Raw genomic sequence first — 115343 nt, 5'->3', positions numbered from 1 at the left:
TCCATAAAAGTGTTCAAGCAGTTGGCTGGTACTGTTGGCGGGGGCCGATTCAAGGGCATCCAAATGCTGGATGGGAATAACAGAAAAATCGACCATGCGACCAGTGACAGCATCTTGATACAACGCAGGGGAGAAATCGGCCTGAGAAATAAGATGGGCCACCTCCAGAAACGCTCTCTTTAAAGAATCCTTTTCTTTGTGACTCAGTTCAGACCAGTGTTGACTATGATCAATACCGGATCGAACAAGTATTTCAGAAGCCATTAGTGGCGACAACCCATTAAAGGTGTTAATAAGGGTGTTTTTTAATTGCTGGTTGTCAGAATGCGGAAAACAGTCATTCAGATCAATCGCATCAGTCAATGTCAGTGGATTCATTTTACTCATGGGAGGCATCTCATAAGCTAATCCTGGAAGAACTTGACGTTTGCGGCTGATGTGAAGAGGAACTCTTTTGATGGCATCCAGAATCAGGCCGGAATGCGTATCCACCAGAATGATATTACTATGTTTTCCCATCATTTCGATGATTAATTTCTTGTGGGTGATCTGATTAAGCTCGTCGAGTCCCTGCACGTGAAAAATCAGCATTCGTTCAAAGTCAGGCTGTTCAATACTGATGATCCGACCACCCGACAGGTGTTTTCGCAGCAGCATGCAAAAAACCGGCGGCTGAGCAGGATTGGATCGTGCAAGGGTGGTGAAATGAACACGCGGATACTGATTGTGGGCCGAAATAAGCAGTCGACGTTGTTCACCACGATTGCGAAGAGTCAATACCAGTTCATCTGATTCCGGTTGGTATATTTTATCAATACGGCTATCAAGGGCATGCTGTTCAAGTTCGTGGCGGAGAGCTGCCACGACACTTCCATCTAAAGGCATATCAATCACTCCTGTCTACTCATGAGATATCATACTTGATTCAGAGATGATATTCAAGGGGAATCGACAGGTGAGTCATTTCGAAATGTGGAATTTAAGGAAAGTGCCATCGAAATAGAAGGAAGAATTTGTTATAATAGAAGGAATAAAAAGGAGGCAATCCTGTGAAAATTCCGTTTGTTAAAATGCAGGGCATCGGAAATGATTTTATACTGATGAAAGAAAAGGAGCTTCCCGCGGGAATCGAAATTGCCAGACTTGTTAAGAATGCCTGTCATCGGCGTTTTGGCATTGGCGCTGATGGGCTGATGGTCGCCGTGGCATCCGCCATTGCAGATGCACGCATGGAATACTACAACAGTGATGGATCGCGGGGAGAAATGTGCGGCAATGGCATTCGTTGTTTTGCGCGTTACATCGATACAAAGCCATCTCCTGACAAAGAAGAAATGTGCGTTGAAACCCTCGCAGGTGTGATTTCATTAAATATTCGATCAGTTGATATTAATACCAGCGAAGTGGCTGTTGACATGGGCAAACCCGTGATACATACATTACAAGCAACAATTGAAGTGGGTGGCCAATCATTTGAATATGCCTATGTCACCATGGGAGTACCTCATGTTGTGATTTTCACCAATAAACCTGGAGCTGATCAGGTGGAGCAAGTTGGGCCGATGATCGAAAAACATGCCTTTTTTCCTGATGGGACAAATGTGAATTTCTGCTACATCGAAAACTCCCGTCAGGCTCATGTGATGACCTGGGAACGGGGCGCAGGCCATACACTTGCCTGTGGAACAGGAATAACCAGTGTTTGTGCGGTGGCTCATCAACTCGGTCTTGTGGCGGATGAGGTTCAAGTAAAAGCAGAAGGTGGTCAGCTTCATCTGGCTATTTGCCCAGACAAGCGACTGATAATGACCGGACCGGCAACTGATATTTGCCATGGGGAGTATGTGCACAGAAATGACAGCATTTAATCCAAAAGAGAGGGCGTGTTAACCATGAATAGCATGACAGGATTTGGAAGAGCTGAAGTGACTGTGCAGCACACCGGATTCACAATTGAAATCAAATCAGTGAATCACCGGTATCTTGATATGGGAATTAAAATGCCGCGAAAACTGGGATTTCTTGAAGAAAAAATTCGCCAGTGCCTTAAAACTCACATTCGAAGAGGTCGTGTTGACCTGTATGTTAACCAGCGATCGACTGAAGAATCAGACAAACGAGTTCTGATTGACGAAAACCTTTGCCGTGAATATCAACAGTCCATCGAACGTCTGAGTGATTCTCTGGCAATCAGAAATGACCTGACGGTCGCTCAGCTTGTACGATTGCCGGAAGTGATTACTGTTGAACAACAGGAGTTGGATGAAACGTTGTTGTGGAACAGCCTTGAAAAAGGTGTGACGACAGCGCTGGGACAGCTAATGCAAATGCGAAAAACTGAAGGAACAACGATGAAAGTGGTTCTATCGGAAAGAATAATTTTATTAAAGGAAATGATTGAACAGATTCTGCTGTTTAGTCCAGAAGTGTCTGAAAGCTACAGGGACCGTCTGACGAAACGATTTCAGGAGATAGCGGATCGAGAGATTGAAATCGACGAAAATCGACTGATGATGGAAATTGCCATGATGGCGGAAAAAAGCAGTATTGATGAAGAAATTGTCCGGTTCAACAGCCATTTAAGTCAATTTCTTCAAACCATGGAGCAAGAAGATGCAGTTGGCAGAAAGTTGGATTTTTTGATGCAGGAGTTGAACCGCGAGATCAATACAATCGGGTCAAAAGCAGGCGATTTAAAAGTCAATGGACTGGTTGTCGAAATTAAAAGTGAACTGGAGAAAATTCGGGAACAGGTTCAGAATATTGAATAAAGGAGAATCATCATGACACATCGTCTGATCAATATAGGATTTGGCAATATTGTTTCTGTTAATCGAATTGTCGCCATTGTGAGTCCTGAATCAGCCCCGATTAAGCGAATGATTCAGGAAGCACGGGAACAGGGTGCGTTGATCGATGCTACATATGGTCGCCGTACCAGGGCGGTCATAGTCACTGACAGTGATCATATTATCCTTTCTGCCGTTCAGCCTGAAACGGTGGCTCATCGACTGCATGCCCGAAATGACACAAAAGAAGAAAAAGATGACGGTAAAGAGTATAAGGGTTATGATGCAGATGATGAATAGACGAATCAGGAAAAAGATGGAGGAGCAGCGATGACACAAGAAGGAATTTTGATTGTTATTTCCGGACCTTCCGGAACTGGCAAAAGCACCATTGTGAAAGAATTTATCAGACGTAATCCAAGTGTACAACTTTCGGTTTCTGCAACGACGCGAAAAGCAAGACCCGGAGAAATGGAGGGCGTTAACTATTTCTTTCATTCCGAGGATGATTTTCAGAAAAAGTTGCATCAAGATGCTTTTTTAGAGCACGCAGTTGTCTATGGAAATTATTATGGAACCCCCAGGGATTTCGTCAGAGAGCAACTGGAGAGGGGCAAAGATGTCTTACTGGAAATTGATACAGCAGGTGCCATGCAGGTTCGAAAAAAGTTTTCTCAGGGAGTGTTTCTCTTTATTTTACCACCATCAATGGAAGAACTGCATCGAAGGATTAATCACCGTGGAACCGAAACGCCGGAAGAACTGGAGCGGCGCATGAACAGTGCGTTGGAGGAGATTCTTCATCTTGGAAATTACGATTACGCTGTCATGAATGACCATGTCAGCGATGCCGTTCAACTTATTGAAAGTATTTTAAAGGCCGAAAAAGCCAGTGTTGTCCGAAGCAGGCATTATTGGCTTGAAACTTTTTCTTCATGATCTTTGATAGAAGTCGTTTATGTGAAAGAGGTGGGATTCAATGCTGAAAGGGAAACACATAGTTGTTGGTGTAAGTGGAGGGATAGCTGCCTACAAATCATGCGAACTGGTTAGTAGGCTGATTAAGCAGGGAGCCCAAGTGGATGTGATCATGACGGAGGCTGCCACATCATTCGTTCACCCACAAACATTTCAGGCATTGAGCAGAAATGTAGTGGTTACAAGCTTGTTTAAGTCTATTAAACACTGGGAAATCGAACATATATCATTATCACAAAAGGCGGATCTCATTGTGATTGCTCCGGCAACTGCCAACATCATCGGAAAGATTGCCGGGGGTATTGCGGATGATTTTCTTACGACAGCAGTGATGGCATCGACTGCACCTGTTGTTTTTGCACCTGCCATGAATACAAAGATGTATGAAAATCCCATTTTTCAAAAAAATATGAAGACATTACAGCGAGTGGGATATCAATTCATTGATCCCTGCGAAGGTCTTCTGGCCTGTGGTGATACAGGAACAGGTAAAATGGCAGAACCAAGCCAGATTGAAGGGTATGTTCTTGATCACTTCCATCGCAATCAAACCCTTAAAGATGTGAATGTGCTTATCACAGCAGGACCAACCATGGAGCCGATTGATCCCGTTCGCTACATTTCAAATCACTCATCAGGGAAAATGGGCTTCGCATTGGCAAAAGCAGCATTGCTCTGCGGAGCTAACGTTACTTTGGTGGCTGGGCCTGTCCATTTGGAACCACCTGCAGGTTGCACTTATCATTCTGTGAAAACAACCAAAGAGATGCATGAGATAGTTCTGCAACTGTTCGATCAGCAACAAATTGTCATCAAGGCAGCAGCAGTTGCAGATTATAGACCTGCAGAGATGGCGACACAGAAAATAAAAAAGAATCAGCCTGATTTGACGATTCAAATGGTGAAGAATCCTGATATTTTGCTGGAACTTGGGAAAAAGAAAACACATCAGATTCTGGTGGGATTTGCGGCAGAAACAGAAAATGTGGCTTCATATGCTGCTGATAAAATGAAAAGAAAGCGATTGGATCTGATGGTTGCCAATGATGTCAGTCGTGAAGGGGCTGGGTTTCAGCATGATACAAACGAGGTGATTTTAATGAAGCCATCAGGTGAAATGAAAGAAATCTCGCTTGCATCGAAAGAGATCATTGCCCAGGAAATCATATCTGAAATTGTCACCATTTTGAATAGGAAGAAGGAACCGTCTGCTTAGGGGGCATTCACTTGAAGAAAGAAATACTGATTGCCCAGGTTATTCTGGACCATTATCATGCTAAACTTGATCATCTGTTTGATTATCTTATACCAGAATATATGCAAACGCTGATTCAACCAGGCATGCGGGTAACGGTGCCCTTCGGTAGAAACAATCGCCTCACAGAAGCGTTCGTCATGACGATCAAATACCGGCAGAAAGTGGATCAACCATTAAAAGAACTGGCGCACATTTCGGATGATGCCTACGCGATGACTGCCACACAGATAGAACTGGTACAGTGGATGAAAAAATCATATTTATGCCGTTACATCGAAGGAATCCGATGCTTTGTTCCGAATAATCGGACGGGAAAAAAGAGAGTCCTTTGGGTACACTGTCAGCTTGAGAGCGATGAACTGGCAGAGCAACAGATGAAGATGAAGCGGGCTCCGATGCAGCAAAAAATTCTTGAGGTATTACATGATATCAGACATGCACCATTAGCGTCATTACTAAAAATGACAGGGGCATCCAACGGAGCAGTGAAAGCATTGGCAGCGAAGGGCTTAATCACGATTTCCGAAGAAATAGTCCGACGCAACCCTTTTAAGGATTTGCTGACGACTCCTTACCCTGAACCCATACTAACAGATTATCAGGAAAGGGCAATGTTGCTGATCAGAGGGCACTGGGAAAAAAAACCAGATACACCAGTATTGCTACACGGCATAACAGGTAGTGGAAAAACGGAAATATATCTACAACTCATTAAAAGTACATTGGAGCAACAACGAGACAGCATTTTACTTGTTCCTGAAATTGCATTAACACCCCAGATGGTTCAGCGATTTCGCGGCCGTTTTGGGGACCAGGTTGCAGTACTTCACAGTCACTTATCAGAAGGAGAAAAACTGGATGAATGGGGTCGGATTCACAGGGGAGAGGCAAAAATTGTGATAGGACCACGGTCGGCCATTTTTGCACCGTGCCAAAACCTGGGGATCATCATTATTGACGAGGAACACGAACATACCTATAAATCGGAGCAGGCACCCCGCTATCATGCCACTGAAATTGCCAGACAACGATGTCGTCTTGAAAAGGCGCAGCTGCTATTAGGATCAGCAACTCCCTCCCTGGAGTCTTACCATGAAGCAGAGCATCAGAAGTTATTGCTGGTTGAACTTAAGGAAAGAGCGGCGGGAGGATGTTTACCTCAGGTGGAAGTGGTTGATTTAAGAAGGGAAGCCAGAGAAGGAAACAGGACACTCTTTAGCCGTTCACTGATAGCGGCGCTGGAACACTGTCTTGGCAAAAAACATCAGGCTATTTTGCTTTTGAACCGGCGTGCGTTTGCAACACTTGTGATGTGTCCCCGGTGTGGGTATGTGGCCAAATGCTCTCAATGTGATATCTCTATGAAATGGCATCGAAAAGAGCAGGTACTGAAATGCCACTATTGCGGTCAAAAGGAGTCGGTGCCTGAAAACTGTCCGGAGTGCGGTGAACTTGTCAGCTTTCAGGGAGCAGGCACCCAAAAAGTGGAAGAAGGCTTGCAATCCCTTTTTCCTCATCATGTGGTGGCAAGAATGGATCAGGATGTCACCCGACAAAAAGGGTCGCACCAGGCAATACTGGAAAGGTTTGAAGCAAAAAAAATTGATTTACTTGTGGGAACCCAAATGATCGCCAAAGGACTTGATTTTCCAAATGTAACAGTGGTGGGAATTTTACTGGCAGATACTTCACTGAACTTGCCGGATTTTAGAGCGGCAGAAAAAACCTTTCAGCTGATGACACAAGTTGCAGGCCGTGCAGGGCGGGGAACGCAAGAAGGAAAAGTCATCCTCCAGACATTTCAACCTGATCATTACGCAGTCCATCTGTCTGCCATTCAGGACTACCATCGCTTTTATCATGAAGAAATACAAATTCGCCAACGCTTTCTTTACCCACCATTTTCCCGTTTGATTCAGGTAACATTTTGGAGCGAATCAGAAGAAGCTGTGGCTAAGGCAGCGTATCATTCAGCCGCAGCAATTCGCTTTCTTCTCGAAAAGAGCGGATATGGCGAGCATCTTGAAGAAGTTATGGAGCCGGGTCCCGCTCTAATTGCCAAAATCGAAAATCGTTACCGATACACCCTGTTGATGAAGTCTGTGCAAATTCCCTATCACATTATGAGAAAAACGGTCAAATATCTGCTGATGGAGGGCCGTGATCGATATATTTCTCCAATGGTAACTGTGACCATTGATCCTGACCCGCGATTTGTGGGGTAAATTAACTTGTAGCTACAATCTATTTCGAAAGGAAGTTGACAATGGCAATACGAATTATTCGAACAGACGATGACCCGGTTTTGCGAAAAAAAGCAAGGGAAGTTACCGATATTAATCAACGGGTTTTGACGTTATTAGATGATATGAAAGAAACAATGGCCTTGGCAGATGGGGTTGGGCTGGCAGCGCCTCAGGTGGGGATTTTGAAACGCATTATTGTGACTGATGTGGAGGAAGAAGTGATTGAGTATATTAACCCGACGATCATTAATGAAGAAGGGGAACAATGCGCCATTGAAGGATGTTTGAGTCTTCCTGATCAAAGCGGTCGTGTGATTCGGCCGGAAAAAGTGCGTGTACAGGCGTTAAATCGAAAAGGTAAACTCTTTGAACTTGATGCCGAAGGACTACTGGCGCGAGCCATTTGTCATGAGGTGGATCACTTGAACGGCGTTCTGTTCATCGACAGGGCTTTACCGGAAGAGGATGAAGACGATCAAGAAGACGGAATCGCTGACACATCACCGGTCATTGAAAAGCAGTAATGCGTGATAATCATAGGCATGTCATTGACAGGAGGAAAACAATGAGAACAGTCTTTATGGGAACCCCGGCATTTGCAGTTCCCTGCCTGGAGGTTCTGTCCACTGTACCTGAAATACAGCTACAAGGTGTCTACACTCAGCCAGATAGGCCGAAAGGGCGTGGTTATCACACGTCGCCGACGCCGGTAAAGGCAAAAGCACTTGATCTAGATCTGCCTGTGTTCCAGCCGGAATCTTCAAAAGATGAAAAATTTCGATCCACCCTGGCGTCATGGAGACCGGAAGTAATCGTTGTCGTTGCATATGGACTGTTGCTGCCAGCTGATGTGATCCACTTACCGGCATATGGATGCATTAATGTTCACGCTTCATTGCTGCCTTTTTATCGGGGAGCTGCACCGATTCAACAGTGTCTGATCGACGGATGTCTTGAAACTGGTATTACGACAATGCTGATGGATGAAGGAATGGATACAGGACCCATGCTGTTGCAGAAGAGCATCGTGATTCATGAAGATGAAACCGCACAGACCCTGCATGATCGTTTGTCGGTTATTGGTGCTGAGACGCTCAGGGAAACAATGATCTCATGCATCAATCAATCATTAGATCCAAAACCTCAGGATCATTCCAGTGCTACTTATGCCCCCAGACTGACGAAACATGCCGGGTTAATCAACTGGAGTGCTTCTGCATCCAGTATTGATTGCCTGATTCGAGGTACTCAACCTTGGCCAACTGCCTATACACAGTGGAATGGTAAAACGCTGAAGATTTGGGAAGCATCAGTACTATCAGGAACATCGGTACTACCATCGGGAACAGTGGAGCAAGTCTCCTCGGAGGGAATGGTCATTGCAACCGGGGAAGACAGATTATTGGTGAAAGATGTTCAATTGGAAGGAAAAAAAAGAATGGCAGTCTGCGATTTTTTGCATGGTCACACCATTAAACCCAAAACGCAGTTTGGAGTATGATCATCATGAATAGGATGACCAACCAAGAGCAAAAAAGCCTCAAAAAAACAATGATACTATTGCTGCTGCTATTGGTCGCTCTTGCGACAGCGATAGGAATCTTTGTGTGGATTATGGCTGAGGAAACGCTCTTGGGATACCGCCTCATCGGAGTTGCATTATTGGCCATATTAGTGATGCTTTGTTTTATTGCATTATCGGGAATGGTGGCCTTTCGACGTTTGTGGTATAATAAACCCATTCCCAATTGGATGTTTTCAATGTCATACTTCTTCCTAAGATGGCTTTACCCAACGCTGATTCACATGAGTCTCTGGTTTAACATTGACAAAGATGATATACGCCGGGCTTATACCAGACTGAACAACCAGGCTCTGTTAAATCATCATAAGTGTTACAATGTTGATGAAATTCTGATACTCACCCCCCACTGTCTGCAACAAGCTGCCTGTGGGATTAAAATTACCAATAATATTACCCAATGCACCGAATGCGGAGCCTGCAACATATCCGGGCTCTTAGATTTACAAAGACGATATCAAGTGGAAGTAGTGGTGGTAACAGGAGGGACGTTGGCCAGAAAAAGAATCCAAAACAAGAAACCAGCACTGGTTATTGCCATTGCCTGCGAACGTGATCTGATGAGCGGGCTGATGGATGTGAGGCAAATCCCAGTTTTTGCTCTGACCAATGAAAGACCAGAGGGACCCTGTCATAATACAAGGGTGAATTTGTTAGAAGTAGAACAGGCATTGAAACGATTTATAAAGAGGTGATAAAAGTGTTGCTACCCTATGATTCGAGTTTTATCATACTGATTCCGGCAATGATATTCGCACTTTATGCTCAGAGCAAAGTCAAGAACACTTTCGCTAAATTTCTTCGAGTTGCAGCACGCAAAGGTTACACAGGAAGGGAAGTGGCCAGATCGATTCTGGATCAACATCACTTATTTGATGTGCCAGTGGAACTAACTGAAGGTTACCTATCGGACCACTATGATCCTCGTTCACGTGTGTTACGACTTTCGCGCGAAGTTTTCCAGGGAACGTCTGTTGCAGCAGTCAGTGTGGCTGCCCATGAAGTGGGGCATGCTCTGCAGCATGCCAATGGATACGCCCCGTTATCATGGAGAAATGCCATTTTCCCCATTGCGCGTTTCGGATCATCCATGGCCTGGGTTTTTGTCATTGCTGGCTTTGTCTTTGATTCACTGGGAATGATCGATTTGGGCATCCTGTTGTTTACGGCGGCCGTCCTATTTCAGGTGGTCACACTTCCTGTGGAATTCAATGCCAGTAGCAGAGCACTGCAGTTGCTTTCAGCAAATGGATTTTTGATGGGCGATGAAGTGCCAGCCTCAAAGAAAGTACTCAATGCTGCAGCTCTCACATATGTAGCTGCTATGGCTACGGCAGTAGCACAACTGCTAAGACTGATCTTACTTCGAAACCGAAGATCCTGATAAAAAGGCGTGATAAGCGCCTTTCTTTATGTTTATTACTGTTTAACTCGTTTAAGAACAGCAGGGAAGGGATGAAGCTCCTTGAAAATAAGTCCGAGGGAAGCAGCTGCCCATGCGTTGGAGAACATATTAACTTTTGAGCGTTTTTCCAATCGAGAAACAGGGCGCTGGTTGGAAAAGGGTTGGTGGTCACCTGAAGACCAGCGTTTATTCCTGTTGCTTGTTTATGGATCATTAGAGCAGTTGCTTCAACTGGATCAACTGATATCGGCCCATGCCAGGCGCCCTGTTGATAAACTGGACCCTTTTCTGAGAGGGATTCTACGCATATCAGTCTATCAGCTTTGCTTTACAGATAGAATTCCCGCTTATGCTGTCATTAATGAGGCGGTCGAGCTGGCTAAGAAAAAAAAACCGAAGGCCGCCGGGCTGGTAAATGCTGTGTTAAGAGCAATTACCCGCAGTGGAATCAAGGATAAGGCAAGAAACCCAATCGTCGATGATGATAATCTACAGGCATTGTCACTATTCTATTCTCATCCACAGTGGTTGGTGGAACTCTTGCATCAGGATTACAGCTGGACAGACCTTAAAGCTTTGCTCGCTGCTCATCAGCAGCCTCCAAGTCTGACAGTGAGGCTCAATCTGCTGAAGGGAAAAAAGGAAGAACTGCTGTTTGCCATCAGTCAGGAGGGAATTGAACTAGAACCACTGGGTTATATCCCTGAGGCATTCAGAGTGATTACTCATCAGGGTCTTATTACGAATAGTGATGTTTATCGACGTGGTCTTTTTCATATCCAAAGTCTTTCCTCAATGATGGCAGTGCATTGGCTCGATCCTCAGCCGGGAGAACGAATCATCGATATGGCAGCAGCACCTGGAGGTAAAGCGACTTTTATTGCGCAGCGCATGAATGGCAAAGGCCAGGTGACGGCAAGAGATATATCTGCCAGACGAATTCAGCAGATTAAGGAAAATGCCCAGCGCCTAGGTTGCAATGAAATTATTACATGTCAGGAAAAAGATGGCCGAAAACCGGATCCTGAAATGACGCACACAGCCGACAGGGTTTTGTTGGATGCTCCATGTTCGAGCTTTGGGATGATTCGAAAAAAACCGGAGCTTAAATACATAAAAAACTGGCAGCGACTGCGAGAGCTACCCCAGCTACAGTACCAGATGTTGGAAAATGCCGGCAAGATGGTTCGAAATGAAGGGGTGCTTGTTTATTCCACCTGTACATATCTACACAGGGAAAATGACGCTGTTGTAGAGCGGTTCCTTGATAATCATCCAAACTTTAAACTGGAACCACAGATGGAGAAAGGAACAAATGATTTTATCATCAATGATCTTTTTACGGAAAAAGAAGCGTCAAAAGGATTTATTCAACTGGGTCCGCATATTCATTTGGACTTCGACGGTTTTTTTGTGGCACGCATGAAAAGAACAGATTAAAATGAAAGAAACTCATGGAGTGAACAGGTATGAAAAACGACTTATTGAATTGTTCTCTGGAAGAAATGCGGAAGGAAATCCAAAAACTAGACTGGCCGGCTTTTCGTGGAGATCAGATATTTGCATGGCTTCAGAAAGGGATCACTTCCTTCGATGAAATGACCAATTTGTCAATCAATCAGCGGCAAATATTGAAAAACAGCTATCACATCAATGCACTGAAAATGGTACGCAAACAAGTCTCGTCGGTGGATGGTACCACCAAATATCTTTTTCAGCTGGAAGATGAACAACTCATTGAAAGCGTTCTGATGATATACCAACACGGAGTCAGCGTATGCCTCTCAACTCAGGTTGGTTGTGCCATGGGATGCTCTTTTTGTGCATCTGGACAAGAGGGGTTGATTCGCAACTTGACAACGGCCGAAATGCTTGGGCAGGTTCTCTATATTGCTGGAGATCAGCCCAGGCGGGTAAGTCATCTGGTTCTTATGGGTAGCGGTGAGCCTTTACAGAACCTTGCTAACGTAGTAAAATTAATGGAAATTGTTAATCATCCCAAGGGGCTTCATATCAGCATGAGGCACATTACCCTCTCAACATGTGGGCTTATTCCTGAAATAAGGCAGCTGGCAATGCTTCAACTGCCTTTTAATCTGGCAATTTCCTTGCACGCGCCCAATGATGCCATCAGAATGAGACTGATGCCTGTAGCAAGCCGTTACTCAGTTCAGGAACTTACTGATGCTTGTGAAACGTATGCCAAACAAACGGGAAGGCGAATCACTTATGAGTATGCTCTGATAAAGGGTGTGAACGACTCAGTGGAGCATATTAGTATGCTGGGAGACCTTCTTAGTGGAAAGCTATGTCATGTCAACCTGATTCCGGTTAATCCAATAAGGGGTTCGACTTTTCGATCAACAGATGGTCAACATGCCCAACGATTAAAAATGGTGTTGGAGAAAAAAAGGATTCCGGTAACAATCAGAAGGGAAATGGGCAGTGATATTGATGCAGCCTGTGGTCAGCTTAAAAGGCGCACATTAACCGAAATGGGAGAGTGACACTGGAAGAGCAGGTCACAAGACGAGTCGTGGGAGGAGCCATCATGAGAACAGGTGTCTGCACAGACGCCGGTAAAATCCGGGAAATCAATCAAGACGATTATGGAATTCTGGAAAATGGATACGGCCTCTACATTGTTGCTGACGGAATGGGAGGACATCAGTGTGGTGAAGTAGCCAGCCGGATGGCGGTGGAAGCGGTCTTGGAGCATGTTCGAAAGTATGCTTCTCCTGATCTGGACAATGTTGCAGCTGAAGGGCTTTTATTTGAAGCAATTCAGCGTGCCAATCGCCGTATTCTGGATCATGCCCGCCTTGAACCCTCATGTAGCGGGATGGGAACGACGCTAACGGCGCTCTTTCACTCACCTGAAAGATCTATTGTGGGTCATGTTGGTGACAGCCGGGCTTATTTGCTGAGAAATAATACATTGACGCAGTTAACGAGAGATCACTCTTTGGTGGCAGAACTATACCTGCGAGGTGAAATCACAGAAGCAGAAGCCATGAATCACCCTCAAAAACACGTTATAACGAGGGCGTTGGGAATTAGTGACACCATTAAAACAGACTTCTTATCCATTGAACTACAGACTCATGATCAGGTTTTACTGTGTACAGATGGGTTGACTAATATGGTGAGTGATGCAGACATCACACTGACGGTTCTGCAGGCAGCAAACGAGCAGGAAGCTGCAAGAAACTTGGTAGAGCTTGCAAATAAACAAGGTGGGCATGATAATATTACGGTGTTGCTGGTGAACGCTCAGCCAGATCAGAAAGAAAGCAGGTGAACCCCTTGATTGGCAGAATGTTGGGTAATCGTTATGAAATCATAGAAAAAATCGGCGGAGGAGGCATGGCAGTCGTTTATAAAGCTAAATGCCATCTTCTGAACAGATATGTAGCCATCAAAATTCTGCGCCATGAGTATATTCACGACAAAGATTTAGTCAGCAAGTTTAAACGGGAATCTCAGGCAGTTGCCAGCCTGTCACATCCAAACATTGTCAATGTGTATGATGTCGGTGAAATTGATGATCTATACTATATTGTGATGGAACTGGTGAGTGGCAAAACTCTCAAAAAACTGATCCAGGAAAAAGGAAACTTACATCAGGAAGAAATCATATATTTCACAAAGCAAATAGCGATGGCGTTGCAACATGCTCATGAGAATTTTGTGGTCCATCGCGATATAAAACCACAGAACATTCTAATTACAGAAGACCATCGGGCAAAAGTCACAGATTTTGGGATTGCCTTGTCGGCCTCGGCGTCCACCTTGACGAATACAGGAAGTCTGGTGGGTTCAGTTCACTATTTTTCACCTGAACAGGCACGGGGGGGATATACTGATGCTAAAACAGACTTATACTCTTTGGGAATTGTGATGTACGAAATGGCCACGGGGAAAGTGCCCTTTGAAGGTGAGAGTCCGATCACGGTTGCCCTTAAACATCTTCAGCAAGATATGGAATTGCCTTCTGATGTCAATCCTTCCATTTCGGAGGGCCTCGAAGGCATTATTCTTAAACTGACCCAGAAAGAACAAATGGCCCGTTTTCAGTCAGCAGCTTCTTTAATGGATGCACTTAGTCAACTGGAGACTGATCCGACTTATATTCTGGAAGATATAGATGAAGAGTATGATGAAAGTCCGACACAAATCACTCCGCAGACAAAAGGAGACGAGATTCGAAAAATGGCTGCTCAAAAAAGTAACAGAAGAAAAAAAACAGGGAAAACCAGATTTATTCTTGTGACAGGCGTTCTTACTGCCCTGGTGGCAGCTTTATTATTCACTTTTGGCTTGTTTTACCTGAGCAGTCTTTTTGGCACAACCGATGACAGCATAAAGATGCCGGAACTTGAGGGACTCTCATTGGAAGAAGCACGCATTGAGTTGGAAGCACTGAACTTGCAGCATCGTATTGAATATCGATTTGATAGTGAGGTGGCAGCAAATACGATATTGGCACAGAATCCTACGGCAGGGATGAGTGTACGCCCTAATTATCCGGTGGAACTGATAGTCAGTACGGTTGAAGATGCTGTCGAAGTGCCGGACGTTACATACAAAACCCTTGATGATGCTCGGTTTGCTCTGGAAGATGAAGGGTTTGTGATGGCAGAACCAGAATATGTTTTCAGTGATTTACCAAAAGGAACTGTCGTGCGACAGGACCCCAGGGCAGGCAGTGCTCATGAAGAGGGTGGCACAGTACATCTGATCATCAGCGAAGGGCCTGAGGTGGCGCTGATCCCCATGCCCAATGTTGAGGGAAATACCCTTGAAAATGCAAAAGGAATTCTTGAAAGTTTTAATCTGCGTATTGGAGAAGTTCTGGAAGAGTTCAGCAATGAATATGTGGAAAACATGGTTATTGGGCAGAGTATTCCAGCTGGCCGGGAAGTAGCGGAAAATACCGCTATAACGCTCACGGTTAGTAAGGGTGTGGAAGAAGTTCAAATTGAAGAGCCTGTGCTGGATCTGGAAGATCCTGAAGAGGCCAATGGAGCAGCACCGGAAGCTCCGACAGATCCAGCGGCCGGTGAATCTGTGCGTTCACGCCCCATGACCATTGGACCAGTTGGACAGAGTGGCATTGTAGAAGTGCGGCTCTATCGATTGGATGATGCACAGCGAACATTGATTTTCAGTAAAACACATAATATTGACAACGAAGGCGATCATCTGCAAGTGAATGTTACCGGAACGGGAGTCCAGACCTACGAAATAGAAATTGATGGTCGCGTGGTGCATACAACAGACGTTACTTTTTAGGGAGGGATCATGATCAAGGGCAGAATTGTCAAGGCAATTAGTGGATTCTTCTACGTACAGACCAATGAAGGTGTGATTACATGTAAGGGAAGGGGAATTCTTAAAAAACAAGAGATGACACCTCTAGTTGGCGACGAAGTTGAAGTGACCGTCACGCAACATGAAATGAGTGAAGGTATGCTGGAACGAATTTATCGGCGTCATAATGAATTGATTCGACCACCAGTGGCTAACGTTGATCAGGTTCTCGTTGTTTTTGCCCATCAACGGCCAGCTCCCAATTTTGTGTTGCTGGACAGAATTTTGGTAATGGCAGAAAGTCAGCATTTGCCTGTGATCATATGTTTTAATAAAATGGATTTGAACAGTTCTCAAGAAGATGAAAACCTTATGCAAGCTTACCAGCAGGCAGGGTATCAGGCACTGCATGTCAGTGCTGCAACAGGCGAAGGTTTAATTGCCCTTAAATCATCCCTACAGGCGCATACAACGGCGCTTGCAGGCACATCTGGAGTGGGAAAATCAACGCTGATCAACAGCTTGTTCCCAGACTTTTCACTGGAAACGGGCAAACTGAGCGCAAGGATCAACCGTGGGAGGCATACCACTCGTCATTCTGAACTATTTCAAGTGGATGATGAAACCTGGCTCATGGATACGCCTGGGTTTAGCACTCTGACGGTAGACTATTTGGAAAAAGAAGAAGTACGCCATTATTTCAGAGAGATAGAAGCAGTTCGGGAAAAATGTCGATTCAGTTCCTGTTTGCATTTGGAAGAGCCGGGTTGTTTTGTGAAAGAAGCTGTGATCACAGGCGGTATACACTCGAACCGTTATCAGAACTACAAACAGATTATTGAAGAGATTCGTCAGAATCGGAGGTATTAACATGATAAAAATTGCTCCCTCCATCCTTTCGGCAGACTTTTCGTGCCTGGGGCAGGAAATTACTCGCATGGAAAAAGCAGGTGCTGACTATATTCATGTGGATGTCATGGATGGACGCTTTGTACCGAATATTACAATTGGGCCACCGGTAGTGGCCGCTTTGCGATCGAAAAGCCAGTTGCCATTTGACGTTCATTTAATGATTGTTGAACCTGAAAAATATATACCTGACTTTGTAAAAGCCGGCGCCGACATCATATCTGTGCAGGTTGAAACTTGCCCACACCTTCACCGAACGATCCATCAGATTAAAGAACTTGGGGCGATGGCATGTGTGGCGCTTAATCCTTCAACACCACTGCATACACTGGAATATGTGCTTTCTGATCTGGATATGGTGCTGGTAATGACGGTCAATCCTGGTTTTGGAGGGCAGACATTCATTCCTGGAATGCTTCCCAAAATTTCTAAACTGAAAGACATGATGACAACCGTCTCAAGTCAGGCTGTGATCCAGGTGGACGGGGGCATTCATTCCGGCAACATCGGGGAAATAGCCGCAGCCGGTGCGAAGGTTTTTGTTGCAGGATCAGCCATTTTCAACAGCGAAGTTCCTGAACAGGAAGTTACCGCTTTAAGAAAAGCTGCAACTCAACAAGCTTAGGAGTGACACAGATGAGAATTCTTGTGGTAACCAATGGTGATGTTGACGATCTGGCTTATTTGGAGGAGCAGGCAAGTGTACATGATATGATTATTTGTGTTGATGGAGCTGTCAGACATTTGCGTCCTATTGGTATAACGCCATCGATACTGACAGGAGATCTGGATTCGATATCTGATGAAGATCTTCAATGGGTCGAAGATCATCATGTTCCTCTTCTACGCTACGAAACCCGCAAAGATTATACTGATACTGAACTGGCGCTGCTCCACGCCATTGAAAAAGGTGCCAGGCATGTGACGATGACAGGTGCAATTGGCAGCCGGATCGATCATTCCCTTGGAAATATTTTTTTATTGAAATTGCTCTGGAATCATCAAGTCGAAGGTACTATTGAAAGCGAAAAGGTTGAAATGCGTATTGTTGGAAAAGAAGTTAACACTTTGTGGCGAAGGGGCGAAACAGTTTCCTTTATTCCCGTATCAAGTGTGGTGACGGGGCTGACGCTTATTGGATTCGAATATCCGCTGAATCAGGCAACAATAGATATGGGGAGTAGTCGCTGCATCAGCAATGTCATCGCCACAGATCATCCGGTGATTCAGGTGGAAAAAGGGCTATTGCTGGCTATTCGCAATAAGAGCAAAGAACAAAGCTTCAGGTAGTCTGGAAAATAAAAAAAGCCTCTCAGTTACCGCAACAAAGAGGCTTTTAATATCCGAAAAAGCTTATAAAGCGCGCTCCACTTTCCCTGAACGGAGGCATCGGGTACATACATTGATTCTTCTTGGTGAGCCATCAATCACAGCTTTGACTCTTCTGAGATTTGGCAGCCAGACTCTTTTACTGTGGCGGTTGGAGTGACTGACCTGATTGCCAAACACTTTTCCTTTGTCACATACGTAGCATGTTCTTGCCATGTTGAAACACCTCCTTTGATCAAGGTCAACCTTTAAAACATTAACATGTTATCACATATATTACTGTTTTGCAACCGCCTATTGACAACTTGATGATGAATTAGCAATGGTTATTTACTGACAAATGGTGGTTGTTGTTGGGTTTGTAGAAATGATCATCAACAAATTCTATCAGCTGTGATATAATAAGTGGGGTATCCCAACGTTCTATATATTTTGCAAAGAACGATATTGAAGGAGATCGTGTTGATCAAGGTTGATAACGAATAGATAGGGAGGAACATCTATGCCTGGCAAATTGACAAACCAGTACGGGACTACCATTATTGATGATCATGTACTGGCATCCATTGCAGGACTTTCAGCCATGGAGTGCTATGGTGTTGTGGGAATGGTCACCCGATCGTCTGCAGGTGGGCTGGTTGAACTCTTGCTTCGCGAGCAATCCAGCAAGGGTGTCAAGGTGCACACCAACGATGACGAAATTGTCATTGACCTTTACGTGATCATTCAGTTTGGAACCCGAATTTCTGTGGTTGCAAACAACATCATTGAAAAAGTCAAATACAGCATTGAAAACCTGACGGGGATGACAGTGAGCAAAGTGAATGTCAACATTCAGGGTGTGCGTGTACAAAAGTAACTGAAGGAGGTAGCCCCTTTGAATAAAGAGACCATCGATGGCGTCATGCTGAGAAAAATGCTTACGGCTGCCAGACAGAACCTGCAGGCACAGCAGGAGGCCATCAATGCATTGAATGTTTTTCCTGTGCCAGACGGCGATACGGGTACCAATATGTCACTCACGATGGAAGCTGCCATTCGAGAACTGGGAAAAGCACAAAGTGATGAGTTGGATGAACTAATGGAACATGCTGCTAATGGATCATTGATGGGCGCCCGGGGAAATTCGGGAGTGATTCTCTCTCAGTTGTTTCGTGGTTTTTCCAAAAGTGTTGCTGGAAAACAGCGATTAACCATACAAGATATGGCACTTGCATTGAAAAATGCATCAGACACTGCTTATAAAGCAGTGATGAAACCAACAGAAGGCACCATTCTAACAGTGGCTCGCGAAAGTGCTGAAGCTGCCATGAAGCTGGCGGAGCAGTCTGTTCAGTTGGACTTTTTTTGTGAGCAGGTGATCCGGGCGGCCAATGTATCACTGGAGGGAACTCCGGAGTTGCTAAAAGTGCTTAAAGATGCCGGTGTGGTCGATTCAGGCGGAAAAGGATTGGTATCAATTCTGGAAGGTGCTTACAACGGACTTGCAGGCAAGAGCATCGTACTGATCGAGGAAGAAATGCCCCGAATGAATAGTGACTCATCTCATGAACATGATGAGTCACTTGAATATGGTTATTGTACTGAGTTTATCATTCATGCAGATGCCAGTCATGTGGATCCGTTGAGAGAGGCCTTTGAAACATCGGGTGATTCTCAGCTGGTGGTGGGCAACGGGAATATTATTAAAGTTCACATTCATACCAATCACCCCGGCGAAGTGATGGAAGCAGCTTTGAAACTGGGATATCTGAGTGATATCAAAATTGACAATATGCGCTTGCAGCACCGTCATGAAATTTTTGAAATAGAAGCAACGAGGACAATGTCCGCAACTGAAGATCCTCCAAAACCATATGGCATGATCACCGTTGCCATGGGGGAAGGTATTGCCCAAATTTTCAGAGATTTTACTGTGGATGAGGTCATTGAAGGCGGTCAGACGATGAATCCCAGCACAGAGGACTTTTTGAAAGCTATAGAAAAAATGAATGTCGATCATATTTTTATTCTGCCCAACAACAGTAATATTATCATGGCTGCAAATCAGGCAAAGGCATTGAGTCCCAAACCTGTGACGGTGATACCGAGCAAGACTGTTCCGCAGGGAATTGCTGCTGTGCTGGCATTTCATCCTGAAATGAGCGCAGAAGAAAACCAAGAGTTGATGCAGGAAGCAATTACTGATATCAGAACCGGGCAGGTAACTTATGCGGTAAGAGATACAGAAATGAATGGGCTTAAAATCAGCAAAGGCGCTATGATCGGTTTGGCAGGAAAAGAAATCCTGGCTGCCGGAAAAGACGTTCAACAAGTGTCTCTACAATTGATAGAAAAAATGATTGCCGAAAAAGATGAAATTCTGACAGTCTATTATGGCGAAGATATCAAAGAAACAATGGCAACAGAGCTGGAGGAACATTTGAAAAAACAGTACCCTGAGCTTGAAATAGAGGTGTACTTTGGTGGTCAGCCACTCTATTACTATCTGTTTTCACTGGAATAACTCACAAAAGGAATGTGACTATATGCGCGTAATTGGCGGAATTGCAAAAGGGCACCGATTGCTGTCACCTAAGGGAACGACGGTTCGTCCCACTTCTGACAGGGTTCGGGAAGCAATCTTTAACTCCATACAGTCACGAGTTGGAAATGCGGTTGTTTTGGATCTTTTTGCGGGTGCAGGCACCTTGGGAATTGAGGCATTATCACGGAATGCTAAAAAAGCTTTTTTTGTTGACAGTGCCCCCCGGCAAATAGAACTGATAAAGGAAAATTTGATAAAAACACGTTTATTGGAATGGGCTGAATTAATTCAGCAAGATAGTGATATTGCAATAAAGCGGCTTAAATCAAGACAGATTATGTTTGATTTGGTTTTTGCAGATCCACCTTACTGTCAGGGTTATATTGAAAAGACGCTGCTGTGTTTGAATCAGGCAGAAGTGGTTAAAAGGGACGGGCTTGTGGTGGTTGAGTTCAGCTTTGAAGAAAAGATTCCAGAAAAACTAGGTGATTTTCACCAAACATCAGTGCGAAAGTACGGAACCACCGGCGTTGCTTACTACAGCCGGAAGGAGGAACGCGAATGATCAGGGCTTTATACCCGGGAAGTTTTGATCCTATCACCAATGGGCATCTGGATATCATCGAGCGCGCTTCAAGGCTTTGTGACGAAGTCTTAGTAACAGTACTTCCCAATACTTCGAAGTCACCGTTGTTCTCTATAGAGGAAAGAGTTGCCATGATAGAGGAAGTTGTCGCACCCTTTCATAATGTCTCTGTTAAAATGCATGCAGGTCTTTTGGTTGATTTTGCGGATGAACAGAATGCACAGGTGATTATTAAAGGGCTGAGAGCTGTTTCTGATTTTGAATATGAGTTTCAAATGGCTTTAATGAATCGAAAGTTAAACCAAAAGGTTGAGACAATGTTTCTGATGACACAGAGTCAGAACTCATTTCTGAGTTCCAGCCTTGTAAAAGAAGTTGCAAGACTGAATGGCTGTATAAAAGGTTTAGTACCGGAAACGGTTGAAAGAGTGATACGGCACAAATTTCGTTCTGGGTTAACAGATGACAGGGAGGGATAGTCGTGGATGTACTGCAACTGCTTGAAGAACTGGAAGACTTGATTGAAAGCGGATCAACGATCCCTTTTGTAAGCAAAGTCATGGTTGATCAGGGAGAGTTACTGGAAATCATTAAAGAAATCAGAATTCATCTACCTGATGAAATGAAACAGGCTCTTTGGATCAAGGAAGAACGCCAGCGGATTTTAACAGAAGCACAACAGGAAGGTGAACAAACCATACAGGAAGCACGCAAACATGCTGAATCACTGGTTGAGCAGGATGAAATTGTACGCGTGGCGCGACAAAAGGCAGAAGAAATCATATTGCAGGCACAGCAGGGAGCTAAAGAAATGAAGCTGAGCGCCCGGGAGTATACCGATGATCTGCTGGCTGAGACCAGTGAGACGCTTCGCGAAATGCTGCATACCATTGAAGAAAACAGAAAAGAATTGAAGCAAATGAGCCGCCAGAACAGCTAACGATGTAGGTTATCGAACATAAACAGGGCTCATGAGAAGATCAGGTTCACCCTGTGAAAAGGACTTGTGGTGCAGCTTTGTTCCATAGACTCGACTGGCCTTGAGGTCAATGTCCAATAGTTGATTGATTTCGGGAGAAGCTGTTTGGAAATTAGCTGTTTTGTTGATAAGCGGTATTTTTGTGGTGGTTTGACAAATGCGGATTAACTCTCTTCCGCGGTCATTGAAAGCAAGAATACGGCCATAAATAGAGGATGTGTCATACTGACATATTGTCAGCTCTTTTTGGTTGAGATTTAATAACAAATGGATAAGCATTCTTTGCAAACGAGTGTAAGGCACTCGTTTGTTTTTGACACAAAACATGAATGTTTCAATGGAGCCTGAGTGTTTGATGCATTTCATGATTCGGTGTTCAAGCCCTTCAGAGATATCTGGAAGATTTACAAGTTCGTCAATGCTGGAACGCTTTAAAAGTGTCAGAAGCTCCTGATGATAATCATCAAGAAATACCGGCCCGCGACCTTCTCTAATACCACAAAGTAACCTTTCATAAGATTCAGAAGGCAGAAAGGGTTTAATGGAAGATACATCTCCAGTATTCTGGTAAAGACGTCGGATGCCTGTCGCGCTGCTAACGGGATGCATTGTTGTTGGATCATGATATTCGGCTCCAATTCGCTGAATGGTGTGTAATGCCATAGAAGAGCCTGTTTTGATGATGTGCTTGGCATAAGCTATTCCCAGCACATTATTTGGCCGATTAAAGACCTGTTTAGCCAATGGCAGCATTTCTGGGTAATCGCGCTCAATGATTCGTATAAGGGCTTTTTCCTGAGCAGCAGCAAAAGAGATGCCTGACGATGAAGCTTGTTTTAAATAATCGGAATAGTCAGGGTGCGGATCTGCCAGCAAAGACCCAATAAGTTTAAAGATGCCCGGATCACCTATTTCACTTCCAAAACATACATCGGTCACACACCCTAAGTGATCAAGCAGCAGAATGCTGCCCCGTGCAAACTGTTCAGCTGTTGAACAGGCATAGAAAGTGGGCAATTCAATTACAAGATCTACACCGCAAGCCACGGCCATTGAAGCCCGGGTCCATTTGTCGGTGAGGGCAGGCTCTCCCCGCTGCATAAAATGTCCGCTCATCACAGCCACGGTATGAGTTGCAGCAGTGATTTTCTTTGATTCATTCAAGTGATGAAGGTGACCATGATGAAAAGGATTATACTCCGTTATAAGTCCCAGCACAGGCATGGTTGGAACCGCCTTTCTTATGTGATTTTCAATGTGATATCCATCTTATCATGAGATGCAGGTAACACACCAGATGGTAAGCAGTGTCAATTGCGATGGATATGACAAAATATTAGCGTATTGCCTCCTTTTCGTAGGATGGATGAGTGGTATGGGTTAAAGGATTATGCTATAATAAAGTTCAGTGTGTCATTAGAGATGAAATTGAAAAGAAGCATTTGGCAACAATGTGACAATTTGGGCCAGGTGTTGAAAAATTGTTAAAAGTTTATTATGATTGACAGGAAGCATTGGGAAAACGGATGTAATCACATTTAATCATGGGAGGGTCTAACATGAAAGTATTGGTATTAAATTGCGGCAGCTCATCACTTAAGTATCAGATCATCAACATGGAAAACGAAACGCTACTGGCAAAGGGCGTCGCTGAGCGGATCGGAATCGAGGGTTCTTTTGTCAAACATGAGCCCGTTGATAAAGACAAAACGGTGATTGAAGTCGCGCTGCACAATCACAAGGACGCCATTAAAGTTGTGCTTGATGCGTTGCAGGACAAAGATCATGGAGTTCTGAACACACTGGATGAGATCAATGCAGTTGGTCATCGGGTTGTACATGCAGGCGAAAAATTTTCAGGCTCAGTGATGATCACCCAGGAAGTCATTGATGCCCTTGAAGAATGTTCCGACCTGGCACCTTTGCATAATCCTCCCAACCTGATGGGAATCTATGCTTGTCAGGAAATATTAGCCGAAGTGCCCATGGTTGGCGTTTTTGACACTGCTTTTCATCAAACCATGCCGAAATCGTCCTATTTATATGCACTTCCATATGAGCTTTATGAGAAATACAAAATTCGTCGCTACGGGTTTCACGGAACATCTCACAAGTATGTGGCAATTAAAACAGCTGAATTACTTGGAAAACCATTGGAAACATTAAAATTAGTTACCTGTCATTTGGGTAATGGGGCAAGTATGGCTGCTGTAATGAATGGCAAATCAATTGATACGACCATGGGCTTCACACCTTTGGAAGGTCTGGCGATGGGAACAAGATGCGGTGATTTGGATCCTGCGATTATTTCCTACATCATGGAAAAAGAAGGTTTGGATATCAATGCTGTGAATAATATCATGAACAAAAAATCTGGTGTACTTGGAATTTCTGGCGTCAGCAGTGATTTTAGAGATATCGAAAATGCTGCTGCTCAGGATAACGAACGGGCACAGGTTGCCCTGGATATTTTTTACAAGCGAGTTACTAAGTACATAGGCGCATACGCGGCAGAAATGGGCGGATTAGATGCTGTTGTATTCACTGCAGGCTTGGGAGAAAACTCAGACACAGCTCGCAAAGAAATATGCAAAACACTGGCTTTCATGGGTGCTAACATCGATGATTCTAAAAATGATAATCTTCGAGGCAAAGAAGCAATCATTAGCACTGACGATTCCACTGTAAAAATTGTACTGATGCCCACCAACGAAGAATTGATGATAGCAAGAGAAACAAGAGCTTTAATTTCATAAGGTTTGAAATTTGCCTTGACAAATGCTTGCCGGAGCCATATAATTTTTTCTATTGGAAACAGAGGTGGTACGATGAAACTGGATTTATCTCCGTTGCTGAAAAAGGAAGCGGAATTTCTCTCCTATGAGTTTGCGTATGAGCAACCCAATGTGGACTATTATGGAGATGTGATTGTTTGCAATGGTCCTGTTCAGGTGAACGGCAATGTTCGGAAAATTGGCGATCAACTTTTTCTGGAAACTCAAATTCAGGTCAATATCACCACTCACTGTGCACGTTGCCTGGAAGCGGTCGAACAGGCAATTGAGGCCCAATCTTTTGAAGAACTGTTGCCTGCTGGAAATGAAAAGGAAATAGAGCCTGAGGATAATGTGTGCTTTTATGAAGGCTTTCATCTGGATTTACTCCAGTATGCACAAGAACAGCTAATGATTCAGTTGCCCGTGAAAACGCTATGCCGCGAGAACTGCGAAGGAATTTGCAGCCTGTGTGGTCAAAGGCGTGAACAGGGTGAATGTGACTGTCTGGATCGAGACAAAAATGAAAAAGAGCCGGACCCCAGACTTGCCCAATTGCGAGACTGGCTTGAGAAAGCGAATGAGTAAGGAGGTGTTGTCATGCCAGTACCAAAGCGCAAAACAAGTAAATCTGACCGAGATATGAGAAGAGCTTCTAACTCCAAGTATGTTGCTCCAACCACCTCAGAGTGTCCTCAATGCCATGAACCAAAACTTTCCCACAGAGTATGCACCAATTGCGGAACATACAAGGGTAAAGAAGTCATTGATGTCAAGTAGTTTTTAGAGAACAGCATTGCCGAATGGCTTTGCTGTTTTTTCTGTTTAGGGACTTCCTTGTCAGTTATAAAAAACTCAGGTATACTGAGATTAGCATCAGGTACTAATGAACCCGAGGTGAATCAGATGAAAACAAACGGTTCGTCACCGCGCAGAAACAAGCGTGAAAGACAGACACAGTTACAACAATTGATTTCGGAAGATCCGTTTCTGACTGATGAAGATCTGGCATTACGATTTCAGGTCAGTATACAAACCATCCGTCTGGACCGACTGGAGTTGGGTATTCCAGAATTACGGGAACGCATGCGCCATGCAGCATCTGAGAATTACGAAAAGGTGAGGAGTATGGCAGGAACAGAGATTGTAGGGGAATTGATTGATTTAAAACTAGGTGAAAGTGGCATTTCAATACTGGAAACAAACAGGGAGATGGCTTTCAAAAAAACCAGCATGGTGATGGGGCATCATATTTACTCACAGGCGGAGTCTCTGGCGATGGCTGTTATTGATGCCAATGCGGCATTAACAGGTGTATCAAATATTAAATACTTGCAGCCGGTTGAGTCTGGTGACAAGCTTGTCGCCAAGGCCGAAGTTGTCAGAGTCAGAGGCAATAAACACTTTGTCCATGTACTGATTCAAAACAGACAGGTGCAGGTATTTAGAGGAAAGTTTATACTGGTGACAATGGACACCATAAAGGAGGAACAGCCATGAAAGTGGTAATGGACGCCATGGGAGGCGATTTTGGACCACAGGTTACTGTTGAAGCAGCGCTTCAGGCCATTGAAGAATTGGGTGTGCACATGATTCTGACTGGAAGGGAAGAAGTTCTTCAACGTGAACTCAAGCAGCACCCATCAGTTGGAGATGCATTGACAATTGTTCATTGTTCTGAAATGATTGAAAATCAGGATAAACCTTCAGTTGCATTGCGTCAAAAAAAGAATTCATCCATGTCTGTTGCCTTTCAGATGGTTAAAAATGGTGAAGCAGATGCGATCATATCTGCTGGAAATACCGGAGCCTTACTAGCTGGAGGGCTTTTTATTCTTGGACGAATTAAAGGTATCAGCCGCCCTGCTCTTGCAGTTCCAATACCAACCCCAAGAGGCATTTCTCTTTTAATTGATGCAGGAGCCAATGCCGATTGCAAGCCTCAGCATCTCTTGGATTTCGCCCGAATGGGACGCAGTTACATGCAGACAATGGCAGGGATCAATGAGCCGGAAATCAGACTGGTGAATGTTGGAATTGAGGCAGAAAAAGGAAATGAACTCTCAAAAGAAACCTACCCTTTACTGGAACAGGCCCATATTGGCTTTAAGGGAAATATCGAGGCCAGAGATATTCCTTCCGGTGTTGCGGATGTCATCGTCTGCGACGGGTTTACCGGTAACATTATACTAAAACTGTATGAAGGTGTGGCAGGAACCTTCGGAGATACACTGAAACAGGAACTGACCCGCAATTTTCTTAGAAAAGCAGGCACTCTACTGGTAAAACCAGGGCTTCGTGACTTTAAAAAACGGTTTGATTACACAGAACACGGAGGTGTTCCTTTTCTGGGGGTTAATGGTTTATTAATAAAAGCTCACGGGAGCTCAAATGCAAAAGCGCTAAAGAATGCTGTTCGGCAGGCTAAAATTTCTTTTGAAAATCATCTGGTTCCTCATATTATCAGTCAATTACCCAATGCCTCGATTGAGTTGGAGGAGGCGACGCATCAATGAAAGATTTAGATCATTGGTATCACATATGCCCGGAGTTGCAACAACGCATTGGCTATTCATTTAAAAAGGAAAGCATTCTAATGGAAGCAATGACACACAGTTCGTTTGCAAATGAATGGAAACATCGACGGATGCATGATAATGAAAGGCTTGAGTTTTTGGGTGACTCAGTACTGGGACTGATCATCAGTCACTATATATTTGAAACCTATCACCATTTGCCTGAGGGTGAATTAACAAAAGTTCGTGCCAATGTTGTTTGTGAAGCCTCCCTGGCGCTGAAAGCACGACGAATCAATATAGGAAGCTATCTTTTACTGGGCAGGGGCGAAGAAGCCAGTGGCGGCCGCGACAGAGAGTCAATACTTGCAGATGGATTGGAATCATTGATTGCAGCTATCTATCTGGATGGTGGATTTGAAATTGCAAGAGCTTTTGTCTTGAACAATTTTCACGACTTAATTGACTTGGCAGCCAATGGCGACTTGATGACTGACTATAAGACAAAGCTACAGGAAATATGGCAGGGAGGCCAGCAGGGGTCGACACAAGAAAGAATTGAATATTGTGTTGTTAATGAGCAGGGGCCGGATCATAACAAAACCTTCTTTATCGAGGTTCGTGTCGGAAACCAGACATTGGGTGCCGGAGAGGGGAAAAACAAGAAAGAAGCGGAGCAGCGGGCTGCAAAGTCAGCGATCAATTTCTTGGAGATGAAATCGTAAAATGCATGGTTTAGGAGCTCTGTGTAAGATAGCATCACAAGTGTGTTTTGGGAGGGTTCCATTTGCGGTTAAAAAAACTTGAAATGAAGGGATTTAAATCCTTTGCACAGCGCGTTGAACTGGGATTTGAAACAGGTGTTACGGCTGTGGTAGGTCCCAATGGCTGTGGCAAAAGCAACATAGCCGACGCGATTCGGTGGGTGTTGGGAGAACAAAGTGCCAGAAGTCTTCGGGGACAAAAAATGGAAGATGTTATCTTCTCTGGCACGGACCGCAAAAAGCCACAGGGATTAGCGGAGGTAACCATCTATTTTGATAACAATGCAGGAGTGATGAGTGTCCCTTATCAGGAAGTGGCGATTACCCGCAGAGTCTACAGATCTGGTGAAAGTGAGTACTTTCTTAATCGCGACCGATGTCGTTTAAAAGATGTTAAAGAGCTTTTGATGGATACGGGTATCGGAAAAGAAGGTTATTCCATCATTGGACAAGGACGTATTGATGAGTTACTGAGCCAGAGAGGTGAAGAGCGTCGGCTTCTGTTTGAAGAAGCAGCAGGCATAGTCAAGTACCGAACCCGGAAAGAAGAAGCGGAAAAAAAAATTACACAAACCAACGAAAATCTTTCCCGGTTAAAAGACATTTTGCTGGAGCTGGAGGAACAGCTTGAACCACTTCGCTTACAGGCAGAAAAAGCGGAAAAATACTTGAATCTGCGGGAAAAAATACGCAGGCTTGAAGTAGATCATTTCCTTAAAGATATCATAAAATCTGACGATGGAATTAATCAGATCAGGCTTGAACAGCAGCGTTGGCAGCAAATGCTGAGTGAGATTCAGGCCGAGTTAGTGTTGTTGGAAAAGGAACTTCAAGAATCCGAAAATGAAGTGCAACATTGCGAAGCGGAAAAAGAGTTGATTGGTCGACGCATAAAAGAAATGGAAACAGAACTGGAAGAAAACCATACTCAGTATCGCCTCCATAAACAGCGCATGGAGCATTTGGAGGACCAAAATAATAGATTGAATGCAACCTCAGGTCAATTGCATTTTGAAATTTGCCAGGAAAATGAGAATCTCCAGCAGTTAGAAGAAAAGCTGTTGCATCAACAGCACAGATACACTGAACAGGAAGAGAAAATGGCCGAACTCAATGAAAGAGTACAACTGGAAAACAGCCAGTTGTTACAAAGGCAGAATCAGTTGGAGAGCAACAAGGCGGGCATCATAGAATCTCTCAATCAGATTGCAGGTCTGAAGGCGCGTATCGAAAGGGTACAAGCTTTGGAAGATGCGGCCATTCAACGGCAGCAGCAACTGCAGGAAGATCACAAGGTGATTGAATTAGAAGCCGATGAAGCGCAGCAAAAGCAACAAATGGCGGATACTGAATTAAGGGCATTAAAAAAAGCACTGGTGATGATCGCTGGTGAAATGGAAGCTTCAGAAGCGTCACTGGAAGAAGTTGAACGCCAGCTGATGCAGATGGAGAAACAGCTGCATCAGTTGAATCAAGAACACGATCAACGCATGCACAGGAAAAATACACTGGTGAACATGGAAAAAACCTTTGAAGGATTCCAGCGGGGCGTGAGGAATGTGTTGAGAGCGGTACAGCAAAATCCTGAGCTGGCAGGTGGTTTCCACGGTGTGATTGCTGATTTGCTGAGAGTACCAAAGGGCTATGAGACTGCCATTGAAACATCTTTGGGACCAGCATTGCAATACTTAGTGACTGATGAAGAGTCTCAGGGAAAAAAGTTGATTGATTTTCTGAAAAGTAATCATCAGGGGAGGGTGACGGTTTTACCCATTAACGTGATCAAAGGTCGCACTTTGAACCATTATGAACAGCAAATTGTTGAAAAATATGAAGAAGCAGCGGCCTGTGCCATTGATCTCATCAGTTTTCCAAGCCCATATCAGTCTGTTTTTCAAAATTTGTTAGGGCGAGTAGTGGTGACGAATGATTTGGATACAGCCATTCGTCTTGCCCGGGAATTAAAGCATCAGGTGAAATTGACCACAATAGAAGGAGATTTAATGCAGCCCGGCGGATCCATGACAGGGGGGAGTGTTTCAGCCCAACAGGATGGGCTTTTGGTTCGGAAACGAGAAATTGAAGAGCTTGGCAAGGAAATACATCAACTTGCTGAGAAACGCAATTTGACAGAATCTCACATGGATAAACTTAATATTAAGCGGAGTTCAATCAAAACTCACTTAATGGAGCAGAGACAGGAAAGCACACAACAAGAGCATCAACTGGTGAAATGTGAAGGGGAAATTGACCATTTACAGCAACAGATTTCTTTGTTGACTCAAAGAATTCACCGTTTTAATCAGGAACAGGAGCAACTGTCAAATCATTTAAAAAATCTTGGCAATGAGTTGAAACAATTACGGAAAGAACTGGATGATAAGGAGAACGCACTTGCTGGTGTGCGGGCAGAAGTGGAGCGTGAAGTGGAACTGCAGCAACAATTGCTGTCTCAGTTAAACGAGCTAAAAAAGATTGCAGGTGAACAGCAGGTGGCGTTGGCTGCTCATCGCGAAAAAAACAAAGCACTGGAAGCAGAAAAGAAGAACATGGAAATGCGGCACCAATCACTGAAAATGAGAGAATTACAATTACTTAAAGATCTTGAAGAAACAAACAGTAAACAAACTGATACACACAATGCTATGCAGAAGTTGAAAGAGAAAGAAACCGTTCAAAATAGCAAACTGAAAGAGGAACAACTAAGTTTGCAGCAAGTGCAGGAAAATCAGACCCGCATTCAAAAAGAACTTCGGTTGAAGCAGAAAGATCGGTTGCTGCATAATGAGAATCAACAACGCCTTATTGAGAAAAATCACCAGGCAGAGCTGCGCTTATCTAAACAGGAATGGCAACGTCAACAGGTCATAGACCGACTGCTGGAGTATCACGAAATGAACCCTACGCAGGCAAAGATCTGGCTGAACAGCCAGCCGGAAGGCTCTTTAAAACCATCTGATCTTCCAGGACTGAAGCAAGAAATGCAGTTACTGGGAGAGGTGCATGTGGGGGCTTTGGATGAATATCGACGTGTAAAAGAGCGCTATGAATTCCTAACTAATCAAGAGGAAGATATGCTGCAGGCAAGGCAGTCTCTGGAGACGATTATTTCTGAGCTGGAAAAACACATGATTCAACAGTTTCAGGAACAGTTTGATAAGATCCAGGTGCAGTTTAAAGCTGTTTTTCAGCGCTTATTCAGAGGTGGCAATACTGAACTCGTACTACAGAACCCGGAAGATCTTTTAACAACGGGAATTGATATTATAGCGCAGCCGCCAGGCAAAAAATTTCAACATTTGTCGCTTCTATCCGGTGGAGAAAAAGCATTAACGGCGATTTCTCTTCTTTTCGGTATTTTACTGGTAAAGCCTTCACCCTTTTGTGTTTTGGACGAAATTGAAGCAGCTTTAGACGATGCCAATGTCAGTCGTTTTGCTGATTTTCTAATTGATCTCTCAAAAGAAATTCAATTCATTGTAGTGACTCATAAAAAACAGACGATGGAACGCGCACATACACTTTATGGCATTACGATGCAGGAGAAAGGGGTTTCCAGCTTGCTGCCACTAAAACTGGAAGAAGTCAAGCGTGAGATGATGACTGGCTGATATCAGCAGTGAAAAATGCTGCAAATGAGTAATCAGGGAGGAACTACTAGTGAGTGAACAAACTAAAACAGGTTTTTTTCAACGATTAAAGCAAGGATTAAGTAAAACAACAAAAGAATTTACCGATAGAATTGACGCCTTAATCAGTGGATATGGCAAAATTGACGAAGCATTTTACGATGAGCTGGAAGAGATTCTCATCACTGCAGACCTTGGGTTTGATATCACAATGGAGTTAATAGAATCATTAAGAGAAAAAGTAAAAGAAGTAAAAACTGATGATCCACATCAGGTTAAAGCACTTCTGAAAGAACTGATCATCAATATTTTAAGCACGGGAAATCGAGAACTTCAGGTGGAGCCACCGCCCGCTGTTGTGTTGGTAGTGGGTGTTAATGGTGTCGGTAAAACAACGACAATTGGAAAACTGACACATTATTTCAAACAACAGCAGAAAGAGGTGATGTTGGCAGCGGGAGATACATTCCGGGCCGGTGCCATCGATCAACTGGAAGTATGGGGGCAGCGCAACCAAGTGCCTGTAATACGTCACCAAGAGGGCTCTGATCCTGCAGCAGTCATCTTTGATGCCATTCATGCTGCGAAGGCGCGCAACTGTGAAATTTTAATCTGTGATACGGCAGGCAGGCTTCACAACAAGAAGAATCTGATGAACGAATTGGGTAAAATTTTTCGCGTTGTTGACCGGGAATATCCAGAAGCTCAAAAAGAAGTGTTGCTGGTTCTCGATGCCACCACCGGACAGAATGCCCTCCAGCAGGCGAAAGTATTTGGTGAAGTTGCCCAGTTAACGGGAATTGTACTGACAAAACTTGATGGAACTGCAAAAGGAGGTATCGTGCTGGCGATCACCAAGTCAATGGGCACGCCAGTCAAAATGATTGGTGTAGGAGAACAGTTGGAGGATCTTCAACCCTTTGATCCCAGTTCATTTGCGGAGGCGCTTTTGGGAGACACCGACGAAAATACAAATGTTGATGATACCAAAATATAAGGTTGACAAGCATATGAGAATCAAGTAAAATGTCTTTGTGTCCGTAAAGCAAATAACCTTTACAGTGGTGAAAAGAATGATGGATAAAAACACGGGTATCTTATTGCTTTATGATTGCTACCAGGCGCTTTTAACTGAAAAGCAGCGTCAAATGATGGATCTTTACTACAACCAGGATTTTACACTGGCTGAAATTGCTGAAGAAATGACCATCTCCCGACAGGGAGTTTATGATCATTTGAAGCGAACAGAGAAACTTCTGGAACAATATGAAGAACGGATGAGTTTGCTGAAAATATTTCAGCGTCAAAGCGGTATTATTCTGCAAATGAAAGAATGCCTGGCAAAAATGGAAGTGGAAATGAGTGGCGTTGAAGCTGTTAAGGGATCAATGACACATATCAAACGAATTAAGTCTTCGTTGGAGCAGCTTAATCAGATTAGCACCTCTTAAGGAGCATGCCCTATGATATTTGAAGGACTTTCCGAAAAACTTCAAAATACGCTCAGTAAACTGAAAAGCAAGGGGAAACTTACTGAAAAAGACGTGAAGGAAGCCATGCGTGAAGTAAAGCTGGCTTTGCTGGAAGCAGATGTTAACTTCAAAGTGGTGAAAGATTTTATCAAACGTGTATCTGATCGGGCGGTAGGAGACGAAGTAATGGAAAGCCTGACCCCGGGACAACACGTGATTAAAATTGTCAATGAAGAGTTAACCGCCTTGATGGGAAGTGGCCAGAGCAAGCTTACTTTTTCTTCCAAACCCCCCACAATCTATATGATGGTGGGTCTTCAGGGCTCGGGGAAGACAACCACGTGTGGCAAACTGGCAAAACATCTAAAGAAACAGCAAAAGAATCCTTTGTTAGTTGCTTGTGACATTTATCGCCCGGCAGCTATTCAGCAATTGAAAACTGTGGGCGGACAAGTGGATGTGCCGGTTTTCTCCATGGGAGACGGAACGAGTCCGGTGCATATATCCAAGGCTGCTGTTGAACACGCCAATCGACAGGGACTTGATACTGTCATTATTGATACTGCCGGGCGGCTGCATATTGATGAACTGTTAATGGAAGAACTGCAGCAGATTAAAGCAGCTGTTAAACCACAGGAAATCTTGTTGGTGGTCGATTCCATGACTGGTCAGGATGCCGTGAATGTAGCAGAACAGTTTCACGAGCAAATTGGTATTGACGGTGTGATTCTCACAAAACTTGATGGTGATACACGTGGCGGTGCAGCACTTTCTGTTCGAGCAGTCACGCAAAAGCCGATTAAGTTCGCAGGAATGGGCGAAAAAATTGATGAGTTTGAACCATTTCATCCTGACAGAATGGCTTCTCGAATACTGGGTATGGGGGATATGCTTAGCCTGATTGAAAAAGCACAATCCAATATTGATCTGAAAAAAGCCCAGGAACTCGAGAAAAAAATGCGAACACAACAGTTCACTTTCGATGATTTTCTCGATCAGTTGCAGCAAATGAAAAATATGGGACCTCTTAGCCAGGTGTTGCAGATGATTCCGGGAATGGGAGGCAAACAACTGAAGAATCTGGAAGTTGATGACCGGGAACTGGTACACATTGAAGCCATTATTCAGTCAATGACCCGGGAAGAACGCTCCAATCCCGGCCTGATTAACGGATCAAGACGCAAGCGAATTGCTATGGGAAGTGGCACCAGTATTCAGCAAGTCAATAAATTGCTGAAACAGTTTGAACAGACACGAAAAATGATGAAACAGTTTATGGATATGGAGAAGGGCATGAAAAAGGGTGGACGGTTTAAAATGCCATTTCCCGGCATGTAAACCTTTACTGATAAATGGATTTCCTTGGAGCAATCATTTTGCCGGAGGAAAGTCCCAGAAGCATGAAAGGGAGGTGAAAAAGCATGGCAGTAAAAATCAGATTGAAGCGCATGGGTGCTAAAAAACGTCCATTCTACCGTATTGTTGTGGCTGACAGCCGAGCACCTCGAGACGGACGATTCATTGAAGAAATTGGCTACTATAACCCTGTATCAGAACCCAAAGAAATTAAAATTGATCAGGAAAAGGCACAAAAATGGATTTCTAATGGTGCAAAACCAACCGAAACAGTTCGAGTGTTGCTGAAAAACAATGGCGTCCTGCAGCAATAATCCTGGTGAGCGAGGGAGGATCAAGACATGGGCTATCTGGTGGAACTTATTGCGAAAGCCCTGGTGGACCATCCGGATCAGGTGCAGGTAAACGAAGTGGAAAATAGTTCTTCTATCATCATTGAGCTTCGTGTTGCGCCTGAAGACATGGGAAAAGTGATCGGAAAACAAGGCCGAATTGCCAAAGCAATCCGCACTGTGATTAAAGCAGCGGCGACAAAAGAAAGCAAAAAGGTCATTGTGGAAATCCTGTAACGCCAGACAGATTCCAACAGCGCCAGTAACAGACATTTGAAAAATCTGGCGATGGAGGTTTCAAACATGAAATATCTTAAAGTTGGTTTTATTGCTACGACACATGGAATCAAGGGAGGACTGCGTGTCCGCCCTATGACAGATGATGCTGCCCGATTTCTGGAATTGGAATGGGTATACATTGAAGGCAGTGATCAGAAGTGGGTTATAAGTGAGGTTAAAATCAGACCCAAAGATGTGATACTGTACTTTGAAGGATTGAATCACATCGACCAGGCAGAGATGCTTCGTGGTAAGCACCTCTACACTGACGAAACCCAACGGCCGGTTCTGGATGCTGACCGGCACTATGTTTCTGACTTAGTTGGCTTACAGGCGGTTTATCCGGATGGACGAGAAATGGGCACCCTGACGCAAGTTATCAGCACGGCTGCTCACGATGTGTATGTCATCACCTCTCCTGATGGGAAGGATGAATGGATGGTGCCTGCAGTGAAAGTGTTTGTACTGGAAATACTTCCTGAAGACGGAAAAATTGTCATTGATCCCATTGAAGGGATGCTTTCATGAAAATTCATATTCTGACATTGTTTCCCGAACTGTTGGAACAAGTTTTCAGTCACAGCATTGTCAAGCGTGCACGAGATAAAGAATTGTTTTCCATTAACTGTCATCAGATTCGTGATTATGCCAATGACCGACACAGAAGTGTGGATGATTATCCCTATGGGGGTGGCGGAGGCATGGTGATGACGCCGCCGCCTATTTTTGAAGCCCATTCCAATGTGACAAAGCAACTCACTGGCAATCAAAAAATCCGCACGGTTTACTGCACACCCAAAGGAAACACTTTCACACAGAAAATGGCAGTAGAGCTTGCCTGCGAAGAGGCTTTGATTTTTCTGTGTGGTCATTATGAAGGCGTTGATCAACGCATCATTGATTCGCTGGTGACAGATGAGATTTCCATAGGCGATTATGTGCTGACTGGCGGCGAATTACCGGCGGCAGTGATGATTGATGCGATTGTCAGACTGATACCCGGTGTCTTAAAAGATGAACAAAGCTACATGGATGAATCGCATTATAATGATTTGCTGGAATACCCTCATTACACCCGCCCGCCCGAATATCGTGGGTTGAAAGTACCTCGCACATTACTTTCGGGAAATCACGAACACATTCGACAGTGGCGCAGGTGGGAGTCAATTCGTGAAACCTGGCAAAAAAGACCAGATCTGATCGCAAAAGCTGAGTTATCTCCCAAAGAACTTCAGTGGCTTGAAAAACTGAAGCAAGAATCATAAATGGATTGTACCAGAGGTACCTGCATGTTATAATGGCAGGATGACGAACGTTCCTCTATGAAATGGTAAACATACGAACGTTCTTGAGGAAGGAGGGACAAACATGGACTTAATTCGCACATTGGAACAAGAGCATTTAAAGCAGGATCAAGTGACGTTTAACACGGGTGATACTGTTAAAGTGCATGTCAAGGTTAAAGAGGGCAATCGCGAAAGAATCCAGGTGTTTGAAGGAATCGTCATCAAACGTCAGGGCGGTGGATTGCGTGAGACCTTTACAGTTCGAAGAATTGCTTCAGGTGTTGGTGTAGAAAGAACCTTCCCTGTTCATTCACCTAAGATTGAAAAGATTCAGGTGATGAAAAGAGGTAAGGTTCGCAGAGCAAAACTCCACTATATCCGTGACCGTATCGGTAAAGCTGCTTTTAAAATCAAAGAAAAACGGTAGTGAAAAGGGACTCTTTGAAGTCCCTTTCATTATAGGGGTGAATAAATGAGCATTAACTGGTACCCGGGACACATGAAAAAAACAGAAAGCCTGCTGAAAGAGCAATTGCAGTTGGTAGATTTGGTGCTGGAGCTTCTTGACGCTCGCATACCGTACAGCAGCAGTAATCCGAAGCTGGCAAACCTGTTACAACATAAGAAGCGGATCGTTGTGTTGAACAAAGTTGACCTTGCCGATGAACACATGAACAAACTATGGCAAGTGTATTTTCAGCAACAGGGCCTTGAAGTGATTCAGGTGAATGCAACCAGGAGTGGTATTAACCGTCTGGTGCAAGAATCTGTTGACAAGGTGTTTAAGGAAAAGGCGGCACAACTGAAAGCCAGGGGGAGAAATTCGCGGCCGGCCAGGGTAATGGTTGTGGGAATTCCCAATGTGGGCAAATCAACGCTCATTAATCAGCTGGCAGGAAAAGGCAGCGCCAAAACCGGTGATAAACCTGGCGTTACCAGAGGAAAGCAATGGATTCGTGTTCATGACAGAATAGAATTATTAGACACGCCAGGTATTCTTTGGCCGAAATTTGAGGATGCCGCCACAGGAATCCGACTAGCTCAGACCGGTGCAATTCGTGATGAAATCGTCGATCAACAGGAACTAGCTTGGAATCTATTGCAAACATTGCAAACACATTACCCACTATTGCTGGAATCTCGATATGGAGGAGATGTCACTCAGCCGCTGATAGACTATATTGATTCCATTGGCCAAGCAAGAGGATGTCTTTTAAAGGCAGGCGAAATTGATTATCAGCGAATCGCCCGAATTTTGCTGGAAGAGTTTCGGAGTGGTAAGTTGGGGCGTATTACATTGGAAAAGCCATTGGATGAGGTGACTGCATGAAGCCATTTCACCATGAAGAACTTCTTTGGAACAAAAACATTCACCGCATCGCCTGCTGTGATGAAGTTGGGCGCGGTTGTCTTTTCGGCCCAGTCGTAGCTGCTGCTGTGATTCTAAAGCCCTATGAGCATCTGGATGGTGTGAAAGATTCAAAGAAGCTGTCTCCATCAAAACGCACGTCCCTATATTTGGTTATCAAAGAAAAAGCATTGGCCGTTGGCATTGGTGTGGTAGCAGCTGAAGAAATTGATCGTATCAACATCAAACAGGCCTCGCGAAAAGCGATGAAGTTAGCGGTTGAAGATCTCCGGGATAAAGAAGGAAAGCTGATAGTACCGGAGGCGTTGTTGATTGATGCTGAAGTGCTTGATCTTCCGTATCCCCAAAGGTCATTGATACATGGCGAAGATCAGGTTCACGGAATTGCAGCTGCATCCATCGTCGCAAAAGTCATACGTGACCAGATGTGCGAATCATGGCATGAGCAGTACCCGGTATATGGACTTAATCAACACAAAGGTTATGCAACCAAAAATCATCGGGAAGCTCTACTGAAGTATGGACCAAGTCCTTTGCATCGGTTGACATTTATTCGAAAACTGATGAATGGAAAGGGTTAAGATAATGAATCAAGTGACCGGAAAAGCAGGTGAGCAGGCAGCGCTGCTACATCTTATCAAAAATGGATATCAGCTCGTTTGTCGAAACTATCGGTGTCGTTTGGGTGAAGTGGACCTCATCATGCGGCGTGATCATATACTTATTTTTGTGGAGGTTAAAACTAGAAAGTCAACTCAATATGGCTTGCCCAGAGAATCGGTAACGTATGCAAAACAAAAGAAAATATATCAAATTGCGCAGCAGTATATTCAGCGATATAGAATCAACCACCTATTATTCCGCTTCGATGTGATTGAAATTTTATGTAAAAATGGAGAAGAACAGATTAATCATATTGAAAATGCTTTTACTTTCAATGGATAATTGCTTTTGACAAGGGACATCGAAGTTGTATAGGTAAACCATCTGTTACTTGTACACATTGCTGTGAAGGAAATCAGAAGGAAGGGCGAACAGTGATGCTTTCAAAAACGACAACAGCCAGCCTGACTGGTTTACATGTGTTGAAAATCGATGTTGAAGTGGATACGTCCAATGGATTACCTGCGGTTAACATTGTTGGATTACCCGATGCGGCGGTAAAAGAATCGCGTGATAGAGTGCGTGCAGCAATTGATAACAGCGGGTTTCAGTTTCCAATGCAGCGAGTGACAGTTAATTTGGCACCAGCAGACTCTCGTAAGGAAGGCAGCCATTTTGATTTGCCCATTGCTTTAGCCATATTGTTCTCCACAGGCCAATTGCCCGCGGAACCATTGAAAGAGGCAATCATGCTGGGTGAACTGTCATTAGATGGTTCTATTCTTCGAATTAATGGCGCGTTACCTATGATGATGGAGCTTCAACGACAGGGTTATCGCCGGGTCATTCTGCCATGGGAAAACCGATACGAAGCGGGGTTGTTAAAAGGGTTGCAATGCTGTTTTCCCAAAAACTTGAGGGAACTGAACTCGATGATTCAGAAGGGTTTAACGTTTGCTGAATCAGAAACATTTTCACAAAACAGTCCTGATCATAAGCAAGAAAGGCCTGTTTTGGCTGATTTGCGTGGACAGGAAAATGTGAAACGATCACTTGAAATTGCAGCCGCTGGTGCACATAATTTACTGCTAATCGGCCCGCCTGGTTCTGGGAAGACCATGGCAGCAAGAAGATTACCGGCAATTTTGCCGGAAATGTCTTTCAATGAATCGATGGAAGTGGCAGTGATTCAAAGTGCGGCAGGTTTACTGACGCCTGAAAATGCATCTTTCAGGCAACGGCCTTTTCGAGCACCACATCATACGACTTCGGCGGTGGCTCTTGCAGGCGGTGGTCGAATTCCGAGACCAGGAGAGATTTCCCTTAGCCATCGAGGTGTTCTTTTTTTGGATGAATTGCCTGAGTTTGACAAACGCTCAATGGAAATTCTCAGACAACCACTGGAAGACGGTTGTGTCATCGTTTCAAGATCAGCGGGTTCATTTTCTTTTCCCAGTGAGTTTATGTTAGTTGCGGCGATGAATCCTTGTCCTTGCGGATATGCAGGGTTTGAAGAAAAGGGACACATATGTCAATGTGCTCCTCATCAGGTTCAAAGATATACCAATAGAATATCTGGACCAATGCTCGATAGGATAGACTTGTTCGTTGAATCCAGACGTATTGCATATGAAGATCTGACAAAGGAGACGCCTTCAGAAAACACTGCAAATGTGCGGGAAAAAGTCAGAAAAGCAAGAGAAATACAACAACACCGTTACAAAAAAGCGTCATGCTATACTAATGCAGGTTTAAAGCCTTCCCAAATTAACCAATACTGTCCACTTGAGCCAGATGCAGAGAAAATGATGAAGCAGGCATTTGATCGTATGAAGCTAAGTGCAAGAGGCTATCACCGCATTTTAAAAGTCGCTCGGTCAATTGCTGATTTGGATGCCTCGGAAATCATCCGGCAGCAACACTTGGCTGAAGCACTTCAGTTTCGGAACATGCATCATTTTAAAAGGAGTTGATGCCATGAAAGAACGAGATGCTCTTATTGCTTTGAGCTTGGCGGGCTGTCATTACTCTCAGTCTCTGACAGTTCTTAGAGATTATTGCGATTCATTTTCAGAAGTTATGAGTCTTACGGAAAATCAAATTGAATCCATACCTGGAATAGGGCCACAGATGAAAGGATTGCTTTCAAGCAGTATCAAGAACAGGGGAAAACTGTTGGAAACCACATTTTGCGCACAGGATAAATTTTCCATCCAGACACTTTTGGATGAAGAATACCCGGAAGACTTAAAACACATTTTTGACCCCCCGTGGGTGATTTACATAAAAGGACACTTCGATAAGCAGTTGCCATTTCTCGGCATTGTTGGAGCACGCCGGGCGACAAGCTATGGAATTTGGGCGGCCGATCACTTTAGTCGGGAGCTTTCAAACAAAGGTATTGGGATCGTCAGCGGATTAGCTTATGGGATTGACGCTGCTGCACACCAAGGCACGCTGGATGTTGCCGGTTATACCATTGGTGTGTTGGGTGGCGGCATTGATGGAATATATCCTGCAGCACACCGATCTCTTTACCATCAGATAGAAGAGTCAGGGGCTCTGGTGAGCGAATATGGTCCTGGTGTACAGCCTCAAAAACACTACTTTCCGGCTAGAAATCGCATTATTAGTGGGTTGTGTCGAGGTGTGTTTGTCGTGGAAGCTGGTGAAAAGAGTGGCGCATTAATTACTGCTGACTTTGCAATGGAGCAGGGACGGGAAGTTTTTGCATTGCCTGGCAATGTCAATCAGAAATCAAGTGCAGGGACCAATCGTCTTATTCGTGACGGTGCAAGAATGGTGCTGGAGACCGATGATCTTCTTGATGCTTATCCAGAAGTTAAGAACTCAACGAAAACCGTGAGAGATTCTGGTGATTGGAAAAATCAGCTCAGTCTGGCAGAACTTGAAGTGATGAACTTGATTGCGGAGGGACCGGTACAAATGGAGATGTTAATTTATCGACTTGGAAGAACGGTATCTGAAGTCAACTCGCTTCTGACGGTACTCGAGCTGAAAGGCCTGATTCAACAACTGCCCGGTAAAACATTTACAGTATATTGAAAACCTGATATAATCGACCGTGAGTTTTTAAAATGCAAATGAGGTGTTTCCATGTCCAAATCACTGGTCATTGTCGAGTCGCCGGCAAAAGCCAAAACCATAAAGAAATTTCTTGGTAGTCACTATACAGTTAAAGCGACTGTGGGTCATATCATCGATCTGCCTAAAAGTAAAATGGGAGTGGATATTGACCATGATTTTGAACCGCAATATATTACCATTCGAGGCAAAGGTCCGATATTGAATGAGATAAAAAAGGAAGCAAAAAAAGCTAAAAAAGTATTACTGGCAACTGACCTTGACCGGGAAGGCGAAGCCATCTCATGGCATCTGGCAAAGGCACTCAACCTCTCCGATGAAGAACCGTGTCGGATTGTTTTCAATGAAATTACAAAAAATGCCATTAAAACGGCTGTGAAAAACCCCCGTGTAATTGATAAGCAATTGGTTGACGCTCAACAGGCTAGGCGCGTGTTGGATCGCCTGGTTGGCTACAAGCTGAGTCCATTATTGTGGAAAAAACTGAGAAAAGGTCTTAGTGCGGGGCGTGTGCAGTCAGTTGCTACTAAAATGATCAAAGACCGTGAAGAAGAAATTAAACGTTTTATACCCCAGGAGTATTGGAATTTAGAGTTGGACATTGTTAACTCAAGAAAAGACCGGTTGAAAGTTGCTTTTCATCAGGATGAAAATGGCAACAAGAAATTACCAAACCAGGATGCAGTTGATCGCATATTACAGCGCATTGATCAATCTACGTTGTCTGTTTCTCATATAAAAGAAGGAGAAAAGAAACGCAATCCGGCAGAGCCGTTCACAACCAGTACCTTGCAGCAAGAAGCTTCAAATCGTATTGGTTTTGCTACACGAAAAACCATGATGGTGGCACAACAGCTTTATGAAGGAATCGATCTTGGCAAGGATGGAAGTGTCGGTCTTATTACCTATTTAAGAACAGACTCAACCCGAATATCAGAGGAAGCCGAGGCCGGTGTGCAGGCTTATATCCTGGATAAATATGGAAAAGAATATCTGAGCAAAAGCAAAAGCAGTGTTGCAAAAAAGAAAAAACAAGGCGGTGCAGTTCAGGATGCGCATGAAGCCATTCGACCAACGGATGTCTTGAAGACCCCAGATGAACTGAAATCATTTTTGTCAAATGATCAGTATAAACTATACCGACTTATTTGGGAACGATTCGTCGCCAGCCGTATGCAATCAGCAAGATATCAATCAATCGTTGCCATGTTCGATGTAAAAGAGTGCCAGTTTAAAGCCAATGGTTCCCGCTTGATTTTTGATGGCTTTCTGAAAGTATATAGTTTTGCCACAGTAGCGAAAGATCAATTGCTTCCAAGGCTTGAAGAGGGAGATATTTTTGATATAGACGCCACAACGCCGTCCCAGCATTTTACCCAGCCGCCAGCCAGATATACAGAAGCAAGTCTGGTCAAAGCGATGGAAGAACTTGGCATTGGACGTCCCAGCACCTACGCACCGACCATCAGCACAATTCTTTCAAGAGGATATGTGATCAGAGAAAGTAAGAATTTGAAGCCAACTGAGTTGGGAGTGTTAGTCACCCGACTTCTTGAAGATTATTTTGGTCAAATTATTGAAGTCAATTTCACAGCAGAGATGGAAAAGCAGCTGGATGAAGTGGAAGCAGGCAACGAAGAATGGAAGCGAATTATACGTTCATTTTTTGAACCATTTGAAGTAATGCTGAAACATGCTGATGAACATGTTGAAGAAGTTGACTTTGTTGAAGAAAGTGATGAACTGTGTGACAAATGTGGTTCACCAATGCTGATCAAGTATGGGCGGTATGGAAAATTTCTTGCTTGTTCAAACTATCCAGAATGTAGCAATACGAAACCTTTCGTTAAAAAGCTGGGAATCCCATGTCCTCTATGTGATAATGGAGAGGTAGTAGAACGCAAATCCAAAAAAGGGCGCGTCTTTTATGGCTGCAACCAGTTTCCGGAATGTCGGTTTGTCTCGTGGAATCAGCCTGTAAATGAAAAATGTCCCAAATGTCAATCGTTGCTGACCATTAAAAAAACCAAAAAAGAAACTAAACTGGTTTGTCCCGACAAAACGTGCGGATTTGAAAAAGCACATTTTGAGGAAACGACGGAAAAAACAAGTTGAATTTTTTGAATAATTGTGTTAGGATTTGATTATGCAGAAGAAACGTTATATGAAAGATCACATATAACAACGACAACTAAAAGGAGGTTCCGTAATGTCCGCTTCATTATTGGAAAAAACCAGAAGAATCAATTCGATTCTTCAAAAATCATCAGAAAATGCCGTATCTTTCAATGAATTGTGCAGAACCCTCAGCGATATTCTTGATGCAAATGTCTATGTTGCCAGTTCGAAAGGAAAAGTGCTTGGTGTCAGCTTGACAGATACTTCAGACTGCCCGATTATCCTGGATGAGCAAACCGGCGAAAAGAGATTTCCTGAAGAATACAACGAACAACTACTTCTTGTTACAGAAACACAGTCAAACATCACCAAAGACGCACTGCTTAAGCTTTTCAAGTATGATGTGCAAAGTTATAATAAATTGGTGACGGTGGTTCCCATCAACGGAAGTGGTCAACGATTGGGGACGATGGTGCTGGCTAGGCACGACACTGAGTTCGCTGATGATGATTTGGTGATGGCAGAATACAGTGCGACTGTTGTTGGTCTGGAAATTCTGAGAGCCAAATCTGATGAAATTGAAGAAGAAGCCCGCAAGAAAGCAGTCGTTAAAATGGCAATTGACACACTTTCGTATTCAGAGCTTGAGGCGGTGGAACATATCTTCAATGAACTGAACGGGACTGAAGGGCTGCTTGTCGCCAGCAAGATTGCTGACCGTGTGGGAATTACACGATCGGTTATTGTGAATGCCCTTCGCAAGTTTGAAAGCGCCGGAGTGATCGAATCCCGCTCGTTGGGTATGAAAGGAACCCATATCCGTATTCTTAATACACGTTTGTTGGAGGAATTACGAAAGTTAAAACGGTAACAATAGTGACAAATTGATACAAGAAAGAAGTCGTTATTCAATGGCTTCTTTTTTCCATATATTTAAGGATCGGTATTTAGGGTGTAATAACTGATCCTATGGTCTTAATATATGTTAAAAGCTCAAAAAAAAGACCCCAAAATCTTTCACTGTGCTATAATAGACTTTGTGAAATAATGTCCCATCAGGTGATTTGCATAGCGCATACATTCTTCCAACATCAACTTACAAGGAGGAAGCTCGAGAATGATAAATCTCTATCAAAATGTTGACATGATGTCGAAAGCGTTAGATGCATCGTGGAAGCGAAACGAAGTTATCAGCAATAACATCGCCAACGTGAACACGCCGGGATTTAAAAAAAGCAGCGTTGAATTTGAATCGATTCTCCAGAATGTGCTGAACGGCTCATCCCTTGCGGGCTGGCAAACACATCAACGGCATATGCCTATTGGAACGGCTTCTATAGATGATGTTCGACATGAGGTAAGACAACATCAATCTTACAGTACTCGAAGAGATGGCAACAATGTTGATATCGATGTTGAATCAGCCGAGCGTGTGAAAAATGAACTGTTATATCAAACACTCAGTGCGCGAGTGAACAGTAGTTTTCAGAGATTGCGCACAGCCATTACAGAAGGAGGTAAATAGCCATGAGCCTCTTCAATTCGATGAACATTAGCGCGACGGGATTGACTGCCGAAAGACTTCGCATGGATGTTATCTCTAAGAACATTGCAAATGCGAATACCACAAGAACTGCCAGCGGCACACCCTATCGACGACAGGTTGTTACATTTCGAGAAAAAACATCTCCTCTTCCCTTCTCACATTTCCTCAATCAGGCAAGCAAAAATCAATATGGCATTGGTGGCGTTGAGGTAACAGGCATTCATCATGATCCAGCACCTAATAAAATGGTGTATGATCCAGGCCATCCTGACGCAAACAGTGAAGGATATGTGGAAATGCCCAATGTTGATATCATGACCGAAATGGCCAATTTGATCACTGCATCCAGAGCATATGAGGCGAATGTTAATGCCATGAATACATCAAAAAATATGGCTCAACGTGCACTGGAAATTGGAAGATAGGTTAAAGATTCGGGAGGAATGAACAATGGAATTGATGTCGGTCAGTCGTTTAATGACGGAAAGCAGCCTTGGTTTATTTGATCAAAAGCAGACAAATCAGGAGCAAAGTTCATTTTTGGCAGTGATGGAGAACGCCCTTAGGGAAACCAATGAGCTTCAATTGGAATCAAATCAATACGCCGAGAAACTGGCCACGGGTCAAGTGGATAATTTGCATGATGTGATCATTGCCGGACAAAAAGCTGAGATTGCTTTTCAAATGGTAGCAGCGGTGCGTGGGAAAGTAATGGAAGCATATCGAGAAATAATGCGGATGCAAATTTAATCAACCAATAAGTTGAGGTGAACAGGATCGATGGCAGAGGCTCTTGAAAAAATACGTGCACAGCTTAATGAGTTTTTTCTACAATACACCAAAAAACAAAAGATCACTATGGCTGTCGCACTGGCGTTGGTCCTGTTGATTGCGACGGGCGTTATTTTTTATGTGACGAGAACTGAGTATGTTGTTCTTTATGACAATTTAGACCCTCAACAATCAGGAGAGGTTATGAATGCCCTTCAGGCTAATAATATTCGAGCGCAGCTGGGGGCAACCAGTCGAATTATTGAAGTGCCCAAGAGTGACGAAAAAAGAGCTCAGGTGGTTGTAGCGACCGAAGGCCTGCCTACCGCCAGATTTTCATTTGAAGAGGCTTTTTCGGGCAATTCTTTTATGATGACAAGTGAAGAACGTTCCAGAAGGATTCAACTGGCCCAACAAAACTTTCTGGCAGCTACCATAGAAGAAATTCCAGGGGTCCGAAAGGCAGTTGTTAACATCTCGATTCCTGAACGTTCAGGTTTTCTCCTTGGTGATGAACAGTCCTTTTCAAAAGCATCAGTTTTTTTAGATCTACAAAACCAGCTTGATGATGCCAGTGTCAATGGCATTGCAGTATTGGTGTCGAATGCGGTTGATGGATTGATTCCAGAAAATGTGACAGTTCACGGACCCGATGGACGTGTTTTGAGCCAACTCCAGGAATCTACTGAAGCCATGGAAGTAGGCAACCAGCTCACTATGCAGCGAACGGTTAAGAGTGACCTTGAAAAAAGCATCACTGACTTTTTGTCAACTGTTTATGGGTATGGAAATGTGGTTGTTATGGCGAATGTCAGACTTGATTTCAACAGTGAAGTAACTGAAATCCAGCAGTTTTCACCACCAATTGAAGATGAAACTGAAGGAATAGCCAGAAGTCTGCAGGAATTGCACCGATCCTCTGTTTCTGAGGGTGGAGGGGCAGTCCCTGGAACAGACCCAAATGTGGAAGATGTCGTCCAGTATGTTGAGATGGATGGAACAACCACTACATACGAAGAAGCCAGTAGAACGATCAACTATGAGATCAACGAACTCCGACAGAAAATAATCAAAGCACAAGGGCAGGTTCAAGATATTACTGTTGCGGTTTTCATCAATAGTGATGCACTGCCAGATGGCAACTTAACGGATGATGAACGCACAGAACTGATGAGTATCATCTCTGCAGCCGCTGGCCTGGATACAAGAGTTGTTCAGGTCGGTGTTCAACGGTTCGATGTACCAGTCGTGCCAGACTTTTCTACTGCTGTTGCTCCGGTTATTCCAGTGTGGTTGCTGGTGGTGTTGGCTGTGGTTGCGCTGGTGGGCAGTTTTCTTCTATATAGACGATTCACCAGAAAAGAACCAGAGAATGATCTTGAATTGGATATGGCATTTCAAGACCAAGTGCCTGAAGATGAACTCGACCTGGAAATGTCAGGTTCTCAGGTAAAACAACAAATTGAAAAATTGGTTGATAAAAATCCTGAAGCGATTTCACATCTGTTGAGAAACTGGCTCAGCGAGGATTAGGGGTGGACAATTATGAGTAAGCGGGGTTCTAAAGGTCAACTGAGCGGCAAAGAGAAGGCTGCTATCTTGTTGATCAGCCTGGGGCCGGAGTATTCATCGCAGATTTTCAAAAACCTTCATGATGAAGAAATTGAAGAATTAACACTGGAAATTGCCAATATGAAAAAAGTGGCACCTGAAGAAAAGGAACGTATTCTTGAAGAGTTTTATCAAATATGTGTGGCGCAGGAATACATTTCTGAAGGCGGTATTAACTACGCAAAAGATGTGCTGGAAAAAGCACTTGGATCTGAAAGAGCCATGGATATCATCAACAAGCTGACCGCCTCTCTTCAGGTTAAACCATTCGACTTTGCTCGCAAGGCAGACCCAAGTCACTTACTTAACTTTATTCAGAATGAACACCCTCAAACTATTGCACTCATATTGGCATACTTGTCTCCAGAGCAATCATCACAGGTTCTGTCAGCATTGCCGCAGGAGAAGCAGTCCGAGGTTGCACAACGGATTGCGACCATGGATCGAACTTCTCCCGAGATCATCAAAGAAGTGGAGATGGTTCTAGAAAAAAACCTATCATCATTGGTAAGTCAGGATTATACCAGTGCTGGCGGCATTCAAACGATTGTTGACATCCTCAATGCAGTTGATCGCGGGACAGAGAAAAACATCATGGATACACTTGAAATTCAAGACGCTGAACTGGCAGAGCAAATTCGCAAGAAAATGTTTGTCTTTGAAGATATCATCAACCTGGACAGCACCTCTATTCAACGGTTCATCCGTGAAATTGACAACAGTGACATGGCGATTGCCCTCAAGGGAGCCACGGAAGAACTGGCAAATGTATTCTACAGCAACATGTCTAAGCGCATGGCTGAAATGATACGTGAAGATATGGAGTTTATGGGTCCCATACGTCTACGAGATGTGGAAGAAGCACAGCAGAAGATTGTCAATGTCATCAGAAAATTGGAAGACTCCGGAGATATTATTATTGCTCGTGGTGGAGGGGATGACATTATTGTATAAAATTTACAAATCCAGTCAATTGCAGATCGGCGATAAAATTGAAATTAAAGCACGTGCTTTTCAGAGCCAGAAAAAAGAAATAACGCTGCCCGAAAATGATGACATGCCTAATGAAAGCTATCCAGCGTATGAAACATGGCATCAAGAAAGAGAATCCATTATTTCCAAAGCCGAAGAAGAGTCAACGATGCTTATTGAGCAGGCCGAAAAAGAAGCTGCTGAAATTCTCGAGAAAAGCTACCAGGATAGTCTTAAAGCACTGGAACAAGCTAAAGAAGAAGGGTATCATGCCGGTTTTGAGGCTGGCTCTGCAGAGGGTAAAGAATCTGGCTATCAGGAAACGATGTCGATTTTGCTGGAAGCGAAGCAACTTAAACAACAGGCGATAGATGAGAGAAATCGATTAGCTAAGGAACTTGAATCTCAGATTGTTCAATTGGTCATTCAAACTTCCCGACGCGTGATTCAGTCAGAAATGCAAGACAATCAAGAGAGCATCTTCACCCTGATTGAAGAAGGCCTCAAAAAGTGCAATTATACAGAAAATCTGGTTATTCACGTGAGTGAAATGGATTACGATTTGGTATATGCTTACCAAAATCGCATCTATTTAATGACAGAAGGCATCTATGATATAGAGGTGAAAAGCGACCCTTCCATGAGTCCGGGGAGTGTTGTCATAGAAACTGCCTCGGGGCAGGTTGATGCCGGTATTGAAACGCAACTTCGTCAAATTGAAGCAGCCTTCACAGAATTGTTGAAAAGTGGGGATGACTAATGCCTGCCATAGAACTCAATAAATATCATGAAGCGCTCCAGCAGGCAGAACTAATCAAGTACTTTGGAAGGGTATCCCAAGTGATTGGGCTGACGATTGAGTCAGTTGGTCCCTCTGTGAGGATTGGTGAAATTTGCAAAATCTATACATTTAAAGATTCAAAACCTCTCATGGCAGAAGTGGTTGGTTTCAAAGAAAAAAAAGTGTTGCTAATGCCGTTGGGAGATATGGAAGGAATTGGTCCGGGAAGCAAAGTTGAAGCTACGGGCACGAGCTTAAAGGTCAAAGTTGGCAACCAGCTGCTGGGAAGAGTTTTGGACGGCTTAGGAAACCCCCTTGATGGAAAAGCGCCTATTCAGGGTTCAACCAGCTATCAGGTGATGGGACAGCCGCTAAACCCTCTTGAAAGAAGTCGCATTCTGGATGCATTGCCTTTGGGTGTAAGAGCTATTGATGGTCTGCTGACATGCGGTAATGGCCAAAGGATTGGTATTTTTGCAGGTAGTGGTGTGGGTAAAAGTACATTGCTGGGCATGATTGCCAGAAACACTCAGGCGGATGTCAATGTGATTGCCCTGATTGGCGAGCGTGGTCGTGAGGTAAGGGAGTTCATTGACAACGATCTTCAACAAGATGGTTTAAAGCGCTCAGTTGTCATTGTTGCCACGTCAGACCAACCTCCTCTGATTCGCATGAAAGGCGCACTCCTGGCCAGTGCAGTAGCTGAGTATTTCCGGGATGAAGGATTGAATGTGATGTTGATGATGGACTCCATTACCAGATTTTCTATGGCTCAACGAGAAATTGGCCTTGCAATTGGAGAACCACCGGTAACAAAGGGATATACACCATCGGTTTTTGCGGTATTGCCAAAGCTGCTTGAGCGGTCAGGAACTTCTGAAAATGGTGCCATCACTGGCTTATATACAGTTCTTGTGGATGGTGATGACCTCAATGAACCTATTGCCGATGCTGTACGGGGAATACTTGACGGGCATATCGTACTATCCAGAAAGCTTGCCAACAGAACTCACTACCCAGCCATCGATGTATTGGCAAGTCTAAGTCGTGTAATGCCAAATATCGTTGCAAAGGAACATACACGAATGGCGAATGAAGTAAAGGAGATCCTTTCAACATATCAAGAAGCTGAAGATTTGATTAGCATAGGAGCCTATGCAAGAGGTTCCAATCGAAAAATTGACTATGCAATTGAAAAAATAGAAGCCATCAATCAGTTTCTCCAACAAGATGTTCATGAGCCGACGACATATGATCGCACGCTTGAATTGATGGCAGAGTTGCTTCAAGAGTAAGGGAGTTGCTGGCAATGCCAAAAGGATTTGAATTTCGTTTCGAAAACCTGCTTGCTTATAAGGTAAAAAAAGAAGATGAAGCCAAAATGAAGCTGGGAGAGGCTGTTGGAAAGCTGGAGGAAGAAAAGAATAGATTAGCACATTTAACCGAACAACACGAGAAAGCACTGTCACTCTGGCACGAGTCAATCCACCAACAGGTACGTGTGTCAGAGATGCAACTGAAGTCAAATCAAATACAATGGTTTCAGGATTTGATCCGTCTGCAGCAGACGATGATTGATGATGCTGAAGAAGAAGTGGAAAAATGCCGAAATATATTGGTAGAAGCAAAAAAAGAGACTCGCAAATTTGAAAAAATTAAAGAAAAAGATTTAGAATCCTTTCGTGAAACAGAGCAAAAAATTGAGCGGGCCGGTATCGACCAGTTCGTATCCTTTAAAAATGCATTGAAATAGTTGTGCAACAAGGAGGTCGCGATGTCGGAAGCCATTCAGGAAAGAGATGAAAAAACTGGTTCCTTTAAAACTATCCTTATTGTTGTTTTGGTAGTATTGTTAATTCCCATTGTGACGATAGGTGTCCTTTATGTCAGCAACGAATCTTTTAAACAATCCACAAACAATGTATTGTCTTTGATTCCAGGCCCAGCGGGAAATTACTTCAGGTCTTTACCAACACCAGAAGATCAGGATGTTTTGAAACGGGATATTGCCCGTCATTATATCACCATGGATCAGGATCGCATTGTCGATAAACTGTTGGTAATTCGAGCTGAAGACGAGCAGCTCTATCAGGATCTACTGTTAATGATGAATCGCGAAAATCCCCGAAAAATGGCAGATGTGACTGAAAAATTACAGCGGGCATTTGTCAATGATGACACACTTGTCCGCATCCTTGAAGAGGTTGAGCAGGACCTGCTTGCCCGTTCATCGGCCCTGTCAAGTTATTTCACCTCGCTAACACGTCCAAATGCCGTCAACGAAATTCAAAGAATGCATCGCTCCGGTGAAATCAGATCTGAAGAGTTGGGACAATTGTTTCATCAGTTTGCGCCAGCACAAGCGGCCTACTATATGCGCTATCTTGATGATAGTCTGGTTCAGCAGGTACGCAATCAGTTGCCGGGATCCCTCTTGTCAGAGATTGATAAGCAAGTGGCCTTCCAGCTAAGTCATGAACAGGTATTGATTCAGCAGTCAAACTTATACAGCAGAAAACGTGTTGATGAACTTATTCCATTGTTGACAACTGAAAATGAACATCCGCTGACAGACCTTGCTTTTTTATACCATCAAATGAGTGTCAGCAAAGGCGGGAGAATACTGGCCCGATCTGAAGATCCGGAAATGATGCAACAACTTCTAAAGGAAATGATGCAGCTGGAACAACTGGTTGAATCAAGAGATGGAAGAACTAACCAATTAACAGAAGCAGTCAGTGTCTATCAGGATTACAACCGAAAAGTACAGGAACTGGTAGCAGTATATCAGCGAATGGATTTAGCAGAGCTGGCACCTCTGGTGGAACGAATGCTGGTGAGCAACACCATCGTACAGCAGCATATTTTTTCGCCGGAAGATCAGATTGTGATTACTGAAGAACAGTTAGTCATAGATGTTCTAAATAAAATGAAGCCAGCCTTAATTTCGGAGTTGCTGGGCCAACTCAGTACCCCAAGAGCGGTTTTACTCTCCCAAAAGCTTTACGGGGAGTAGAATAGATATGTCAGTCATTTATACTGAAAGGAGGTGAAAATATGCAGAGAGTTGATCAAAATGTATGGATGCCTGCCTTGCAGCAAAGAGCAGACAACTCAGTTCAAAAAAGGTCAGCTACATCTGAATCCTTCGATGGCTTGCTGAAAAGCTCAATTGAAAAAAGTAATAACAGAATCAATCAGCGGGGAAAAGATGAACGCTATCGACCGATGAACAAAAGCAATGCTGCACAGTCAGAAACACTACAAACGTTTCAAAATGAAGCTTCAGAAGCAAAAGATCAGCCTGAAACAAATCTGAATCTGCCAGCCGCGAAAGATGAAAAAGTGCTTGAAACTGAAGAAACAAAAGTTGACCAGGAGATGGTTATTCCGGAAGACTGGCAGGAAATGCCTCCTGACGAACTATTGGCAGCGCTTCTTCAGGCACTGAAAATGAACGATCTGATTATAGTAGCTGATGCAGATCAAGATCACGTATCATCAAAAGCGGCTAATGAAAGTGAGTTGTTGGCAAATTCATTGCTCGACATGGTTAAAGGATTTCAGCAACTGATGAAAAGCAGTAATGTAGAGAGTGAAAAAGGACTGAAAGAGCTCCTTCATAAACTGCAACAGGAGCTAATGCCTGAAGAAGGTTTGCAAAAACTGTCTCAAGCTGCAAAAGAACATCAACCGACGACTTTGGAAGAGAGTCAACAGGCAGTAGCACTTGACACAAAGCAAGAAATCGTTGCGTTTGAAAAATCGCCAACGGGTATGGCAGAACAGAAGGCAGGAGCGGTGATTGACCTAACTCACGCTTCGGACAACTCGAACCAACAACAGCCAGACCAGCAGGAAAAAGAACAACGGCAGTCTCATGAGCCGGCCAGTATCACCATCAATCATCAAGGTGAAGCACTTGTCCAAATGACACCCAATCAGGTGGAACTCTGGCTTAATCAAAACAGTTTTGTCCAGGAGCTTAATCAACAAAAGGAACACTTACAGCAGGATGTGACACAACAATTAATGCAAAAAATCCAGATTATTCACGGCAAAAATGAAAGTCAGGTTACCATGCAGCTGATTCCAGAAAATCTGGGGAAGCTGACAATCCAGCTTGTTGCCAATCAACAAAATGGTCTGACTGCTAAGATTTATGCCGAAACACAACAGGCTCGCGATTTAATCGAATCAAATTTTGGACAACTGAGAGACGCGCTTTCTGGCAAAGGAGTAAACCTGTCAGGGTTGGAGGTCTTCGTTGGGCAAGATCCTGAATCTTCAGAAAAACAACGGGCTTTTCAGTTTCAGAAAGCTCGTCAACGGCGAAGACTCAATAAAGCTGAAATCTCAGAAAGTGTTAATGGGTTGGCAACAGCTTCTGTTCAAATGGAATCTCACAATCCTTATTTAACAGCAGGTAGATTTGACCAAGTGGGATAAGTGAAGCCAGGAATACGTACAGGAAAGGAGGTCTATTATGCCGAATACAGTGGATCAAATTGATTGGAAAACACGGGAGTATGATCCGCAGCAAAGCAGACAGAACAATAGCGCGCTGGACAAAGATGCGTTCATGAGACTTCTGGTGACACAGCTTAGCAATCAGGATCCTTTAAGTCCTATGGAAGACCGGGAGTTCATTGCACAAATGGCACAGTTCAGTTCACTGGAGCAAATGCAGAATCTCAACGATTCTTCAAAGAACAATCATGAAGAAATCATGGAACACATGGTGCACATGAATAATAATTTGGTGAGTAGCCAGACAACCATTGCCACCCAATTAACAAAACTGAACTTAATGCTTGAAGCGTATCTGGGCACCAGTGCACCGGTACCGGAAAACCCGGATCCCGAGGATGCGGAAGCAGGCAATGATGAGGATGAAGAAGTAGCAGAACCATAAGCGTATGTTCGCAGGGAGGCGACAGCATGAAGGCATATGAACTAAAAATTAACTCAGCCATCAATCCTGTTCAGCCGGCTGCAGGAAATCAAAAAATCACGTCGGCAACAGATCATGGCAACTCTTTCAAACACATCTTGAACGAACAAGTGCAGAAACAGCATCAGGTGGTTTTTTCTAAACATGCCACTGAGAGATTGATGCAGCGAAATATCAAACTGACACCTCAGGAAATACTGCGCATTGATGCTGGCATCAATCAGGCAGCAAAAAAAGGAATTAAAGAGACACTGATTATGATGGATAATCGTGCATTCATTGCCAGTGTGAAGAACAAAACAGTGATTACTGCTACGGTGGAGGATCAGTTAAAAGACCAGGTTTTTACCAACATCGATGGGGCAGTGATTGTCTAAAACGAACAACAAGCCGGACCACGTGGTGGGGGCTTGTCACTTCCGACTGACAGAGGAAGTGAACCAACTCATAGGAGGTCATGTAAGATGATGCGATCAATGTTCTCTGCTGTGTCGGGCCTGCGGGCTCATCAGCTTCGCATGGATGCCATCGGCAATAACATCGCGAATGTCAACACAGTGGGATATAAGGCAAACCGGGTGACTTTTCAGGAAGTCTTCAACCAAACCCTGAGAGGCGCCGGGTCTCCCCAGGCGGGCCTAGGGGGTACCAACCCGCAACAAGTGGGTTTAGGGATTAACGTGGCATCCATGGATACCTTTCATATTCGTGGAGCTGTGGAACGAACCGATTACAATACAGATATGATGATTAACGGTGATGGGTTTTTTATTGTTTCCAACGATGCCAATTTTCTCAACAGAAGTTACACCAGGGCCGGCAGTTTTGCTCTTGACCGGGATGGCAATATGGTTACCCCGGATGGGTATCGGGTACTGGGATATATGGCAGACAATGAAGGTGTTCTGGGAAGCAATTTGGAAGGGCTTGTTATTTCCAAAGCCCAGTCTTTTCCAGCTGAAGCAACAGATCGCGTGGGGTATGAAGGCAATCTGAACAGCGAAGCACCTGTCTGGGCAGGTGCTATTGTGGATCCAGCAGGGATATATTCGATTGTTGACGATCGTCTGGTTGTAAATGCAGGAATGGAACAATACATTGCCCGCGAAACAACCTTTGAAGTATATGATGGTCTGGGAGGTATTCACCGTATCAAGCAAGTTTTTGTTAAGACTGGAGTGGATAATACAGACCCTGATAATCCCATCAGTGAGTATTCAATGGAAACCTTCTACCTAAATAAAGATGGCACTGTCATTCAAGCAGGAGGAGCAACAGGTGGAACTGTCACTGACCCGCCGACTGCACCGACAGCAAGCCCAACAATTGAGTTTGATAAAGACGGCAGACTTACTGGCACAACAACAACCTTAAATCTAAACATTGGTGCAGGGCTAACCAATGGAGCAGGCGATCTGCCGTTTACGATCAGCTTTGCAGGCTTAACTATGTTTGCCAACGAATCCACGGCTTCAGCTCCAAATATCAATGGCTTCAAACAGGGGACACTGGAAGACTTTTCAGTAGCCTCAACAGGAGAAATCACCGGATTCTTTGATAATGGCCAAAGTCGGATCATCGGTCGTGTCGCTCTGGCAAACTTCAAAAATGCGGCAGGTCTTGAAAAAACCGGCAGTAATTTGTACCGTGTCACCAACAACTCAGGGCAGGCTATCATCGGTGCACCTGGAGCAGGTGGATTTGGTGGACTAAATCCCGGTGCCCTTGAAATGTCAAACACAGACCTATCAAGAGAATTCACCAACATGATCACCACCCAGCGTGGTTTCCAGGCGAATTCACGTATTATCTCCACCAGTGATGAAATGTTACAGGAAGTTGTCAACATGAAGCGATAGGTTCAACAGGAAATGAATCCGGGAGCTGGTAGCGGCTCCCGGAAAACCTGAAAGGAAGCGTGCTCATGATCAGACTCAAACGTCTCAATCAAAGCGAAATAATCATTAACGCTGAACTTGTTCAGTCAATTGAAGAAACACCAGATACCGTGATTACACTAACCAACGGCCAGAAAATCGTTGTGGTTGACTCTGTTGACGAGATTCTGGAAAAGGTTATTCAATATAAACGCAACATACATAGTCAGCTGAGCATTTGATATCGGCTAAGGGAAAAGGGGTGCTGTTTTGGATTTAGCAACCATTGTGGGAATCCTGGTGGGTCTGGCATTTATCATTATGGGAATTATGCAGGATGGCGACATTGTCACATTCTTTAACTTGCCATCTATCCTAATTGTTGTTGGCGGTACCGTTGCAGCTACTTTTGTGGCTTATCCGCTATACACAGTGCTGGATTCTCTCAAAGTCGTACGAAAAGCATTCTCGGCACAAAAAAATGAAGCAGGTATCATTATTGCAAAAGTAATTGATTTAGCCAATACAGCCCGAAAAGAAGGGCTGTTAGCCCTTGAAGAAGCCTCTGAGCAAATTGACGACCCTTTTTTGCAAAAAGGTGTGATGTTAGTGGTTGATGGGACAGACCCTGAACTGGTACGCAACCTGTTGGAAACAGAGCTTTCATTTGTGGAAGAAAGACACAAAGAAGGCCAGGGAATTTTCGAGGTAATGGGTACGTTTGCGCCTGCTTTCGGGATGATAGGGACACTCATCGGTCTGATTAATATGTTAAGAAGGTTGGATGACCCTTCCACCATTGGTCCGAGTATGGCTGTTGCTCTCATCACCACCTTTTATGGGTCTCTAATGGCAAACCTGATCTTTCTTCCCATTGCCAACAAGCTGAAATTTAGAAGTCGAGAAGAAATCTTGCTGAAAGAAATTATGCTTGAAGGGCTGCTTTCAATACAGGCGGGCGAAAACCCCAGAATTATCGAAGAAAAATTAAAAGCCTTCTTACCGCCTAAAGTCCGGGCTGAAATATCGGAACAGAAGCAGAAAGGTGAGGAAGAGTAATGCCCAGAAAAAAACCGGCAGAAGAAGCTAAAAAAGGTGCACCAGAGTGGATGACGACTTACGGCGACATGGTCACGCTTCTGCTGTGTTTCTTCGTTCTTCTTTTTGCCTTTTCTGAAATTGATGTTGGAAAGTTGAATGCTTTTATCCAGTCTTTCCAGGGAGCGGTGGGTGTTCTCGAGGCGGGTCGAACCATAGAACCCAGTGAAATATTATCAGAAGCAGAGCTGGATGAACTTACCCTGCAAGAACTCCAGGAACTGGAAGATTTTCGCAGACTCCAGGAACGCCTGGCAGAATTTCTTGAAGAAAGAGACATGCAGGCAGATGTTCTGGTGACACTTGAAACGCGAGGATTAGTGCTGCGCTTTCAGGATAATGTACTGTTTGATTCAGGCAGGTCAGAAATTAAAACCGACTCACTGGAAATACTTGATTTTGTTGGAATGGTCATTCGGGAGCCGGAGTTTTATGATAAATTTGTTCGAATAGAAGGACATACCGATACTGATCCCCTTCGTCCGGGGGCGCGGTATGAAACCAACTGGGAGCTCTCAGTTGCCCGCGCCGCAAATGTGGTTCGATATATGATTGAAGAACTGGGGGTTGAACCCGTACGGTTTTCTGCATCGGGTTATGGAGAATATCATCCCGTGGCACCAAATGACACAGCAGAAAACAAATCAAAGAATCGACGAGTGGACATTGTGATACTTCGCTCTGAGTTCACTGCCACCAGCCGCTAATATGATGACAGGAGGGATGTAAATGGATATGAAAAAAATCATCATTATCTCGCTGGTTGCATTTTTGGTCACAGCGATTTTGGTGGGAAGCCTTCTCTATATTTTTGTTTTTCGGACGCCCTCTGAAAAAGTGGTGGTGACACCCACCTTTGAGTATCAACTGGGGGAATTTTCAACAAATCTGGGTTCGCAGCGAAGTTTTTTCAGAGGTTCGATAGTGGTGGAAACAACTGACAAAAAAATGCTGGAAACACTGGAAAATAACCATATTGTTTTACGGGACAGCGTCATAAAAACACTAATTGGGAAACGGGCTGAGGATGTGCTTGACCCTGAAGGTCAGCAATTACTTCGCCAGGAGCTGATTCAGGTTATCTCCGAAGTGTCGCAATCAGATCAGATTTCCAACGTGTATTTTGTGGAATATATCGTGCAGTAGGAGGTGACAGCCTTGGCAGATGTTTTGTCACAAAGCGAGATAGATGCGCTTTTGGCGCAGTTAAGCAGCGGTGAAGTTGATGCTGACGAAATGAAAGATGTTCAACAGGACAAAAAAATCAAACTCTATGATTTTAAAAGTCCTAAAAAGCTGGCAAAGGATCAGTTGAGGACCCTGCAGATTATTCACGAAAATTTTGCCCGGTCATTAAATACGTTTCTTTCCGGATATTTGCGCACCTATATTCATGCTGAGGTCAAGAACGTTGAAGAGCTGTCCTATTATGAGTTCAGCAACTCCGTGGTTAATCCTGCGGTATTGTCAATTGTCAACTTTCAACCCTTATCAGGTCAAATCATTGTTGATCTTTCACCCGCAATAGCATTTAATATTATTGACCGCATCCTGGGAGGCAGTGGAAAACCGTTTAATGAATCGCGCACTTTTACTGAAATCGAATTGACACTGATCAAAAAGTTGAAAAGACAAATCATTGCACTTATGGAACAGCCTTGGGAGAATGTGGTTGAACTTAATCCCAAACTGGATAAAATTGAAACAAACTCCCAGTTTGCACAGATTGTTTCTCACAATGAAACGATTGCATTGGTGACACTGAGTCTGCGAATAGGAGAGGTGGAAGGGCTGCTCAATATTTGCCTGCCTCACTTGGTGATTGAGCCTATTATCGACAAGCTGAGCACCCGGTTTTGGTTTGCAAGCATTTCAAAATCAGTGACTGAAGATGATAAGCTGAAGCTTCAGAAACGTGTTGAAAAAACACGGGTAGAAATAGGAGCCGAGTTGGCACATACGCACATAACTGTACGTCATTTTCTGGAAATGCAGGTAGGTGATGTGATTGGTCTCGACACGCCGACTGATGGTGAATTGATTCTTTATGTGGGTGATAAAATGAAATACAGAGGTGTGCCGGGTACCAGCAATAACCATTTAGCTGTGAGAATCACGAGTAAAGAAGAGAGAGGGGATGAACTTGATGAGTGATATGTTATCCCAGGAAGAAATTGATGCTCTGTTGAGCGGTGGCGATTCATCTGACGATGAACCATCATCAGATGCGGCAGCGGCTGAAGAAGAAATCTATTTTTCAGAGCAGGCCAAAGATACGATTGGTGAAATTGGCAATATTAGCATGGGAACAGCGGCAACTACATTATCAACATTGTTGAATAATAAAGTTGTGATCACGACACCCAGGGTTGCACTAATGAGTCTCAAAAACCTTTCAAAAGAATATCCGCTTCCTTTCGTTGGAGTTGAAGTGCGCTACAAAGAAGGGATTAAAGGCACTAACCTAATGGTGTTGAAAGAGTCTGATGTGAAAATTATCACCAATCTTATGATGGGTCAGTCCCCCGAGGCGACAGACGATCCCATTTCTGACCTGCATTTGAGTGCTATTGCTGAAGCGATGAATCAAATGGTGGGATCATCATCAACTTCCCTATCAGAAATGTTTATGAAAAAAATTGATATCAGTCCCCCAAAAGCATTTCAACTTGATTTACAGACACCAAATCTGAATCAGCATGTATCAGATATGGATGAAACTTTTGTGCGCATTGCTTTTAAAATGGAAGTTGGGGACTTGATTGACAGTGAAATCATGCAACTGATTCCAATTGATTTTGCCAATGAGATGGTTCAAACATTGATGCCTGAGAGCGGTGGATCGGAAGCACAAACTGCGACAGCACCACAGCCGATACCAGCAGTAAATGATGACTTCATGATGGACTTCGATGAAGCGCCGTTGCCGGCAACGCCGACGATGCAATCGCCTGCCACACCGCAGATGCAGTCAGCACCACCGCCGATTGCTCAGCCACAGCCAAATGTGAATGTTCAGCCTGCTCAATTTCAGTCTTTTGACGATACTGCATCAGGGACAACAATTCCTGAAAACATTGCTTTAATCCAGGATGTTCCATTAAAAGTGACTGTTGAGCTGGGACGTACAGTGAAACGTGTGAGTGAAGTCCTGGAGTTTGGACCGGGTACAATTGTTGAACTTGACCGTATCGTGGGAGAGCCGCTGGACATACTTGTTAATGGTCAATATGTTGCCAAGGGTGAAGTAGTGGTGATAGATGAAAACTATGGGATTCGAGTGACGGACATTGTTAATCCCAATAAGCGTTTCTCGAAGATATGATGCTTTATGTTTAGTGCTGAATTGTGTATAATGGAATGCGAAGTGCTGTGCTGAGACACACACTTAATTGAAAACAATGATGGAGAGATTTGCTGATGCAGGATTCAGCCGATCAAAATTTGAGGAGGATAACCAATGGCTAATGGAATTCTAATCGTCGATGATGCAGCCTTTATGCGAATGATGATCAAAGATGTTTTAACAAAAAATGGCCTTGAAGTAATCGGGGAAGCAGAAAACGGAGCAGTGGCTGTCGAAAAATTCAAAGAGCTATCACCAACCCTTACTATCATGGATATTACAATGCCTGAATTGGATGGGATTGAAGCAGTTAAGGCGATTAAGAAAGTTGATCCAAATGCAAAGATTATCATGTGTTCAGCGATGGGACAACAAAGTATGGTCATTGAAGCCATTCAGGCTGGGGCAAAAGACTTTATTGTTAAGCCTTTTCAGGCTGAACGCGTCATTGAAGCAGTGAAAAAAGTGATTGGATAGTAAAGGATGTTTTATATGAATGACTCTGCTGCGGTGTCATTATTTCTATTTTTCGCTGCTACAACACTTGTCATTATCGGCGCTCATTACACTACACGCTGGATTGGCGATAAGACATCAATGATTTCAAAAGTGCGCCACATATCCCTGCTGGAAAAATGGTGACACTTGATAAATATTCAATTGAAGAATGGGAAAACAGCAAGAAAACCAGAGATATAACGATTGACAAATCCAAACCAGTCGGATTTTCTCAGATGATTCATCGACTGATCACACGGACCAGCCCTGATGTTCGACAGGAAGGCCCTCAAGAGGGTGATTATGATTAATTCAACAGGTATTCATCATAAGAATCGATCACAGCGGGTGAGCCTTCATTGCGTGGTTTTCTTGCTGATAGTTTTAATATCGGTGATTGGAGCACCTGACCATTCTGAAGCTGCAACTCTACCTTTTCCCAGTCTGGAAATCAATTTTGGCGAAGCCGAAAGTCCCGAAGATGTTGCTTCGAGTCTGCAGATATTACTTTTACTGACGGTACTGTCATTGGCTCCTGCCATTCTGATTATGCTCACAAGTTTTACGCGTATTGTGATTGTTTTGGGATTCCTGCGAAGAGCAATTGCGACGCAAACAACACCTCCTAATCAGGTTATTATTGGTTTGGCGCTTTTTCTAACCCTCTTTACCATGAGAACAGTACTGACAGATATCAACGATCAAGCGTTGCAGCCTTACCTTAATCAGGAGATTAATCAAATTGAGGCATTTACAAATGCAATGGAACCGATACGTGAGTTTATGTTTCGACAAACCCGAGAAAAGGATCTCGCCATGTTTATGGAGATTGCCGATGAGGAACCAGTGACAAGTCTTGATGAGGTGTCCAACACGGTTCTAATACCTGCTTTTATCATCAGTGAAATGAAAACTGCGTTTCAGATTGGCTTTGTCTTGTTCATTCCGTTCATCGTTCTCGACATGGTGATTGCCAGCACATTACTTTCCATGGGGATGATGATGTTGCCGCCAGCCATGATATCACTGCCCTTTAAGCTATTGCTATTTATTATGGTGGATGGATGGAACCTGATTATTCGTTCACTGATCACAAGCTTCAGATAAGCAACGGAAGGAGAAAGAACAATGGACGAAGGGATGATCATTGAGTTAGGCCAGCAAACCATGTTAACTATCCTCATCATGGCTGCTCCAATGCTTGGATTTGGATTGATTGTTGGTTTGAGTGTCAGCATATTTCAGACAATCACTTCCATACAAGAACAGACGTTAACTTTTGTTCCTAAAATCGTTGCTGTTTTTGCTTCAGTGATCATCTTCGCACCATGGCTGCTTTCTATTATAATCAACTTTACAACCAGTTTGTTCAGTGACTTTTCGCAATTTATTCAGTAAAGAGTGGTGCAGTCCATGGAACAAAATATCATTGATTTTTTGTTGCAGTCAGTTGATCTTTTCCTGTTGGTATTTATGCGCGTCAGTGGCATTTTCGTAACGGCGCCGATCTTTTCCAATGAGAATACGCCCATGGTTGCTCGAATTGGATTGGCTGGTATGATTAGTTTTATATTGATGCCGCTGGTTGAAGGAGTTGCTGTTGCCAATAGTGGTAACTTGGTGTTATTTGCTGGTCAAGCCACCCAAGAGCTGCTTGTGGGAGTAATAATCGGGTTTGTTGGCGCCATCTACTTTTCGCTTACTTCTTTGGCGGGCACTTTGCTCGACAGGCAAACAGGATTTGCCATGGTAAATGCCATTGACCCATTATCTGACACTGAAATGCCTATTTTCGGAAGTTTTTACAACATTTTATTCGTTTTTATTTTTCTGAACATCAACGGTCACCATTTAGTTATCAGAGCGCTTAATGATAGTTATCACCAGGTTCCAATTGGTCATTTAATCACATTGTCAGATGATTTAGTTCGTGGAATGATCACCTTTTTTAGAGACATGACAGTTATGGCATTTCTCTTAAGCCTGCCGGTTGTGGTGACTTCTTTCTTAGCAAATGTTGTTCTTGGAATTTTTGCCAAAACAATGCCCCAAATAAATGTATTTGTAGTCGGTATGCCATTGCGAATTGTTGTCGGTATGCTGACTATTTGGGTGACGCTGCAGGCGCTGTTACCTTTTTCTGAAAGCTTTTTTGACCGTATGTTTCAGGGAATTTATCAGGTGATCCATTTGCTTTCATAAGGATGATGTTATGGAATGGTCAATTAATCTTCAGCTGTTCGCCGAAGATGAAAAAACTGAAAAAGCAACTCCCCGAAAACGGAAAAAAGCAAGAGAAGAAGGACAGGTGCTGCAGAGCCGGGAAATAAACACTTCACTGACCCTGCTGGCTGCGTTTGTCCTGCTTTTTTTGCTATCAAGTCATTATGGTTCAACAATGATGAATGTCAGTCATTATGTTTTTGATGAATTCATGCTGGGGGACCATCTTTTTACCATCAAAAATATTCAGTCGTTAACACTTACACTCATTACCTCAATTCTGATTATGACAATGCCTTTGGCGCTGGTGGTTTTGGTTATTGGTGTCACCTGCAGTTTCTTACAGGTTGGATTTTTAATTACATCAAAACCGCTTCAACCTAAACTAAGCAAGCTTAATCCCATAAAAGGACTCAAAAAGCTCTTTTCCCTTGAAAAGGTGATGGAACTTTTTAAATCGCTGGTTAAAATATTTTTGATTGGGTTTGTCATTTTTCGTTATATTGCATCCCAACTGGGAACGATATTCAGCTTAATGGAGCGTGAGATCCATCAATCGATTGCCATTGTGTCGCAAATAACTCTAAATATCGGATTAAGAGCCGGAGCCGTTTTAGTTTTATTAGCTGTTTTAGACTATTACTATCAGAAATATGAACATGAGAAGAAGCTTAAAATGAGTAAGCAGGAAGTGAAAGACGAACACAAACAGGTTGAGGGAGATCCTAAAATCAAGTCAAAAATTCGCCAAAAGCAAATGCAGATTTCAATGCGGCGTATGATGCAGGAAATTCCCAAAGCAGATGTGGTCATCACAAACCCAACTCATTATGCCATAGCTGTTAAATATGCGCCTGAACAATATACAGCACCTGTTGTGGTGGCGAAAGGACAAAATCTCGTCGCTCAAAACATCAAGAAAATTGCTGAAGAAAATGGTATTCCAATGGTCGAAAATCGGGTACTTGCAAGAGTTTTATATGATACCGTTGAAATTGGTGATTTAATCCCTCCAGATCTCTATGAGGCTGTTGCTGGAGTTTTGGCTTATGTTTATCAGTTGGATAGCAAACAAATGAAGGAGGCCCGACGATGAAACAGGGCGACATTTTAGTAGTTTTAGCAATCATTGGTATTGTTGTCATCATTGTTATACCAATTCCATTGGGCTTGCTCGATGTGCTGCTCAGTTTCAATATTTCATTGGCGCTTTTGATTCTGGTGCTTGCTATGTACATTCGTGAAGCGCTGGAATTTTCTGTATTCCCGTCTATTTTGCTAGTAACAACGCTATTCAGGTTGTCTTTAAATATTACAACAACACGCTACATTCTTTCACAAGGTGATGCAGGCAGTGTGATTGACACCTTTGGTAATTTTGTGATGCAGGGTAACGCGATAGTGGGATTTATTGTATTTGTCATCATTGTACTGGTCCAGTTTCTCGTCATCACAAAAGGAGCCGAGCGGGTTGCTGAGGTTGCAGCTCGATTTACATTGGATGCGATGCCAGGAAAACAAATGGCCATTGATGCTGATTTAAATACCGGTCTCATCGATGATTTGGAGGCCAGAGAAAGACGCAAAAAAATTCAGCAGGAAGCCGACTTTTATGGTGCTATGGACGGTGCCAGTAAATTTGTTAAAAATGATGCGATTGCCGGTATTCTTATTACATTAATTAACATCATGGCAGGCCTGGTTATAGGTGTGGCCATTGGAGGCCTTAGTTTTGGCGAAGCGATCCAGAAGTACACATTACTAACGGTAGGAGATGGGTTGGTTTCTCAAATCCCGGCGCTCCTCATTTCAACAGCAACAGGTATTATTGTTACAAGAGCGGCTTCTGAAGGTAATCTGGGAAGTGACCTGCTCCAACAATTATTTCGACAGCCAACGGTGATGCTGATACTCTCGGGAGTATTGTTTTTATTTGGGATGACACCGTTGCCCACTTTTCCATTCTTAGTTATTTCCTTCGCCTTTCTCTTCATGGGACTGACTTTAAGAAGAGAGCTCAAGCAAATTGAAACAGCTGAACCAATGGATATGATTCAGGAAGAAATTGAAGAAAAACGAAAACCGGAAAATGTGATGCCACTGCTTAACGTAGATCCAATAGAACTGGAATTTGGGTATGGCATTTTGCCTCTGGCAGATGCCAGCCAGGGAGGAGACTTATTTGATCGATTAGTCATGATTAGGCGTCAGTGTGCTCTGGAAATGGGAATTATTGTTCCGATGATTCGACTGCGCGACAATATCCAGCTGGAACCAAATCAGTACATTATTAAAATCAGGGGAATAGAAATTGCATCAGGTGACATCATGTTTGATCATTACATGGCCATGAACCCCGGCACGGCTGATGAGTCCATTGAAGGTATTGAAACGATTGAACCAGCTTTTGGTCTGCCTGCCAAATGGATTAATGAGCAGGAGCGTGAGAAAGCTGAAATGGCCGGTTACACTGTCGTTGATCCACCCTCAATCATTGCAACCCACTTGACAGAAATCATTAAAAAGCATGCACATGAACTCCTTGGCCGTCAGGATGTTAAAAAACTAATTGATAATGTCAAGGAAGAAAACAGTGCTCTGGTGGATGAACTGGTCCCTAGTCAGTTATCGTTAGGTGAAGTTCAAAAAGTGTTGGTTAATCTTTTGAAAGAGGGGATTTCCATTCGAGATCTGGTGACGATTCTCGAAACGCTGGCAGATTACGCTGTTATTACACGTGATACTGATATGTTGACAGAATACGTCCGACAAGGGCTTAGTCGTGCAATTACCCGACAGTTTATTACGACGCAACCATTCAGAGTGATTGTCTTAGACAAATCACTGGAACAAGCCATTATGTCTTCTTTAAAGCAGACTGAAAGTGGTACCTATGTGAACCTGGAGCCTGATCTGATGCAACGTTTACTAAATAGTCTTTCCCGTCAGGTTCAAAAGCTGATTTCCATGGGAGAGCAACCTGTGGTTTTAACTGCGCCTGTTGTGCGCATTTATTTCAAACGTATTTCTGAGCAAATCTCGACGGACCTCATCATTTTATCTTATAATGAAATTGATCCGTCTGTAGAAATTGAATCCATTGGGGTGGTGAGTGCCGCATGAAGATTAAACGAATTCAGGCACGAGACAATCATGAAGCATTGATGAAGGTGAAAATGGAACTGGGGCCTGACGCAGTCATCATTCATCAGCGAAAAGTGAAACCCAAAGGATTATTAGGTTTTTTCAAAAAGCCTGTGATCGAAGTTGTTGCCGCTAAAGAAGATTTATCGTCTCCTCATATAAGTACTTCTGTACAACCTCAAACAACCGTATCGCAACCGGTTCAGAGAATGAAACCCATAACACCTGCTCAACCAAAAGTTGATCCGGTTGAAGAAGAGTTGAAGCAAATCAGGGAAATGATCAATCAATTGATGCAACAGCAAAATGACATTGATAAAGGGAAGGTGGCTATTGAAGAATCATTTATTGATCTTATATTTCGAAAAAATGATTTGGATCAGTCGGTTGCTGACAAACTTGCCCAGAACTGCCAGAGTTCCCTTCACTCAATGAAAGACTTTCCAAGCGATGAGCACGACATTCGAGAAATCATAAGAGAATGTGTGCAGCAGCATGTTATCATTAAACCTTATGATCCAAAACAACGGATTATTGTTTTTGTCGGCCCAACGGGTGTTGGAAAAACAACAACAATTGCCAAGTTAGCTGCAAGAGCTTCTCTAAATGAAGGGAAGAGTGTAGGCCTTATTAGTGCCGATACCTATCGTATTGCAGCTGTCGAACAACTGAGAACTTATGCAGATATTCTTAATATCCCGTTGCGGGTGATCTATCAGGCCTCTGAGGTGGGAGAAGCCATAAAACAGTTGAGCCATCTTGATCTCATTATGATCGATACAGCAGGTAGAAGTCATCAGGATGATCAGCAAATGACTGAATTGATGGGGTTGCTGGAGCAAATTCCACAGAAAGAAATTTATTTATTATTAAGCTGTACAACACGACAACAAGACATTCGTGATATACTGGAAAAGTATCAGTTTTTAGATGACTATAAAATCATTATCACAAAAATTGATGAAGCTTCAGCTTTTGGAACGTTGGTAAATGTACCTGTACTGACATCAAAACCCATCTCATTTATGACAACAGGACAAAGTGTGCCGGACGATATTGAAACAGTAACCGTTGAAAAAATCATTAATCTGCTCATTAAGGAGAAACCATAATGGATCAGGCGGGCAAATTAAGAGAAATGATCCAGAACAGGATCGAAAATAAAGCCGAGACCTTAGATAGTGCTGAAACTGTTCCATCAGCACAAAAAACAAGGTTTATTTGCGTTACAAGCGGAAAGGGCGGAGTCGGCAAAACAAACTTTTCAATCAATTTGGGAATAGCGCTTTGTCGACTGGGAAAGCGTACCGTTGTGATTGACGCCGACCTGGGTTTGGCCAATGTTGATGTTGTAGCAGGAACAGTACCCCGCTACACTTTAAATAATCTGTTATACTCAGATATGAAGCTGGAAGATATTCTTGGAAATGGACCAGAAGGCCTCAAAATTATTTCAGGCGGTTCTGGGATGATGGATTTGCTGGATCTTCCACAGGAAAAAATTCAACGGCTTATTTTTCACTTTCAGGAACTATACCAGCTTTTTGATGTGGCCATCATTGACACTGGCGCAGGTTTGTCAAAAAGCATTCTGGCATTTTCTGGAGCAAGTGATGATATCATAGTGGTGACAACGCCAGAGCCCACCTCACTAACTGATGCTTACGCAATGATCAAAGCCATATCCAATGAAAAATTGACGACGCGCATCCACATTGTGATTAACCGTGCTGAAACCACAAAAGAAGGAAATCAGTATTATGATAAAATAAGTAATGCCAGCGAGAAATTTCTGGGTAAAAAATTAGAGAAATTGGGAACTGTTCTTGAAGATGTATCGGTATCTAAAGCTGTCAAAAAGCAGACGCCTTTAATGGTTGAGTATCCTGGCAGTATCGCTGCCAAGAACATTGAAGTGATTGCCCTGAGATTGACGAATGAAAATGATGCCTTTGATCATTCATCCATGAACAAAGGTGGATTTGTACATCGACTAATGGGGATTTTCCGGTAAGGAGCGGGATCGATGGAAATTCTTTTGGAAACAGGAGATAAGGTGGACGTGCGCATTCATCATCCGTCAAATCCTGAGGGATATATGATTCTTTATTCTCAGGTGATGAATGTCGATAGCGAGTTCTATTATTTGACACCACCTGTGTCTAAGGGCGTTGAGTACCCCATTCGTGTTGGCCAGAAGGCTGATATTATCTACTATCGCGAGGCGGGTATCTACATGTTTCAGGCATCTTTTTTAAAAAAAGTGAAGGATAATTACCTGACTTACTTTCAGATTGCCCGATTGACAGAGCCGGAAAAAACTCAGAGGCGTGAGTTCTTCCGCTTGAAATACATGTTGCAGTGCAAGTTAAGAAGCCTTGAAAATGATCAATCTTGTGACGCGATTGTTCAGGATATCAGTGGCGGTGGTGTTCGAATGATTTCCCCGCGATCATTTTATGTGGGAGAAAAAATTGAATGCACATTACATCTTGATGAACACGTAATTGCAGTGGCGGCAAAAATTGTTCGCTCTCAGAGGATGCCCCATGATAAGCGCTATGAAATTGGCGCACAATTCATCGATGTTAGTGAACAAAATCAGAATAAAATAGTTGGCTATATTTTCCACAAACAAGGAGAGTTGCGCCAAAAAGGACTGGTCTAGATGAGGAATCCCTCAACTCCCATAAGGGTGCTGGTTGTTGATGACTCTGCGTTCATGAGAAAAGTCATTAATGATATACTACATAGTGATCCAGCTATCCAGGTGATAGCTCATGCACGCAATGGAAAAGAAGCCATGGGCATTATTGCTCAGGATAAACCAGATGTGATCACTCTGGATATTGAAATGCCGGTAATGGATGGCCTTGAAACTCTGAAAGCGGTGATGAAAGAGTGTCCTTTACCCGTTATCATGCTCAGCAGCCTTACGGAAGAAGGAAGTTCTGAGACAATTCGTGCTTTGGAACTGGGTGCTGTAGATTTCATACAAAAACCAACTCTTTCTTTTATGATTACATCAGGGCAGTTCAGAAATGACCTGATTTCCAAAATAAAGGAATCAATTTCCTATCGAGTTCAGGCGATGCCACCCCATGTTCTGACCAGTGTGAAACAAGAAGCTGCAGTGCAGGTTAAAGATCATTCCAAGTCATCAAAAAGGGAACGCATTGAAGATTCTCACACGCGTCATGAGTCAAAAGTGATGATTGAAAAACCGCCGGTTAGGGGTATGAGAATGACAACGGCTGAAGAATCTTCACTTTCGATAAATCGGTTAGTTGCTATTGCGGTTTCAACGGGAGGACCAAAAGCATTACAATCGGTGATACCCTTTTTACCTCAAAATCTTTCGCTTCCAGTTTTGGTGGTGCAACATATGCCGCCTGGTTTTACAAAATCCTTAGCGGAACGCCTTAATCAGTTATCGCAAGTGACTGTCAAAGAGGCAGAACAAGGTGAAGCAATACAGCCAGGAACAGTATACATTGCTCCCGGCGACTATCACCTGACAGTCAAACCGTTCAGGCATCGATTGCACATCGAACTCACAAGAGAAGATCCCGTTGGGGGTCACAGACCCGCGGCGGATCGCATGTTTGATTCGTTGGCAGAAAGTAGTGTTGATGAGGTCATTTGCGTTGTTATGACAGGAATGGGTGCTGATGGAACGAAGGGAATCAAAAACCTTAAATGTGTCACAAAAACGTACGTACTTGCTCAGGATGAACAAAGTTGTGTTGTATATGGAATGCCCAAAAGTGCAGTTGTTGCAGGCGTTGTCGACCAGGTAGTATCTTTGGAACGGATCACCGATGCAATCACCAACAGAATAGGAGGCCGGTAGGATGGATGTGAACCAGTATTTAGATATGTTTATTGATGAGTCAAAAGAACATTTGCAGCATATGAACGACATTTTACTGACAATGGAGAAGAATCCTCAGGATACAACCCATCTAAATGAACTTTTCCGTATCGCTCATACAATAAAAGGAATGTCGGGCACCATGGGCTACAATCATGTACTCAGTCTGACACATCAAATGGAGAATGTCCTTGATCACATTCGCAATGGTAAGCTGGCTGTCAACGGAAAAGTGGTTGATCTCTTGTTTGAATGCCTTGATCAACTGGAAAACTATGTTGTGAGTATCGAAACAACACAGCAGGAAGGTGAAAATGTTTCTGCCGAGCTCGTAAAAAATCTGCAGCTTCTTGAGAATCCGCAGTCACCAACCAAAACAACTGAAACTACGATCAACACGCCTCCAGATGATCAAGAAGCTGCAGATGGAGAAATCGATATTGAAGTAGATGAGTATGTTGCAAGTATGATTCAGAAAGCTTCTGATAAGGGCTACCAGATTTTCAGACTGAGAATTTCGCTCAACCCCAAATGCATGCTTAAATCTGCCAGAGCTTATATCATTTTCAGCACTCTTGAAACGATGGCAGAAATTATTCATGCAAATCCAAGTATTGAAGACATCGAAGATGAGAAATTTGATTTCTCTTTTGATTTGACGGTCATTACCGAAAAACCAGAGGTTTCATTAATTCAAGAATTGAGCAATATTGCTGAAGTGGATGAAGTGACTGCAACGGAGTTGACAAATGATAACATAAACAGCGCAAACGATGCGAAACACGCACCCACTGAAATAGCTGCAGCAGTGATGGACCTGGATAAGGGTGGAATGACAGAAGCATCAAAAGGTGACTTGGATGCTAAGAAAAAAGCAAAAACTGGGAAAACTGTGCGGGTGGACATTGATCGTCTTGATAATCTGATGAACCTCGTGAGTGAGTTGATTATTATTAAGACGCGGTTAGAAGACGCTCACCAGATGAGTCAGCAAAAATCGATCAGTGACACAACTGAACAACTGGAGAGAATTACTACAAGTCTGCATGATGCAGTCATGAAGGTACGAATGGTTCCGATCGAACGAGTATTTAATCGTTTCCCAAGAATGGTTCGTGATCTATCAAAAGATTTAGGCAAAGAAATTAACCTTCAGTTGACAGGTGAAGAAACAGAAGTTGACCGTACTGTCATTGATGAGATAGGCGACCCATTGATTCATTTAATTAGAAATGCCATTGATCATGGCATTGAAGAGCCTGAAACACGCATTAGAAACCATAAAGATCAAGCGGGAACGCTTAAACTAATCGCCTATCCCGATGGGAACAGTGTAGTGATTGAAGTTCAGGATGATGGCAAAGGGATTGACATTGAACGAGTTAAAGCCAAAGCGCTTGATCGAGGTTTGATTTCTCAGTCTCAAAGCCAGCTGATGGAAGATAAAGAAGTCATCCAGTTTCTCTTCCATCCCGGATTCAGCACAGCAGACACTGTATCAGATCTTTCAGGACGTGGTGTTGGTCTGGATGTGGTGAAAACCAAAATTGAGACGTTGGGTGGCGTCGTTGAGGTTGATTCACAGCCCATGAAGGGAACTCGGTTTATCATCCGTCTTCCCTTGACGCTTGCAATCATACAGGCACTTCTGGTACATGTAGGGGTGGAGAAATATGCCATACCGTTGAATAATATTCGTGAAATTTCAACCATTCAAGAAAGCGCCATTCGAAAGGTTCAGGGGAAAGAGGTGGTGCTTTTCCGTCAGTCCACTTTACCTGTTCTCAGATTGTCACATCTGCTCTCAGTACCTGATGAGAACGAAAAACAGGAAGAGAATACGGTTGTCATTGTCAATCATGGAGACCGTACTTTCGGCCTCGTAGTGGATGAATTAATAGGTCAACAAGAGGTCGTTATAAAGTCACTGGGACGGTACTTATCTGGAATTCAAGGGATTGCAGGTGCTACTATTCTGGGTAATGGAACTGTTGCTTTAATTGTTGACACCAACTCTTTCTTTTAAGGAGGGATTATATGAACAATCAGGATCAAAAGCACGATGCTGCTGTGGACCAGTATGTTATTTTTAAGTTGGATGGCGAGTCTTATGGGGTTTCAATTCACTTTGTCGAAATCATTGAAAAAGTAACAGATATCACTCGCGTACCCAATGCACAGCCTTATATTCTAGGAGTCATCAATCTTCGGGGCGAAATAGTTCCAGTTATTGATCTGAGAAAGCTGTTTGGACTGGAAAGTATACCTATGACGGATGATTCGCGGATCATCATTCTTTCGGTTGAAGAGCTGACAGTTGGAATTATGACTGACAGTTCTTCAGAAGTATTGAGTATCCCACAGGAGAATATTGAAAATGCAACAAGTGTGTTAAGTCATGTGGAAGATACATCAATAAAAGGAATCGGCAAAATTGATGATCGAATGATTATTATGTTGGATGTGTTTGCGATACTTGGTTTAAATGATCAGGAATCATCGGAGGAAAGGAGTCAGGAACATTGACGCGTTCGATTGACGACCTGAATAGTATACATTTAGATGTTTTGAGGGAAATTGGAAATATTGGTGCAGGTAACGCTGCAACATCATTAGCGGTAATGATTCAAAAAAAAGTTGATATGAAAGTACCTGTTGTCAGAATTATGGACATTGAAGAAGTACCGGGTATTCTTGGCGGTGAAGAGAATGTTGTATCAGGCATTTACTTTGGAATGGATGGTGCCATTAAGGGAAATATTATGGTGCTGATGGATATTCAGTCTGCCAAGATGTTGACAGGGATACTAATGGGCAAAGATCCCGCCGACTTCAGAGAAAATGAAATGTACGATTTGGATGAGATGGACAGGTCAGCCTTGCAAGAAATTGGCAACATACTATCGGGCTCGTATATATCTTCTTTGGCAGCACTGACGAACCTCAGAATTAATTTATCACCACCTTCACTGTGTGTCGATATGGCGGGGGCTATTCTCAGTGTTCCGGCAATTCAATTCGGCGAAATCAGTGATAAAGTACTTATGATTGAAAATCGTCTCTTTGATGGAACGCAAGAAGTGACAGCAAACTTTTTTCTGATACCCGACGAAAATTCTTATGGCATTTTACTTGAAGCCCTGGGAGTGAGTTAATACATGGCAGAACTAATCAAAGTCGGTATGGCCGACCTGAAAATCGCGAAAGCTCCTGATGTATTGACAACCCTGGGGTTGGGTTCATGTGTGGGAATTGCCTTATATGATCCAGACAAAAGACTGGCGGGACTGGCACATATTATGTTGCCAGATAGTACTCAGATAAAGAACAATGCCAACAAAGCCAAGTTTGCTGATACAGCATTGGAAATACTGCTAAAAGAAATGGTGGAAGCAGGAGCTCTCAGAAGTCGATTGTATGCAAAAATAGCGGGTGGAGCACAGATGTTTGCAATGGACAGCCAATCAGATATAATGAAAATTGGATCACGAAACACGATAGCAACCAAAAAATTACTGACAGAGTATCGCATACCTCTCCATGCAGAAGATACAGGAGGAAATTATGGTCGTACCATAGAAATATACCCTGACTCGGGACGACTACTTGTCAAAGCCATTGGTAAAGGAATGAGAGAACTATAACTCTGGCTGCCGGGGGGACTCACCATGGATACCAAAGAATTGTGGGAACATTATAGGAAGCATAAGGATCCGGGGACTAAAACCCGATTAATCGAAACATATGTGGAGCTGGTTAAGATTATTGCCGGACGACTATATGCCACCTATGGAAACCATCTGGAATTCGATGACCTCGTGAGTTACGGTATTTTTGGGTTGATTGACGCCATAGAAAAATTCGATCCAGGCAAAAATGTTAAGTTTGAAACTTATGCCCAAATACGGATTCGGGGGGCGGTTGTGGATCAAATTCGCAATCTGGACTGGATTCCCCGTTCTGTGAGACAGAAATCAAAGCAAATCGAAGAAGTCATTTCAAAGCTTGAAAACCAGTATCAGGGACAAGTTTCAGACACAATGATAGCAGAAGCGCTGGATATGTCGGTTCAGGAATTTCAATCAGTACTTCAACAAACCAGCACATTCAATATGATTTCCCTGGAAGAGAAGCTAATGGATTCCGCAGAAGAAATTAAAGCAGTGGAATCTCATCAAGAATTACCTGAGCAGATGTTGATGAAAAGTGAAACGAGCAAACTACTCATAGAGAGCATTGAACTCTTGCCTGACAGAGAACGCCAAGTGATTTCACTCTATTATTATGAAGAGTTAACATATAAAGAGATCGGCAATATTATGGGTGTTTCAGAATCAAGAATCTCACAATTACATTCAAAGGCTGTAACCCGCATTCGAAACAGGATGGAAGGATAGACATCACTGCTCACGAGGGGGATCAATATGACGGAAGTTAATGATTTTAATATCTCTGAACACAAGGAACCTCAGAATATTGATGGAGAAGTAAAAATTACTCTCTCTCCTGACCGGATGGAAGCAACGATGCTTTTCACAGAACCGGTGGGAGAGGGGCGTCCCGTAACGGTTGAAACGGTTACTGAAGCTCTTAAAGCAGCGAATGTGGCACATGGTATTGATCGGCATATCATTGAAGAAAAAGTTGCGCATCAGCACTATCAAAACAGTTTTGTTTGTGCCAGGGGAGAGAGACCGGTTGACGGCGAAGCTGGACAGGTGGTCTATCACTTTAACATTGAGGAGCAGAAAAAACCATCCATTAACGAAGATGGAACGGTTGATTTTAAGAATCTTGATTTAATTGAAAATGTCCGTCAAAATGACCTGCTGGCTGAACAAATATTGCCGACAGAAGGTGTGCCTGGTACTGATGTCACAGGTAAAATTGTACCGCAAAAATCTGGAAAACCTGCTCGCTTTCAACCTGGTAAGTTCGTTGAACTTAGTAGTGACAGCCTCCAAATGCGGGCCTTGGCAGATGGACAAGTCTTTATACGAGACGGAAAAATTACTGTAAGCCCCGTTTACCAAGTACCTGCGAACGTGGATAACACCACTGGTAATATTCGATTTAACGGAAAAGTGCTTGTAAAAGGAAATGTGAAATCTGGATTTGTAATTGAAGCAGATGGTGACATTGAGGTAGAAGGTGTTGTTGAAGGTGCTATACTCAAATCAAATTCAAATATTGTTCTGAAAAGGGGTATTCAGGGGAACAATCAAGCTGAATTATACTGCAAAGGTGATTTGATTGCACGGTACATTGAAAATACAAAAATTAATGCAGGTGGCAACGTTGAAGCGGATTGTATTCTCCACAGCGTTGTTTATGCACGTCGAAAAATCCTAATTAAAGGTAAAAAAGGATTGATTGTAGGCGGCGTTGTTAAAGCAGGTGAAGAAATAGTCGCACAGGTTATAGGTTCTTCGATGGGAACACAAACGCAAATCGAAGTAGGCATCGATCCTAACTTAAAAGAAAAGTATGATCAGGCAAAAGCAAAACTGAAAGAAACTGTCAAGAACCTCGAGAACTTAAAACAGACCATAGAAATACTTAATAAGATGAATAAAAATGTTCCTTTGCCGCCATTGAAAAAAGATATGCTGGTAAGATCAGTGAAAACTTATGAAGTGATGAAAGATCAGCAGCTTGACATTCAGCGGGAAATTGTTGATATGGATCAGCAAATGGAAGATGCCACCAAAGGAAAAATCCATGCTTCTCAAACCATTTATCCTGGTGTTCGAATATCCATTTATAATGCGGTCAAGCATGTATATGATGATTTAGCAATGTGCACGCTTTTTTACAGGGAAGGTGATGTAGCCATCGGGATGTATGAGAAATAGGAGGTGAGCAACGTGTCCATCAAACCCATTGATCATTCGATTTCTGCTCTCAACACGGTACATGAAGCAAAAAATCAGCATGAACAACATCATCGAGGAAGCAATATAAATGCTTTTATGCAAGATAATGTACAGTCGGAAGTGGAGCGCAATAAAAGTAAAGTCATCCACTCTGATGCATCTCAGGGGAGTTTGGTGGATGAAGACGGTCAGCAGAAAAATGATCGGCAACATCAGAAGAACAAGAAGAAAAAAAATCCTTCAGAAAAAAAGGCAACAGAATCATACAAAGGAAACCGGCTTGATATAAGGATCTGAGGTGAAGGATTTGCCGGAAACACTGCAGATTATGACGGCTGTAACCATCATAAGTCTTGTCGCAATGATCTTGTCAACGTTGGCAATGATAAGAAGTAGATCATCCCACACAGCGGGTGATACAATTGTTCAAAAAGTAGCGGAAAAACTCATCTTTGAACAGGAGAAGATCAGGAGAATGGATGAGCGGGTCACCGCCATGGAAGAAGAAGTTGCCAACCTGAAAGATGAAGTTATGCAACTTCAACAGAAGAATGAAGACCAGCCAAGAGCAACCGATTCATTTCCATCCTCTTTCCTCAACAGCCTTCAATTTCACACTTTTGTTCAAAAAAACCAGGAATTGATTCTATTGCTGCAGGAAGGGATATCTGTGGAACAGGCTGCAAAACTAACAGGAAAGAGCATTGGCGAAGCACAAATGGTACGTGCGGTCATGAAGCAGATGCGAGAGACAAAAGATGATTATTGAAATTAACAGTTACACATCCTAAATATAAAAATCCGTTGCCTTGCAACGATTGATATGATAGAATACATAAGGCAACAAATCACACACTTCTTGATTTCGATGGAGGTGCTCCCACAGGGAGTCCCGGAGAAAATGGATGGAAGTGGCGGATAAAACAATTCAGGAGGTTAGCAAAATGAGTGTAGTATCAATGAAGCAGTTGTTAGAAGCAGGGGTGCATTTTGGGCACCAGACAAGAAGATGGAACCCCAAGATGGCAGAGTACATCTTCACAGAACGAAATGGTATTTATATTATTGATCTGCAGAAAACTGTCAAAAAAGTTGATGCGGCCTACAATGTGATCAAGAGTGTGGTGGAAGAAGGCGGAAAGATTCTATTTGTTGGAACAAAAAAACAGGCTCAAGAATCCATTGCAGAGGAAGCGAAACGTTGTGGCATGTACTTTGTCAATCAGCGATGGCTGGGGGGCATGTTAACAAACTTCAAAACCATTAAGCTGCGCATTGACCGCTTGCATAAGCTTGAAAAAATGGAGGAAGATGGCACCTTCGATGTTCTACCCAAAAAAGAAGTCATTCAACTGAAGCATGAAATGGAAAGGCTCGAAAAGTTTTTGGGTGGAATCAAGGACATGAAAGAAATGCCACATGCACTTTTTGTGGTAGACCCCCGAAAAGAACGCATTGCCATATTGGAAGCCAGAAAATTGGGAATACCAGTAGTTGCGATTGTTGACACCAACTGCGATCCTGATGAAATTGATTATGTGATTCCTGGCAACGACGATGCCATTCGAGCTGTTAAGCTTTTGGCGGCAACTATGGCAGATGCTGTCGTAGAAGGAAAACAAAGTTTTCAGGATGAAGCTGAAGAAACTTCAGCGGAAGCTTAATGTTATAATAAGGTAAGGGTAGGAGTGCATTTGTCATTCCACCCCTTGCCTTTACTATTATCATGGAGGGTGAACTCATGAACATTACGGCAGGCATGGTTAAAGAATTACGAGAAAAAACAGGAGCCGGCATGATGGACTGCAAAAAAGCGCTGGTTGAAACTGACGGAGACATGGAAAAAGCGGTGGAAGTGTTGAGAGAAAAAGGACTGGCAGCAGTTGCCAAAAAAGCAGGCAGAATCGCTGCAGAAGGTATTGTTGAAGCATATATTCATGGTGGACGAATCGGTGTTTTGCTGGAAGTGAACTCCGAGACAGACTTTGTTGCGAAAAATGAAGAGTTTCGTAATTTTGTCAAGGATGTTGCCATGCAAATTGCTGCTTCAAACCCACAATACGTCAGTCGTGAAGAAGTTCCTCAAGACATGATTGAGAAGGAACGAGACATTCTACGCAAACAAGCACTAAACGAAGGAAAGCCAGAAAAAATAGTTGATAAAATGGTGGAAGGCCGCATCGAAAAATATTACAAAGAAGTGTGTCTGCTTGAGCAAGACTTTGTGAAAGATCCTGATATGACGATTCAACAACTATTAACGGAGAAAGTGGCAAAAATCGGCGAACATCTGAGCATTAGAAGATTTGCGCGCTTCGAAGTTGGCGAAGGAATCGAGAAAAAAGAGGAAAATTTTGCAGAAGAAGTGGCAAAACAAATCCAGTAATTGATTCAAATGAGAACACCTTGGTGTTCTCTTTAACTATGAAGTCTGACAATGATGCCTTAAAACATCAGCAAGACGGGAGAATCAGTTGATGGAAAAACCTTTATATCATCGAATACTACTTAAACTTAGCGGAGAAGCATTGGCGGGAGAAAAGGGATTTGGCCTTGACCCTGATACGCTTGTGCGTATCGCCGGTCAGATTAAAGAAGTGGTTAATATGGGTGTTCAGGTGGCTGTTGTTGTTGGCGGCGGTAATTTTTGGCGAGGGCGCACTGGTACACATATGGACAGAACGACTGCAGACTATATGGGTATGATGGCGACCGTTATCAACAGTCTCGCACTCCAGGATGCACTGGAGAATGTTGAAGTCGTTACACGTGTTCAAACCGCTATTGAGATGAGGCAAATTGCGGAACCCTACATTCGCAGACGTGCGGTAAGACACTTGGAGAAAAATCGCGTCGTCATATTTGCAGCCGGCACTGGAAATCCTTATTTTTCAACAGACACAACGGCGGCTTTGCGAGCAGCTGAAATTGAAGCAGATGTTATTCTACTGGCTAAAAAAGTGGATGCAGTATATGATAAAGATCCCAATGAAAACGATGACGCCAACAAGCTACTCGATATCAGTTACATTGATGTGTTAAATAGAGGGCTTAAAGTCATGGATTCTACAGCAACTTCCTTGTGTATGGATAATCAGATTCCCATCAAAGTGTTTGGCCTTGACGACCCTGAAAATATTAAGAAAGTGGTGTTGGGCAAAGCCATTGGCACCTATATTCACAGCTAATTTCAAAGGGGGATTAACGATGCAACTGGAAATCCATAAAGCCGTTGAGGAAAAAATGAAGAAAACCATTGCAGTCATTCAGGATGAGTTCAACAGCGTAAGAGCTGGCCGTGCTAATCCGGCTATGTTGGATCGAATCACGATTGAGTATTATGGAGCGGTTACTCCCTTGAAACAGATTGCAACGGTTGCTGCACCTGAACCTCGGTTAATCACCATTCAACCATTTGATCCTTCTGTACTGACGGAAATAGAAAAGGCCATCCAAAAGTCTGATTTGGGAATTAATCCTTCCAATGATGGAAAAGTAATACGGTTGGCTATTCCTCAACTAACAGAAGAACGTCGAAGGGATCTAACAAAGATTGTTAAAGGAAAAGCAGAAGACGGACGGGTAGCCATTCGCAATGAAAGACGCAATGCTAACGATACTCTTAAAAAGATGGAAAAATCTGGCGAAATAACAGAAGATGATTTAAAGCAAGCGCAAGAAACAGTTCAAAAAATGACAGATAAATACATTGAAAGCATTGATGAACTACTCGCACTAAAAGAGAAAGAAATGATGGAGGTTTAGTATTTGACTTATCCAGATCTTCTGGGACAACTTAAAGAAGAAGCTGTTAGTTGTTTATCAAAAATGGAAATACCTTTTACGATAATCAAGGTTAATGACGAGAAAAACTCTTTATCGGGCGAACAAAGGATTATTCGCCAACAGCTTGATGAACATGGGAAGACAGTATTATTGATCGCTTATTTTTAGCCCCCTGATTCAGGGGGCTTCTGATTGCTGAGGTGCTTATTGTGGCTTTATTTAAAAAGAAAAAGATGCCTGATGAATCCATTGACATGAAACGTTTACCACACCATATTGCTATTATCATGGATGGTAATGGCCGCTGGGCCGAACAACGTCGGTTACCACGCACTGCTGGTCATCAGCAGGGAGTTGAAGCAATTCGAGAAATTGTCAAAACTGCATCAGAAATGAACATAGAAATGATGACGCTGTATGCTTTTTCCACTGAAAACTGGAAAAGACCCGAAAACGAAGTTCAATTTTTGATGAACCTGCTGGTTGACTATCTGCGCAAAGAGATTGAAGAGTTGAATCGACAGAAGGTCAGTATCAGTACAATCGGTGACTTGAGCCGATTTCATAAGACCGTTCGAGATGAAATCGAAATGGCTATTGCTAAAACTGCCTTAAATGATGGTCTAAAAATGAATATTGCCCTTAACTATGGTGGAAGAAATGAACTGACACGTGCGATAAAGCAACTGATGAAAGAAGCGATCGAAGGCAAACTGCAATTTGAATCTATTTCAGAGGATGTTATTCGTTCGCGACTAGATACAGCATTTATACCTGATCCGGATTTACTGATCAGAACAAGTGGTGAACAACGCATCAGCAATTTTCTGCTTTGGCAACTTGCCTATACTGAACTTTATTTTACCGACACACTTTGGCCTGATTTTCGAAGTGATCATTTTAAAGAAGCCATCAAAGACTACCAAAACAGAAAACGGCGTTTTGGCGGGTTAACATAAAGGAGGCAGCACTTTGGGCAAACGCATCCTAACCACGATTGTAGGGCTACCAATTTTGTTTTTTATTTTAACCAAAGGTTCTCATTTGCTAACACTTTCCTTGATGGCAGTGTCTTTCATCGGCCTACACGAGTTTTATCAATGTGCTCGACAAGGGGGGTTTAACCCAATTTCATGGACCGGCTATAGCGGTACAGGCATTTTATACATTGGATTTTTTCTTATCAATGGGGATACTGCTCAGCAAATCGCCATTCCGATGACACTGGTTATCCTTTTGGTAATTTGGGTGTTGCATCACAAGACCATTCAAATGCAGGATACATTGATCACGTGGTTTGGCTTTATCTATGTGACGGTGCTTTTATATCAAATGCTTTTAATTGAAGCGTTAATAATGCCACACGCCCTCTGGTTAGTGTTTATTATTTCATGGGGATGCGATTCCGGAGCTTATCTGACAGGGTACGCCATTGGTCGCCGAAAATTATGCCCCTCTATTAGTCCCCAAAAGACCATCGAAGGCGCCGTCGGAGGAATTGTAGGCAGCATGCTTGGATGTATGATTTTCTCAACAGCATTTATGCCAGGTCACCTACCTGCATTTCTTCTTTTAGGTTGCCTGGGAGCAGTTGTATCTCAATTTGGTGACCTTTCTGCTTCGCTCATTAAACGAACCGTGGGAATAAAAGATTTTGGACACTTGTTTCCAGGGCACGGTGGAATCCTTGATCGTTTTGACAGCATTCTTTTAACAGCTCCTTTCGTCTACCTCTTTTTAAAAATATTGATTTTGCGATAAAGCCAAGAGATGCGGGTATGAATGAGATATGATGATAAGCGGGGTGTAGTTGTGTCCAAAAAAATTTCTCTGTTGGGTTCTACAGGCTCAATAGGAACACAAGCGCTGGATGTGGTTCGCAAACATCATGAAGCGTATGACGTCGTCGCTTTAACAGCGGGGCATAACATTGATCTGCTTGCAAAACAGATTATTGAGTTTGAACCAAAAGTGGCGGTTTTGAAAAAACATGAGGATGCGCAGCATCTAACCAGAATGTTAGCGACAAGCAAAACACGCATATTATACGGTGATCATGGGTTAGAGACAGCCGTTTCAATGCCGGAAACTGAGTTGGTATTGAATGCTTTGGTGGGAAGTCGTGGGCTGACTCCCAGCTATCTTGCTTTAAAAAATGGGAAAGACTTGGCATTGGCCAATAAAGAATCTTTGGTTTCAGGTGGAATGCTGATGACGAAACTGGCGGCTCAAAATGGAAAACAAATCATTCCGGTTGACAGTGAACATTCAGCAATATTTCAGTGTTTGAATGGTGAAGACAAGAAAGAAGTCAAACGAGTTATTCTTACTGCTTCAGGGGGTCCCTTCCGCACATGGAACAGGGAGTCCATTAATCGTGCTACCTTGGAAGACGCACTTAATCATCCGAATTGGTCGATGGGGCAAAAAATCACCATCGATTCAGCCACTATGATGAACAAAGGCCTTGAGATCATTGAAGCCGCCTGGCTTTTTGATCTGACGAATGATCAAATTGATGTTCTGATACATCCGCAAAGTATTGTTCACTCCATGGTTGAATTTCACGATACTTCAGTTCTGGCACAGATGGGTTTACCGGATATGCGGGTGCCCATCCAATACGCACTATCATGGCCAAAGCGACTAAAAAACCAGTGGAATTCATTGGATCTGTTGTCAATTGGTGCACTTACATTTGAATCACCAAACGTGGAAAAGTTTCCGTGTCTGCGTTTAGCAAGAGAAGCGCTTTGCGTTGGCAAAACATTGCCCTGCGTAATGAATGCAGCAAATGATTTTCTCGTGGAGGCTTTTTTACAGAGAAGAATTGGTGTTTATCAGATATCGGATTATATCGAGCAGGTGATGCATCAGCATATGCCTTTTGAATATATGGAGCTGGAAGAATTGATAGAAGTGGAGAATTGGACGCGATCGATGCTCAAGTCTTTTTTCTAAGGAAGGTGTAAATGATGACAACTGCCATTGTAGCAATATTAGTCTTTGGACTGCTGGTTTTTTTTCATGAACTAGGACACTTTGGGGTGGCGAAACTTGTCGGTATCCGCGTCCACGAGTTTGCCATTGGCATGGGTCCAAAATTGATTCAACATAAGCACCGGGGCACAGTCTATGCATTGAGGGTTTTTCCCATCGGTGGTTTTGTTCGCATGGAAGGAGAAGATGAAAACTCGTCGGCCTCTGACAGCTTCAGTCAGAAGACAGTGAAAGCGCGTATCAGTGTCATTCTTGCTGGGCCTTTGATGAATTTCATACTGGGGTTTATGTGTTTTTTTCTGATTTTTTTCTCGCTGGGAGTCCCCGGAACACATATTGGAGACATGATTCCCAACTCTCCGGCCCAAGAGGCAGGTTTGCAATCTGGCGATAAAGTTGTTGAAATTGATGGTGAAGAAATTAATACATGGGAAAAACTGGTGGCAGAAATTGCATCATCAGGAGGTAATCAGGTGGAAGTAATCGTCAATCGTCAGGGCGAAACGCTGCGGTTTTCTGTTACACCAAGATTTGATGAGGCAACAGGTCGGCTTCTCATTGGCATTATACCGGGCTTGGAAAAATCACTGCCAGCCGCATTTCGAAACAGTTTTGAACAATCAAAATTTATCTTTTCGGAGATATTTTCATTCCTGCGCCAATTGATTAGAGGCCAGGCCGATACTGCTGATGTGGCAGGACCTGTTGGTATTATAAGTCTTGTGGGGCAGGCGAGTCGCTCTGGATGGATGGATGTGGTTGGATTGGCAGGACTGATCAGTATAAATTTAGGCATTATGAATTTGCTGCCAATTCCAGCCCTTGATGGAAGTCGCATTATTTTTCTTCTGATTGAAGGCTTAAGGGGTCGACCAATTGACCCTGAAAAAGAAGCGATGGTACACATGATTGGCATTACGTTATTAATGCTGTTAATGGTAGTTATCACGTATAAAGACATTTTGACATTTTTTTAAATACTTGCAAAAATACCATATCAAAGTGAAATCAAGATAACTGAAAAGGTGACTGAGAATGAATGAACGAAAATCAACTATTGTTAACATCGGCTCTCTATCCATTGGAGGGCCGAATCCCATTGCTATCCAATCCATGACGACCACCGATACCCGAAATGTCAAAGACACCGTAGCTCAAATTCGGCGGTTGGAAAATGCCGGTTGCCAGATAGTCCGAGTGGCTGTTCCGGATGTGGAGGCGGCGAAAGCTATAGGATCCATCAAAAAACAGATTAGTATTCCACTGGTTGCAGATATACACTTTGATTACAACCTTGCTCTCATTGCCATGCAAGAGGGAATTGATAAGCTGAGGATTAACCCAGGTAATATAGGCAGTAGAAAACGCGTTCAAATGGTGACAGAAATGGCGAAAGAAAAAAATATTCCCATTCGTATTGGCGTGAATGCTGGTTCTCTTGATCATCGGATACTGGAACACTTTGGTGGCGCTACCGCTGAGGCTTTAGTTGAAAGTGCATTGGAACATGTCAGATTACTGGAAGCAGATAATTTCGACCAAATTGTGTTATCATTAAAAGCCAGCAGCTTGGACGTGATGGTGGAAGCTTATCGACAAATTTCTTCAAAAGTGCCATACCCGCTTCATTTGGGCGTCACAGAAGCCGGGAATCATGAAATTGGTACACTTAAATCTGCAATTGGCATTGGTGCGCTGTTGCTGGATGGTATTGGTGACACCATCCGGGTTTCGCTAACGGCTGATCCTGTTCTTGAAATAGAAGCAGGTAAAAAAATATTGCGGGTTTTGGGCCTGTTGAAAGATCGCATTCAGATTATTTCTTGCCCGACATGCGGTCGATGTCAGATTGATCTCATTGAACTTGCCCGACAGATTGAAAATAATCTCATTAGCAAAGAGAAAAACCTAACCGTTGCAATTATGGGGTGCGCTGTGAATGGTCCTGGTGAAGCGCGAGAGGCAGATATCGGAATAGCAGGGGGAAAAGGTTGCGCATTACTTTTCAAAAAAGGCCAAGTCATTCGTAAAATTCCCGAGAATCGAATTGTTGAAGAGCTTTTAGAAGAAATAGATAATTTCTGACCAGATATCAGGAAGACTTGCTATGTATCTCAGGAGGGTCCCATGTCACTCAATACAACATATACACTTTCTCACATGTTGAAAAAACTTAATGTTGCTCACACTGATGAACATCACATATGGATGCAATGTCGTATAAATCGATTGGTGCATATAAAAAAGCAGGCTCGCGTAATGCTCTATCTTGAAACAAGCAAACCATTACCCTTGCGTCAACTGGATGACTTTATGAGCCAAATTAAGAATAAATTGGAAATCAATGATTCGATTGCATACCGATTGTTGATTGATTTCAAAGAAACTGAGCCGAAAAAATTAGTAGAAGCCCCTTTTTTCGAAGAAAACATTCACTACGTTCTTACGCAAATGAGTGCAGCAGCGGTTCTCCTGAAAGATGAGGTGCTATGGAACCTGGTGAATGGCGAACTGCAGTTGACTTTTCAAGACCCGACTTTTGAACGAAAAGCATTTGATAAACGCATCCATGAAATGATTGGGAAAATGATCGCCAATATGTATGGTGCTCAGCTTAAATGTCGAATTGCTGCAAACAAACCGGTAGCATTTGATAATACTGCTTATGAGAAGTCAAAAAAAGCCTTGGAAAAAGTCATTATTTCTGATGCTCTGATTCAAAGCAATGGCAATGGCCATGGTAATGATAACAGTTCAGTCAAAAAAGACAACTCATCATCATACGGTAAAATGATGAAAACCCGAAACCAAGGAGAAAACGGCAAATCGGGCCAGATAACCTGGGTAGGAAAACCCATTAATACAACACTACAGAGCATTGGTGAATTGAGAGAAGACGATACCCAGGCGACTCTTAAGGGTGATATTTTTTCTGTGGACGTTCGAGTGCTGAAAAGCGACAGGAAGCTCTACATTTTTGATCTGACTGACTATACTGGTTCGATCACTGCCAAGTTATTTGAACCCAAAAAAACGCAAGTTGACCTGGAAGAACTTTTGAAATCGGGCACAACCATACTGGTTAGAGGTAGTATTCAGTTTGACCATTACAGCAAAGAAAATATTCTCATGGTATCAGATATAATGCCGCATTATTCCAAACCATCAACTGACAATGCCCCACAAAAGCGGATAGAATTTCACTGCCATACGAACATGTCGCAGATGGATGGAATTTGTTCGCCAACCTCTGTTATTGCCCAGGCGGCTAAATGGGGTCATTCTGGAATCGCCATCACAGATCATGGTGTTGTGCAGGCTTTTCCAGAAGCAGCGGCCGCCGGTAAGAAGCATGGCATCCGCATTTTTTATGGGATGGAAGGGTATTTGGTGGATGACGAAATGCAACTGGTGACAGGGGCAGACGAACATACCTTTGAGGATTCATTTGTTGTTTTTGATATTGAAACAACAGGGCTATCCAATGCCCATGACCGGATTACCGAAATTGGTGCTGTTCGCGTTGAAAATGGCGAGATAGTTGGAGAGTATTGCTCCCTGATTAATCCAGAAAAGCACATTTCTTCCGAAATTACCGAACTTACAGGTATAACGAATGAAATGGTAATGGATGCTCCTCGTATTTCGGAAGAGTTGCCCCGGTTCATAGACTTTTGCAAAGGGTCCGTTTTAGTCGCTCACAATGCTGATTTTGATGCCGGTTTTATTCGGGAGAATATGCGACGAATAGGAATGAACTTTCATTTTCCTGTGCTGGACACGCTTGCTCTATCAAGAATTCTCTTAAAAGAGTTAAAACGGCACAAACTGAATTTGGTCGCAAAGGCATTACAGGTAAGCTTGGAAAATCATCATCGTGCTATCCATGATGCCAGGGCAACAGCAGAAGTGTTTCTTAAGTTAGTTCAACGAATGAAAGAACAAGGCATTAATACGATGTCAAAAATGAACCAAGTGCTGACACAGGCTGTTGATGTATCTCGTCTCAAGCCGTATCATGTGATTTTGCTTGTGCAAAATCAAAAAGGATTAAGAAATTTATATGAGATGGTTTCTGACTCGCACATGAAATTTTTTTATAAAAAGCCACGCATACCCAAAAGTGTTTTAAATCGCAAACGTGAAGGGCTGTTTGTTGGAACTGCTTGCCAGGCTGGAGAGTTATACCAGGCAGTTCTCAATAGAGAGCCAGAAATGAGACTAATGAATATCGCCGCTTTTTATGATTACCTGGAAGTTCAACCGATTTCCAACAATGCTTTTTTGATAGACAAAGGAATGGTTAACAACCGTGAAGAACTGATGGAAATTAACAAAGACATTGTACGATTGGGAGATCGTTTGAACAAACCTGTCTTAGCAACTGGTGACGCACATTATACCCGTGCCTGTGATGACTTGTTCCGTCAGGTGCTTCAGACGGGAATGGGTTTTGACGATACTGAAGACGCAGCCCTTCTAAATTTGAAAACGACCACAGAAATGCTGGAAGAGTTTTCATATTTAGGAAAGGAGCGTGCAGAGGAAATTGTTATCACACAAACTCATGCATTGGCTTCTCAAATTGAAGATTTGGTTCCGGTTCCAGAGGGTACTTTTCCGCCCTTTATTGATGGATCAGAAGAGCAATTGGAAAGGCTTTGTCGCACAAAAGCAACTGAAATTTATGGAGAGCCCTTGCCTGACCTCGTTGAAAGACGATTAGAGCGTGAGTTGCGATCAATTATTGATAATGGTTATGCAGTAATGTACATGATTGCACACAAACTGGTAGCGAAATCACTCAGTGATGGTTACCTGGTGGGATCAAGAGGTTCTGTTGGTTCATCATTTGCAGCTACTATGAGTGGTATAACAGAGGTAAACCCATTGGCACCCCACTACGTATGTCCGTCATGTCACCACTCGCAATTTTTTACAGAAGGAGAGGTGGAGTCTGGTGTAGACCTGCCTGATCAACACTGTTCCAACTGTGGCACTCAATACCGAAAAGACGGGCATTCCATTCCCTTTGAAGTATTTCTTGGATTTGAAGGAGATAAAGAACCGGATATTGACCTTAACTTTGCTGGAGAGTATCAGGCTACTGCTCATCAATACATCGAGCACCTGTTTGGAGAAAGTAAGGTTTTTCGGGCGGGAACGATTGGTACCATTGCCAACAAAACTGCCTATGGATATGTCAAAAAATTTGGTGAAGAAAAGGGTGTTCAGCATAGCAATGCAGAAGTAAAACGACTGACAGAAGGGTGTACTGGCGTCAAAAAAACAACAGGTCAACATCCAGGCGGTGTCATGATTGTTCCTGCAGATCGTGACATCCATGAGTTTACACCAATTCAGTATCCAGCCAATGACACAAAATCAGGTGTGATTACCACTCACTTTGACTACCATGCGCTTAGTGGCAGATTACTGAAGCTTGATATTCTTGGCCATGATGTGCCAACGATGATACGTATGTTGGAAGACTTTACTGATACAAATGCATTGGAGATACCACTGGATGACCAGTTGACAAAAAGTATTTTTATCGGAGCAGAAGCTCTCAATTTTCTTGACCAACGCTTTTCACCTGATCTGGGAAGCATCGCCATTCCAGAGTTTGGAACCAAGTTTGTTCGCCAAATGCTCCAAGATACACAGCCTGAAACATTTGGAGAGTTAGTGCGCATAAGTGGGCTGTCGCATGGAACAGATGTGTGGTTAAACAATGCCCAAGAACTGGTTCGAAATGGTGTGGCTTCACTTAAAGAAGTCATATGCACCAGGGATGATATTATGAACTATCTGATTCTTAAAGGGCTGCCTTCGAAAAGTGCTTTTAAAATAATGGAAAATGTTAGAAAGGGAAAAGGTGTCACAGAGGATGAAATAAGGCTTATGGCTGAGAATCAAGTACCTCAATGGTATATTGATTCATGCAACAAGATCAAATATATGTTTCCGAAAGCACATGCAGTTGCTTATGTAATGATGTCTTTTCGAATTGCCTGGTACAAGGTACATTATCCCGAAGCTTTTTATGCAACTTATTTCAGTATGAAAGTGGAAGACTTTGATGCACACCTTATGATTCAGGGAATCGATGCAGTAATGAATAAACTGAAAGAGCTGGAGACTCTGGGAAATCAATCAACTGCAAAAGAAAAAAATCAAATGATAGTGTTGGAGGTGGCACTGGAAATGTTCAGCCGGGGAATAGAGATGCTTAAGGTAGATCTTTACGCCTCACATCCGGAACAGTTTATTATTGAAAAGAACAAAGTGCTTCCGCCTCTTGCTTCTCTGCAAGGTGTTGGACAGAACGCTGCTCGTCGCATTTCTGAAGAACGGGAAAAAGGCGATTTTCTGTCACTTGAAGACTTGCGTCAAAGAACAGGTGCCTCCAAAGTTGTTATTGAAACATTACGAAATCACGGTGCCTGCCATGATTTGCCTGAAACCAACCAACTGTCACTCTTCAACCTGCCGATTCAATCTTGATTTGGGGCAGTTGCTGTGGTATAATGATACCGATATGGATCTGGTGATGAAAAGTGTTGTCTTGAATCGCATATCAACGACTAGAAGAGTGGGTATTCCCCACTCTTTCCTGTTCATCACAATAAAATGCTGCTGTGGTGGAAACATTGTTACTGAAACCGGGTTCTCCAATAGATAATACAGGAGAAGACCTGATGACAGGAGGAGAACTTATGAAACGAAAAGAAATTGAACAGGCAGTCACTGATTTGACTCAACAATTGTTAGAAGAAAACATTGAATTGGTTGATGTGGAATTTGTCAAAGAAGGGCCCGATTATTTTTTAAGGGTGTATATTGACAAAACAAATGGTGTAACAATCAATGACTGCGAAACACTGAGTCGTCGATTGGACGCCAAACTTGATGAGTACGATTGGATTCGCGAACAATACTTTTTGGAAGTGTCCTCTCCTGGACTGGACAGACCGTTGAAAAAAGAAGCGGATTTTCAAAGAAATCTTGGGAAACGTGTAGAGGTTAAATTGTATCAACCTTTCAATGGTGAAAAACAATATGAAGGAGTCTTGATTGATAAACAGGGCGTTTCGTTGATCATTGAAACGAATGATGGTCAGCAAATAACCTTTAATGAGTCACAAGTTGCACTTGTGAAACTTGCCATTATTTTTTAGGAGGCTCGGGCATGAACATCGAATTTATGGAAGCGCTGGAACAAATCCAGCAGGACAAGGGTATTTCTAAAGATGTGCTGATTGAAGCCATAGAAGCAGCATTGATTTCCAGCTATAAACGAAATTTTGGTTCTACTCATCAGGTCAGAGTAGAAGTAAGTCGTGATAGCGGAGCGGTGCATGTGTACGGTCAAAAGCGAGTGGTGAATGAAGTTGAAGATGATACTCAGGAAATTAGCCTGGAAGAAGCAAAAGCAACAGATCCCCGATATGAAACAGGCGATGTCGTCGAACGTGAAGTTACTCCCAGAGATTTTGGGCGCATTGCAGCTCAAACTGCCAAACAGGTTGTTGTACAACGCATTCGTGAAGCTGAACGAGGTGTTGTTTTTGAGGAATACATCAGCCGAGAATCAGATATTATAGCGGGTGTTGTGGCGCGTGCAGTTCGAGGAACCATTTTAATTAATCTCGGAAAAACTGAAGCCATACTTGGACACAACGAACAAATGCCTGGTGAAACCTATCATACAGGGGACCGAATTAAAACGTATATCGTTGAAGTGAAGAAAACCACTAAGGGGCCTCAAATTCTTGTATCACGCACACACCCCGGCCTTATTAAAAGGCTTTTTGAACTGGAAGTACCAGAGATTCATGATGGAATTGTCGAAATTAAAAGCATTTCCAGAGAGGCCGGTTATCGGACAAAAATTGCCGTTGACACCAAGGACGCCAATGTTGATCCCGTGGGTGCTTGTGTAGGTCAAAAAGGTGTGCGCGTACAAGCGATCGTCAACGAACTGAGGGGCGAAAAAATTGATATTATCCGGTACAGTGATAGTCCGAAAGAGTTCATTACAAGTGCACTTAGTCCGGCTAAAGTAAGCCAGACCTACGTCTATGAAGACACCAAATCAGCTCGGGTGGTTGTGCCTGACTACCAGCTCTCTCTGGCCATCGGAAAAGAAGGACAAAATGCCAGATTGGCTGCGAAACTGACAGGATGGAAAATTGACATTAAAAGTGAAAGCCAAATGGCGGAGCTGGAATCGGCTCAAACAAATATCGGTGAAAAATGTGAAGAACCAATAGACTCAGCTGATGACACCAACGCCATAACAGATCCTGAGACGGATTTGGAAACAACTGAAGAATCTGAAGAATAAACCACATTTTTTAATGTAGGGGGGCGGCGTTTTGAATCTAAAAAAAACACCATTAAGGAAATGCATCGCCTGCCAAGAAATGAAAAGCAAGAAAGAACTGATACGAATCGTTGCCAACAAGGAAGGACAGGTTCATTTGGACACCCATGGCAAAGCTCATGGTCGTGGCGCTTATGTGTGCAATCGGGCAGAGTGTTTTGAGAAAATCAAAAAGACAAAAGCGTTGAACAGAGCATTTAAGCGAGATGTACCTGACGAAGTTTATTCAGCACTGGCTGAAAAGTCTCAGGAAGGATCAGATCATTGAACACTGATGGGGTTAAAACCATGTTGGGATTCGCAGCAAGAGCAGGAAAGCTGATCTCAGGTGAAACAGGCAGCAGAATTGCAGTAACGAAAAAAAAAGCAAAACTGATGATTATGGCAGAAGATGCGGCAGCAACAACGCAGCATGAGTTTATGCAACTGGCGGAGCGTTATCAAACTCCCATTTTGAAGATCCTGACCAGGCAGGAGTTGGGAAATACCATTGGCAAAAGCCCGCGGGCAATTGTTGTAGTGGTCGATCCTGGATTCGCCATTCAGATAAAAAAAAGAGCAGCTGAATGACCGAAAGGTGAAATGCTGGAGGTGAAGCGTATGTCAAAAGTGCGTGTCTATCAACTCGCAAAACAATTGAATGTCGAAACGAAAACGTTAATCAAGAAGCTTGATCAACTGGGTGTTGTAACGAAAAACCACATGAGCACGCTGGAAGAAGAAGAAGCAAAATTAGTAATGGAACTTATTAAGGATGAAGCAACCAAAAGATCAGCTGCTAAGAAAACTGAAACTGCTGAAAAGGCTGCGTCTGAAAAAAGCCCGATTTCTGGCACTCGTAATAGGGTTACAGAACAAGAAAAACCAAAAACGGACTCAACAAAGCCATCCGATGGCTCCCGACAAAGTTCAGGAGCCAAGCCAGCTGATCGGAAAGAAGCGAGGCCCCAAAGCGGCCGAGTGACTTCTGGTTCAACTCCGGCTGTGCCTGCCAAAAAAGAGTTGCAGGGGAAAAGTCAGCCAACGCAGCAGAAGGATGGCAATAAAAAGCCCTTGTCGAAAGAAGCTGATAAGAAAGCAGTCAAGGAAGTGCGTCAAAAGGGTAAAGATAAAAAGGCAGGACATCGTCCTTCGCCTAAAACAAAATCGGAAACAGCAAAAATTGAACAGAAAGAAGGCCCGGCAATTATCGAAATTGGAGAACAGATCATCGTAAAAGACCTTGCTGATAAATTACGCAAAAACCCCAATGAAATCATTATGAAATTGATTCAAATGGGAATTATGGCAGCTATCAATCAAGAAATTGATTTCGAAGCAGCCAATAAAATTGCGCTTGAATATGAAATTGAGATTCACAAAAAAGAAGAAGAACGTGTGGAAGAGGCTGATGTTTATATCGCGAAAGATGAAGCGAAAGACTTGCGTTCAAGACCGCCAGTCGTTACAGTGATGGGGCATGTTGACCATGGAAAAACTTCTCTATTGGATGCGATTCGAAAAACGAAGGTGACCGAACGCGAAGCTGGAGGCATTACACAGCATATTGGTGCTTCAGAAGTTGAAATCGATAAAAAGAAAATTGTCTTTTTAGATACGCCTGGTCATGAAGCTTTTACTGCCATGCGTGCAAGAGGAGCAAAAGTAACAGATATTGCTATTCTGGTTGTTGCAGCCGATGATGGTGTCATGCCTCAAACAATTGAAGCCATCAATCATGCCAAAGCAGCAAAAGTACCAGTAATTGTGGCGATTAACAAAATTGATAAGCCAGGGGCAAACCCTGACCGTGTGAAACAGGAACTGGCAGATCACGGAATGATTATTGAAGAATATGGCGGTGAAGTTATTGCGGTTCCAGTGTCTGCACTGAAAGGTGAGAATATAGACAATCTGCTGGAAATGATTTTGCTGGTGGCTGAAATGGAAGAACTGAAAGCCAACCCGAATCGAGAAGCTATTGGAGTAGTCATCGAGGCAAAACTGGACAAGGGACGTGGCCCAGTGGCAACTGTTCTGATACAGAACGGAACGTTGCGCGTTGGTGACTCAGTGGTTGTAGGTAACACCAGCGGACGAGTTAGAGCTATGATTAACGACAAAGGACGCAATGTATCGGTGGCAAAACCATCAACAGCTATTGAAATCACGGGGCTATCCGAAGTGCCGGACGCAGGCGATCAATTATTGGCAGTGGATGACGACAGAACGGCCCGTGAAATTGTAGCAAATCGAATCAATCGAATCAAGGAGGCACAGCTGAAAGCCAGCCAGAAAATTTCGCTTGATGCTCTGTATCAGCAGATGCAGGATGGTCAAATCAAAGAACTCAATATTATTTTGAAGGCAGATGTTCATGGATCAGTTGAAGCAGTGAAACAATCCCTTCAAAAACTTTCCAACGATAAGGTTATCATTCGTCCAATTCATGGTGGAGTGGGAGCGATTACTGAAACTGACGTCATGTTGGCGGCTGCATCCAATGCCATTATCATTGGTTTTAACGTGAGACCAACGACCCATGCTTCAGCGCTTGCCAAAAAAGAAGACGTGGATATTAGAACTTACCGAATCATATACAATGCCCTTGAGGATATTGAAGCTGCCATGACAGGCATGTTGGATCCTGAATACAAAGAAGTTGAACTAGGAAAAGCAGAAGTGAGAGCTACCTTTAAAGTTCCTGGTATTGGAATGGTGGGTGGTTGTTATGTCATTGACGGGAAAATCCTGAGAAATGCCAGTATTCGACTTGTGAGGGATGGTATTGTCATTCATGAGGGCAGCATTAGCTCTCTGAGAAGATTTAAGGATGATGTGAAAGAAGTGGCAACCGGTTATGAGTGTGGCATTGGGATTGAAAACTATAATGATGTCAAGGAAGGCGATATAATTGAGGCCTTCCAAATGAAAGAGCAGAAACGCGTTTAGTTATCATCAGAGGATTAAACGAAGAAGTGTTTATTCCAATGGTCGATGAATGAGAGGATGAGGAATATGGCTTATCCAAGAGTGAGTCGCATCAATGAAGAGTACAAGAAGATTATCAGCCAAATCATCCGCCATGAATTGAAAGACCCACGCATTTCGCAAATGGCGAGTGTTGTCTCTGTTGATGTTACCAGAGACCTTAGCTTTGCAACTGTGTATATTAGCGTGTTGGGCTCTGAAGATGAAAAACAACAGACGCTAGAAGGGTTGGCAAAATCTGCAGGATATGTCAGGCGTGAGGTTGGAAAAAGAGTGAAGCTTCATCATACACCGGCGATTCTTTTCAAGGAGGATAACTCAATTGAATACGGTGTTAGTATGTCACAGAAAATTGCTGCTGTGAATCGAACTGATGCAGATCACTTCAAAAAGCAGATGGAAGAAAATCAACCAGAAAACCCCGTGACAGATGAAAATCACAGGAGCGACTCACATGAGAATGATTCAGAATAAAAATCCATTGCAGTTACTGCAGGCACATCACAAAGTTGCCTTGATTACTCACGTTCATCCAGATGGAGATGCCTATGGTTCTTTGCTTGGACTGCTGCATTTGCTGAAAGGCAAAGTGCAGCAGATACAAGCTTTTGCTGAGGAAGATCAGCACTCAAAGTTCAGCTTTTTACCAGGATTCGGTGAGATAAGATGCGTCTCAGGATTGGTTGCCAGTGATTTTGATTATTGCATTGCGTTGGACTGCGGAAGTGCTCAACGTGCTTGCGGAATTGAATCCTTTTTGAAAACGGTAAAACAAATAACCATCATTAATGTGGACCATCATATTAGCAATACAATATTTGCACATATTAATGCGGTGGATGTAGAAAGTTCTTCCACCTCAGAATTGGTTGCCTCCCTTTCAAATGAAATGGGTTGGGAGTTGAGCGAGGATGTCGCCACATGTCTATTAACGGGCATTGTGATGGATACAGGTCATTATCTCTATGAAAACACAACTGACAAAACCCACGAAATAGCGGCACATCTGCTTCGGGTGGGTGCGGATCAAGATCTGATCCGCTACAATTTGTATCAGAATCGTCCTGTTCAAAATGTCCGGCTCATGGTGCATTTAATTGACCATATGGAATTACTGTCCAATGGCAGGGCGGTTATATTGAGTGTACATGATGAAGACATGCAACAGTTTGATGTTGCTTATGAAGATCTGGATGAAATGATTGCCTATGCGAGAGATATCGCTGGTGTTGAACTGGCAGTGATATTCAAAGAGTTGAGCAAGACAGAAACAAAAGTGAGTTTTCGCTCAAAATGCTGGTTTGATGTCAATGAACTGGCATCTCAACTGGGCGGCGGAGGTCATCAGCGAGCGGCGGGTGCTGTTATAGAAAATTCTTTGCAAGAAGCAAAGAAAACATTGATTCCAATGATAGAAGTATTATTCGCGGAGGTTACACATGAGAATGGGTCTGTTTAACGTACTGAAACCACCTGGAATGACTTCACATCAGGTGGTCGCATTTTTGCGCAGGATAACCCAGACGAAAAGAGTTGGGCATGCAGGTACGTTGGATCCACAGGCAGCTGGAGTTTTACCGGTTTGCGTTGGAGATGCCACTAAAATGATTCCCTTTCTGGATCACCAATGCAAAGTTTATCGAGTGGAAATGCTTTTAGGTATAGCCACAGACACTCAAGACACCACTGGAAAAATCACAGCAGTCTGCAACTCGATTCCTGATCATAAAATAGTCGAACAAGTCTTAAAGTCTTTCATGGGCGAATACTGGCAAATACCTCCTATGTACTCTGCTGTGAAAAAGCATGGTAAAAAACTGTATGAACTCGCCAGAAAAGGTGAGACGGTTGAACGTGTTGCCAAACGAAAAGAGATCTTTGAGATTAACTGGATTTCAATGAATCAGGATCGTGTGCGCTTTGATGTTGTCTGTTCTGAGGGAACATATGTGAGAACCCTGTGTCACGATGTTGGTCAGAAGCTTGGTTGTGGCGCCACAATGGCCTTTCTCTTAAGAATAGAAACATGTCGACAGTCTATTCATCAAGCAGTTACACCTGATGAAATCAACTGTGCTGTGAATTGGGCAGCGTTGTTGATTCCCATTGACAAAGTACTAAACAATTACCCGTCTGTTCATATCTGTGATTCGCTTCAGAAATGGCTATTTAATGGCGTTCCAATTAAAAGCGATCTAATTGACAATGATAGAGTCCATTCTCCAAATCAGTATCTAAGAGTCTATACTTCTGATTGTTTTGTTGGTATTGGGCATATTAACGAAGACGGAACACACTTTAAAATGGTTAAACTGCTTCCGGAAGCTGCATCAACCGTACAGTTAAGGTGAGATACAAAGGAGTCGCTGAGTCATGAAAGTGCTGGAAAATTATCGCGAACTGATGTATGCCAGTGAACCACGTGCGGTGGCATTGGGAAACTTTGATGGAATTCATTTGGGACATCAGTCACTCTTACATACGATGGTTCGTGAAAGTGAACTGCTGAGATTGGTTCCAACTGTCTATACGTTTAAAAACCACCCTGGAACAGTGCTTGTCGATCGACCCAACCAGATTTTTCCTTCAAAAATTACGCCTATTTCATTGAAAATCAGAATCATGGAAAAAATGGGCGTTGAAATGCTTTTTTTGGACAAGTTCACGAAAGAACTCATGCAGATGCCACCTGAAATTTTCGCGAGAACAATTCTGGTTGATTTGTTAAATGCAAAGCTGGTGGTGGTTGGAGAAGATTTTCGTTTTGGTGCAAATGCCAAAGGCAATATTAACACACTGAAAGATCTTTCGGTTGCGCATGATTTTCAATTAATTGTAGTGCCTCCGGTTTTTGATGGAAACAGCAAAATAAGCAGCACACAAATTCGTCGAGAGATTGAAAAAGGTAATATGGAGAAAGTGACACGGCTGCTTGGACGACCATTTATGATGTACAATCAGGTTGAACGCGGGTATGGCAGAGGAAGGACATTGGGATATCCGACGGCAAATTTGATTTTGGAAGAGCAGCAAATGGTACCGGCGGATGGAGTCTATGCGACCTTCGTGCGGATCGACGCTAAGCTTTATTCGGGAGCAACTTCGGTGGGTGCCAATCCTACTTTTGGCGCTAAAAATACAACAGTCGAAACGTTCATTATTGACTGTGATTTAATACTTTACGAAAAAGAAATTGAGTTGTATTTTCATAAAAAAATTAGAGATCAAATTACTTTTCAACATGTTGAATCTCTAAAAAAGCAGATACAGCAAGATGTCCAAGTCATAAAAGCCTATTTACAAACAAAAAAAACTATGATAGTATGATTAGGTCAGGAACCCATCCTCGGTCATTCGATTCACCAACGGTTACTTGGGATGAGGGGATAAATATAAGGAGGTGAAACGATCCATGGAAGAAGCCAAGAAGAAGTCAATTATTGAATCGTTCAGAACACATGATTCTGATACGGGTTCACCCGAAGTTCAGATTGCACTTATGACAGACCGCATCAATCATCTGAATGAACACTTGAAAATCCATAAAAAAGATCACCATTCCCGACGTGGATTGCTGAAGATGGTTGGTAAACGACGCAACATGTTAAACTACCTGAAGAAAAAAGATATTGAAAAATATCGGCAATTGATCGAAAAGCTGGGACTCAGAAAGTAATCGAGAGCGGGATTTCCCGCTCTTGTCTTATAATGTCTCCTTTTTTATCAATAATCATACCTATACATTATGGTGCTTTGGCATCGTACCAATAGAACGTTTATGGACGCTCAAAGCGTCATTGACTGGATGCTGAGTTCGGTATCACATATGTGTTATAAGTGAAGGGAGGATCAGATTGATGGTTCGACAATTTTCAACACAGCTAAATGGTAGAACCCTCACCATTGAAACTGGTAAAATGGCATTTTTAGCCGGAGGCAGCTGTACAGTACGTTACGGGGATACAATCGTACTGGTAACCGCCTGCAGTTCAAAATCACCGAGGGAAGGCATAGATTTTTTTCCTCTTAGTGTCGATTATGAAGAAAAAATGTATGCAGCCGGTAAAATTCCCGGAGGTTTTATTAAGCGTGAGGGACGGCCTTCAGAAAAAGCGGTTTTAGCCTGTCGATTGATTGATCGCCCAATTCGTCCGCTTTTCCCTGACGGATATCGAAATGAAGTGCAGGTAATTGCCACAGTGCTCTCCATGGATCATGACTGTTTACCTGATGTTGTGGCTATGATCGGTGCTTCTGTTGCACTTTCGATTTCAGACATTCCTTTTATGGGGCCTATCGCCGGATTGCATGTCGGCTATATTGATGGAGAACTTGTTGTTAATCCAACCAGTCAACAGCGAGAGACAAGTGCTCTTGATTTAGTGGTTGCTGGAACAAAAGATGCAGTGATGATGATAGAAGCAGGGGCACACGAACTGTCTGAAGAGACGATTTTAGAAGCAATTTTATACGGGCATGAGGAAATTAAAAAAATCGTTGCTTTTATCGAAGAGATTCAAGTAGCAATCGGCAAAGATAAACAAACTGTTATGGCAGAAGAACTTGATGCATCAATTGAACAAGAAATTCGTGAATTTGCCCAGGGCAGGATTGCCGAAGCATTACGTACTCCTGATAAACTGGAAAGAATTGCAAATTTGGACGCTGTTCAAGATGAATCAAAAGTTGTTTTTGGTGAAAAATATGAAGACAAAATGCTTTTAATTAAAGGACTGTTGAAGCAAATTGTTAAAGAAGAGCTTCGCAGCCGGGTAATCACCGAGAAAAAGCGTATTGATGATCGAGGGCTTGACGAGATTCGATCAATCAGTTCTGAAGTGGGCTTAATCCCTAAAACTCATGGATCTGGGTTATTTACTCGTGGTGACACACAGGCACTGACAATCACCACACTGGGAGCTTTGGGTGATGTTCAGATGATAGATGGTTTGAGCGAAGAAGAAGAAAAGCGATACATGCATCACTACAATTTTCCTCCTTTCAGTGTGGGAGAAACCCGATTTATGCGAGGACCGAGCAGACGTGATATCGGCCATGGCGCATTAGCCGAAAGAGCACTTGAACCGATGATCCCATCCAAAGAAGACTTTCCTTATGCTATTCGAGTAGTGTCAGAAGTTTTGTCATCAAACGGATCAACTTCTCAGGCAAGTGTTTGCGGCAGCACGCTATCATTGATGGACGCAGGTGTGCCCATTAAAAAAATGGTGGCAGGAGTAGCCATGGGCTTGATTAAAGAAGGCGAAGAAGTGGCAATTTTGACGGATATTCTGGGAATGGAAGATTTTCTTGGCGACATGGACTTCAAAGTTGCGGGAACAGAAGACGGCATTACAGCCATTCAAATGGACATTAAAATCGCCGGTATTGGCAGGGAAATACTGGAGAAGGCATTGGAAAAAGCACATGCCGGTCGACTGCATATTCTTGGAAAGATGAAAGAAGTTATCAGCGAACCAAGACCCGAACTGTCTCCTTATGCGCCGCGCATTCTAGTGATGCACATTCATCCAGATAAAATTCGAGAAGTGATTGGTGCCGGTGGCAAAACCATTAACAAAATCGTCGGTGAAACTGGAGTTAAAATTGATATTGAAAATGATGGTACCATCTATATTGCAGCTGAATCTCTGGAGTCTGGACAAAAAGCCTGGGATATCATTGCCAATATCATTAAAGATCCTGAAGTGGGAGAGATATATACAGCAAAAGTGGTCAAACTAACAGCCTTTGGAGCTTTTGCCGAGTTTATGCCTGGCAAGGATGGCCTGTTGCATATTTCAAATATTTCCCATGAGCGGGTCAATAAAGTTGAAGATGTACTCAGTGTGGGAGATGAAGTTCAGGTAAAAATTATCGAAATTGATCCACAAGGCAAAGTCAGCTTATCAGCGAAAGCGCTGCTGACTCCTCCACCAGGCTCGGAAAATCAAGAGTCCCGAGACCGGGGTGGCAACCGTGACAGGGATCGGGGCAAAAGAAATTTTCGTAAATAGCATCGGTATGAACAAATAAGAGCATAAACCGAAATGGGTTTATGTTTTTATTTCGTTCTGACGAAAGAGGGGCATTTATGGCAGAATATAAGAAACTAACCAACGGGCTGCGAATTGTAACTGAAGAAATCCCGGTAGTGAAATCAGTGGCCATCGGATTATGGATTCGGGCTGGTGTCGTCACTGAAAGTGAATCTAACAACGGAGTTTCTCACTTTATCGAGCATATGCTTTTTAAAGGAACTGAAAACCGGTCAGCTCGCGAAATTGCAGAAATGGTAGATGGTGTAGGTGGTCACATCAATGCGTTCACCAGTCGGGAGTATACCTGTTACTACATGAAAGTATTGGATGAAAACCTGAGTATGGCGGTGGAATTACTGGCAGATATGTTATTTAACTCTCGTTTTGATCCTGAAGAAATTGAGAAAGAAAAGAGTGTCATTGGTGAAGAAATCAGCATGTATGAAGATTCTCCTGAAGATCTTGCCCATGACCTGTTAATAGAAAATATGTTCCGTCATCATCCATTGGGCTATTCGATTCTTGGTCAGCCGGATTCCATCGAAAGCTTGACAAGAGAAGCGATGTTGACATATATGAAGGACCACTATCGACCGGAAGATACCGTGATTTCAGTTGCTGGTAATTTTGACCCAGCATACCTGGATGAACTGCTTCATCAATATTTTTATGACTGGAAGAGCAAGCCATCCACACAAAATAAAACACTAGCCACCCCAGCCCTTTGTTTTGGCGAAATATCTCGGGCAAAGGATATCGAACAAGTTCATTTAAATATTGGCTATCAGGGTGCTGTTCTTGGATCGCGTGAAATGTTTGATCTACTGGTTATCAATAACATCATTGGAGGCACAATGAGCTCGCGACTCTTTCAATCGATTCGAGAAGAAAAGGGATTAGTTTACAGCATTTATTCATCTATGCACAATTACACCAGTAATGGCGTCTTCACATTATATTGCAGTATGAATCCAGGTCAACTAACTACGGTGCAGGATTTGATTGATAGTGAGCTTGAAGAACTAATGAAAACAGGATTTACTGCAGATGAATTTGAAAAAGCAAGGAAACAATTAAAAGGCAGCTATCTTTTGGGAATGGAAAGCACCAGTGGTAGAATGGCAGCTATGGGGAAATCTGAGTTGTTACTTAATCGCATAGATACTCCCGATATGATTTTGCAAAAGATCAATGAACTTGAACAATCGAATGCAGAAAGAGTCATGCGTCAATACATGCATCCTGATCAAAAAATGGCTGTTTTGGTTGGCCGGGTATCTTGAAACAACTGGGATAAGAGGTGAGTTGATGAAACCGCAATCATCTGACAAAAACAGGCATAGGAATGGGAGCAAAACAACCAAAGCGTCTGGCAGCAGGAGTAAGGCCAGCAGGGCAGAAAAAAGCCGCAGCGGTAACAAACGGCGTATTCCGCTGGAAGTTGTGGGAATTCTAACCATTGGATTTCTTTTGTTCACGTCATTTGCCATGCATACTAAAAGTGGCGGATTTATTGGCATAGCGGTACGATGGTTCTTTTTTGCTCTGTTTGGTTGGATGGCTTATCCTTTTGTTTATTTTTTCCTTGTCACCACTTGTCTCGTCCTGTTTAAAATTCATCACCAGCCGAATGTGAAGCAACGCATTATGCTTATGGTTATTTTGTTGCTATTTTTTCATATGATGGCAGGGTTGCTGGATGCTTCGCTGCTGAATATCCTCCAAAACGAGGAATTTGGTGCGAGTTTAATGACGGCCGTTAATAGAGGCGTCTTATCAAAAGGTACCGGCTTCATTGGAACCATCCTGTTATACTGGCCCCTCTATTTGCTTGGACGTACAGGAACTGTCATTTTTTTGACAAGCGTTACTTTCGCGTTACTTTGGCTGACAAGTCCCAAAACTCTTGTCAGTGCAATGCATATGATTAAACGTTTTATTCTTAGAGTATCTGAAAGAATCAAGATGCGAAAAGAACAGAAACTAATGGCAGATAAAAAACGCCAGCCAGAGATAAACGAATGCATCAAGAAAATGTCATCTGCCACAAATGAAGAAGCGACTAACTCGCAGCTACAAGCAGAGGAAGCGATACATTTTCAAATGATTACTTATGAACCGGAACACAGAGAACATCTCAAACTGGAGCTCGAATCCGGCGCACAGGATAATACAGAAAAAACTGATGAACAGCTGCTTCCGGAAAAGCCGGTGGAAGAAACACTGGCAGCAACACTGAAAGAACTTGAAATGAAAAAAGCATTGCGGACATTCCAGTTGCCGGCACTATCGCTGTTGAAAGGAAACCAGCATTATCAGCCCCGTACAGATCGACGACAAATGCTGGCAAAAGCTAAACTTCTAGAAGAAACGCTGGAAAGCTTTGGTGTAGCTGCGAAAGTAGTTAAAGTGAGTCAGGGCCCTACAATTACCCGTTATGAGTTACAGCCCAGCAGAGGTGTCAAAGTCAGTAAAGTAGTAAACTTAAGTGATGACATAGCTTTGAATCTGGCAGCTTCTTCTATTCGCATTGAAGCGCCGATCCCTGGCAAAGCAGCCATAGGCATCGAAATTCCCAATGATCATGTAGCGATGGTAGATTTAAAAGAACTGCTCAGTGCAACGGAATATCAGACACTTCAGGCACCTCTCCCCTTTGCCCTTGGAAGAAATATAGCAGGTGACCCAATGGTTTTTGATATTAATAAAATGCCTCATCTGCTGGTGGCAGGTGCTACAGGTTCTGGAAAAAGTGTCTGTATCAATACGCTGATTTTAAGCCTTCTTTTCAGAGCAAAACCAGATGAAGTCAAGCTTTTGATGATAGACCCAAAAGTCGTGGAATTAAACCAGTATAATGGAATACCACATTTAATGATTCCTGTTGTGACAGATCCCAAAAAAGCTACTGGTGCTTTACGATGGGCTGTAACAGAGATGGAGGAAAGATATCAGCGTTTTGCTGCAAGTGGGGTTCGAGATATTGCTGGCTACAACGAAAACCAAAAAGACGATTCGCTGCCCTATATTGTCGTGATAATCGATGAGTTGGCCGACCTCATGTTGGTTGCAGCAAAAGAAGTAGAAGATTATATATGTCGGCTGGCTCAAATGGCGCGGGCGGCAGGTATTCATCTGATTATAGCCACGCAGCGACCGTCCGTGGATGTGATTACGGGCATTATTAAGGCGAATATTCCTTCGCGCATTGCATTTTCTGTTGCCTCTCAGGTTGACTCCAGAACCATTCTGGATATGGGAGGAGCTGAAAAGCTACTCGGCAAAGGCGATATGCTGTTTCATCCAATTGGTTATAACAAGCCGGTTCGCATACAGGGTGCCTTTGTTTCCGATGAAGAAGTGAAGCAAGTGGTAGAATTTTTGAAATCACAAAATGGCAGTGAGCATGAATACGAGACAACTGTCATGGATAAAATCGAATCAATGCCCGAATCGTCCTATGAAGAGGAATCGGATGATTTGTTCCAGGAGGCCTTGCGTATTGCATTCGATCATCAACAGATTTCCATATCCATGCTGCAGCGCCGCTTAAAAATGGGATACAATCGAGCTGCAAGGCTGATTGATGAAATGGAGGCCAAAGGATATGTTGGCCCAAATGAAGGGACTAAACCTCGGAAAGTTATCAATCGACCTTCAGGGGTGGGGGAAATGGAATCATCTTCGCAGAAAGAACACTAGAACATCCTCTGTTTATTATTTGAACAGTGATCAAACTTAACAAAATGGAAGAAGGCAGCAAATATGACGAGTCCCCTGACGATCACAGTAGAAGAAATGTTACAAGAGAAAAATAAAATTTTGATTGATTTAAGATCACCAGGAGAATATCATAAGGGCACGATTGATCATGCAATGAACATACCCATTTTGGACGACGAGGAACGTGCCATTGTCGGAACGATATATAAAAATGAAAGCCGTGAATATGCAAAAATAACAGGGATGCGCCACGTTTCAGCGCGGCTTGAAAGAATGACTTCTCAAATTTCTGAATTTCTCAAAGAGTGTCCCTGCGTTATTCTATTTTGCTCCCGCGGAGGATACCGAAGCGGCCCGCTGGTTCAACTGCTAAACTCGCTGGAAATTCCAGTGAAACAACTGGTGGGTGGCTATAAAAGGTATCGACAAGTGATCATTGACTACTTTGAGGCACCTATAAAAGTGAACCATTCTTTTATTGTGATTCATGGTTATACTGGTTGCGGAAAAACAACTTTGTTAAAGCAATTAAAAGCAGAAGGGTATCCAGTTATTGATCTCGAGGGACTTGCCCGAAACAGTGGTTCAGTATTTGGATTTATCGGACATTCGAAAGAAAAGATGACTCAAAAGCAATTCGACTCACTATTATTTCACCAATTGATTCGCTTTAAAGAACAACGCATTATAGTAGAAAGTGAAAGCCGACGAATAGGCGACATTACCATTCCCAGAGAGATACACAGACAAATGGTGAGTGGAAAGCATGTTTTACTTCATGCAACTTTGGATTTGCGCGTCGAGCAAATTATGAGTGATTACTGGGGCGTATTGGAACATGATGAAGCTGATATTGAAAAAGCATTGAGCGATTTAGTGAAATTTTTGGGACATGAAAAAATCCATCAACTTCAGCAAAAGCTATCCCAAAAAGCCTACCGTGATATTGCCCGAGAACTGATGGTGAGTTATTATGACCCCTTATATCGCCATTCCATCAAAAAATATGCATATGATTTAGAAATCACATATGATACAATAAACGAAGCGCATAAAATGATGAAAGAATATTTGCGACAGATGACTGATAGCTTTGTCGACTCAATTGGAGACAACGCCTTTAATACTGAGAAGGTTAGTAGTTAAAAGATATACTTTGTAGACAAATAGACAAAATTTGCGAAGATTTGATGAAGTGGAAGTGAGGATCACCAATTGAACAATAATAAAATATACCTTGAGTCGTTGGGATGCACTAAAAATTTGATAGATGCAGAAATGATGCTGGGACTTCTGCAAGATTACGGGTACAGTGTCACTGACCGAATTGAAGAAGCCACAATTGCAGTGATCAATACCTGTGGGTTTATTGAGAGTGCAAAAGAGGAAAGTATAAGTCGTATTCTGGCTGCAGCCCGACACAAACAGACAACGTTATCGAAGCTCATTGTAACGGGTTGTCTTTCTGAGAGATACCATCAAGAATTGTTGAATGAAATGCCTGAAATTGACGGTATGATTGGCACAGGACGATTTGAAGAAATTGCTCAGGTAGTGGAAAATGTGATGAAAGAGCGACGAGAGCTGCGGATTGGTCAGATAGATCAACCTTACCAAGAAAAGTTAAAACGGGTACGCACCTCGGCAAATCATTTGGCTTACTTGAAAATAGCTGAAGGCTGCAATCATCACTGCACCTATTGCATTATACCAAAGCTGAGAGGCCCATTGAGAAGTCGCAGAATAGAAGCAGTGATTCAGGAAGCTTCAGATTTGGCAGCTGAAGGTGTCAAAGAGCTTATCCTGATAGCTCAAGATACGACCAGTTATGGTATTGATCTGTATCACCAACCTTCGTTAACGAGACTGTTGGCGGAACTCGAACAAATTGAAGGGATTCGGTGGATAAGAATTATGTATTGTTACCCGGAACGGATAGACATGAAGTTGCTTGACATAATTCACAAGAGTCAAAAGATCTGTGCTTATCTTGATATACCGATACAACACAGCGAAGATCGAATCCTTAAGCGAATGAATCGTCAAACGACACGTGAAAAACTGGTAAATACCATTTCTATGATTCGCGATAAAATTCCTGGAATCGTGTTGCGTACAACATTGATTGTGGGATTTCCAGGAGAAACAGAAGAAGAATTCATTTCACTGAAGTCTTTTGTTGAAGAAATGGCATTTGATAAACTGGGAGTATTTACTTACTCTCAGGAAGAAAATACTCCAGCTGCCACGATGCAAGAACAGGTTGATGAAGATACCAAAAAGCGGCGCCAACAGGAAATTATGCAACTTCAGCAATCTGTCTCAATGCGTATCCAACGTAATAAAATTGGCAGTCAATTATTAGTGGTTGTTGAGGAAAAATTGGATTCATCTGACAGCCACTATCACTACGCAGGACGAACGACAGGAGATGCCCCAGAAATTGATGGTCTGGTTTATTTTGATGCGCCACTTGAATTGGAAACAGGTGCTTTTGTACCTGTCGTCATAACTGATGCACTGGAATACGACCTGATGGGAGTGATGACTGATGAAGCTGAACTTGGCAAATAGGCTAACTATCCTGCGAATCTTTCTTATACCCGTGTTTATGCTGTTTCTGCTCAATAAAGTTCCCTATGGAGAAAGTATTGCAGCACTCATTTTTGTAGTTGCAGCATTGACAGATACGCTGGATGGTTACATTGCGCGAAAGAGAAATCAAATTACCACCTTGGGGAAATTTATTGACCCTTTAGCAGACAAGTTACTGGTTTCAGCAGCATTGATTTCTCTTGTACAAATGGGAAAGCTCTCTGCCTGGGTTGTGGTTATTATTATTTCAAGAGAGTTTACTATTAGTATTTTACGCGCAGTGGCTGCTTCGGAAGGTGTCGTAATAGCTGCCAGCTGGTGGGGTAAAGCCAAAACCATCACACAAATCGTTGCCATTATCGCTCTACTTATCAATAACTTCCCCTTTCGATATGTGGGGATCCCCATGGATCAGATCATGATGTATGCAGCCGTTATTTTCACAATCATTTCTGGATTTGATTATCTGCGTCTGAATAAGCAAATGATTCTCAAAGAGTAGTTATGTAGCCCAAGTATACAGTAGTGTGCTTATCATCTGAAAGGCGGTGAACCAGCAAAGCTGGGACTCTATGGACAAAAAGAAAGCATTGGAAATGGCAATTAGTCAAATTGAAAAACAGTTTGGTAAAGGTTCTGTCATGAAGCTGGGAGAAGAATCAAAACTGCAGCTGGAATGCATTTCTACCGGATCCATCGATTTGGATATTGCATTGGGTCTGGGAGGAGTTCCCAGAGGCAGGATTGTTGAGATTTTTGGGCCTGAATCTTCCGGCAAAACGACTCTGGCACTTCATGTGATTGCTGAAGCACAGAAAAATGGTGGTTCTGCAGCTTTTATTGATGCTGAACATGCACTGGACCCTTCATATGCCAGAAAACTGGGTGTTAATGTGGACGAGTTAATTGTCTCACAGCCAGATACCGGTGAGCAAGCCTTGGAAATCGCAGAGGCGCTGGTAAGAAGCGGTGCTATCGATGTCATTGTGGTCGACTCAGTGGCCGCGTTGGTACCAAAAGCAGAAATAGAAGGTGATATGGGCGATACACATGTAGGCCTGCAGGCAAGACTCATGTCACAAGCACTCCGTAAGCTGGCAGGATCGGTGAATAAGTCCAAGACCACGACGATTTTCATCAATCAACTCAGGGAAAAAGTGGGAGTCATGTTTGGAAATCCTGAGGTTACGCCGGGGGGGAGAGCTTTGAAATTCTACGCTTCCGTCCGGTTGGATGTGCGGCGAATTGAAGGGATTAAACAGGGAACGGATATGATTGGGAACCGAACCAGGGTTAAAGTTGTCAAGAATAAAGTGGCGCCACCCTTTAAGCAAGCTGAGTTTGATATCATGTATGGAGAAGGTATTTCCCGGTATGGAGACGTACTTGATGTCGCAACGGGATTGGAAATTGTTAACAAGTCAGGTGCTTGGTATAGCTACGGTGATCAGCGTCTTGGGCAGGGGCGTGAAGCTGCTAAACAATTCCTGAAGGAAAATGCTGCGATTTTCATTGAAGTGGAAAATCGAATCCGCGAGCATTATCAACTGCCTTTACGTAGTGTGGGAGAAGCTGAAGCCGTTGGCAAAGATGAAACGAATCACATCGACCAGTGATTGTACCCATGAATACATCTCGAAGAGGATTGCTGCAAGCAGCAGTCCTCTTTTGATGAAAAAGGAACAAGGTTGGTAGTATATGAAAGCGCTCAGTGTTTGAAGCCGTCACCTTGACACTGATTCGAAAAAAAGTTAAAATGAAAGATGTCATAGTCTCATTATTTAAGGATTCGATGTTTCATTGTTGACAATGGATGCAGTTCTGAAAAATGCATGACCGACAATTTCATAAAGGAGGTGTCCGCATATCGTTTTTAATGGCATTACCGTTATTGTACTCATCTTGGTTGCCGTTGCAGGATGCCTTATCGGCTATTTTATTCGAAAATCCATTGCTGAAGGAAAAGTTAATTCTGCAGAAGAATTAGCAAAAAAGCTGATCGAAGAAGCTGAGAAAGAAGTTGAAACAACAAAAAAAGAGCTTCTGATTGAAGCGAAGGAAGAAGTTCACAAACTTCGCAGTGAGTTCGAAAGAGAGAGCAGAGAAAGGCGCAATGAGCTTCAAAAAATTGAGCGCCGGTTGATTCAGAAGGAAGAAACCTTGGATAAGAAAGCCGAGAATCTAGAAAAGAAAGATGAAAAGCTTTCGCGAAAACTGGTGGAACTTGATGAAAAGGGCGAACAATTGGAGCAATTAAGGAATCAAGAGAAACAAAAGCTTGAAGAGTTATCTGGCTTAACAGGTGAAGAAGCGAAGACGTTGTTACTGCGTGACGTTGAAAAAGAGATTCGCGTTGAAACAGCGATGATGATCAAGGAAATGGAGTCACGGGCAAAAGAAGAAGCTGAGAAACGTGCGAAAGAGATCATCACCTATACCATTCAAAAGTGCGCTGCTGATCATGTGGCTGAAACGACAGTTACTGTGGTTCAACTGCCAAATGATGAAATGAAAGGGCGTATTATTGGACGCGAGGGCCGTAATATTCGCACATTGGAGACCCTGACTGGTATTGATCTGATCATTGACGATACACCGGAAGCCGTTATTTTGTCAGGATTCGACCCAGTTCGCCGGGAGATTGCCCGGGTTGCATTGGAAAAGTTGATTGTTGATGGCAGGATTCATCCGGCTCGTATTGAAGAGATGGTTGAAAAAGCAAAACGTGAAGTTGAGACAATGATGAAAGAAGAGGGCGAACAAGCTGCTTTTGATGCCGGCGTTCATAATGTTCATCCGGAACTCATTAAATTGCTTGGTAGACTTCGATTCCGTACCAGCTATGGGCAAAGCGTGCTAAAACACGCTGTTGAAGTGTCGCATGTTGCAGGTATTATGGCAACTGAACTGGGAGCTGATGTAAAAGTAGCTCGACGTGCAGGTCTGTTCCATGATATTGGTAAAGCGGTAGATCATGAAGTTGAAGGAACACATGTTGAAATCGGCATGGAATTGTTGAGAAAGTACAAAGAGTCAAAAGAAGTAATTCATGCAATCTCAACACATCATGGAGATTACGAACCGCAAACTGTTGAAGCAGTGCTGGTGACTGCGGCTGATGCAATTTCTGCAGCACGCCCGGGTGCCAGAAGAGAAACGCTGGAATCCTACATTAAACGATTACAGAAATTGGAAGAAATAGCCAATGACTATGACGGAGTTGAAAAATGTTTTGCCATTCAGGCTGGCAGAGAGATTAGAATCTTGGTCAAACCTGAATCCTATAGTGACGCAGAAATCGTTATGCTTGCGCGAAACCTGACCAAGCGCATTGAATCAGAATTAGAATATCCTGGTCAAATTAAAGTTAATGTGATCCGGGAAACACGCGCAGTTGAATACGCAAAATAAGATCGAAAACCGAAAGCAGCCTTTGATATAAAGGCTGCTTTTTGTAGTAATATTGATGAAGAGGTCGAACAGCGATTAAGCTGATTGTAGAACCATGTTAAGACTGAAGACAAGCTAATACTAAAAAGCCCGCTATGAAGCAGGCTTTTTTTAGTTTATAATGGAGTTATTAAGCAAATCATAATCATCAAAGGGGCGGGATAATGATGCGAATTGACATGCACACTCATACTCATGCATCAGATGGTACTTTTTCTGCTTCTCAATTGATCCATTATGCCCGAGAAAAAGGGCTGGGTGGCATTGCCATCACTGATCACGATACGATGGAAGCTTTACCAGAGGCGAGATCATCAGTGACAGAAGATGACTCTTTTTGGTTATTGCCGGGCATTGAGTTTAGCACTGAAACCGAAGGCACAGAGATCCATCTGCTGGGTTATGGTTTGGATGAAACCGATTCAGGACTACAAGACTTAATGCTTCAGCTAAAAGAAGCACGAAATAATCGTTCATTTAAGATGGTAAAAAAACTGAATCAACTTGGTATCAACATCACAATGGATCAAGTTCACTTTATAGCAGGTGATGGGATTGTCGGTAGGGTACATGTAGCCAGGGCAATGCTTGAACAACGGGTGGTTTCCAGCATCCAGGAAGCTTTTGACGGTTACCTGCGGCAGGGTAAACCTGCCTACGTATCACGATATAAGCTGGTGCCTAAAGAAACAATTGATATGATTCATCAATTGGGAGGCATTTCTGTTCTAGCTCATCCTGGCCTTATTCGAAATGATCAAACAGTTGAAGAAATAATAGAGGCGGGGATAAATGGAATTGAAGTATATTACCCGACGCATCGACTTGATCAAAAAATGCATTACCTCCAACTTGCAAAAAACTACAAACTGCTGGCAACGGGTGGATCAGATTTTCACGCTCCACCACAAAGCCGCATAAGAGAAACTGATTTAGGTGATTGTGCTGTAGAGCTGGAGCCAATTCGATATTACTTCAACAATAGATCACACAACAGTTAAAGCTGTGATATACTTTTAGATGTTGTGACAATGCAAGGATATAGGCGAGTCATTTACAATAGCCAGAAAGGGGCCGTTTATGAAAATCGAAAAACCGAATTATGAGAATCCTTTAGTAGAACGCTATGCCAGTCGGGAGATGCTAACCGTTTTCTCTGCCGACAATAAGTTTCGAACATGGCGCAAGTTGTGGATTGCACTAGCAAGAGCAGAACAATCACTGGGTTTACCCATAGATGATGAACAGATTAAAGAAATGGAGTTTTATCAGGATGATATTAACTATGAGGTTGCCAAAGAAAAGGAAAAAGAAACTCGACATGATGTGATGGCACATGTTTTTGCTTTTGGGCAGCAATGCCCCAAAGCAATGCCTATCATCCATTTAGGAGCTACCAGTGCCTATGTTGGTGATAACACTGATCTAATCCAAATTAGAGAAGCATTGATGTTGCTTTCAGAAAAAATGTTGCGACTAATGGATGCCATGTCACATTTTTGTCTGCGGTATAAAGATTTACCGACTCTTGGCTTTACGCACTTTCAACCCGCACAATTGACAACAGTTGGTAAACGGGGATGCCTTTGGCTATATGATCTGTTGATGGATTTTGAAAATCTGCAATATCAGCTTCAACGTCTCAAGTTTAGAGGTGTTAAAGGAACAACGGGAACACAAGCAAGTTTTCTGAAGCTCTTTGAAGGAGATCACGAAAGAGTGGAATTACTGGATAAAAAAGTTGCTGAAATAATGGGATTTAACGACCGTATACCCGTTACAGGGCAGACATATACACGCAAAATTGACTTTGAGGTACTTTCAGTTCTGAGTGGAATTGCCCAGTCTCTGCACAAAACTACTAATGATCTGCGATTGCTGCAACATTTAAAAGAAATTGAAGAACCTTTTGAAGTTGGTCAGGTGGGTTCCTCAGCAATGGCTTATAAGCGCAATCCCATGCGTTCGGAAAGAATTGCTTCTCTGTGTCGCTGGGTAATTGCTCTCCAGCAAAATGCTGCCATGACACAGGCGACTCAATGGTTTGAACGGACACTGGATGATTCAGCTAACCGCAGATTAACCATACCAGAGTCTTTTCTTGCGATTGATGCAGTTCTGGATATTGCTTTGAATGTTTTTAGCGGACTGGTTGTTTATGAAAAAATGATCGGAGCACATATTGATTTAGAGTTGCCTTTCATGGCGACTGAAAATATAATGATGGCAGCTGTCAAACGCGGAGGCGATCGCCAACAACTGCATGAACAGATTCGTTTGCATTCCATGAAGGCGGCTGAGAGAGTTAAAAAGGAAGGTAAGTCCAATGATCTTATACAGCGCATTGCAGATGACCCACAATTCGGTTTGACGCAAAATGATCTCGCGCATCTTTTAGAAGCAGGACAGTACGTTGGACGAGCACCAGAACAGACTTCCAAGTTTATCGAAACAGAAATTCTCCCCATTTTACAGAAATACCCCTGGACACCTGCTACATCCAGTGATCTTAACGTATAATACAGGAGGGACAAGAGATGATCAGAACAACTATTGAAAAGATTTGTGCTTATGAAGGCCAGATTGTCACTTTATCCGGATGGCTTTACAACAAAAGATCCAGCGGCAAAATCATTTTTCTTCAGATTCGTGACGGATCCGGATTCATTCAAGGTGTTGTTGTCAAGAAGGAAGTGTCTGAAGCTGTTTTTGAAGCTTGCAAGAATCTTCCGCAAGAGTCTTCCTTCCATGTCACAGGAATGGTGCAACGCGATGAACGATCTGCGCTGGGATATGAACTACTGGTCAGAGAAGTCGAAGTTGTTTGTCGAGCTGAAGAAGGATATCCAATTTCATTAAAGGAACATGGTACAGACTTTCTCATGGACTATCGGCATTTGTGGATGAGAACACCGAGACAACATGCCATACTTCGCATACGGGATGAAATTAACCTGGGACTCCGGGAATTTTTTCATGAAGCAGGATTTGTGCTGGTGGAACCACCTATCATTACACCTGCCAGTTGCGAAGGAACCACAGAACTTTTTGAAATTGATTACTTTGGCGAAAATGCCTATTTGTCACAAACGGGCCAGCTTTACGCTGAAGCAGCAGCGATGGCCTTCGGAAAAGTATATAGTTTTGGTCCAACGTTTAGGGCTGAGAAATCAAAAACCAGGAAACATCTGAATGAGTTTTGGATGATCGAACCAGAAATGGCATTTGTTGATTTTGAGGGAAATTTAAAAGTGCAGGAAGAAATGGTTAGTTACGTGATCAAACGAGTCTTGCAACAGCGCCGAAGAGAATTGGAGTTATTGGGGCGCGATGTAACTGCTCTTGAAAAAATTGAACCACCTTTTCCCCGCATCACCTATACTGAAGCAGTGGAAATGCTGAAAAATGCAGGTTTTGAGTTCGAATGGGGTGATGATTTTGGAGCACCGCATGAAACGCATATTGCAGATCAGTATGAAAAACCTGTTTTCATTACTCATTTTCCAACGTCTATGAAAGCGTTCTACATGCAGCCTGATCCAATGAATCCTGAAGTGATTCTGGGAGCCGACCTCATTGCGCCAGAAGGATATGGCGAAATAATTGGAGGATCGCAACGGATTCATGATTTGGAGCTGCTGCTTGAAAAGCTTCGGGCAGAAAATCTTCCCGAAGAAGTATATCAATGGTACATTGAGCTTAGGAAATTCGGTTCAGTTCCACATTCCGGTTTTGGATTGGGACTTGAAAGAACCGTTGCCTGGATATGTGGCATCGATCATATTCGTCAGACGATCCCCTTTGCCCGTACGCTAAACCGTGTTTATCCGTAGGGAGCGTTGAAAGAATGAAAATACGTTTACAAAAATATTTGTCAATGAACGGTATAGCCTCAAGAAGACAGTGTGAAAGTGAAATTGCTTCGGGACACGTGGCCGTCAATGGTAAGGTGATCACTGAAATGGGGTACCAAATTGACTCGGGCACAGATCAGGTGACATACCGGGGAAAATGCGTGCTTCCATCACAACAAAAAGTGACGATTCTACTTCATAAACCGATTGGAGTTGTTTCAACGGCAAAAGATCAGTTTGGAAGAACAACAGTAGTTGACCTAGTGAAAGTGAGCGAGCGTCTGTATCCAGTCGGCAGACTGGATTACCTGACATCTGGTCTTTTGCTGCTTACCAGTGACGGTGACGTAGCGTTGCGGCTGACGCATCCCAGATATCAAACAAAGAAAGTGTATCAGGCATGGCTCCAGGGAGTTATCACAGAAGATGCGATGCACCAGTTCAGAAGCGGTGTTAGCATTGAGGAGTATGTGACTGCACCAGCTGAAATTAAGATATTGAAAAAAAAGCCAAACAAGTGCCAGGTGGAGATCGTCCTAAGAGAAGGAAAAAACCGTCAAGTGAGAAAAATGTGTGATTTTTTGGGGTATCCGGTCAGCCAGCTTAAACGTGTAGGCGTTGGTTCTTTAACGTTAGGTGATTTAAAGCCGGGAGAATGGCGTTACCTGAGTGCTGAAGAAGTGAATCAGTTAATGAATCCAGATCAATCCTGAGGGTAGACACAGTTTGATCAAAGTCTATCGAAAATCTTTCTTTTGGCAGGTGAGAATAATGATCGAAGTGAGGGAAATGAAAACAGGTGAAGATGCCAAACTAATGAGTTTCTTGCAGGATCAGGTGGAGGAACACCTTTCCTTCAACGCAGGTGATCGGTTTTTCATGTTCCTGGATAATGATCAGCTGAAGGGTTTTTTGACAATCCGGAAAGTCAATGGACAGATTTATCAACTACTATACATTGAAACAGAAGGCCAGGATCCAATAATTCAGGATGGTCTGATTCGAACCACTCTTCATTCACTATATCGTAAATCTGTGGAATGGGTCATTGTAGACAGACGTTTTCATCAAAAGCTCATGGTATTGCAGGATGCATTTTTACCTGCTGATAAAGTGTCAATAATGGATATGGATTTTCAGGACTTGTTTGCTGATTTTCACAATCGGAACATGTTGGCGGCAAAGCCTGCTGTCATTTTCGAAGGAACCTGCAGAGGAGGTTCTTAGTTAGATGTATCAGCATTCTATTCACAAATATGCTGCCCTTGCACAAGAACTATTGGAGAAACGGCTAAAACGCGGGAATTATGTAATAGACGGCACCATGGGAAATGGGTTGGACACATGTTTTTTATGGAGGCAAGTTTGTCCTGGTGGACAGGTGTACGCGTTTGATGTTCAGATGGCTGCCATCGAAAGAACCAGAAATTACCTGAGTGAAGCGGGTTACTTATGGCACC

Annotated in this window: 120 protein-coding genes (2 of these 120 running past the window's edge); 117 read left to right on the top strand and 3 right to left on the bottom strand. The window is 43.1% G+C overall.

Translation table 11 applies throughout. From position 1 onward, the window contains the following. A protein-coding gene (locus AAIG11_RS03375; RefSeq protein WP_343184850.1) for an Rqc2 family fibronectin-binding protein crosses the window boundary here: on the bottom strand, positions 1-885 show its 5' portion. It extends 903 nt beyond the left edge of the window; 885 of the gene's 1788 nt are visible here — the first part of the coding sequence; its start codon is at positions 883-885; its stop codon lies off the left edge, out of view. 164 nt (positions 886-1049) lie between these two features. Here AAIG11_RS03375 and dapF point away from each other — a divergent pair, with 164 nt between their 5' ends. The 17 genes from dapF to AAIG11_RS03290 all read left to right on the top strand — a co-directional run bounded on the left by dapF (position 1050) and on the right by AAIG11_RS03290 (position 17770). Continuing rightward, the gene (dapF, locus tag AAIG11_RS03370; RefSeq protein ID WP_343184849.1) at positions 1050-1868 is read left to right on the top strand and encodes a diaminopimelate epimerase; all 819 of its coding nucleotides are present in this window, start codon (positions 1050-1052) and stop codon (positions 1866-1868) included. A 24-nt stretch (positions 1869-1892) separates the two neighbouring features. Beyond that, positions 1893-2771, top strand: a complete 879-nt coding sequence (locus AAIG11_RS03365; RefSeq protein WP_343184848.1) for a YicC/YloC family endoribonuclease — start codon at positions 1893-1895, stop codon at positions 2769-2771. Between the two features lie 12 nt (positions 2772-2783). Beyond that, the gene (gene remA, locus AAIG11_RS03360; protein ID WP_343184847.1) at positions 2784-3089 is read left to right on the top strand and encodes an extracellular matrix/biofilm regulator RemA; all 306 of its coding nucleotides are present in this window, start codon (positions 2784-2786) and stop codon (positions 3087-3089) included. Between the two features lie 30 nt (positions 3090-3119). Then, positions 3120-3728: a guanylate kinase gene (gene gmk, locus AAIG11_RS03355; protein ID WP_343184846.1), complete on the top strand. Its 609-nt coding sequence runs from the start codon at positions 3120-3122 to the stop codon at positions 3726-3728. 40 nt (positions 3729-3768) lie between these two features. Further along, positions 3769-4983: a bifunctional phosphopantothenoylcysteine decarboxylase/phosphopantothenate--cysteine ligase CoaBC gene (gene coaBC / locus AAIG11_RS03350; RefSeq protein ID WP_343184845.1), complete on the top strand. Its 1215-nt coding sequence runs from the start codon at positions 3769-3771 to the stop codon at positions 4981-4983. Between the two features lie 11 nt (positions 4984-4994). Then, positions 4995-7250 (top strand): replication restart helicase PriA, encoded by a 2256-nt coding sequence (gene priA / locus AAIG11_RS03345; RefSeq protein WP_343184844.1) that lies wholly within the window; start codon positions 4995-4997, stop codon positions 7248-7250. 41 nt (positions 7251-7291) lie between these two features. Further along, positions 7292-7795, top strand: coding sequence for a peptide deformylase (gene def, locus AAIG11_RS03340; protein WP_343184843.1), 504 nt, complete (start codon positions 7292-7294; stop codon positions 7793-7795). A 41-nt stretch (positions 7796-7836) separates the two neighbouring features. After that, the gene (gene fmt, locus AAIG11_RS03335; protein ID WP_343184842.1) at positions 7837-8772 is read left to right on the top strand and encodes a methionyl-tRNA formyltransferase; all 936 of its coding nucleotides are present in this window, start codon (positions 7837-7839) and stop codon (positions 8770-8772) included. Between the two features lie 5 nt (positions 8773-8777). Continuing rightward, a complete protein-coding gene (locus AAIG11_RS03330) occupies positions 8778-9548 on the top strand; it encodes a DUF116 domain-containing protein (protein WP_343184841.1) in 771 nt (256 codons plus the stop codon). A gap of 8 nt (positions 9549-9556) precedes the next feature. Continuing rightward, complete coding sequence (locus AAIG11_RS03325; RefSeq protein ID WP_343184840.1) at positions 9557-10237, top strand: zinc metallopeptidase; 681 nt, start codon at positions 9557-9559, stop codon at positions 10235-10237. A gap of 81 nt (positions 10238-10318) precedes the next feature. Then, positions 10319-11698, top strand: coding sequence for a 16S rRNA (cytosine(967)-C(5))-methyltransferase RsmB (gene rsmB, locus AAIG11_RS03320; RefSeq protein ID WP_343184839.1), 1380 nt, complete (start codon positions 10319-10321; stop codon positions 11696-11698). A gap of 29 nt (positions 11699-11727) precedes the next feature. Continuing rightward, positions 11728-12765, top strand: a complete 1038-nt coding sequence (gene rlmN / locus AAIG11_RS03315; protein WP_343184838.1) for a dual-specificity RNA methyltransferase RlmN — start codon at positions 11728-11730, stop codon at positions 12763-12765. A 44-nt stretch (positions 12766-12809) separates the two neighbouring features. Continuing rightward, positions 12810-13559, top strand: coding sequence for a Stp1/IreP family PP2C-type Ser/Thr phosphatase (locus AAIG11_RS03310; RefSeq protein ID WP_343184837.1), 750 nt, complete (start codon positions 12810-12812; stop codon positions 13557-13559). 17 nt (positions 13560-13576) lie between these two features. Beyond that, entirely contained in the window at positions 13577-15553 is a 1977-nt protein-coding gene (gene pknB / locus AAIG11_RS03305) for a Stk1 family PASTA domain-containing Ser/Thr kinase (protein ID WP_343184836.1), read from the top strand. A 9-nt stretch (positions 15554-15562) separates the two neighbouring features. Continuing rightward, on the top strand, positions 15563-16441 hold the full coding sequence (gene rsgA / locus AAIG11_RS03300) for a ribosome small subunit-dependent GTPase A (RefSeq protein WP_343184835.1): 879 nt from the start codon (positions 15563-15565) through the stop codon (positions 16439-16441). 1 nt (position 16442) lies between these two features. Beyond that, entirely contained in the window at positions 16443-17105 is a 663-nt protein-coding gene (gene rpe, locus AAIG11_RS03295) for a ribulose-phosphate 3-epimerase (RefSeq protein ID WP_343184834.1), read from the top strand. Between the two features lie 11 nt (positions 17106-17116). After that, entirely contained in the window at positions 17117-17770 is a 654-nt protein-coding gene (locus AAIG11_RS03290; protein WP_343184833.1) for a thiamine diphosphokinase, read from the top strand. 63 nt (positions 17771-17833) lie between these two features. Here the strand turns inward: AAIG11_RS03290 and rpmB are convergent, their stop codons facing one another. After that, positions 17834-18025, bottom strand: a complete 192-nt coding sequence (gene rpmB, locus AAIG11_RS03285; protein ID WP_283408359.1) for a 50S ribosomal protein L28 — start codon at positions 18023-18025, stop codon at positions 17834-17836. Between the two features lie 286 nt (positions 18026-18311). Between rpmB and AAIG11_RS03280 the strand changes: the two genes are divergently transcribed. Genes AAIG11_RS03280 through AAIG11_RS03260 form a run of 5 tightly spaced genes read left to right on the top strand, consistent with a single transcriptional unit; the run spans position 18312 to position 21862 of the window. Then, complete coding sequence (locus tag AAIG11_RS03280; RefSeq protein WP_283408360.1) at positions 18312-18668, top strand: Asp23/Gls24 family envelope stress response protein; 357 nt, start codon at positions 18312-18314, stop codon at positions 18666-18668. 18 nt (positions 18669-18686) lie between these two features. Further along, positions 18687-20315, top strand: a complete 1629-nt coding sequence (locus AAIG11_RS03275; protein ID WP_343184832.1) for a DAK2 domain-containing protein — start codon at positions 18687-18689, stop codon at positions 20313-20315. After that, positions 20275-20901, top strand: a complete 627-nt coding sequence (gene rsmD, locus AAIG11_RS03270; protein WP_343184831.1) for a 16S rRNA (guanine(966)-N(2))-methyltransferase RsmD — start codon at positions 20275-20277, stop codon at positions 20899-20901. The genes AAIG11_RS03275 and rsmD overlap by 41 nt, the downstream gene beginning before the upstream one ends. Further along, positions 20898-21401, top strand: a complete 504-nt coding sequence (gene coaD / locus AAIG11_RS03265; protein WP_343184830.1) for a pantetheine-phosphate adenylyltransferase — start codon at positions 20898-20900, stop codon at positions 21399-21401. The genes rsmD and coaD overlap by 4 nt, the downstream gene beginning before the upstream one ends. Before the next feature lie 2 nt (positions 21402-21403). Continuing rightward, entirely contained in the window at positions 21404-21862 is a 459-nt protein-coding gene (locus tag AAIG11_RS03260) for an ATP synthase subunit B family protein (protein ID WP_343184829.1), read from the top strand. A 9-nt stretch (positions 21863-21871) separates the two neighbouring features. Here AAIG11_RS03260 and AAIG11_RS03255 read toward each other — a convergent pair whose 3' ends face one another. Then, the gene (locus tag AAIG11_RS03255) at positions 21872-23125 is read right to left on the bottom strand and encodes a nucleotidyltransferase (protein WP_343184828.1); all 1254 of its coding nucleotides are present in this window, start codon (positions 23123-23125) and stop codon (positions 21872-21874) included. A gap of 335 nt (positions 23126-23460) precedes the next feature. Here AAIG11_RS03255 and AAIG11_RS03250 point away from each other — a divergent pair, with 335 nt between their 5' ends. From AAIG11_RS03250 to mnmM, 95 genes are all read left to right on the top strand, one after another. Continuing rightward, positions 23461-24657, top strand: coding sequence for an acetate/propionate family kinase (locus tag AAIG11_RS03250; protein ID WP_343184827.1), 1197 nt, complete (start codon positions 23461-23463; stop codon positions 24655-24657). A 72-nt stretch (positions 24658-24729) separates the two neighbouring features. Beyond that, entirely contained in the window at positions 24730-25263 is a 534-nt protein-coding gene (locus tag AAIG11_RS03245; RefSeq protein ID WP_343184826.1) for a YceD family protein, read from the top strand. Between the two features lie 12 nt (positions 25264-25275). Next, complete coding sequence (gene rpmF / locus AAIG11_RS03240) at positions 25276-25455, top strand: 50S ribosomal protein L32 (RefSeq protein WP_283408367.1); 180 nt, start codon at positions 25276-25278, stop codon at positions 25453-25455. A gap of 126 nt (positions 25456-25581) precedes the next feature. Then, the gene (gene fapR / locus AAIG11_RS03235; protein ID WP_343184929.1) at positions 25582-26175 is read left to right on the top strand and encodes a transcription factor FapR; all 594 of its coding nucleotides are present in this window, start codon (positions 25582-25584) and stop codon (positions 26173-26175) included. Further along, a complete protein-coding gene (plsX, locus tag AAIG11_RS03230) occupies positions 26172-27191 on the top strand; it encodes a phosphate acyltransferase PlsX (protein ID WP_343184825.1) in 1020 nt (339 codons plus the stop codon). Before fapR ends, plsX begins: the two co-directional genes overlap by 4 nt. Then, positions 27188-27916: a ribonuclease III gene (gene rnc / locus AAIG11_RS03225; protein WP_343184824.1), complete on the top strand. Its 729-nt coding sequence runs from the start codon at positions 27188-27190 to the stop codon at positions 27914-27916. The genes plsX and rnc overlap by 4 nt, the downstream gene beginning before the upstream one ends. 62 nt (positions 27917-27978) lie before the next feature. Continuing rightward, positions 27979-31566: a chromosome segregation protein SMC gene (smc, locus tag AAIG11_RS03220; protein WP_343184823.1), complete on the top strand. Its 3588-nt coding sequence runs from the start codon at positions 27979-27981 to the stop codon at positions 31564-31566. Between the two features lie 49 nt (positions 31567-31615). After that, positions 31616-32581, top strand: a complete 966-nt coding sequence (gene ftsY / locus AAIG11_RS03215; RefSeq protein WP_343184822.1) for a signal recognition particle-docking protein FtsY — start codon at positions 31616-31618, stop codon at positions 32579-32581. A 76-nt stretch (positions 32582-32657) separates the two neighbouring features. Then, complete coding sequence (gene ylxM, locus AAIG11_RS03210; protein WP_343184821.1) at positions 32658-33035, top strand: YlxM family DNA-binding protein; 378 nt, start codon at positions 32658-32660, stop codon at positions 33033-33035. 12 nt (positions 33036-33047) lie between these two features. Next, a complete protein-coding gene (gene ffh, locus AAIG11_RS03205; RefSeq protein ID WP_343184820.1) occupies positions 33048-34394 on the top strand; it encodes a signal recognition particle protein in 1347 nt (448 codons plus the stop codon). A gap of 83 nt (positions 34395-34477) precedes the next feature. Further along, entirely contained in the window at positions 34478-34726 is a 249-nt protein-coding gene (gene rpsP, locus AAIG11_RS03200) for a 30S ribosomal protein S16 (protein ID WP_283408375.1), read from the top strand. Between the two features lie 27 nt (positions 34727-34753). Further along, complete coding sequence (locus AAIG11_RS03195; protein ID WP_283408376.1) at positions 34754-34981, top strand: KH domain-containing protein; 228 nt, start codon at positions 34754-34756, stop codon at positions 34979-34981. A 66-nt stretch (positions 34982-35047) separates the two neighbouring features. Then, entirely contained in the window at positions 35048-35551 is a 504-nt protein-coding gene (gene rimM, locus AAIG11_RS03190) for a ribosome maturation factor RimM (protein ID WP_343184819.1), read from the top strand. Continuing rightward, entirely contained in the window at positions 35548-36288 is a 741-nt protein-coding gene (trmD, locus tag AAIG11_RS03185; protein WP_343184818.1) for a tRNA (guanosine(37)-N1)-methyltransferase TrmD, read from the top strand. Before rimM ends, trmD begins: the two co-directional genes overlap by 4 nt. A gap of 103 nt (positions 36289-36391) precedes the next feature. After that, positions 36392-36736, top strand: a complete 345-nt coding sequence (gene rplS / locus AAIG11_RS03180; protein ID WP_283408379.1) for a 50S ribosomal protein L19 — start codon at positions 36392-36394, stop codon at positions 36734-36736. Positions 36737-36781: 45 nt separating this feature from the next. Beyond that, positions 36782-37639 (top strand): ribosome biogenesis GTPase YlqF, encoded by an 858-nt coding sequence (gene ylqF, locus AAIG11_RS03175; RefSeq protein ID WP_343184817.1) that lies wholly within the window; start codon positions 36782-36784, stop codon positions 37637-37639. After that, positions 37636-38259, top strand: a complete 624-nt coding sequence (locus tag AAIG11_RS03170; RefSeq protein WP_343184816.1) for a ribonuclease HII — start codon at positions 37636-37638, stop codon at positions 38257-38259. The genes ylqF and AAIG11_RS03170 overlap by 4 nt, the downstream gene beginning before the upstream one ends. Before the next feature lie 4 nt (positions 38260-38263). Continuing rightward, on the top strand, positions 38264-38623 hold the full coding sequence (locus tag AAIG11_RS03165) for a YraN family protein (protein ID WP_343184815.1): 360 nt from the start codon (positions 38264-38266) through the stop codon (positions 38621-38623). A 95-nt stretch (positions 38624-38718) separates the two neighbouring features. Next, on the top strand, positions 38719-40254 hold the full coding sequence (locus tag AAIG11_RS03160) for a YifB family Mg chelatase-like AAA ATPase (RefSeq protein WP_343184814.1): 1536 nt from the start codon (positions 38719-38721) through the stop codon (positions 40252-40254). Between the two features lie 4 nt (positions 40255-40258). Further along, positions 40259-41347: a DNA-processing protein DprA gene (gene dprA / locus AAIG11_RS03155; protein WP_343184813.1), complete on the top strand. Its 1089-nt coding sequence runs from the start codon at positions 40259-40261 to the stop codon at positions 41345-41347. Positions 41348-41398: 51 nt separating this feature from the next. Then, complete coding sequence (gene topA / locus AAIG11_RS03150) at positions 41399-43501, top strand: type I DNA topoisomerase (protein ID WP_343184812.1); 2103 nt, start codon at positions 41399-41401, stop codon at positions 43499-43501. A 94-nt stretch (positions 43502-43595) separates the two neighbouring features. After that, positions 43596-44375 carry a GTP-sensing pleiotropic transcriptional regulator CodY gene (gene codY / locus AAIG11_RS03145; RefSeq protein WP_343184811.1) on the top strand — a complete coding sequence of 260 codons (780 nt, stop codon included), beginning with the start codon at positions 43596-43598 and terminating at the stop codon, positions 44373-44375. A 246-nt stretch (positions 44376-44621) separates the two neighbouring features. Next, positions 44622-45029 (top strand): flagellar basal body rod protein FlgB, encoded by a 408-nt coding sequence (gene flgB, locus AAIG11_RS03140; RefSeq protein WP_343184810.1) that lies wholly within the window; start codon positions 44622-44624, stop codon positions 45027-45029. 2 nt (positions 45030-45031) lie between these two features. After that, entirely contained in the window at positions 45032-45475 is a 444-nt protein-coding gene (gene flgC / locus AAIG11_RS03135; protein ID WP_343184809.1) for a flagellar basal body rod protein FlgC, read from the top strand. Positions 45476-45500: 25 nt separating this feature from the next. Continuing rightward, positions 45501-45800, top strand: a complete 300-nt coding sequence (fliE, locus tag AAIG11_RS03130; RefSeq protein WP_343184808.1) for a flagellar hook-basal body complex protein FliE — start codon at positions 45501-45503, stop codon at positions 45798-45800. Positions 45801-45830: 30 nt separating this feature from the next. Then, positions 45831-47354, top strand: a complete 1524-nt coding sequence (gene fliF / locus AAIG11_RS03125) for a flagellar basal-body MS-ring/collar protein FliF (RefSeq protein ID WP_343184807.1) — start codon at positions 45831-45833, stop codon at positions 47352-47354. A 12-nt stretch (positions 47355-47366) separates the two neighbouring features. Beyond that, positions 47367-48386 carry a flagellar motor switch protein FliG gene (gene fliG, locus AAIG11_RS03120; RefSeq protein ID WP_283408391.1) on the top strand — a complete coding sequence of 340 codons (1020 nt, stop codon included), beginning with the start codon at positions 47367-47369 and terminating at the stop codon, positions 48384-48386. Next, positions 48370-49164 carry a FliH/SctL family protein gene (locus tag AAIG11_RS03115; RefSeq protein WP_343184928.1) on the top strand — a complete coding sequence of 265 codons (795 nt, stop codon included), beginning with the start codon at positions 48370-48372 and terminating at the stop codon, positions 49162-49164. The genes fliG and AAIG11_RS03115 overlap by 17 nt, the downstream gene beginning before the upstream one ends. Further along, positions 49164-50480, top strand: coding sequence for a flagellar protein export ATPase FliI (gene fliI / locus AAIG11_RS03110; RefSeq protein ID WP_343184806.1), 1317 nt, complete (start codon positions 49164-49166; stop codon positions 50478-50480). Before AAIG11_RS03115 ends, fliI begins: the two co-directional genes overlap by 1 nt. A 14-nt stretch (positions 50481-50494) precedes the next feature. After that, positions 50495-50938 carry a flagellar export protein FliJ gene (fliJ, locus tag AAIG11_RS03105; protein ID WP_343184805.1) on the top strand — a complete coding sequence of 148 codons (444 nt, stop codon included), beginning with the start codon at positions 50495-50497 and terminating at the stop codon, positions 50936-50938. A 21-nt stretch (positions 50939-50959) separates the two neighbouring features. Beyond that, positions 50960-52201: a hypothetical protein gene (locus AAIG11_RS03100; RefSeq protein ID WP_343184804.1), complete on the top strand. Its 1242-nt coding sequence runs from the start codon at positions 50960-50962 to the stop codon at positions 52199-52201. Between the two features lie 437 nt (positions 52202-52638). Continuing rightward, positions 52639-53634: a flagellar hook-length control protein FliK gene (locus AAIG11_RS03095; protein WP_343184803.1), complete on the top strand. Its 996-nt coding sequence runs from the start codon at positions 52639-52641 to the stop codon at positions 53632-53634. A gap of 37 nt (positions 53635-53671) precedes the next feature. Then, complete coding sequence (locus tag AAIG11_RS03090; protein WP_343184802.1) at positions 53672-54100, top strand: flagellar hook capping FlgD N-terminal domain-containing protein; 429 nt, start codon at positions 53672-53674, stop codon at positions 54098-54100. A gap of 26 nt (positions 54101-54126) precedes the next feature. Beyond that, positions 54127-54516, top strand: coding sequence for a TIGR02530 family flagellar biosynthesis protein (locus tag AAIG11_RS03085; RefSeq protein ID WP_343184801.1), 390 nt, complete (start codon positions 54127-54129; stop codon positions 54514-54516). A gap of 87 nt (positions 54517-54603) precedes the next feature. Further along, positions 54604-55998 (top strand): flagellar hook protein FlgE, encoded by a 1395-nt coding sequence (locus tag AAIG11_RS03080; RefSeq protein ID WP_343184800.1) that lies wholly within the window; start codon positions 54604-54606, stop codon positions 55996-55998. Positions 55999-56063: 65 nt separating this feature from the next. Then, entirely contained in the window at positions 56064-56258 is a 195-nt protein-coding gene (locus AAIG11_RS03075) for a flagellar FlbD family protein (RefSeq protein WP_343184799.1), read from the top strand. Positions 56259-56286: 28 nt separating this feature from the next. After that, entirely contained in the window at positions 56287-57075 is a 789-nt protein-coding gene (locus AAIG11_RS03070; protein ID WP_343184798.1) for a flagellar motor protein, read from the top strand. Next, entirely contained in the window at positions 57075-57821 is a 747-nt protein-coding gene (locus tag AAIG11_RS03065) for a flagellar motor protein MotB (protein ID WP_343184797.1), read from the top strand. The genes AAIG11_RS03070 and AAIG11_RS03065 overlap by 1 nt, the downstream gene beginning before the upstream one ends. A gap of 22 nt (positions 57822-57843) precedes the next feature. Then, a complete protein-coding gene (locus AAIG11_RS03060; RefSeq protein ID WP_343184796.1) occupies positions 57844-58260 on the top strand; it encodes a flagellar basal body-associated FliL family protein in 417 nt (138 codons plus the stop codon). 12 nt (positions 58261-58272) lie between these two features. Next, positions 58273-59268 (top strand): flagellar motor switch protein FliM, encoded by a 996-nt coding sequence (gene fliM, locus AAIG11_RS03055; RefSeq protein ID WP_343184795.1) that lies wholly within the window; start codon positions 58273-58275, stop codon positions 59266-59268. Further along, entirely contained in the window at positions 59261-60439 is a 1179-nt protein-coding gene (fliY, locus tag AAIG11_RS03050) for a flagellar motor switch phosphatase FliY (protein ID WP_343184794.1), read from the top strand. The genes fliM and fliY overlap by 8 nt, the downstream gene beginning before the upstream one ends. A gap of 135 nt (positions 60440-60574) precedes the next feature. Beyond that, positions 60575-60937, top strand: coding sequence for a response regulator (locus AAIG11_RS03045; RefSeq protein ID WP_283408404.1), 363 nt, complete (start codon positions 60575-60577; stop codon positions 60935-60937). A gap of 15 nt (positions 60938-60952) precedes the next feature. Continuing rightward, positions 60953-61102, top strand: a complete 150-nt coding sequence (locus AAIG11_RS03040) for a hypothetical protein (RefSeq protein ID WP_343184793.1) — start codon at positions 60953-60955, stop codon at positions 61100-61102. Between the two features lie 159 nt (positions 61103-61261). Further along, complete coding sequence (fliP, locus tag AAIG11_RS03035; protein WP_343184792.1) at positions 61262-62065, top strand: flagellar type III secretion system pore protein FliP; 804 nt, start codon at positions 61262-61264, stop codon at positions 62063-62065. Positions 62066-62086: 21 nt separating this feature from the next. Then, positions 62087-62356 carry a flagellar biosynthesis protein FliQ gene (gene fliQ, locus AAIG11_RS03030; RefSeq protein ID WP_343184791.1) on the top strand — a complete coding sequence of 90 codons (270 nt, stop codon included), beginning with the start codon at positions 62087-62089 and terminating at the stop codon, positions 62354-62356. A gap of 15 nt (positions 62357-62371) precedes the next feature. After that, positions 62372-63160 carry a flagellar biosynthetic protein FliR gene (gene fliR, locus AAIG11_RS03025; RefSeq protein ID WP_343184790.1) on the top strand — a complete coding sequence of 263 codons (789 nt, stop codon included), beginning with the start codon at positions 62372-62374 and terminating at the stop codon, positions 63158-63160. Positions 63161-63170: 10 nt separating this feature from the next. Continuing rightward, entirely contained in the window at positions 63171-64277 is a 1107-nt protein-coding gene (flhB, locus tag AAIG11_RS03020; protein WP_343184789.1) for a flagellar biosynthesis protein FlhB, read from the top strand. Continuing rightward, complete coding sequence (flhA, locus tag AAIG11_RS03015; protein WP_343184788.1) at positions 64274-66304, top strand: flagellar biosynthesis protein FlhA; 2031 nt, start codon at positions 64274-64276, stop codon at positions 66302-66304. The genes flhB and flhA overlap by 4 nt, the downstream gene beginning before the upstream one ends. Beyond that, positions 66301-67437 (top strand): flagellar biosynthesis GTPase FlhF, encoded by a 1137-nt coding sequence (gene flhF, locus AAIG11_RS03010; protein ID WP_343184787.1) that lies wholly within the window; start codon positions 66301-66303, stop codon positions 67435-67437. Before flhA ends, flhF begins: the two co-directional genes overlap by 4 nt. Next, entirely contained in the window at positions 67437-68339 is a 903-nt protein-coding gene (locus tag AAIG11_RS03005; RefSeq protein WP_343184786.1) for a MinD/ParA family protein, read from the top strand. The genes flhF and AAIG11_RS03005 overlap by 1 nt, the downstream gene beginning before the upstream one ends. Before the next feature lie 12 nt (positions 68340-68351). Further along, positions 68352-68993: a flagellar brake protein gene (locus AAIG11_RS03000; RefSeq protein WP_343184785.1), complete on the top strand. Its 642-nt coding sequence runs from the start codon at positions 68352-68354 to the stop codon at positions 68991-68993. Further along, complete coding sequence (locus AAIG11_RS02995; RefSeq protein WP_343184784.1) at positions 68994-70178, top strand: protein-glutamate methylesterase/protein-glutamine glutaminase; 1185 nt, start codon at positions 68994-68996, stop codon at positions 70176-70178. It abuts the gene before it with no gap. 1 nt (position 70179) lies between these two features. After that, a complete protein-coding gene (locus tag AAIG11_RS02990; RefSeq protein WP_343184783.1) occupies positions 70180-72225 on the top strand; it encodes a chemotaxis protein CheA in 2046 nt (681 codons plus the stop codon). An 11-nt stretch (positions 72226-72236) separates the two neighbouring features. Beyond that, positions 72237-72725: a chemotaxis protein CheW gene (locus AAIG11_RS02985; protein ID WP_343184782.1), complete on the top strand. Its 489-nt coding sequence runs from the start codon at positions 72237-72239 to the stop codon at positions 72723-72725. Then, entirely contained in the window at positions 72722-73354 is a 633-nt protein-coding gene (locus AAIG11_RS02980) for a chemotaxis protein CheC (protein WP_343184781.1), read from the top strand. Before AAIG11_RS02985 ends, AAIG11_RS02980 begins: the two co-directional genes overlap by 4 nt. Before the next feature lie 3 nt (positions 73355-73357). Further along, on the top strand, positions 73358-73843 hold the full coding sequence (locus AAIG11_RS02975; protein WP_343184780.1) for a chemotaxis protein CheD: 486 nt from the start codon (positions 73358-73360) through the stop codon (positions 73841-73843). A gap of 24 nt (positions 73844-73867) precedes the next feature. After that, positions 73868-74596, top strand: a complete 729-nt coding sequence (locus AAIG11_RS02970) for a FliA/WhiG family RNA polymerase sigma factor (protein WP_343184779.1) — start codon at positions 73868-73870, stop codon at positions 74594-74596. Positions 74597-74623: 27 nt separating this feature from the next. Next, entirely contained in the window at positions 74624-76054 is a 1431-nt protein-coding gene (locus AAIG11_RS02965) for a flagellar assembly protein A (protein ID WP_343184778.1), read from the top strand. Positions 76055-76066: 12 nt separating this feature from the next. Further along, complete coding sequence (locus tag AAIG11_RS02960) at positions 76067-76372, top strand: hypothetical protein (RefSeq protein WP_343184777.1); 306 nt, start codon at positions 76067-76069, stop codon at positions 76370-76372. Between the two features lie 85 nt (positions 76373-76457). Further along, positions 76458-76844, top strand: a complete 387-nt coding sequence (locus tag AAIG11_RS02955) for a hypothetical protein (RefSeq protein WP_343184776.1) — start codon at positions 76458-76460, stop codon at positions 76842-76844. Between the two features lie 175 nt (positions 76845-77019). Then, a complete protein-coding gene (rpsB, locus tag AAIG11_RS02950; protein ID WP_343184775.1) occupies positions 77020-77739 on the top strand; it encodes a 30S ribosomal protein S2 in 720 nt (239 codons plus the stop codon). Positions 77740-77816: 77 nt separating this feature from the next. After that, complete coding sequence (gene tsf / locus AAIG11_RS02945) at positions 77817-78461, top strand: translation elongation factor Ts (protein ID WP_343184774.1); 645 nt, start codon at positions 77817-77819, stop codon at positions 78459-78461. A gap of 91 nt (positions 78462-78552) precedes the next feature. After that, positions 78553-79263: a UMP kinase gene (gene pyrH / locus AAIG11_RS02940; protein ID WP_343184773.1), complete on the top strand. Its 711-nt coding sequence runs from the start codon at positions 78553-78555 to the stop codon at positions 79261-79263. Between the two features lie 19 nt (positions 79264-79282). Further along, entirely contained in the window at positions 79283-79840 is a 558-nt protein-coding gene (gene frr, locus AAIG11_RS02935; RefSeq protein WP_484477153.1) for a ribosome recycling factor, read from the top strand. 3 nt (positions 79841-79843) lie between these two features. Beyond that, complete coding sequence (locus AAIG11_RS02930) at positions 79844-80029, top strand: hypothetical protein (RefSeq protein ID WP_343184772.1); 186 nt, start codon at positions 79844-79846, stop codon at positions 80027-80029. 38 nt (positions 80030-80067) lie between these two features. Beyond that, a complete protein-coding gene (gene uppS / locus AAIG11_RS02925; RefSeq protein WP_343184926.1) occupies positions 80068-80820 on the top strand; it encodes an undecaprenyl pyrophosphate synthase in 753 nt (250 codons plus the stop codon). Positions 80821-80833: 13 nt separating this feature from the next. Beyond that, positions 80834-81622, top strand: coding sequence for a phosphatidate cytidylyltransferase (locus AAIG11_RS02920; RefSeq protein WP_343184771.1), 789 nt, complete (start codon positions 80834-80836; stop codon positions 81620-81622). A 51-nt stretch (positions 81623-81673) separates the two neighbouring features. Further along, positions 81674-82822, top strand: a complete 1149-nt coding sequence (locus tag AAIG11_RS02915) for a 1-deoxy-D-xylulose-5-phosphate reductoisomerase (RefSeq protein WP_343184770.1) — start codon at positions 81674-81676, stop codon at positions 82820-82822. An 11-nt stretch (positions 82823-82833) separates the two neighbouring features. Beyond that, positions 82834-83838, top strand: a complete 1005-nt coding sequence (rseP, locus tag AAIG11_RS02910) for an RIP metalloprotease RseP (protein ID WP_343184769.1) — start codon at positions 82834-82836, stop codon at positions 83836-83838. 58 nt (positions 83839-83896) lie between these two features. Next, positions 83897-84946 carry a flavodoxin-dependent (E)-4-hydroxy-3-methylbut-2-enyl-diphosphate synthase gene (gene ispG / locus AAIG11_RS02905; RefSeq protein WP_343184768.1) on the top strand — a complete coding sequence of 350 codons (1050 nt, stop codon included), beginning with the start codon at positions 83897-83899 and terminating at the stop codon, positions 84944-84946. A gap of 42 nt (positions 84947-84988) precedes the next feature. After that, positions 84989-89368 carry a PolC-type DNA polymerase III gene (locus tag AAIG11_RS02900; protein ID WP_343184767.1) on the top strand — a complete coding sequence of 1460 codons (4380 nt, stop codon included), beginning with the start codon at positions 84989-84991 and terminating at the stop codon, positions 89366-89368. 212 nt (positions 89369-89580) lie between these two features. Then, positions 89581-90042, top strand: coding sequence for a ribosome maturation factor RimP (locus AAIG11_RS02895; protein WP_343184766.1), 462 nt, complete (start codon positions 89581-89583; stop codon positions 90040-90042). Between the two features lie 11 nt (positions 90043-90053). Further along, the gene (nusA, locus tag AAIG11_RS02890; RefSeq protein ID WP_343184765.1) at positions 90054-91211 is read left to right on the top strand and encodes a transcription termination factor NusA; all 1158 of its coding nucleotides are present in this window, start codon (positions 90054-90056) and stop codon (positions 91209-91211) included. Between the two features lie 31 nt (positions 91212-91242). Further along, a complete protein-coding gene (gene rnpM, locus AAIG11_RS02885; RefSeq protein WP_343184764.1) occupies positions 91243-91518 on the top strand; it encodes an RNase P modulator RnpM in 276 nt (91 codons plus the stop codon). Between the two features lie 20 nt (positions 91519-91538). Next, positions 91539-91820: a L7Ae/L30e/S12e/Gadd45 family ribosomal protein gene (locus AAIG11_RS02880; RefSeq protein ID WP_343184763.1), complete on the top strand. Its 282-nt coding sequence runs from the start codon at positions 91539-91541 to the stop codon at positions 91818-91820. A gap of 30 nt (positions 91821-91850) precedes the next feature. After that, positions 91851-94181 carry a translation initiation factor IF-2 gene (gene infB / locus AAIG11_RS02875; RefSeq protein WP_343184762.1) on the top strand — a complete coding sequence of 777 codons (2331 nt, stop codon included), beginning with the start codon at positions 91851-91853 and terminating at the stop codon, positions 94179-94181. Positions 94182-94226: 45 nt separating this feature from the next. Beyond that, positions 94227-94694, top strand: a complete 468-nt coding sequence (gene rbfA / locus AAIG11_RS02870; RefSeq protein WP_484477152.1) for a 30S ribosome-binding factor RbfA — start codon at positions 94227-94229, stop codon at positions 94692-94694. Continuing rightward, on the top strand, positions 94675-95679 hold the full coding sequence (locus AAIG11_RS02865; protein ID WP_343184761.1) for a DHH family phosphoesterase: 1005 nt from the start codon (positions 94675-94677) through the stop codon (positions 95677-95679). The genes rbfA and AAIG11_RS02865 overlap by 20 nt, the downstream gene beginning before the upstream one ends. Continuing rightward, positions 95660-96571, top strand: a complete 912-nt coding sequence (gene truB, locus AAIG11_RS02860; protein ID WP_343184760.1) for a tRNA pseudouridine(55) synthase TruB — start codon at positions 95660-95662, stop codon at positions 96569-96571. The genes AAIG11_RS02865 and truB overlap by 20 nt, the downstream gene beginning before the upstream one ends. 22 nt (positions 96572-96593) lie before the next feature. Beyond that, positions 96594-97547, top strand: coding sequence for a bifunctional riboflavin kinase/FAD synthetase (locus tag AAIG11_RS02855; protein WP_343184759.1), 954 nt, complete (start codon positions 96594-96596; stop codon positions 97545-97547). Between the two features lie 85 nt (positions 97548-97632). Continuing rightward, entirely contained in the window at positions 97633-97896 is a 264-nt protein-coding gene (gene rpsO, locus AAIG11_RS02850) for a 30S ribosomal protein S15 (protein ID WP_283408441.1), read from the top strand. Positions 97897-98068: 172 nt separating this feature from the next. Then, on the top strand, positions 98069-100237 hold the full coding sequence (locus AAIG11_RS02845; RefSeq protein ID WP_425499405.1) for a polyribonucleotide nucleotidyltransferase: 2169 nt from the start codon (positions 98069-98071) through the stop codon (positions 100235-100237). A gap of 77 nt (positions 100238-100314) precedes the next feature. Next, positions 100315-101544, top strand: a complete 1230-nt coding sequence (locus AAIG11_RS02840) for a M16 family metallopeptidase (RefSeq protein ID WP_343184757.1) — start codon at positions 100315-100317, stop codon at positions 101542-101544. Positions 101545-101569: 25 nt separating this feature from the next. Beyond that, positions 101570-103963: a DNA translocase FtsK gene (locus AAIG11_RS02835; protein WP_343184756.1), complete on the top strand. Its 2394-nt coding sequence runs from the start codon at positions 101570-101572 to the stop codon at positions 103961-103963. Positions 103964-104026: 63 nt separating this feature from the next. After that, positions 104027-105130 (top strand): tRNA 2-selenouridine(34) synthase MnmH, encoded by a 1104-nt coding sequence (gene mnmH, locus AAIG11_RS02830; RefSeq protein WP_343184755.1) that lies wholly within the window; start codon positions 104027-104029, stop codon positions 105128-105130. A 69-nt stretch (positions 105131-105199) separates the two neighbouring features. After that, positions 105200-106558, top strand: a complete 1359-nt coding sequence (gene rimO, locus AAIG11_RS02825; protein ID WP_343184754.1) for a 30S ribosomal protein S12 methylthiotransferase RimO — start codon at positions 105200-105202, stop codon at positions 106556-106558. Then, positions 106542-107081, top strand: coding sequence for a CDP-diacylglycerol--glycerol-3-phosphate 3-phosphatidyltransferase (gene pgsA, locus AAIG11_RS02820; RefSeq protein WP_343184925.1), 540 nt, complete (start codon positions 106542-106544; stop codon positions 107079-107081). The genes rimO and pgsA overlap by 17 nt, the downstream gene beginning before the upstream one ends. A 70-nt stretch (positions 107082-107151) precedes the next feature. Beyond that, a complete protein-coding gene (gene recA, locus AAIG11_RS02815) occupies positions 107152-108195 on the top strand; it encodes a recombinase RecA (protein WP_343184753.1) in 1044 nt (347 codons plus the stop codon). 286 nt (positions 108196-108481) lie between these two features. Next, positions 108482-109990, top strand: a complete 1509-nt coding sequence (gene rny / locus AAIG11_RS02810) for a ribonuclease Y (protein WP_425499401.1) — start codon at positions 108482-108484, stop codon at positions 109988-109990. A 206-nt stretch (positions 109991-110196) separates the two neighbouring features. Further along, positions 110197-111030 (top strand): PHP domain-containing protein, encoded by an 834-nt coding sequence (locus tag AAIG11_RS02805; RefSeq protein ID WP_343184752.1) that lies wholly within the window; start codon positions 110197-110199, stop codon positions 111028-111030. Positions 111031-111109: 79 nt separating this feature from the next. Then, complete coding sequence (gene purB, locus AAIG11_RS02800; protein WP_343184751.1) at positions 111110-112549, top strand: adenylosuccinate lyase; 1440 nt, start codon at positions 111110-111112, stop codon at positions 112547-112549. Positions 112550-112566: 17 nt separating this feature from the next. Beyond that, entirely contained in the window at positions 112567-113862 is a 1296-nt protein-coding gene (asnS, locus tag AAIG11_RS02795) for an asparagine--tRNA ligase (RefSeq protein WP_343184750.1), read from the top strand. 14 nt (positions 113863-113876) lie between these two features. Further along, positions 113877-114596, top strand: a complete 720-nt coding sequence (locus tag AAIG11_RS02790; protein ID WP_343184749.1) for a pseudouridine synthase — start codon at positions 113877-113879, stop codon at positions 114594-114596. A gap of 58 nt (positions 114597-114654) precedes the next feature. After that, a complete protein-coding gene (locus AAIG11_RS02785; RefSeq protein WP_343184748.1) occupies positions 114655-115110 on the top strand; it encodes a hypothetical protein in 456 nt (151 codons plus the stop codon). A gap of 4 nt (positions 115111-115114) precedes the next feature. Further along, on the top strand, positions 115115-115343 hold the beginning of the coding sequence (mnmM, locus tag AAIG11_RS02780) for a tRNA 5-(aminomethyl)-2-thiouridylate-methyltransferase MnmM (RefSeq protein ID WP_343184747.1). The gene runs 359 nt beyond the window's last position; 229 of the gene's 588 nt are visible here — the first part of the coding sequence; the start codon lies at positions 115115-115117; its stop codon lies off the right edge, out of view.

The organism is Anoxynatronum sibiricum, from assembly GCF_039414295.1.
Classification (GTDB): domain Bacteria; phylum Bacillota; class Clostridia; order Peptostreptococcales; family Tindalliaceae; genus Anoxynatronum; species Anoxynatronum sibiricum.
The sequence above is the reverse complement of the archived record's forward strand: the minus strand, read 5'-3'. Positions and strand labels throughout refer to the sequence as shown.

Bases quoted from the DNA above. Each gene is read 5' to 3' on its own strand.
- ylxM (WP_343184821.1), top strand. From the start codon at position 32,658: ATGATGGATAAAAACACGGGTATCTTATTGCTTTATGATTGCTACCAG.
- fliE (WP_343184808.1), top strand. From the start codon at position 45,501: ATGGAATTGATGTCGGTCAGTCGTTTAATGACGGAAAGCAGCCTTGGT.
- flgC (WP_343184809.1), top strand. From the start codon at position 45,032: ATGAGCCTCTTCAATTCGATGAACATTAGCGCGACGGGATTGACTGCC.
- frr (WP_484477153.1), top strand. From the start codon at position 79,283: ATGCAACTGGAAATCCATAAAGCCGTTGAGGAAAAAATGAAGAAAACC.
- AAIG11_RS02880 (WP_343184763.1), top strand. From the start codon at position 91,539: ATGTTGGGATTCGCAGCAAGAGCAGGAAAGCTGATCTCAGGTGAAACA.
- flhB (WP_343184789.1), top strand. From the start codon at position 63,171: ATGGAATGGTCAATTAATCTTCAGCTGTTCGCCGAAGATGAAAAAACT.
- asnS (WP_343184750.1), top strand. From the start codon at position 112,567: ATGATCAGAACAACTATTGAAAAGATTTGTGCTTATGAAGGCCAGATT.
- AAIG11_RS03195 (WP_283408376.1), top strand. From the start codon at position 34,754: ATGGGCTATCTGGTGGAACTTATTGCGAAAGCCCTGGTGGACCATCCG.
- rpmB (WP_283408359.1), bottom strand. From the start codon at position 18,025: ATGGCAAGAACATGCTACGTATGTGACAAAGGAAAAGTGTTTGGCAAT.
- AAIG11_RS03310 (WP_343184837.1), top strand. From the start codon at position 12,810: ATGAGAACAGGTGTCTGCACAGACGCCGGTAAAATCCGGGAAATCAAT.
- fmt (WP_343184842.1), top strand. From the start codon at position 7,837: ATGAGAACAGTCTTTATGGGAACCCCGGCATTTGCAGTTCCCTGCCTG.
- rimM (WP_343184819.1), top strand. From the start codon at position 35,048: ATGAAATATCTTAAAGTTGGTTTTATTGCTACGACACATGGAATCAAG.
- rpsP (WP_283408375.1), top strand. From the start codon at position 34,478: ATGGCAGTAAAAATCAGATTGAAGCGCATGGGTGCTAAAAAACGTCCA.
- AAIG11_RS03085 (WP_343184801.1), top strand. From the start codon at position 54,127: ATGAAGGCATATGAACTAAAAATTAACTCAGCCATCAATCCTGTTCAG.
- AAIG11_RS02965 (WP_343184778.1), top strand. From the start codon at position 74,624: ATGACGGAAGTTAATGATTTTAATATCTCTGAACACAAGGAACCTCAG.
- tsf (WP_343184774.1), top strand. From the start codon at position 77,817: ATGAACATTACGGCAGGCATGGTTAAAGAATTACGAGAAAAAACAGGA.
- ffh (WP_343184820.1), top strand. From the start codon at position 33,048: ATGATATTTGAAGGACTTTCCGAAAAACTTCAAAATACGCTCAGTAAA.
- AAIG11_RS02895 (WP_343184766.1), top strand. From the start codon at position 89,581: ATGAAACGAAAAGAAATTGAACAGGCAGTCACTGATTTGACTCAACAA.
- AAIG11_RS03290 (WP_343184833.1), top strand. From the start codon at position 17,117: ATGAGAATTCTTGTGGTAACCAATGGTGATGTTGACGATCTGGCTTAT.
- coaD (WP_343184830.1), top strand. From the start codon at position 20,898: ATGATCAGGGCTTTATACCCGGGAAGTTTTGATCCTATCACCAATGGG.
- pyrH (WP_343184773.1), top strand. From the start codon at position 78,553: ATGGAAAAACCTTTATATCATCGAATACTACTTAAACTTAGCGGAGAA.
- AAIG11_RS02990 (WP_343184783.1), top strand. From the start codon at position 70,180: ATGGATGTGAACCAGTATTTAGATATGTTTATTGATGAGTCAAAAGAA.
- AAIG11_RS03095 (WP_343184803.1), top strand. From the start codon at position 52,639: ATGAACGATCTGATTATAGTAGCTGATGCAGATCAAGATCACGTATCA.
- recA (WP_343184753.1), top strand. From the start codon at position 107,152: ATGGACAAAAAGAAAGCATTGGAAATGGCAATTAGTCAAATTGAAAAA.
- rsgA (WP_343184835.1), top strand. From the start codon at position 15,563: ATGATCAAGGGCAGAATTGTCAAGGCAATTAGTGGATTCTTCTACGTA.
- AAIG11_RS03000 (WP_343184785.1), top strand. From the start codon at position 68,352: ATGGAAATTCTTTTGGAAACAGGAGATAAGGTGGACGTGCGCATTCAT.
- AAIG11_RS03165 (WP_343184815.1), top strand. From the start codon at position 38,264: ATGAATCAAGTGACCGGAAAAGCAGGTGAGCAGGCAGCGCTGCTACAT.
- AAIG11_RS03040 (WP_343184793.1), top strand. From the start codon at position 60,953: ATGAATGACTCTGCTGCGGTGTCATTATTTCTATTTTTCGCTGCTACA.
- AAIG11_RS02995 (WP_343184784.1), top strand. From the start codon at position 68,994: ATGAGGAATCCCTCAACTCCCATAAGGGTGCTGGTTGTTGATGACTCT.
- flgB (WP_343184810.1), top strand. From the start codon at position 44,622: ATGATAAATCTCTATCAAAATGTTGACATGATGTCGAAAGCGTTAGAT.
- nusA (WP_343184765.1), top strand. From the start codon at position 90,054: ATGAACATCGAATTTATGGAAGCGCTGGAACAAATCCAGCAGGACAAG.
- purB (WP_343184751.1), top strand. From the start codon at position 111,110: ATGAAAATCGAAAAACCGAATTATGAGAATCCTTTAGTAGAACGCTAT.
- fliJ (WP_343184805.1), top strand. From the start codon at position 50,495: ATGCCAAAAGGATTTGAATTTCGTTTCGAAAACCTGCTTGCTTATAAG.
- mnmH (WP_343184755.1), top strand. From the start codon at position 104,027: ATGACGAGTCCCCTGACGATCACAGTAGAAGAAATGTTACAAGAGAAA.
- codY (WP_343184811.1), top strand. From the start codon at position 43,596: ATGTCCGCTTCATTATTGGAAAAAACCAGAAGAATCAATTCGATTCTT.
- fliI (WP_343184806.1), top strand. From the start codon at position 49,164: ATGCCTGCCATAGAACTCAATAAATATCATGAAGCGCTCCAGCAGGCA.
- AAIG11_RS02840 (WP_343184757.1), top strand. From the start codon at position 100,315: ATGGCAGAATATAAGAAACTAACCAACGGGCTGCGAATTGTAACTGAA.
- fliY (WP_343184794.1), top strand. From the start codon at position 59,261: ATGAGTGATATGTTATCCCAGGAAGAAATTGATGCTCTGTTGAGCGGT.
- AAIG11_RS03005 (WP_343184786.1), top strand. From the start codon at position 67,437: ATGGATCAGGCGGGCAAATTAAGAGAAATGATCCAGAACAGGATCGAA.
- AAIG11_RS02955 (WP_343184776.1), top strand. From the start codon at position 76,458: ATGATAAGAAGTAGATCATCCCACACAGCGGGTGATACAATTGTTCAA.
- plsX (WP_343184825.1), top strand. From the start codon at position 26,172: ATGAAAGTGGTAATGGACGCCATGGGAGGCGATTTTGGACCACAGGTT.
- rpe (WP_343184834.1), top strand. From the start codon at position 16,443: ATGATAAAAATTGCTCCCTCCATCCTTTCGGCAGACTTTTCGTGCCTG.
- AAIG11_RS03170 (WP_343184816.1), top strand. From the start codon at position 37,636: ATGAAGCCATTTCACCATGAAGAACTTCTTTGGAACAAAAACATTCAC.
- fliP (WP_343184792.1), top strand. From the start codon at position 61,262: ATGATTAATTCAACAGGTATTCATCATAAGAATCGATCACAGCGGGTG.
- AAIG11_RS03255 (WP_343184828.1), bottom strand. From the start codon at position 23,125: ATGCCTGTGCTGGGACTTATAACGGAGTATAATCCTTTTCATCATGGT.
- AAIG11_RS02865 (WP_343184761.1), top strand. From the start codon at position 94,675: ATGAGAATGATTCAGAATAAAAATCCATTGCAGTTACTGCAGGCACAT.
- rlmN (WP_343184838.1), top strand. From the start codon at position 11,728: ATGAAAAACGACTTATTGAATTGTTCTCTGGAAGAAATGCGGAAGGAA.
- truB (WP_343184760.1), top strand. From the start codon at position 95,660: ATGAGAATGGGTCTGTTTAACGTACTGAAACCACCTGGAATGACTTCA.
- rpsB (WP_343184775.1), top strand. From the start codon at position 77,020: ATGAGTGTAGTATCAATGAAGCAGTTGTTAGAAGCAGGGGTGCATTTT.
- AAIG11_RS02900 (WP_343184767.1), top strand. From the start codon at position 84,989: ATGTCACTCAATACAACATATACACTTTCTCACATGTTGAAAAAACTT.
- AAIG11_RS02975 (WP_343184780.1), top strand. From the start codon at position 73,358: ATGGCAGAACTAATCAAAGTCGGTATGGCCGACCTGAAAATCGCGAAA.
- flhA (WP_343184788.1), top strand. From the start codon at position 64,274: ATGAAACAGGGCGACATTTTAGTAGTTTTAGCAATCATTGGTATTGTT.
- flhF (WP_343184787.1), top strand. From the start codon at position 66,301: ATGAAGATTAAACGAATTCAGGCACGAGACAATCATGAAGCATTGATG.
- AAIG11_RS02835 (WP_343184756.1), top strand. From the start codon at position 101,570: ATGAAACCGCAATCATCTGACAAAAACAGGCATAGGAATGGGAGCAAA.
- AAIG11_RS03065 (WP_343184797.1), top strand. From the start codon at position 57,075: ATGCCCAGAAAAAAACCGGCAGAAGAAGCTAAAAAAGGTGCACCAGAG.
- AAIG11_RS03365 (WP_343184848.1), top strand. From the start codon at position 1,893: ATGAATAGCATGACAGGATTTGGAAGAGCTGAAGTGACTGTGCAGCAC.
- pknB (WP_343184836.1), top strand. From the start codon at position 13,577: ATGTTGGGTAATCGTTATGAAATCATAGAAAAAATCGGCGGAGGAGGC.
- trmD (WP_343184818.1), top strand. From the start codon at position 35,548: ATGAAAATTCATATTCTGACATTGTTTCCCGAACTGTTGGAACAAGTT.
- rbfA (WP_484477152.1), top strand. From the start codon at position 94,227: ATGAATGAGAGGATGAGGAATATGGCTTATCCAAGAGTGAGTCGCATC.
- rplS (WP_283408379.1), top strand. From the start codon at position 36,392: ATGGACTTAATTCGCACATTGGAACAAGAGCATTTAAAGCAGGATCAA.
- AAIG11_RS03100 (WP_343184804.1), top strand. From the start codon at position 50,960: ATGTCGGAAGCCATTCAGGAAAGAGATGAAAAAACTGGTTCCTTTAAA.
- AAIG11_RS02970 (WP_343184779.1), top strand. From the start codon at position 73,868: ATGGATACCAAAGAATTGTGGGAACATTATAGGAAGCATAAGGATCCG.
- gmk (WP_343184846.1), top strand. From the start codon at position 3,120: ATGACACAAGAAGGAATTTTGATTGTTATTTCCGGACCTTCCGGAACT.
- AAIG11_RS03280 (WP_283408360.1), top strand. From the start codon at position 18,312: ATGCCTGGCAAATTGACAAACCAGTACGGGACTACCATTATTGATGAT.
- rpsO (WP_283408441.1), top strand. From the start codon at position 97,633: ATGGAAGAAGCCAAGAAGAAGTCAATTATTGAATCGTTCAGAACACAT.
- fliF (WP_343184807.1), top strand. From the start codon at position 45,831: ATGGCAGAGGCTCTTGAAAAAATACGTGCACAGCTTAATGAGTTTTTT.
- remA (WP_343184847.1), top strand. From the start codon at position 2,784: ATGACACATCGTCTGATCAATATAGGATTTGGCAATATTGTTTCTGTT.
- rpmF (WP_283408367.1), top strand. From the start codon at position 25,276: ATGCCAGTACCAAAGCGCAAAACAAGTAAATCTGACCGAGATATGAGA.
- fliG (WP_283408391.1), top strand. From the start codon at position 47,367: ATGAGTAAGCGGGGTTCTAAAGGTCAACTGAGCGGCAAAGAGAAGGCT.
- ylqF (WP_343184817.1), top strand. From the start codon at position 36,782: ATGAGCATTAACTGGTACCCGGGACACATGAAAAAAACAGAAAGCCTG.
- rnc (WP_343184824.1), top strand. From the start codon at position 27,188: ATGAAAGATTTAGATCATTGGTATCACATATGCCCGGAGTTGCAACAA.
- AAIG11_RS03250 (WP_343184827.1), top strand. From the start codon at position 23,461: ATGAAAGTATTGGTATTAAATTGCGGCAGCTCATCACTTAAGTATCAG.
- infB (WP_343184762.1), top strand. From the start codon at position 91,851: ATGTCAAAAGTGCGTGTCTATCAACTCGCAAAACAATTGAATGTCGAA.
- AAIG11_RS02790 (WP_343184749.1), top strand. From the start codon at position 113,877: ATGAAAATACGTTTACAAAAATATTTGTCAATGAACGGTATAGCCTCA.
- ispG (WP_343184768.1), top strand. From the start codon at position 83,897: ATGAATGAACGAAAATCAACTATTGTTAACATCGGCTCTCTATCCATT.
- AAIG11_RS03075 (WP_343184799.1), top strand. From the start codon at position 56,064: ATGATCAGACTCAAACGTCTCAATCAAAGCGAAATAATCATTAACGCT.
- AAIG11_RS03080 (WP_343184800.1), top strand. From the start codon at position 54,604: ATGATGCGATCAATGTTCTCTGCTGTGTCGGGCCTGCGGGCTCATCAG.
- def (WP_343184843.1), top strand. From the start codon at position 7,292: ATGGCAATACGAATTATTCGAACAGACGATGACCCGGTTTTGCGAAAA.
- topA (WP_343184812.1), top strand. From the start codon at position 41,399: ATGTCCAAATCACTGGTCATTGTCGAGTCGCCGGCAAAAGCCAAAACC.
- AAIG11_RS03160 (WP_343184814.1), top strand. From the start codon at position 38,719: ATGCTTTCAAAAACGACAACAGCCAGCCTGACTGGTTTACATGTGTTG.
- AAIG11_RS03045 (WP_283408404.1), top strand. From the start codon at position 60,575: ATGGCTAATGGAATTCTAATCGTCGATGATGCAGCCTTTATGCGAATG.
- AAIG11_RS03245 (WP_343184826.1), top strand. From the start codon at position 24,730: ATGAAACTGGATTTATCTCCGTTGCTGAAAAAGGAAGCGGAATTTCTC.
- fliR (WP_343184790.1), top strand. From the start codon at position 62,372: ATGGAACAAAATATCATTGATTTTTTGTTGCAGTCAGTTGATCTTTTC.
- AAIG11_RS03090 (WP_343184802.1), top strand. From the start codon at position 53,672: ATGCCGAATACAGTGGATCAAATTGATTGGAAAACACGGGAGTATGAT.
- AAIG11_RS03115 (WP_343184928.1), top strand. From the start codon at position 48,370: ATGACATTATTGTATAAAATTTACAAATCCAGTCAATTGCAGATCGGC.
- AAIG11_RS02785 (WP_343184748.1), top strand. From the start codon at position 114,655: ATGATCGAAGTGAGGGAAATGAAAACAGGTGAAGATGCCAAACTAATG.
- AAIG11_RS03330 (WP_343184841.1), top strand. From the start codon at position 8,778: ATGAATAGGATGACCAACCAAGAGCAAAAAAGCCTCAAAAAAACAATG.
- rseP (WP_343184769.1), top strand. From the start codon at position 82,834: ATGATGACAACTGCCATTGTAGCAATATTAGTCTTTGGACTGCTGGTT.
- fapR (WP_343184929.1), top strand. From the start codon at position 25,582: ATGAAAACAAACGGTTCGTCACCGCGCAGAAACAAGCGTGAAAGACAG.
- AAIG11_RS03060 (WP_343184796.1), top strand. From the start codon at position 57,844: ATGGATATGAAAAAAATCATCATTATCTCGCTGGTTGCATTTTTGGTC.
- AAIG11_RS02805 (WP_343184752.1), top strand. From the start codon at position 110,197: ATGCGAATTGACATGCACACTCATACTCATGCATCAGATGGTACTTTT.
- AAIG11_RS02855 (WP_343184759.1), top strand. From the start codon at position 96,594: ATGAAAGTGCTGGAAAATTATCGCGAACTGATGTATGCCAGTGAACCA.
- AAIG11_RS02985 (WP_343184782.1), top strand. From the start codon at position 72,237: ATGAACAATCAGGATCAAAAGCACGATGCTGCTGTGGACCAGTATGTT.
- dprA (WP_343184813.1), top strand. From the start codon at position 40,259: ATGAAAGAACGAGATGCTCTTATTGCTTTGAGCTTGGCGGGCTGTCAT.
- fliQ (WP_343184791.1), top strand. From the start codon at position 62,087: ATGGACGAAGGGATGATCATTGAGTTAGGCCAGCAAACCATGTTAACT.
- coaBC (WP_343184845.1), top strand. From the start codon at position 3,769: ATGCTGAAAGGGAAACACATAGTTGTTGGTGTAAGTGGAGGGATAGCT.